The 115,343-nt window shown below is 46.0% G+C and carries 110 protein-coding genes, 3 pseudogenes and 1 riboswitch (1 of these 114 only partly in view); of the genes and pseudogenes, 84 read left to right on the forward strand and 29 right to left on the reverse strand.

Annotated features, from left to right (window positions below; all coding sequences use genetic code 11):
- Nucleotides 1-2: 2 nt before the first annotated feature.
- A complete protein-coding gene (purU, locus tag MHB82_RS06665; protein WP_341174202.1) occupies nucleotides 3-896 on the forward strand; it encodes a formyltetrahydrofolate deformylase in 894 nt (297 codons plus the stop codon).
- A gap of 71 nt (nucleotides 897-967) precedes the next feature.
- Here the strand turns inward: purU and MHB82_RS06670 are convergent, their stop codons facing one another.
- Nucleotides 968-1,453, reverse strand: coding sequence for a hypothetical protein (locus tag MHB82_RS06670; RefSeq protein WP_095360607.1), 486 nt, complete (start codon nucleotides 1,451-1,453; stop codon nucleotides 968-970).
- 422 nt (nucleotides 1,454-1,875) lie between these two features.
- On the opposite strand from MHB82_RS06670, the gene tkt reads away from it, so the two are divergent.
- The 5 genes from tkt (at nucleotide 1,876) to MHB82_RS06695 (ending at nucleotide 7,310) form a co-directional block, all read left to right on the forward strand.
- A complete protein-coding gene (tkt, locus tag MHB82_RS06675) occupies nucleotides 1,876-3,918 on the forward strand; it encodes a transketolase (protein WP_095360606.1) in 2,043 nt (680 codons plus the stop codon).
- Nucleotides 3,919-4,063: 145 nt separating this feature from the next.
- Nucleotides 4,064-4,381: a pyrimidine/purine nucleoside phosphorylase gene (gene ppnP, locus MHB82_RS06680; protein WP_095289203.1), complete on the forward strand. Its 318-nt coding sequence runs from the start codon at nucleotides 4,064-4,066 to the stop codon at nucleotides 4,379-4,381.
- A 184-nt stretch (nucleotides 4,382-4,565) separates the two neighbouring features.
- Complete coding sequence (locus tag MHB82_RS06685) at nucleotides 4,566-5,921, forward strand: glucose-6-phosphate isomerase (RefSeq protein WP_095289204.1); 1,356 nt, start codon at nucleotides 4,566-4,568, stop codon at nucleotides 5,919-5,921.
- Between the two features lie 169 nt (nucleotides 5,922-6,090).
- Nucleotides 6,091-6,723, forward strand: a complete 633-nt coding sequence (locus tag MHB82_RS06690; RefSeq protein ID WP_095289361.1) for a YigZ family protein — start codon at nucleotides 6,091-6,093, stop codon at nucleotides 6,721-6,723.
- Nucleotides 6,724-6,728: 5 nt separating this feature from the next.
- Entirely contained in the window at nucleotides 6,729-7,310 is a 582-nt protein-coding gene (locus tag MHB82_RS06695) for a TetR/AcrR family transcriptional regulator (protein ID WP_095289205.1), read from the forward strand.
- Between the two features lie 179 nt (nucleotides 7,311-7,489).
- Here the strand turns inward: MHB82_RS06695 and MHB82_RS06700 are convergent, their stop codons facing one another.
- The gene (locus MHB82_RS06700; RefSeq protein WP_341174203.1) at nucleotides 7,490-7,891 is read right to left on the reverse strand and encodes a secondary thiamine-phosphate synthase enzyme YjbQ; all 402 of its coding nucleotides are present in this window, start codon (nucleotides 7,889-7,891) and stop codon (nucleotides 7,490-7,492) included.
- Between the two features lie 303 nt (nucleotides 7,892-8,194).
- Between MHB82_RS06700 and cysT the strand changes: the two genes are divergently transcribed.
- From cysT to clpP, 8 genes are all read left to right on the forward strand, one after another.
- Entirely contained in the window at nucleotides 8,195-9,010 is an 816-nt protein-coding gene (gene cysT, locus MHB82_RS06705; RefSeq protein ID WP_095360603.1) for a sulfate ABC transporter permease subunit CysT, read from the forward strand.
- On the forward strand, nucleotides 9,007-9,804 hold the full coding sequence (locus tag MHB82_RS06710; protein WP_095289208.1) for a sulfate ABC transporter permease subunit: 798 nt from the start codon (nucleotides 9,007-9,009) through the stop codon (nucleotides 9,802-9,804). Before cysT ends, MHB82_RS06710 begins: the two co-directional genes overlap by 4 nt.
- A gap of 1 nt (nucleotide 9,805) precedes the next feature.
- Entirely contained in the window at nucleotides 9,806-10,870 is a 1,065-nt protein-coding gene (locus MHB82_RS06715) for a sulfate/molybdate ABC transporter ATP-binding protein (RefSeq protein WP_095360602.1), read from the forward strand.
- A gap of 26 nt (nucleotides 10,871-10,896) precedes the next feature.
- A complete protein-coding gene (locus MHB82_RS06720) occupies nucleotides 10,897-11,958 on the forward strand; it encodes a sulfate ABC transporter substrate-binding protein (protein WP_341174204.1) in 1,062 nt (353 codons plus the stop codon).
- 144 nt (nucleotides 11,959-12,102) lie between these two features.
- Nucleotides 12,103-12,549, forward strand: coding sequence for a hypothetical protein (locus MHB82_RS06725; protein WP_095360846.1), 447 nt, complete (start codon nucleotides 12,103-12,105; stop codon nucleotides 12,547-12,549).
- 189 nt (nucleotides 12,550-12,738) lie between these two features.
- Complete coding sequence (locus MHB82_RS06730; RefSeq protein ID WP_341174205.1) at nucleotides 12,739-13,521, forward strand: MBL fold metallo-hydrolase; 783 nt, start codon at nucleotides 12,739-12,741, stop codon at nucleotides 13,519-13,521.
- Nucleotides 13,522-13,678: 157 nt separating this feature from the next.
- Complete coding sequence (locus MHB82_RS06735) at nucleotides 13,679-14,545, forward strand: RNA polymerase sigma factor (RefSeq protein ID WP_341174206.1); 867 nt, start codon at nucleotides 13,679-13,681, stop codon at nucleotides 14,543-14,545.
- A 17-nt stretch (nucleotides 14,546-14,562) separates the two neighbouring features.
- On the forward strand, nucleotides 14,563-15,147 hold the full coding sequence (gene clpP, locus MHB82_RS06740) for an ATP-dependent Clp endopeptidase proteolytic subunit ClpP (RefSeq protein WP_095360598.1): 585 nt from the start codon (nucleotides 14,563-14,565) through the stop codon (nucleotides 15,145-15,147).
- Nucleotides 15,148-15,289: 142 nt separating this feature from the next.
- Here the strand turns inward: clpP and MHB82_RS06745 are convergent, their stop codons facing one another.
- Nucleotides 15,290-16,714 (reverse strand): aminotransferase-like domain-containing protein, encoded by a 1,425-nt coding sequence (locus tag MHB82_RS06745; protein ID WP_341174207.1) that lies wholly within the window; start codon nucleotides 16,712-16,714, stop codon nucleotides 15,290-15,292.
- Nucleotides 16,715-16,834: 120 nt separating this feature from the next.
- Here MHB82_RS06745 and MHB82_RS06750 point away from each other — a divergent pair, with 120 nt between their 5' ends.
- Genes MHB82_RS06750 through MHB82_RS06760 form a run of 3 tightly spaced genes read left to right on the forward strand, consistent with a single transcriptional unit; the run spans nucleotide 16,835 to nucleotide 18,585 of the window.
- Nucleotides 16,835-17,773, forward strand: a complete 939-nt coding sequence (locus MHB82_RS06750; protein WP_341174208.1) for a DMT family transporter — start codon at nucleotides 16,835-16,837, stop codon at nucleotides 17,771-17,773.
- A gap of 37 nt (nucleotides 17,774-17,810) precedes the next feature.
- Nucleotides 17,811-18,146, forward strand: a complete 336-nt coding sequence (locus MHB82_RS06755) for a hypothetical protein (protein WP_341174209.1) — start codon at nucleotides 17,811-17,813, stop codon at nucleotides 18,144-18,146.
- Nucleotides 18,147-18,174: 28 nt separating this feature from the next.
- Complete coding sequence (locus MHB82_RS06760; protein WP_341174210.1) at nucleotides 18,175-18,585, forward strand: hypothetical protein; 411 nt, start codon at nucleotides 18,175-18,177, stop codon at nucleotides 18,583-18,585.
- Nucleotides 18,586-18,689: 104 nt separating this feature from the next.
- On the opposite strand, the gene MHB82_RS06765 is transcribed toward MHB82_RS06760, so the two are convergent.
- Together MHB82_RS06765 and MHB82_RS06770 are read right to left on the reverse strand one after the other, a co-directional pair.
- On the reverse strand, nucleotides 18,690-19,493 hold the full coding sequence (locus tag MHB82_RS06765; RefSeq protein ID WP_095360596.1) for a Cof-type HAD-IIB family hydrolase: 804 nt from the start codon (nucleotides 19,491-19,493) through the stop codon (nucleotides 18,690-18,692).
- 242 nt (nucleotides 19,494-19,735) lie between these two features.
- Nucleotides 19,736-20,737, reverse strand: a complete 1,002-nt coding sequence (locus tag MHB82_RS06770; protein ID WP_110821339.1) for a lipoate--protein ligase — start codon at nucleotides 20,735-20,737, stop codon at nucleotides 19,736-19,738.
- A 211-nt stretch (nucleotides 20,738-20,948) separates the two neighbouring features.
- Here MHB82_RS06770 and cobD point away from each other — a divergent pair, with 211 nt between their 5' ends.
- The 11 genes from cobD (at nucleotide 20,949) to MHB82_RS06825 (ending at nucleotide 32,503) form a co-directional block, all read left to right on the forward strand.
- Nucleotides 20,949-22,076 (forward strand): threonine-phosphate decarboxylase CobD, encoded by a 1,128-nt coding sequence (gene cobD, locus MHB82_RS06775; RefSeq protein ID WP_341174211.1) that lies wholly within the window; start codon nucleotides 20,949-20,951, stop codon nucleotides 22,074-22,076.
- Nucleotides 22,076-22,873: an adenosylcobinamide amidohydrolase gene (locus MHB82_RS06780; protein WP_341174212.1), complete on the forward strand. Its 798-nt coding sequence runs from the start codon at nucleotides 22,076-22,078 to the stop codon at nucleotides 22,871-22,873. The genes cobD and MHB82_RS06780 overlap by 1 nt, the downstream gene beginning before the upstream one ends.
- Nucleotides 22,874-22,914: 41 nt before the next feature.
- Nucleotides 22,915-23,895 (forward strand): adenosylcobinamide-phosphate synthase CbiB, encoded by a 981-nt coding sequence (gene cbiB, locus MHB82_RS06785; RefSeq protein ID WP_341176598.1) that lies wholly within the window; start codon nucleotides 22,915-22,917, stop codon nucleotides 23,893-23,895.
- The gene (locus MHB82_RS06790; RefSeq protein ID WP_341174213.1) at nucleotides 23,886-24,533 is read left to right on the forward strand and encodes a histidine phosphatase family protein; all 648 of its coding nucleotides are present in this window, start codon (nucleotides 23,886-23,888) and stop codon (nucleotides 24,531-24,533) included. Before cbiB ends, MHB82_RS06790 begins: the two co-directional genes overlap by 10 nt.
- A 172-nt stretch (nucleotides 24,534-24,705) precedes the next feature.
- Nucleotides 24,706-24,834: riboswitch (cobalamin riboswitch) on the forward strand.
- 409 nt (nucleotides 24,835-25,243) lie between these two features.
- Nucleotides 25,244-26,245, forward strand: a complete 1,002-nt coding sequence (locus MHB82_RS06795; RefSeq protein WP_445671223.1) for an ABC transporter substrate-binding protein — start codon at nucleotides 25,244-25,246, stop codon at nucleotides 26,243-26,245.
- Nucleotides 26,242-27,288, forward strand: a complete 1,047-nt coding sequence (locus MHB82_RS06800; protein WP_095360590.1) for a FecCD family ABC transporter permease — start codon at nucleotides 26,242-26,244, stop codon at nucleotides 27,286-27,288. The genes MHB82_RS06795 and MHB82_RS06800 overlap by 4 nt, the downstream gene beginning before the upstream one ends.
- A gap of 20 nt (nucleotides 27,289-27,308) precedes the next feature.
- Nucleotides 27,309-28,130 carry an ABC transporter ATP-binding protein gene (locus MHB82_RS06805; protein ID WP_445671251.1) on the forward strand — a complete coding sequence of 274 codons (822 nt, stop codon included), beginning with the start codon at nucleotides 27,309-27,311 and terminating at the stop codon, nucleotides 28,128-28,130.
- Between the two features lie 48 nt (nucleotides 28,131-28,178).
- Nucleotides 28,179-29,306 (forward strand): nicotinate-nucleotide--dimethylbenzimidazole phosphoribosyltransferase, encoded by a 1,128-nt coding sequence (gene cobT, locus MHB82_RS06810; RefSeq protein WP_341174215.1) that lies wholly within the window; start codon nucleotides 28,179-28,181, stop codon nucleotides 29,304-29,306.
- Nucleotides 29,303-29,863 (forward strand): bifunctional adenosylcobinamide kinase/adenosylcobinamide-phosphate guanylyltransferase, encoded by a 561-nt coding sequence (gene cobU / locus MHB82_RS06815; protein ID WP_341174216.1) that lies wholly within the window; start codon nucleotides 29,303-29,305, stop codon nucleotides 29,861-29,863. The genes cobT and cobU overlap by 4 nt, the downstream gene beginning before the upstream one ends.
- A complete protein-coding gene (cobS, locus tag MHB82_RS06820) occupies nucleotides 29,860-30,846 on the forward strand; it encodes an adenosylcobinamide-GDP ribazoletransferase (protein ID WP_341174217.1) in 987 nt (328 codons plus the stop codon). The genes cobU and cobS overlap by 4 nt, the downstream gene beginning before the upstream one ends.
- A 94-nt stretch (nucleotides 30,847-30,940) precedes the next feature.
- The gene (locus MHB82_RS06825; protein WP_110821583.1) at nucleotides 30,941-32,503 is read left to right on the forward strand and encodes a cobyric acid synthase; all 1,563 of its coding nucleotides are present in this window, start codon (nucleotides 30,941-30,943) and stop codon (nucleotides 32,501-32,503) included.
- A gap of 176 nt (nucleotides 32,504-32,679) precedes the next feature.
- On the opposite strand, the gene MHB82_RS06830 is transcribed toward MHB82_RS06825, so the two are convergent.
- On the reverse strand, nucleotides 32,680-34,380 hold the full coding sequence (locus MHB82_RS06830; RefSeq protein ID WP_110821334.1) for a methyl-accepting chemotaxis protein: 1,701 nt from the start codon (nucleotides 34,378-34,380) through the stop codon (nucleotides 32,680-32,682).
- 335 nt (nucleotides 34,381-34,715) lie between these two features.
- On the opposite strand from MHB82_RS06830, the gene MHB82_RS06835 reads away from it, so the two are divergent.
- Both MHB82_RS06835 and MHB82_RS06840 read left to right on the forward strand, forming a co-directional pair.
- Nucleotides 34,716-36,113, forward strand: a complete 1,398-nt coding sequence (locus MHB82_RS06835) for an L-cystine transporter (RefSeq protein WP_341174218.1) — start codon at nucleotides 34,716-34,718, stop codon at nucleotides 36,111-36,113.
- A 224-nt stretch (nucleotides 36,114-36,337) separates the two neighbouring features.
- The gene (locus tag MHB82_RS06840) at nucleotides 36,338-37,021 is read left to right on the forward strand and encodes a queuosine precursor transporter (protein ID WP_110821333.1); all 684 of its coding nucleotides are present in this window, start codon (nucleotides 36,338-36,340) and stop codon (nucleotides 37,019-37,021) included.
- Nucleotides 37,022-37,151: 130 nt separating this feature from the next.
- On the opposite strand, the gene MHB82_RS06845 is transcribed toward MHB82_RS06840, so the two are convergent.
- Nucleotides 37,152-38,240, reverse strand: coding sequence for a M24 family metallopeptidase (locus MHB82_RS06845; RefSeq protein WP_341174219.1), 1,089 nt, complete (start codon nucleotides 38,238-38,240; stop codon nucleotides 37,152-37,154).
- Between the two features lie 327 nt (nucleotides 38,241-38,567).
- Between MHB82_RS06845 and MHB82_RS06850 the strand changes: the two genes are divergently transcribed.
- Entirely contained in the window at nucleotides 38,568-39,770 is a 1,203-nt protein-coding gene (locus MHB82_RS06850; protein ID WP_341174220.1) for a PQQ-dependent sugar dehydrogenase, read from the forward strand.
- 169 nt (nucleotides 39,771-39,939) lie between these two features.
- On the opposite strand, the gene MHB82_RS06855 is transcribed toward MHB82_RS06850, so the two are convergent.
- A complete protein-coding gene (locus MHB82_RS06855) occupies nucleotides 39,940-40,671 on the reverse strand; it encodes an MBL fold metallo-hydrolase (protein ID WP_341174221.1) in 732 nt (243 codons plus the stop codon).
- 51 nt (nucleotides 40,672-40,722) lie between these two features.
- Entirely contained in the window at nucleotides 40,723-41,220 is a 498-nt protein-coding gene (locus MHB82_RS06860) for a hypothetical protein (protein ID WP_110821329.1), read from the reverse strand.
- A 137-nt stretch (nucleotides 41,221-41,357) separates the two neighbouring features.
- Here MHB82_RS06860 and MHB82_RS06865 point away from each other — a divergent pair, with 137 nt between their 5' ends.
- On the forward strand, nucleotides 41,358-42,224 hold the full coding sequence (locus tag MHB82_RS06865) for an SDR family oxidoreductase (protein WP_095360581.1): 867 nt from the start codon (nucleotides 41,358-41,360) through the stop codon (nucleotides 42,222-42,224).
- A 109-nt stretch (nucleotides 42,225-42,333) separates the two neighbouring features.
- Here MHB82_RS06865 and thrS read toward each other — a convergent pair whose 3' ends face one another.
- Nucleotides 42,334-44,265, reverse strand: coding sequence for a threonine--tRNA ligase (thrS, locus tag MHB82_RS06870; protein ID WP_341174222.1), 1,932 nt, complete (start codon nucleotides 44,263-44,265; stop codon nucleotides 42,334-42,336).
- Between the two features lie 154 nt (nucleotides 44,266-44,419).
- Here thrS and MHB82_RS06875 point away from each other — a divergent pair, with 154 nt between their 5' ends.
- Nucleotides 44,420-44,638 carry a hypothetical protein gene (locus tag MHB82_RS06875; RefSeq protein WP_341174223.1) on the forward strand — a complete coding sequence of 73 codons (219 nt, stop codon included), beginning with the start codon at nucleotides 44,420-44,422 and terminating at the stop codon, nucleotides 44,636-44,638.
- An 89-nt stretch (nucleotides 44,639-44,727) separates the two neighbouring features.
- Here the strand turns inward: MHB82_RS06875 and MHB82_RS06880 are convergent, their stop codons facing one another.
- Nucleotides 44,728-46,494, reverse strand: a complete 1,767-nt coding sequence (locus MHB82_RS06880; RefSeq protein ID WP_341174224.1) for a sensor histidine kinase — start codon at nucleotides 46,492-46,494, stop codon at nucleotides 44,728-44,730.
- On the reverse strand, nucleotides 46,491-47,252 hold the full coding sequence (locus MHB82_RS06885; protein ID WP_341174225.1) for a response regulator transcription factor: 762 nt from the start codon (nucleotides 47,250-47,252) through the stop codon (nucleotides 46,491-46,493). Before MHB82_RS06885 ends, MHB82_RS06880 begins: the two co-directional genes overlap by 4 nt.
- A 251-nt stretch (nucleotides 47,253-47,503) precedes the next feature.
- Here MHB82_RS06885 and MHB82_RS06890 point away from each other — a divergent pair, with 251 nt between their 5' ends.
- Nucleotides 47,504-48,646, forward strand: coding sequence for a M23 family metallopeptidase (locus MHB82_RS06890; RefSeq protein WP_341174226.1), 1,143 nt, complete (start codon nucleotides 47,504-47,506; stop codon nucleotides 48,644-48,646).
- Nucleotides 48,647-48,880: 234 nt separating this feature from the next.
- The gene (locus MHB82_RS06895) at nucleotides 48,881-49,129 is read left to right on the forward strand and encodes a hypothetical protein (RefSeq protein WP_095360576.1); all 249 of its coding nucleotides are present in this window, start codon (nucleotides 48,881-48,883) and stop codon (nucleotides 49,127-49,129) included.
- 372 nt (nucleotides 49,130-49,501) lie between these two features.
- Here the strand turns inward: MHB82_RS06895 and MHB82_RS06900 are convergent, their stop codons facing one another.
- Nucleotides 49,502-49,753 carry a hypothetical protein gene (locus MHB82_RS06900; RefSeq protein WP_341174227.1) on the reverse strand — a complete coding sequence of 84 codons (252 nt, stop codon included), beginning with the start codon at nucleotides 49,751-49,753 and terminating at the stop codon, nucleotides 49,502-49,504.
- 317 nt (nucleotides 49,754-50,070) lie between these two features.
- Here MHB82_RS06900 and MHB82_RS06905 point away from each other — a divergent pair, with 317 nt between their 5' ends.
- Nucleotides 50,071-50,544 (forward strand): HIT family protein, encoded by a 474-nt coding sequence (locus MHB82_RS06905; protein WP_341174228.1) that lies wholly within the window; start codon nucleotides 50,071-50,073, stop codon nucleotides 50,542-50,544.
- 141 nt (nucleotides 50,545-50,685) lie between these two features.
- Here MHB82_RS06905 and MHB82_RS06910 read toward each other — a convergent pair whose 3' ends face one another.
- The gene (locus MHB82_RS06910; RefSeq protein ID WP_110821321.1) at nucleotides 50,686-51,564 is read right to left on the reverse strand and encodes a helix-turn-helix transcriptional regulator; all 879 of its coding nucleotides are present in this window, start codon (nucleotides 51,562-51,564) and stop codon (nucleotides 50,686-50,688) included.
- Nucleotides 51,565-51,684: 120 nt separating this feature from the next.
- Here MHB82_RS06910 and MHB82_RS06915 point away from each other — a divergent pair, with 120 nt between their 5' ends.
- From MHB82_RS06915 to MHB82_RS32085, 3 genes and pseudogenes are all read left to right on the forward strand, one after another.
- Nucleotides 51,685-53,061 carry an MATE family efflux transporter gene (locus MHB82_RS06915; RefSeq protein WP_341174229.1) on the forward strand — a complete coding sequence of 459 codons (1,377 nt, stop codon included), beginning with the start codon at nucleotides 51,685-51,687 and terminating at the stop codon, nucleotides 53,059-53,061.
- A gap of 89 nt (nucleotides 53,062-53,150) precedes the next feature.
- Nucleotides 53,151-53,312 (forward strand): annotated as a pseudogene (locus tag MHB82_RS32080) (maltose acetyltransferase domain-containing protein); the annotation flags it as partial.
- Between the two features lie 246 nt (nucleotides 53,313-53,558).
- Complete coding sequence (locus MHB82_RS32085; protein WP_426642547.1) at nucleotides 53,559-53,762, forward strand: hypothetical protein; 204 nt, start codon at nucleotides 53,559-53,561, stop codon at nucleotides 53,760-53,762.
- A 331-nt stretch (nucleotides 53,763-54,093) separates the two neighbouring features.
- Here MHB82_RS32085 and MHB82_RS06925 read toward each other — a convergent pair whose 3' ends face one another.
- Nucleotides 54,094-54,372, reverse strand: a complete 279-nt coding sequence (locus MHB82_RS06925) for a GNAT family N-acetyltransferase (RefSeq protein ID WP_095360571.1) — start codon at nucleotides 54,370-54,372, stop codon at nucleotides 54,094-54,096.
- Nucleotides 54,373-54,374: 2 nt separating this feature from the next.
- Nucleotides 54,375-54,617 carry a (4Fe-4S)-binding protein gene (locus MHB82_RS06930; protein WP_110821319.1) on the reverse strand — a complete coding sequence of 81 codons (243 nt, stop codon included), beginning with the start codon at nucleotides 54,615-54,617 and terminating at the stop codon, nucleotides 54,375-54,377.
- Nucleotides 54,618-54,934: 317 nt separating this feature from the next.
- Here MHB82_RS06930 and MHB82_RS06935 point away from each other — a divergent pair, with 317 nt between their 5' ends.
- From MHB82_RS06935 to MHB82_RS06950, 4 genes are all read left to right on the forward strand, one after another.
- Nucleotides 54,935-55,651: a class I SAM-dependent methyltransferase gene (locus tag MHB82_RS06935; protein WP_341174231.1), complete on the forward strand. Its 717-nt coding sequence runs from the start codon at nucleotides 54,935-54,937 to the stop codon at nucleotides 55,649-55,651.
- A gap of 184 nt (nucleotides 55,652-55,835) precedes the next feature.
- Nucleotides 55,836-56,654, forward strand: a complete 819-nt coding sequence (locus MHB82_RS06940) for a MerR family transcriptional regulator (RefSeq protein ID WP_341174232.1) — start codon at nucleotides 55,836-55,838, stop codon at nucleotides 56,652-56,654.
- Between the two features lie 22 nt (nucleotides 56,655-56,676).
- Nucleotides 56,677-57,855, forward strand: a complete 1,179-nt coding sequence (locus MHB82_RS06945) for an MFS transporter (RefSeq protein WP_341174233.1) — start codon at nucleotides 56,677-56,679, stop codon at nucleotides 57,853-57,855.
- Nucleotides 57,856-58,029: 174 nt separating this feature from the next.
- Entirely contained in the window at nucleotides 58,030-58,476 is a 447-nt protein-coding gene (locus MHB82_RS06950; RefSeq protein ID WP_341174234.1) for a DUF1569 domain-containing protein, read from the forward strand.
- Nucleotides 58,477-58,693: 217 nt separating this feature from the next.
- On the opposite strand, the gene MHB82_RS06955 is transcribed toward MHB82_RS06950, so the two are convergent.
- Nucleotides 58,694-59,761: a LacI family DNA-binding transcriptional regulator gene (locus MHB82_RS06955; protein WP_110821315.1), complete on the reverse strand. Its 1,068-nt coding sequence runs from the start codon at nucleotides 59,759-59,761 to the stop codon at nucleotides 58,694-58,696.
- 465 nt (nucleotides 59,762-60,226) lie between these two features.
- Here MHB82_RS06955 and MHB82_RS06960 point away from each other — a divergent pair, with 465 nt between their 5' ends.
- The 6 genes from MHB82_RS06960 (at nucleotide 60,227) to MHB82_RS06985 (ending at nucleotide 70,109) form a co-directional block, all read left to right on the forward strand.
- Nucleotides 60,227-61,162 carry an ABC transporter permease gene (locus MHB82_RS06960; protein ID WP_341176600.1) on the forward strand — a complete coding sequence of 312 codons (936 nt, stop codon included), beginning with the start codon at nucleotides 60,227-60,229 and terminating at the stop codon, nucleotides 61,160-61,162.
- A gap of 15 nt (nucleotides 61,163-61,177) precedes the next feature.
- The gene (locus MHB82_RS06965; RefSeq protein WP_341174235.1) at nucleotides 61,178-62,059 is read left to right on the forward strand and encodes a carbohydrate ABC transporter permease; all 882 of its coding nucleotides are present in this window, start codon (nucleotides 61,178-61,180) and stop codon (nucleotides 62,057-62,059) included.
- Between the two features lie 56 nt (nucleotides 62,060-62,115).
- On the forward strand, nucleotides 62,116-63,723 hold the full coding sequence (locus tag MHB82_RS06970) for an ABC transporter substrate-binding protein (protein WP_095360564.1): 1,608 nt from the start codon (nucleotides 62,116-62,118) through the stop codon (nucleotides 63,721-63,723).
- A gap of 33 nt (nucleotides 63,724-63,756) precedes the next feature.
- Nucleotides 63,757-65,232, forward strand: coding sequence for a glycoside hydrolase family 32 protein (locus MHB82_RS06975; protein ID WP_341174236.1), 1,476 nt, complete (start codon nucleotides 63,757-63,759; stop codon nucleotides 65,230-65,232).
- A gap of 19 nt (nucleotides 65,233-65,251) precedes the next feature.
- Entirely contained in the window at nucleotides 65,252-66,148 is an 897-nt protein-coding gene (locus tag MHB82_RS06980; RefSeq protein ID WP_341174237.1) for an ROK family protein, read from the forward strand.
- 292 nt (nucleotides 66,149-66,440) lie between these two features.
- Entirely contained in the window at nucleotides 66,441-70,109 is a 3,669-nt protein-coding gene (locus MHB82_RS06985; protein WP_341174238.1) for a GH32 C-terminal domain-containing protein, read from the forward strand.
- Between the two features lie 216 nt (nucleotides 70,110-70,325).
- Here MHB82_RS06985 and MHB82_RS06990 read toward each other — a convergent pair whose 3' ends face one another.
- Nucleotides 70,326-71,021, reverse strand: a complete 696-nt coding sequence (locus MHB82_RS06990) for a MerR family transcriptional regulator (RefSeq protein ID WP_095360561.1) — start codon at nucleotides 71,019-71,021, stop codon at nucleotides 70,326-70,328.
- A 154-nt stretch (nucleotides 71,022-71,175) separates the two neighbouring features.
- Here MHB82_RS06990 and MHB82_RS06995 point away from each other — a divergent pair, with 154 nt between their 5' ends.
- Entirely contained in the window at nucleotides 71,176-71,664 is a 489-nt protein-coding gene (locus tag MHB82_RS06995) for a DUF6022 family protein (protein ID WP_110821312.1), read from the forward strand.
- A gap of 61 nt (nucleotides 71,665-71,725) precedes the next feature.
- A complete protein-coding gene (locus MHB82_RS07000; RefSeq protein WP_341174239.1) occupies nucleotides 71,726-73,366 on the forward strand; it encodes a DEAD/DEAH box helicase in 1,641 nt (546 codons plus the stop codon).
- 652 nt (nucleotides 73,367-74,018) lie between these two features.
- Here the strand turns inward: MHB82_RS07000 and MHB82_RS07005 are convergent.
- Nucleotides 74,019-74,165, reverse strand: a pseudogene (locus tag MHB82_RS07005) (WGxxGxxG family protein); the annotation flags it as partial.
- A gap of 380 nt (nucleotides 74,166-74,545) precedes the next feature.
- Between MHB82_RS07005 and MHB82_RS07010 the strand changes: the two are divergent.
- From MHB82_RS07010 to MHB82_RS07050, 9 genes are all read left to right on the forward strand, one after another.
- A complete protein-coding gene (locus MHB82_RS07010) occupies nucleotides 74,546-76,168 on the forward strand; it encodes a spore germination protein (protein ID WP_445671252.1) in 1,623 nt (540 codons plus the stop codon).
- A gap of 11 nt (nucleotides 76,169-76,179) precedes the next feature.
- Nucleotides 76,180-77,406: a Ger(x)C family spore germination protein gene (locus MHB82_RS07015; RefSeq protein WP_341174241.1), complete on the forward strand. Its 1,227-nt coding sequence runs from the start codon at nucleotides 76,180-76,182 to the stop codon at nucleotides 77,404-77,406.
- A 29-nt stretch (nucleotides 77,407-77,435) separates the two neighbouring features.
- The gene (locus MHB82_RS07020) at nucleotides 77,436-77,618 is read left to right on the forward strand and encodes a hypothetical protein (RefSeq protein WP_341174242.1); all 183 of its coding nucleotides are present in this window, start codon (nucleotides 77,436-77,438) and stop codon (nucleotides 77,616-77,618) included.
- On the forward strand, nucleotides 77,593-78,534 hold the full coding sequence (locus MHB82_RS07025) for a GerAB/ArcD/ProY family transporter (protein ID WP_341174243.1): 942 nt from the start codon (nucleotides 77,593-77,595) through the stop codon (nucleotides 78,532-78,534). Before MHB82_RS07020 ends, MHB82_RS07025 begins: the two co-directional genes overlap by 26 nt.
- Before the next feature lie 301 nt (nucleotides 78,535-78,835).
- Nucleotides 78,836-79,534: a response regulator transcription factor gene (locus tag MHB82_RS07030; RefSeq protein ID WP_341174244.1), complete on the forward strand. Its 699-nt coding sequence runs from the start codon at nucleotides 78,836-78,838 to the stop codon at nucleotides 79,532-79,534.
- Between the two features lie 3 nt (nucleotides 79,535-79,537).
- Nucleotides 79,538-80,476 carry a sensor histidine kinase gene (locus tag MHB82_RS07035; protein WP_095360553.1) on the forward strand — a complete coding sequence of 313 codons (939 nt, stop codon included), beginning with the start codon at nucleotides 79,538-79,540 and terminating at the stop codon, nucleotides 80,474-80,476.
- A gap of 175 nt (nucleotides 80,477-80,651) precedes the next feature.
- On the forward strand, nucleotides 80,652-81,566 hold the full coding sequence (locus tag MHB82_RS07040; RefSeq protein WP_095360552.1) for an ABC transporter ATP-binding protein: 915 nt from the start codon (nucleotides 80,652-80,654) through the stop codon (nucleotides 81,564-81,566).
- Nucleotides 81,567-81,574: 8 nt separating this feature from the next.
- On the forward strand, nucleotides 81,575-82,273 hold the full coding sequence (locus MHB82_RS07045) for an ABC transporter permease (protein ID WP_341174245.1): 699 nt from the start codon (nucleotides 81,575-81,577) through the stop codon (nucleotides 82,271-82,273).
- Nucleotides 82,274-82,533: 260 nt separating this feature from the next.
- The gene (locus MHB82_RS07050; RefSeq protein ID WP_217989997.1) at nucleotides 82,534-82,704 is read left to right on the forward strand and encodes a hypothetical protein; all 171 of its coding nucleotides are present in this window, start codon (nucleotides 82,534-82,536) and stop codon (nucleotides 82,702-82,704) included.
- Nucleotides 82,705-83,280: 576 nt separating this feature from the next.
- Here the strand turns inward: MHB82_RS07050 and MHB82_RS07055 are convergent.
- Together MHB82_RS07055 and MHB82_RS07060 are read right to left on the reverse strand one after the other, a co-directional pair.
- Nucleotides 83,281-83,460, reverse strand: a complete 180-nt coding sequence (locus tag MHB82_RS07055) for an H-type small acid-soluble spore protein (protein ID WP_110821305.1) — start codon at nucleotides 83,458-83,460, stop codon at nucleotides 83,281-83,283.
- An 11-nt stretch (nucleotides 83,461-83,471) separates the two neighbouring features.
- A complete protein-coding gene (locus MHB82_RS07060; RefSeq protein WP_176476120.1) occupies nucleotides 83,472-83,642 on the reverse strand; it encodes a hypothetical protein in 171 nt (56 codons plus the stop codon).
- A 333-nt stretch (nucleotides 83,643-83,975) separates the two neighbouring features.
- Here MHB82_RS07060 and MHB82_RS07065 point away from each other — a divergent pair, with 333 nt between their 5' ends.
- From MHB82_RS07065 to MHB82_RS07075, 3 genes are all read left to right on the forward strand, one after another.
- Complete coding sequence (locus tag MHB82_RS07065) at nucleotides 83,976-84,665, forward strand: glycosyltransferase (RefSeq protein ID WP_095360549.1); 690 nt, start codon at nucleotides 83,976-83,978, stop codon at nucleotides 84,663-84,665.
- A 102-nt stretch (nucleotides 84,666-84,767) separates the two neighbouring features.
- On the forward strand, nucleotides 84,768-85,538 hold the full coding sequence (locus tag MHB82_RS07070; protein WP_341174246.1) for a hypothetical protein: 771 nt from the start codon (nucleotides 84,768-84,770) through the stop codon (nucleotides 85,536-85,538).
- 208 nt (nucleotides 85,539-85,746) lie between these two features.
- Nucleotides 85,747-85,866, forward strand: coding sequence for a GrpB family protein (locus MHB82_RS07075; RefSeq protein ID WP_255247997.1), 120 nt, complete (start codon nucleotides 85,747-85,749; stop codon nucleotides 85,864-85,866).
- Nucleotides 85,867-86,147: 281 nt separating this feature from the next.
- On the opposite strand, the gene MHB82_RS07080 is transcribed toward MHB82_RS07075, so the two are convergent.
- Both MHB82_RS07080 and MHB82_RS07085 read right to left on the reverse strand, forming a co-directional pair.
- On the reverse strand, nucleotides 86,148-86,588 hold the full coding sequence (locus MHB82_RS07080; RefSeq protein WP_341174247.1) for a leucine-rich repeat domain-containing protein: 441 nt from the start codon (nucleotides 86,586-86,588) through the stop codon (nucleotides 86,148-86,150).
- Nucleotides 86,589-86,620: 32 nt separating this feature from the next.
- Complete coding sequence (locus MHB82_RS07085) at nucleotides 86,621-86,941, reverse strand: hypothetical protein (RefSeq protein WP_341174248.1); 321 nt, start codon at nucleotides 86,939-86,941, stop codon at nucleotides 86,621-86,623.
- Between the two features lie 270 nt (nucleotides 86,942-87,211).
- Between MHB82_RS07085 and MHB82_RS07090 the strand changes: the two genes are divergently transcribed.
- The 10 genes from MHB82_RS07090 to MHB82_RS07135 all read left to right on the forward strand — a co-directional run bounded on the left by MHB82_RS07090 (nucleotide 87,212) and on the right by MHB82_RS07135 (nucleotide 98,907).
- Complete coding sequence (locus MHB82_RS07090; protein WP_341174249.1) at nucleotides 87,212-87,673, forward strand: GNAT family N-acetyltransferase; 462 nt, start codon at nucleotides 87,212-87,214, stop codon at nucleotides 87,671-87,673.
- Between the two features lie 294 nt (nucleotides 87,674-87,967).
- On the forward strand, nucleotides 87,968-88,747 hold the full coding sequence (locus MHB82_RS07095; RefSeq protein ID WP_341174250.1) for an alpha/beta hydrolase: 780 nt from the start codon (nucleotides 87,968-87,970) through the stop codon (nucleotides 88,745-88,747).
- 353 nt (nucleotides 88,748-89,100) lie between these two features.
- Nucleotides 89,101-90,516, forward strand: a complete 1,416-nt coding sequence (locus MHB82_RS07100) for an MFS transporter (RefSeq protein ID WP_341174251.1) — start codon at nucleotides 89,101-89,103, stop codon at nucleotides 90,514-90,516.
- A gap of 147 nt (nucleotides 90,517-90,663) precedes the next feature.
- The gene (locus MHB82_RS07105; protein ID WP_337033869.1) at nucleotides 90,664-91,332 is read left to right on the forward strand and encodes a transaldolase family protein; all 669 of its coding nucleotides are present in this window, start codon (nucleotides 90,664-90,666) and stop codon (nucleotides 91,330-91,332) included.
- Nucleotides 91,333-91,445: 113 nt separating this feature from the next.
- Nucleotides 91,446-92,117 carry a DUF4867 family protein gene (locus tag MHB82_RS07110; RefSeq protein ID WP_341174252.1) on the forward strand — a complete coding sequence of 224 codons (672 nt, stop codon included), beginning with the start codon at nucleotides 91,446-91,448 and terminating at the stop codon, nucleotides 92,115-92,117.
- A 36-nt stretch (nucleotides 92,118-92,153) separates the two neighbouring features.
- Nucleotides 92,154-94,190 (forward strand): alpha-glucosidase, encoded by a 2,037-nt coding sequence (locus tag MHB82_RS07115; protein WP_341174253.1) that lies wholly within the window; start codon nucleotides 92,154-92,156, stop codon nucleotides 94,188-94,190.
- 114 nt (nucleotides 94,191-94,304) lie between these two features.
- Nucleotides 94,305-95,654, forward strand: a complete 1,350-nt coding sequence (gene sftI, locus MHB82_RS07120; protein ID WP_341174254.1) for a sulfoquinovose isomerase — start codon at nucleotides 94,305-94,307, stop codon at nucleotides 95,652-95,654.
- Nucleotides 95,655-95,742: 88 nt separating this feature from the next.
- Nucleotides 95,743-96,471, forward strand: coding sequence for a GntR family transcriptional regulator (locus MHB82_RS07125; RefSeq protein WP_341174255.1), 729 nt, complete (start codon nucleotides 95,743-95,745; stop codon nucleotides 96,469-96,471).
- 20 nt (nucleotides 96,472-96,491) lie between these two features.
- On the forward strand, nucleotides 96,492-97,925 hold the full coding sequence (locus MHB82_RS07130; protein WP_341174256.1) for an aldehyde dehydrogenase family protein: 1,434 nt from the start codon (nucleotides 96,492-96,494) through the stop codon (nucleotides 97,923-97,925).
- Nucleotides 97,926-98,004: 79 nt separating this feature from the next.
- On the forward strand, nucleotides 98,005-98,907 hold the full coding sequence (locus MHB82_RS07135; RefSeq protein ID WP_341174257.1) for an AEC family transporter: 903 nt from the start codon (nucleotides 98,005-98,007) through the stop codon (nucleotides 98,905-98,907).
- Between the two features lie 333 nt (nucleotides 98,908-99,240).
- On the opposite strand, the gene MHB82_RS07140 is transcribed toward MHB82_RS07135, so the two are convergent.
- Nucleotides 99,241-99,792: a TetR/AcrR family transcriptional regulator gene (locus MHB82_RS07140; RefSeq protein ID WP_341174258.1), complete on the reverse strand. Its 552-nt coding sequence runs from the start codon at nucleotides 99,790-99,792 to the stop codon at nucleotides 99,241-99,243.
- A gap of 148 nt (nucleotides 99,793-99,940) precedes the next feature.
- Between MHB82_RS07140 and MHB82_RS07145 the strand changes: the two genes are divergently transcribed.
- The 3 genes from MHB82_RS07145 to MHB82_RS07155 all read left to right on the forward strand — a co-directional run bounded on the left by MHB82_RS07145 (nucleotide 99,941) and on the right by MHB82_RS07155 (nucleotide 102,204).
- Entirely contained in the window at nucleotides 99,941-100,858 is a 918-nt protein-coding gene (locus MHB82_RS07145) for a ketopantoate reductase family protein (RefSeq protein WP_341174259.1), read from the forward strand.
- Between the two features lie 106 nt (nucleotides 100,859-100,964).
- Nucleotides 100,965-101,633, forward strand: a complete 669-nt coding sequence (locus MHB82_RS07150) for a Type 1 glutamine amidotransferase-like domain-containing protein (protein ID WP_110821298.1) — start codon at nucleotides 100,965-100,967, stop codon at nucleotides 101,631-101,633.
- Nucleotides 101,634-101,841: 208 nt separating this feature from the next.
- Nucleotides 101,842-102,204, forward strand: a complete 363-nt coding sequence (locus MHB82_RS07155; protein ID WP_341174260.1) for a VOC family protein — start codon at nucleotides 101,842-101,844, stop codon at nucleotides 102,202-102,204.
- Between the two features lie 54 nt (nucleotides 102,205-102,258).
- On the opposite strand, the gene MHB82_RS07160 is transcribed toward MHB82_RS07155, so the two are convergent.
- Entirely contained in the window at nucleotides 102,259-102,702 is a 444-nt protein-coding gene (locus MHB82_RS07160; RefSeq protein ID WP_341176601.1) for an Rrf2 family transcriptional regulator, read from the reverse strand.
- 291 nt (nucleotides 102,703-102,993) lie between these two features.
- On the opposite strand from MHB82_RS07160, the gene pyrH reads away from it, so the two are divergent.
- From pyrH to MHB82_RS07175, 3 genes and pseudogenes are all read left to right on the forward strand, one after another.
- The gene (gene pyrH, locus MHB82_RS07165; protein ID WP_341174261.1) at nucleotides 102,994-103,731 is read left to right on the forward strand and encodes a UMP kinase; all 738 of its coding nucleotides are present in this window, start codon (nucleotides 102,994-102,996) and stop codon (nucleotides 103,729-103,731) included.
- A 169-nt stretch (nucleotides 103,732-103,900) separates the two neighbouring features.
- Complete coding sequence (locus MHB82_RS07170; protein WP_341174262.1) at nucleotides 103,901-104,866, forward strand: quinone oxidoreductase family protein; 966 nt, start codon at nucleotides 103,901-103,903, stop codon at nucleotides 104,864-104,866.
- A 176-nt stretch (nucleotides 104,867-105,042) separates the two neighbouring features.
- A pseudogene (locus tag MHB82_RS07175) lies at nucleotides 105,043-105,153 on the forward strand (TetR/AcrR family transcriptional regulator); the annotation flags it as partial.
- Between the two features lie 87 nt (nucleotides 105,154-105,240).
- On the opposite strand, the gene MHB82_RS07180 reads toward MHB82_RS07175, so the two are convergent.
- A complete protein-coding gene (locus tag MHB82_RS07180) occupies nucleotides 105,241-106,437 on the reverse strand; it encodes an MFS transporter (RefSeq protein ID WP_341174263.1) in 1,197 nt (398 codons plus the stop codon).
- 233 nt (nucleotides 106,438-106,670) lie between these two features.
- Between MHB82_RS07180 and MHB82_RS07185 the strand changes: the two genes are divergently transcribed.
- From MHB82_RS07185 to MHB82_RS07200, 4 genes are all read left to right on the forward strand, one after another.
- The gene (locus MHB82_RS07185; protein WP_341174264.1) at nucleotides 106,671-107,336 is read left to right on the forward strand and encodes a TetR/AcrR family transcriptional regulator; all 666 of its coding nucleotides are present in this window, start codon (nucleotides 106,671-106,673) and stop codon (nucleotides 107,334-107,336) included.
- A gap of 109 nt (nucleotides 107,337-107,445) precedes the next feature.
- Entirely contained in the window at nucleotides 107,446-108,600 is a 1,155-nt protein-coding gene (locus MHB82_RS07190) for a serine hydrolase domain-containing protein (protein WP_341174265.1), read from the forward strand.
- Between the two features lie 445 nt (nucleotides 108,601-109,045).
- Nucleotides 109,046-109,207 (forward strand): paeninodin family lasso peptide, encoded by a 162-nt coding sequence (locus MHB82_RS07195; RefSeq protein WP_110757594.1) that lies wholly within the window; start codon nucleotides 109,046-109,048, stop codon nucleotides 109,205-109,207.
- Between the two features lie 69 nt (nucleotides 109,208-109,276).
- Entirely contained in the window at nucleotides 109,277-110,494 is a 1,218-nt protein-coding gene (locus MHB82_RS07200) for a carboxypeptidase-like regulatory domain-containing protein (RefSeq protein WP_095360517.1), read from the forward strand.
- Between the two features lie 464 nt (nucleotides 110,495-110,958).
- Here the strand turns inward: MHB82_RS07200 and MHB82_RS07205 are convergent, their stop codons facing one another.
- Both MHB82_RS07205 and MHB82_RS07210 read right to left on the reverse strand, forming a co-directional pair.
- Complete coding sequence (locus MHB82_RS07205) at nucleotides 110,959-112,368, reverse strand: MDR family MFS transporter (protein ID WP_341174266.1); 1,410 nt, start codon at nucleotides 112,366-112,368, stop codon at nucleotides 110,959-110,961.
- Between the two features lie 159 nt (nucleotides 112,369-112,527).
- Nucleotides 112,528-112,995: a MarR family transcriptional regulator gene (locus tag MHB82_RS07210; RefSeq protein WP_341174267.1), complete on the reverse strand. Its 468-nt coding sequence runs from the start codon at nucleotides 112,993-112,995 to the stop codon at nucleotides 112,528-112,530.
- A 630-nt stretch (nucleotides 112,996-113,625) separates the two neighbouring features.
- Between MHB82_RS07210 and MHB82_RS07215 the strand changes: the two genes are divergently transcribed.
- Nucleotides 113,626-115,134: an alpha/beta hydrolase family protein gene (locus tag MHB82_RS07215; RefSeq protein WP_341174268.1), complete on the forward strand. Its 1,509-nt coding sequence runs from the start codon at nucleotides 113,626-113,628 to the stop codon at nucleotides 115,132-115,134.
- Nucleotides 115,135-115,196: 62 nt separating this feature from the next.
- Here the strand turns inward: MHB82_RS07215 and MHB82_RS07220 are convergent, their stop codons facing one another.
- Nucleotides 115,197-115,343, reverse strand: the end of a protein-coding gene (locus MHB82_RS07220; RefSeq protein WP_341174269.1) for a GNAT family N-acetyltransferase. It continues 399 nt past the right edge of the window; the window shows 147 of its 546 coding nt (coding positions 400-546); its start codon lies off the right edge, out of view; its stop codon occupies nucleotides 115,197-115,199.

Consider the following 115,343-nt stretch of genomic DNA (forward strand, 5'->3'; position numbering starts at 1 on the left):
CGATGGAGATTCATGCAAAACAAGCACGTCCTGATTCCAAAAACCGCGCCGATCGGGCGCGGATGCTTATTTCCTGTCCGGATGGTCCAGGAATTGTAGCTGCCGTATCGCATTTCCTGCACCAGCATGGTGCAAACATCGTTCAGTCTGACCAGTACACCATGGACCCGGCTGGCGGCATGTTTTTCATGCGCATTGAATTCGATCTTCCGGAACTGACAGCGAGTCTGGCCAAGCTGGAAGCTGATTTTGCGGTAGTGGCCGAACGCTTCAAGATGGATTGGTCCCTCTCTGCGGTTAGCCGCAAGAAGAAACTGGCTATTTTTGTATCCAAGGAAGATCATTGTCTGGTTGAATTGCTGTGGCAATGGCAGGCCGGAGACCTGGATGCTGATATCGCTCTTGTAGTAAGCAACCACTTGGATATGAAGGATTACGTGGAATCATTCGGCATTCCTTATCATCATATTCCGGTAACGGCTGATACGAAAAAGGAAGCGGAGCAGCGCCAGCTGGACGTCATCGGTAACGATATTGATGTCATTATACTTGCGCGTTATATGCAGATTATCTCTCCAATGTTCATCGAACATTACCGTAACCGGATTATTAATATCCACCATTCCTTCCTTCCGGCATTTGTGGGTGGTAAACCGTATGCTCAGGCGTACAATCGTGGTGTAAAAATTATCGGAGCAACGGCACATTATGTGACTGAAGAACTGGACGGCGGGCCGATTATCGAGCAGGACGTTCAGCGTGTAAGCCATGGAGATGATGTGACCGAATTGAAACGGATCGGACGTACCATTGAGCGTGTTGTACTTGCACGTGCGGTTAAGTGGCATGTTGAAGACCGGATTCTGGTTCACGAAAACAAAACCGTTGTATTTTAGCTTGATGCTTTAATACTGTGCAAGGTTGATTCGGGACCATATGAATCGGCCAAGATAAGAAAGGCGACTTCCTATTTGCGAGCTGAATGGGAATCGCCTTTTTGTCGTTTCCATATCCGTCCGCAGACACCAAGGAGGATACCAAATAGAAGGTGTCCAATGATCCAAAGCGATATGGCCTTGAAATCCAATAAGCCTGGAACTCGTACAGATAACAGAGAGAGCGGAATATATAGCAGGGAAGAGAACGCACCGAGCAAAACGCCTTTAACCAAAGGGTAATCGGAACGTTGAATCCACCAGAAGTAGAAGAGGCCGATGATAACAGAAACAAGAAGATGGAGCGTAAATTCAAACCATTCAGGCAAAATGGGCGGAAGCCAGGGCACAAAATCAACATTCAGCAGCAGGGTATACACCTTTTCACCCGTGTAAGCCTGAACCACTTTAAGAAAAAAACCAAGAAACAACCCGGTGATGATGCCTGTTAACGTCCCTGCAATCCAGGGTAATGAATGATTTGATGAATTTTGCTTCAAAGCTTGTGGTCGCGACATGCGGCAAGCCTCCTTTCTTTCTGAGAGTAACACAGCCGTAGAGATTTCGAATCAGAAACATGAACGATACCCTATGAAAAAAACTTCGAGCTGTAAAAAGTGTATGGTTTTCCGGTTAAAGGTTATACTTCATCCGATGGATTAGCGAGGCTTGCCAAGCCGGACATGGGCTTAGATGCTCTACCGAACACCTTTTATTCTGCGCTGGAATAAACCCATCTCACCCACAAACAACCGAATTTTCCGGAACTTCTAAAAGAAGGTTATGGAAAAGCTTCACGCCAAGTGATACAATACAAAAGTGAATAAGTCAAAATGAAACATTCAAGCGGATTCACTTATTGTTATATACGGTTTGCTTGTATGATGAGAGGGATTCGCTTGCGCACCCGACTTATCTAAAGACATGAGGAGGACAAACCATGACTGACAAGAACGAAGCGATTCAAAAGGACGAGAACAACACAATCGACAACCTGTCGATTACAACTGTACGTACTCTGGCAATTGATGCAATCGAAAAAGCAAAATCGGGACACCCGGGAATGCCTATGGGCTCCGCTCCAATGGGATACCAACTTTTTGCAAAAACGATGACACATAACCCGGACCACCCAACTTGGGTTAACCGGGACCGTTTTGTGCTGTCTGCAGGACATGGTTCCATGTTGCTGTACAGCTTGCTGCACCTGAGCGGCTACGATCTTCCTATGGAAGAATTGAAACAATTCCGCCAATGGGGAAGCAAAACTCCGGGTCACCCGGAATTTGGACATACTGCAGGTGTTGACGCAACGACTGGCCCACTGGGTCAAGGTATTGCAATGGCTGTTGGTATGGCTATGGCTGAAGCACAACTGGGCGCGACATACAACAAGGATAAATTCAACGTAATCGACCACTACACTTATGCAATCTGTGGTGACGGTGATCTCATGGAAGGCGTATCCCACGAAGCAGCTTCCCTTGCTGGACGCCTGCACCTGGGTAAACTGATCATGCTGTTCGACTCCAACGACATCACGCTTGATGGTGAGTTGAACCTGTCTTCTTCCGAAAGCATCGCAAAACGCTTCGAAGCTTATGGCTGGCAAGTGCTGCGCGTAGAAGATGGTAACGATCTGCCTGCAATCGAAAAAGCAATTCAGGAAGGACAAGCAGATACACTTCGTCCTACACTGATCGAAGTGAAAACTGTTATCGGTTATGGTAGCCCGAACAAACAAGGTAAAGGCGGCCACGGCGGTACTCACGGTTCCCCACTGGGTGCTGACGAAGCGAAACTGACCAAAGAATTTTACAAATGGGTTTACGAGGAAGATTTCCACGTACCAGCTGAAGTTCGCGATCACTTTGCTCAAGTCAAAGATCGTGGTATCTCCGCAAACAAAGCTTGGGACGAGAAATTCGCCGAGTACAAAAAAGCATTCCCTGAGCTGGCAGCTCAGTTCGAAACAGCAATCAACGGTGACCTTCCAGAAGGTTGGGACCGCGATCTGCCTAAATATGCTGCAACAGACAAAGCTCTTTCCACTCGTGTTGCTTCCGGTAATGCACTGAACGGTTTGGCGCACAACGTGCCTCATCTGACTGGTGGATCTGCTGACTTGGAAAGCTCCACAATGACACACCTGAACAACATTGCAAACTTTGCTCCAGAAGATTACTCTGGCCGCAACATCTACTTCGGTATCCGTGAATTCGGTATGGCTGGAGCAATGAACGGTATGGCACTGCACAGCGGTGTGAAAGTATTCGGTGGTACATTCTTCGTATTTACTGACTACCTGCGTCCGGCTGTTCGTCTGGCTTCCCTGATGGGTCTGCCTGTGACATACGTTCTGACTCACGACAGTATCGCTGTTGGTGAAGATGGTCCTACGCACGAGCCAATTGAGCAACTCGCGTCCCTGCGTATCATTCCTAACCTGACAGTTATTCGTCCGGCTGACGGTAACGAGACATCTGCTGCTTGGGCTTATGCGCTTGAGAACAAGAACAACCCGGTAGCACTCGTACTCACTCGTCAAAACTTGCCGATCCTGGAAGGAACAGTAGAAGGCTCCCGCGAGAACGTTAAACGCGGCGCTTATGTTGTTTCGGATGCAAAAGACGGCAAAGCAGTAGCACAAATCATCGCTACAGGTTCCGAAGTGCAATTGGCTGTCAAAGCTCAAGCTGCACTGGCTGAACAAGGTATCCAAGTTCGCGTAATCAGCATGCCGAGCTGGGATCTGTTCGAGAAACAGGACAAAGCTTACAAAGAATCCGTTCTGCTTCCGGATGTTAAAGCTCGTCTGGCTATTGAAATGGCTTATCCAATGGGCTGGGAGAAATATGTTGGCGATCAAGGCGACATTCTCGGAATCAGCACATTCGGTGCTTCCGCGCCTGGCGACCGTGTTATCGAAGAGTATGGCTTCACAGTCGATAACGTGGTTAGCCGCGTAAAAGCATTGCTGTAATAGCTTGAAAAACGCTGCTGCGAATCGAACAGCCTAATCTGTTCTGTTCGTGGCAGCAAAGTTATTTCCGGCAGAGTAAGGATGAGGATTCATCCTGATCTGTTTTGCCTTTTGTTTTCATTAACTTCAGGGGGAGCGGGTACGCATGTCACAGTTTGATCAAGTCAGTGTAGTAAAAGAGGCCAACATTTATTATGATGGCCAGGTAACCAGCAGAACGGTTATTTTGGGGGATGGCAGCAAAGTGACTCTGGGCATCATGCTCCCAGGCAGCTATGAGTTCGGTACAGATTCCCGTGAAATCATGGAGATTCTGTCCGGCGATCTGAGAGTATTGCTTCCCGGAGAAGAAGATTGGCAAGAGATTCAAGGTCAAGCTACGTTTCACGTGCCTGCCGAATCCAAATTCAAACTGGAGATACGCAGCGTTACCGACTACTGCTGCTCGTACCCGGCGGAATAATACAAGAAGGGTAGCCAAACCCCGCAATCAGCGGGTTTGGTTTACCCTTTTTGCTTCTTGAATTTGAAGTGACAAAGTTCAAGCTGCAAGCTTGTCAGCCCCGTGGATTTGAAGTATCCTTATGCTAAGTTGTTTGAATGGAAAACGGAAAAATAAGCTACCGATATCAGGAGGTTTTTAGATCATGGCAAAAAAAGTGAAGTTTGATTACAGCACTGCCTTGCAATTTGTAAACCAGCATGAAGTGGACTATTTCGCTGAACCGATTCGTCTGGCTCACGAGCAGCTCCACAACGGAACGGGAACCGGATCCGATTACCTGGGCTGGATTGACCTGCCAACCGCTTATGACAAGGAAGAATTCTCCCGCATTCAAAAAGCGGCTGCCAAAATCCAAAGCGATTCCGAAGTACTGATTGTAATCGGTATCGGTGGTTCATACCTGGGTGCACGCGCAGCGATTGAAATGCTGACACACTCTTTCTATAACAACCTGCCAAAAGATAAACGCAAAACGCCTGAAATCTATTTCGCAGGAAACAATATCAGTTCCACATATGTAACTCATTTGCTGGATCTGGTTGAAGGCAAAGACTTCTCCGTGAACGTTATCTCCAAATCCGGTACGACAACCGAGCCAGCCATTGCTTTCCGTATCTTCCGTGCTGCACTGGAGAAAAAATACGGTAAAGAAGAAGCACGCAAACGTATCTATGCTACAACAGACAAAGAGCGCGGCGCACTGAAAAAACTGGCGAACGAAGAAGGTTACGAGTCTTTCGTTATTCCGGATGATGTAGGTGGACGTTACTCGGTACTGACAGCAGTTGGCTTGCTGCCAATTGCTACAGCTGGCATTAACATCGAAGAAATGATGCAAGGTGCAGCTGACGCATCCAAAGAATACAGCAACCCGAATGTAGCTGAGAATGAAGCATATCAATATGCTGCTGTTCGTAACGCATTGTACCGCAAAGGTAAAGGAACAGAAATCCTCGTTAACTACGAGCCATCCCTGCACTTTGTATCCGAGTGGTGGAAACAGCTTTACGGAGAGAGCGAAGGTAAAGATTACAAAGGAATCTATCCTGCATCTGTTGATTTCTCCACGGACTTGCACTCCATGGGTCAATTCATCCAGGAAGGAAGCCGGAACATTTTCGAAACCGTCATTCAGGTAGCTGAAGTATCCGAGCATATCTCGATCGAAGCCGATCCGGATGACCTCGATGGTCTGAACTTCCTGGAAGGCAAAACAATGGATTTCGTCAACAAAAAAGCGTTCCAAGGCACGTTGCTTGCACATACAGATGGCCAAGTTCCAAACCTGATTGTGAATATTCCGGATATGTCTCCATATTCTTTCGGATATCTGGTATACTTCTTTGAAAAAGCATGCGGCATCAGCGGATATCTGCTGGGCGTCAACCCGTTTGACCAACCAGGAGTAGAAGCTTACAAGAAAAATATGTTCGCATTGCTGGGCAAACCAGGCTTTGAAGAAGAGAAAGCAGCGCTTGAAGCGAGACTTTCTGAATAATTCATGGTTTGACTCATATAGTTAAATAAAGCATGTGTAATGACACCCGGGTTTTCATTGTGAGGTAAAATGCAGTGATCCCCGGATGTTTAAACCAAGGCAGTTCATCCGCGTCCGCGCGGGGAACTGCTTTCTTGTAAAATGGATTAAATCGGAAAGTTGGATTGAAATGCTTGAACGTTACCGCACGGTTCGAGGACCGGGCAATCTGGAAATTGTCATCAAGAAGTCGCGTTTCATCGGTCATATTATGCCAGTTACAACGGAAGAAGAAGCAGTTGCTTTTATTGATGAAATCAAGAAGAAACACTGGAATGCCACTCATAACTGTTCCGCCTACATGATAGGAGAGAGAGATGAGATCCAGAAGCAATCCGATGACGGGGAACCAAGCGGAACTGCAGGGAAACCCATTCTTGAAGTCATCAAAAATCAGCAACTGAAAAATGTGGCCATTGTGGTTACACGGTATTTTGGGGGAATCATGCTTGGGGCTGGCGGTTTAATCCGTGCATATACGGATGGCGCTGTAGCCGCTATTGAAGCTGGAGAGGCCATAACCAAAGTGCTTCATCGTGAAGTGTTTGTGGAGCTGGATTATACGTGGCTGGGAAAAGTGGAAAATGAATTAAGAAGCCGGGAAGTCCGTACGGGTGAGACTGGATTCACCGATAAGGTTACGTTGACTTGTCTTCCGCCGGATAGTGAAACCGAGGCATTTATCGCCTGGATCACGGATTTGACGCAAGGGCAATCCCGGATCACGGAGGGACAGCGGCTTTATTTTATTGAAGGGGAATAAAATATATGGCTAGAAGAGCAGTCGAACAAGAGTTGTCGAGGGAGCGGATCCTGGAGGCGGCGAGACATCTTTTTATTACCAAAGGATACCGCGCCATTTCGATGCGAAGCATCGGCCAGCATCTGGGCTATAGTCATGGGTCGCTGTATTATCATTTTAAGGAAAAGGCAGAATTGTTCTATGCCATTGTGGTAGAAGATTTCAATCATCTGGGACATTTGCTGCTGCAAGCCATGGTCAGGCCAGTCGTGGGCGGTATGAGCAAGGTAGAGCATATCATGTTGGAATTCATTCGTTTTGGCCTGGAGAATCCGTATCAATACGAGATTATGTTCATGATTCGGGATGAGGAGCTGTTATCCTATTGTCGTACGGAGCAGGGAAGATGCTTTGAATTGTTTGCATCCATTGTCAGGCAGTACATGAACGAGGAAGGCTGTACGGATGAGGATATCCAATGTGTGCCGCGCACACTGTTTTTGTCCATGCACGGATTTATATCGTATTATATTCAGGATCGTGTAACGTTTGCTGAGATTGAATCGTCGGCATTATCTCATGTCAAAGTACTATGCCGCAATCTATAACACCAGCCTGGCGTCCTATAAAAGGCGCTTTTGTCGCACTCCTATACTTCAGGGCGGTGAATTGTCATAACATTAATTCTTTATAACGTTGTCTCGCGAAAGTTTATTGGCGCGAAAGACCAAGACAGGCGGATCGTAGCCCTAAATCAGGGTTGTCCGCCTGTTTGCGTTTGGCTGAATTAGCCTTCCATAATCTTGATAAAATATTCCCGCTCACGAGGGCCGTCGAATTCGCTGAAATAAATACCCTGCCATCTGCCGAGTAATAATCGGCCTTCATGAATAATCACCGTCTGAGATGGACCGGTTGTGATTGATTTCAGGTGGGAAGCGGTATTCCCCTCAGCATGTCGATATTGGGGATGTTCCCAAGGATACACCTCGTCCAGACGAAGCAGCACATCATGTTTAACATCCGGGTCGGCATTTTCATTAATGGCAATACCAGCTGTGGTATGGGGACAATAGACAAGTACAGTTCCGTTTTGTACACCGGTATTGCGGACAACCTGCTCTACTTCTCTTGTAATATCCTTGATTTCATCCCGTCTGGAGGTCGATATTTTTTTCGTATATAGCATCTGGCAGCACTCCTTATCCTCGTAAATTCTCTTCTAGATTGTACCTTAACCACTCCAATCCAAACAAACCACAATTCACGGGTAAAATGGGTAACCAATCATCTGCTATACGCCCAAATTATGTACAATAAAAACATTGACGGTTAGCACTGCAAACTGGTAAAGTATCAGATAAGCAAAAAAACCAAGTAGACTAATGGGAATAATGTTAAAGTGATATAATTTAACTTAGGAAAATGAATGTACCAAAGCAGGGAGACTGCCGACCGGATATGGAACCGGAGGCTGGGAGGGAATGCAGCAATGAATACCGTTCTTCGTCACAAGGGATGGACTTGGGGATTCCGCAGTACTGTATTGCTATATTTTATTGTACTCATCGTGCTTCCAATTATCGGTGTGTACGTCAATTCCTTCTCTGAAGGATGGAGCAATTTCGCCGAGAGCATCATGGATCCAATCGCGTGGAAAGCCGTATTGCTGACCGTTCGACTGGCTGTTATCGCCACACTGATTAATGTGGTACTTGGAACCATGATTGCCTGGGTGCTCACTCGTTATCGTTTCTTTGGGAGATCGTTTCTCAACAGTCTCGTAGATCTGCCTTTCGCACTTCCTACTGCAGTTGGCGGATTAATGATTATGCTGCTGCTTGGACCGGTCAGTGCTGTAGGCAAGCTGGCTGAAACCATGGGAATTGAAATCGTGTTTCATCAGCCTGCGATCGTCATTGCGATGACTTTTGTTACGTTTCCATTCGTGATTCGTGCGGTGCAGCCGCTGCTGGAGGAGATCGACCCTTCTGAGGAAGAGGCCTCCTATACCATGGGTGCATCAAAGGCGCGTACTTTCAGGCAGGTCATTCTGCCTTCTATGGCTCCAGGCATGATTAGCGGTGGTATGCTTGCTTTTTCCAGAGCACTTGCAGAGTTTGGAGCAGTTGTGCTGGTGGCGGGCAACATTCCGGGCAGGACGCTAACGGCTTCCGTATTTATCTACGGCGAGATTGAAAGTGACAATCCTACGGGTGCAGCTGCTGTATCCGTGCTGCTCCTCACGCTCTCTTTCCTGATCCTCTGGCTGATTAATCTGGTGCAGATGCGGGGGAGAAAACGATGAGACGACTATTAATTGGACTGACATTTGCGGTATTTATTGTGCTTCTGATTATTCCTTTGGGACGCATTTTGATCGGAGCATTTGAAGACGGTGCAGGAGGCTTTCTGGATGGGCTGATGCGCCCTGAGGCGCTGCATGCCTTGATGATGACCGGACTTGTGGTTCTGGTCGTCACGCTGTTAAATACATTGTTTGGCATTATGATGGCCATTTACCTCGTTCGTGCTGGATGGCTTAGTGATCGCATCAAAGGATTGCTGAACAGCATTGTGGACCTGCCTTATGCGGTGTCCCCCGTCATTGGAGGGTTAATGATTGTATTGCTGCTCGGGCCGAACAGCATTATGGGTGGCTTTTTTGAAGGAATCGGCTTCAATGTAGTCTACGCCTTCCCGGGTATGGTCATTGCAACGCTGTTTGTCACATTCCCGCTGATGGTCAGAGAGGTTATGCCGGTTCTGCAGGAGCTCGGTTCGCAGCAGGAAGAGGCGGCGTCAACGCTTGGCGCGTATGGGTGGAGAACGTTCTGGAGTGTCACCTGGCCTTCCATCCGCTGGGCTGTCGTATACGGGCTTGTACTTACCGTTGCACGATCGCTTGGAGAATTCGGTGCAGTGCTGGTGGTGTCGGGCAATATTATGAACAGAACGCAGACGGCAACAACGCTTGTTTATCAGGATGTTGAGAATTTTAATGTCTCTGCCGCAAATGGTGTGGCATTGGTACTGGTTACCTTCTCCGTTGGGCTGCTGCTCATGATGGAATGGGCCAAGAAGCGAAAGGAAGTGCATTGATATGCATGTGGAAGTCCGTGATCTGAACAAACATTTCGGTCAATTTCATGCGGTAAAAGATGTCTCGTTCGATATTGCCAAAGGCCATCTGATCGGTCTGCTGGGGCCCAGTGGAGGAGGCAAAACGTCTATTCTGCGCATGCTCGCCGGTCTGGAAAACCCGGGCTCCGGAGAGATTCGCTTTCACGGCAAGGTTGTGAATCATCTGCCTCCGCAGGAGCGGGGAATCGGGTTTGTTTTTCAGAACTATGCCTTGTTCAAGCACATGACTGTTTTTGATAATATCGCTTTTGGACTTAAGGTCAAAAAGACACCAAAAGCCCAGATTCGCGATCGGGTCATGGAACTTGTTGAGCTGACCGGGCTAAAAGGGTTTGAACAGCGCTACCCGCATCAACTGTCCGGTGGACAGCGTCAGCGTGTCGCATTTGCCAGAGCTTTGGCTCCTGAGCCGCAGCTGCTGCTGCTGGATGAGCCTTTTGCCGCCATCGATGCCAAGATTCGCCAAGAGCTGCGTTCATGGTTGAGAGAGCTGATTGAGCGTGTCGGAATTACCTCGATATTTGTAACACATGATCAGGATGAAGCGATCGAAGTTGCAGATGAGATCATGATTATCAGCCAAGGCCGTTTAGAGCAAAAAGGAACACCGTGGGATATCTACAAAAATCCGCAGACTCCATTTGTGGCAACCTTTATTGGTGAATCCACCGTTGTGGAGGATGCCTCGCAGCTTAAGGGCTTCGAACATGCTGTAGAAGGAGATCATACGCGTGCCTTAATCAGGCCTGAGTATATCGAGATTGGTCTAAAAAACGAATTCTCCATGCTGTCAGCTACCGAAAAGGGTACGGTGAAGCATCTTCACTTCCGTGGTAGTGAGTGGATGGTGGAAGTCGAGGTACAGGGCCACAAGCTGATCACATATCGTTCACTTGAGAAAACGACACTGGAGATTGGTCAACAGATCCGGGTGCTTGTACACCGGGCTTATCTGTTTAATGATACGGATAGCTGGGTTGTCGAGAATCGTTTGAAGGAAGATCCAATGCCGGTCATGATCTAAAATGCACTCGAAAGAGAGGCTGCCCCATGCAGACGATGAAGAAGAAAAGAACCCCCATATACGCCGCCCTTATGCTTCTGCTCGTCTGTATGACCGTAGGCTGCAGCAATCAGCAAGCGGAAGACGAACAGAACGGACCCTCTGCAGCTGAACAATCCAATACGCTTGTCATTGGTGCATACAGTGTAGCCAAGGATGCTATAGGAGAGCTGCTGCCCAAGTTTAAGGAGGAATGGAAAGCAAAAACCGGACAGACCGTCAATTTCCAGGAGTCCTATGAAGCCTCTGGTACACAAGCAAGAGCCATCGTCGGTGGATTCGAGGCCGATGTGGCATTGCTCGCCATGGAAAGTGACATCGATAAACTGGTCAAAGCCGACCTCGTGACTTCCGATTGGAAACAAACGCCGAATGATGGCATGATTACACGTTCGATTGTTGTTCTTGGAACAAGGGATGGCAATCCACTTGGAATTCGTGATTTTGAGGATTTGACCAAGCCGGGAGTCAAGGTGCTGTATCCCAATCCCAAAACGTCAGGCGGAGCCCAATGGGATATCAATGCAATCTACGGAGCTGGGCTGAAGATGTCGGAAGAAAAGGGCCAGAAGGACCCTGCCGCTGCCAAAGCGTTTCTGGAGAAGGTGCATGAAAATGTCGAGTCGCTGGATAAGAGCGGCCGATCGTCCATGGCAGCCTTTGAATATGGCGTCGGCGATGTCATCGTGACTTATGAGAATGAATTGCTTGCCCGTATTGCCCAGGGTGTTAAGTACGATATCGTTGTACCGAAGAATACAATCCTGATTGAAAATCCGGCGGTTGTGGTGGATAAATATGCGGATAAACATGGGAATAGGGAGTTGGCAGAGGCATTTGTGGACTACCTGAGAACCCCGGAGGCTCAGCGCATATTTGCCAAGCATGGTTTTCGTTCGGTAGATCCGAATGTATTTGCCGAGACTGAATCATCGTTTCCAACACCTGAAGGTCTGTTTGATATCCATTACCTTGGTGGCTGGGACGAAGTCCGCAGTACTTTGTACTCCAAACGGGGAGTTTGGTACCAGGTGCTGGCGGGATTATAGTTGGTTACGTCTAGTCACAGCATTGACATCAAGCCTTCATTTCGCGGAATATAGTAGAGATGAAGGTTTTTTGCTGTAAAAGGAAATCATAGAGTAGTGTAAGACCATCCTACTCCCGAAGGTCTTGCAGGAAGGTGAGAGATGATGAGTACAGAGATCAAATTATCCCAAAGCACGGCCATTCGCCTGGAACAGGCTCGTGGTAAAGGCATGCCTGAAGATCAAATACTGCAAGCCATCAAGGCCAAGGACGTGGCAGCTTTTGATGCCGTTTCCGAAGAGCACTACAGATACGATGATTTTATCTCATATGCAGATGAGCATGGTGAAAATCTGGAAGCGGCCGTTCAAGAGGGCTACCGAATTACTTTCAATACCCGGGGCGGGCTGGGTATCTGGATTGAGAAGGCTTTTGGTTTACAACCGGAGCGTGATTTCACGGTCGGTGAGGGCATAGTAACCGGCCTGAAGTTGAAGCCGGAGCAGGCAGAAGTGCTGGCGAAGCGCCTTGCATCGAACTGGGTCATTACGGATTCGAGAGATGTGCCCGAGGGTCAGGAATTGACCTTGAAATTGCGTGCCTTGGTCTAGGCGACAAGCGGGCCAAGTAGAAGTGACATACGCTGACTACATGTAGTCAGAGATCAGGCTTTCCCTAGTGCAGGATTTGAACTGCATAGGGAGAGCTTTTTTTTGCAAAAGCAGGGGGCGAGGATATACAATTTAGGAAAACAGAACTTCTTGGAAAGTACAGCATCGGATAGAGAGGGGATCACTGTAATGAATCAGCTAACATTTCTGGGAACCGGGGATGCCATGGGCGTACCGCGTGTATACTGTGATTGCGCAGTCTGCACGGAGGCCCGTCTGACCGGGATCAACCAGCGTAAACGTTCTTCTGTTCTGATCCATTCAGATGGTGCATCCGAACCGTTTATGATTGACTGCGGACCAGACTGGAGATCACAGATGGAGGATCAGGGATTGCGTATGGTTCATACATTATTGGTGACACATGCGCATTTTGACCATATTGGAGGTTTGCCGGAATGGGCGGATGCTTGCCGCTGGCTGGGGGTTAAAGGCAGCTTGTACGCACCGCGTGAAGTAATCACAACCATTCAGGGGCAATTCCCTTGGCTAAGCCGGCACATGAACTTTCTGGAAACGGATGATGATATCCAGCTTGGCGGATGGAACGTGCACTCCTGGAAGGTCTGCCATGGTAAAAACGGTTATTCCTATGCGTATCGGCTTGAGCGGGAAGGGTACAGCTGGGCTTATTGTTCGGATGCCATCGATCTGAAGGAAGCGGAGAAGAAGCCGCTGCACGGGCTGGATCTGCTGGTGCTCGGAACGAGCTTTGTCCATGAGCTTGCGGAATTCTCCACACGTTCCGTATACGACATGCGTGAGGCGCAGGAACTGCTGCGGGAACTGAAACCGGGGTTCACCTATTTTACCCATATGTCTCATGACGTGGATGTACAGCAAAACTACGATCTGGATCCAGGTATTACGCTGGCAGCTACAGGCATGAAGGTACAGCTGGACAGCGTTTAAGTTAGAACCTATTTGGAATATAAAAAAATAAATACAGAAGAGCGTATCCTTTACCGGACGTTCTTCGTTTACATAGTGTAAGACCATAAGAGCAAGACATCGAAAAGCATGACATGAAGCAAGATCAATCAGGAACCAACAAAGGGGGGCCCCAAACATGGCCTTTGTGAAGTCCGTGGATTGCAGAATCAACAGACCACATGATAACCGTAACTTATTCAAACCATATACCCAGACTGGTCATCAAGCTGAATGCAGCGTTGAACAGATGATGGAAAGTGTGCTACCGGATCTGATGAGCAGCCTCTATGCTTATTGTCTGTCTCTGACCGCTTCAACCTGGGAGGCCGAGGATCTGGTTCAGGATACCTGCGTGAAAATGCTGGCTTCTTCGGCTATGCAGTCCTGTAGTACAAAGCAAGAGATGAACTGGGAAGCCTATCTGATCCGGATTGCGCGCAACACATGGATTGACGTCATACGGAAGCGGGAGAAGCTCGCTTGTAAATTGGATAGCCTGAAACCGTTTATGCAAGAATGTGCGGAGGAGGAGCGATTCGAGGAGATCGAGTCTGCTGTTCAGATCCTTATCAATGAGCTGCCGCCGTGGCAGCGAGCGATATATGTATTACGTGACTTAATGGGTTACACGACGGCAGAGACTGCAGAGATGCTGGATACATCGGAAGGAGCGGTCAAAGCCGCGCTGAATCGCGCCAGATCTGCTCTGGAACGCGTCAGACGAAGCCGCCTGGAAACGGAAGGCGAAGCAGCGAGTAGCGCAGATGATTCAGTGAGCGCAGAGCAGCTGCGAAGCTACTTGATGGCTTTTCGCAGTGGAGATACGGCGCGTCTGATTGATCTGTGCCTCAATCGTACGGATGATCCGGTGGCCGTGGCAGGAACGATTCTGCAGCAGTCTTTGCCGTCTTCATCAACGCAGCCAATGATGTACGGGTATTCCAATTCCGGCATGACTTCAATGATGTATGGAGGAGGATATGCCGCGCGCATGGTTGCGTAAACCGGGAGGCGACAGGCATGAACCATGTACCTTATGTAGTTGAACAGACAGCCCGCGGTGAGCGGAGCTATGATATTTATTCACGTTTGCTGAAAGATCGAATTATTATGGTGTCCGGGGAGATTGAGGATCAGATGGCAAATGCCATTGTGGCTCAGCTTCTGTTTTTGACCGCGGAGGACCCCGAAAAGGATATCCAAATGTACATCAACAGTCCGGGCGGATCTGTTACAGCCGGATTCTCAATCTATGACACGATGCAATTTGTGAAGCCGGATATTTCAACGATCTGCACGGGCATGGCCGCGAGTTTTGGTACGATTCTGCTGGTTGGTGGAACCAAAGGGAAACGGCTCGCTCTGCCGAACAGTGAGATTATGATCCATCAACCGCATGGAGGTACGCGCGGGCAGGCATCGGATATGCTGATTCATGCCAACCGGATCATTCAGCACCGCCAGCGGCTCAACGAGCTGTTAGCGAACCATACAGGCCAACCGCTGGAGCGCATCGAGAGAGATTCGGATCGCGATTATTTCCTGACCGCAGCGGAAGCAGTGGAATATGGATTGGTGGACAAAGTAATATCCAGAACAGATTAAGCAAGCAGCCGTATAATTTACACCTTAAAACATCTAAAGAGCCTGGAAGGTCATTTGATCTTCCGGGCTCTTTGGTTCGTTCACTGTAATTTCACTGTAATTCCATTGTTGTTGTCAGTTAAACAGTGGAAGCATACGGGAGCTAATTCATCCTTTTAACTAGTTCCATGAGTCTGTTCATCCCTTCGCGAATCTGCTGTTCGTGTGTATAGGAGAAGGACAAACGCAGTTTGCGACTTGCGGAAGCTTCCGAAGGATCAAATACCGTTCCGGGGACAAACGCCACAGAATGTTCCATGCACTGGTGAAGCAGTCGTCCTGTATCGATGCCTTCCGGAAGCTCTGCCCAGATGTTGAGTCCGCCCTCAGGCCGGGTCCAATTCCAGTCTGTTTCTTGCAGACATTTTTCCATGACTTCCATCCGTAATTGTATGGCGGTGCGCAGCTTCGACAGGTGCTGATGCATGCGCGGAGATTGAAAGTACCGGAGAAACAGCTTCTGGTTTAGAAGGGGAGTTCCGTTATCAGCCAGTGCTTTAACCGCCTGCAGTCCTGGCATAAATCGGGGACGGCACATAGTGGCCGCAATACGCAGACCCGGCGCAACATACTTGCTGTAGCTGCGAATGTAGAGCGTGTGTCCTGTCGTATCGTACGTAAAGATTGGCGCCGGAGGTTTCTCCTTAAAATAAATATCGTACGTGCTGTCATCTTCAACGAGAAAGCATCCATATTGTTCGGCAAGTTCGGGAAGCTGTTTCCGCTGTTCGGTTGGAATATTAATACCGGTCGGATTCTGGAAGGTTGGCGTCATGTAAAATACACGGGGCTTCTCCGTCTTCATCAGATGCTCAATCTGTTCCAGATCATAACCCGCCGGGTGTATATCCGTGAAGATCAGGCGTGCACCCTGTTTGCGGAAAATTTCCATGGCAGGACCGTAGGTCGGCCTTTCCATAAGGACACGGTCACCTGGTCTGACCAGGCTTCGAGAGATCAGATCAATGGCCTGCTGCGCTCCCGTAGTAATGAGTACTTCTTCCGCTGAAATGTAAAATCGTTCTTTCAGTGTCAGATGGCTTGCCAGCGCACTACGCAGCTCCACATCACCCTGAATGGTTGAATACGTACCGAGCAGCCGGGGATACTGATCCAGCAAATCCCGCATGAGTTCTCCCCAGTAACGGTTAGGGAGCAGGGCGGGATCAATCAGTGACTTCGAAAATTGATATTCCGCTTCAAGGGACTGCACGCGCGCGAGTGAGTCCCAGTGCAGCCAGGCGGATACTGCAGGGTCATCTGCCTGGTCCGCTACAGGCGACGGGTCAGCAGGGCTGACATAATAACCGGACTTGTCCTTAACGTATACATTCCCGCGTTCCTTCAGCTCCTGATAGGCTTTGAACACCGTAAGCCGATGTACACCGAGCTGCTCGGACAGGCTTCGCACGGAAGGGAGCTTTTCATGTTCGGCCCACTCTCCCGCCTCTATACGCACCACGAGATAATGAACCACCTGTTCATATAGTTTAAGGCTGTTATCTGTCATCAACATGGCTTTGCCCACCCGACTCACGCTCCTTTTGGACTCTATTGTAACAGGAAAGGAGTAGATTCTGTTCTGTTTTCTTCATTCTGTTCTGTAGACAGTGCTATATGATGGAGAACAGATGAAGGAGGCGCTAGCATGGTTGCAGCAGCATTTACAGTAATGTGTCTTATTTTTGGAACAACGTTCCTGGCGATTAAAATTGGCGTCGAGGCAGGCATGCCGCCTTTTCTATCCGCCGGATTACGTTTTATTATTGCAGGTGCATTGATGTTTGCATGGATGTGGATGAAAGGGAAGGTAAGTCTGTCCCTGCTGTGGAGAAAAGAAATGCTCCTGACCGGAGCAGGGCTGACCTTTGGTACGTTTGCCACGTTATATTGGGCAGAGCAATATGTCAGCTCAGGCGTCGGGGCTATTTTGTCAGCTACCGGGCCGCTGATGATTATGGTAATGCAGACTGCTTTGCTGCGGCACAAAATTTCTGCCCGCATGATTGCAGGCTGCCTGATCGGTTTTGGAGGCGTTGTGCTTGTCGTTTTACCCGGTGTATCCATTGGTGGGAGTTCACTGTGGTTATGGGGGTGTATCGCCGTACTTGTGGGAGAAGTATGCTATTCGGCAGGCGCCCTGTACTCCAAGAAGGTGATCAACCAGTTCAAGGAAGCAAGTCCCGTAGCGATTAATGCCGTACAGATGATGTATGGAGGCCTGCTGTTATCCGGGCTCTCGGCAGTGACGGAATCGTGGAGCACGTCTGGACTTAATTGGGCTCCGGCGATTTTGTCCCTGATCTACTTGACGGTGATTGGTTCAATGGTAGGGCATAGCCTGTTCTACTGGATCATGTCACGTACCAACCCGCTGTTCCCGGCAACCTGGCTGTACATTTCTCCTCCGATTGCGGTCGGTCTTGGAGCGGTTGTCTATGGTGAACATGTAAGCTGGATCACCTGGATCGGTGTTGTGCTGGTTGTATCCGGCTTGCTGGCGATGAATGAGAAAGTGATGAGCTGGCTGAAGAGAGGTAAACGAGCTAATTCATTGGTGCAAACTTCCAAACCTGTGGTAAAATAGGTATTTCCTTTTTTACATAGGAATGAGGTGAGGAATCATGTTGAACAGACTCAGACTCGGTGCAATATTTCTGTCCGCGGGGATTGTCCTTTATGGCATTATTCATATTGCTGCTGTTATACACATTCCGTTAGTAACTGTCTGGTCCACCAGATGGGGACGTTATTTGGAAGCTGTGTCGGAGACAGGTGGCCTCATTGGATTGGTTGTGGCGATCTTATTGTTTACTGTTGGCATGGTGCTTCTGTTGACTGCTCTGATTCCTGGTATGAACATGGGAAAGACGATACAAGAGATCCGGGAACGGAACCGTGAGTTTGATGAGCAGTACGGAAGCAGCATACGAAGTTCATATGACGGCCAAGATCGATAAAAACAGGTGAAAGGGGAGAGTGAGTAGCATGATCAAATTTTACGCAACGATCTGTTCGGCACTTACTCTCTCGCTCCTGGCTTCCTGGGTGGATCGCTATCCGAATGATGTTGAAACGCCAGCAGTAATGATGCCTTTCAGCAATCAGCTCCTGACCGTTTTTTTGATTTTGTGGGCATTCTATCTGTTTGCAGGTTTGCCGCTCACAGCAGTGTTGGACCGTTGTCTCAAGCGGAAAAGCGGGATATCGAAAACAGTCGTTTATTTTCTTGCTGGCTGTGTTGTAGGAGTTTTGGCCATGCTTCTGCAGGTTAAAGGTCCCCATAGCGAATCGATTATGATTGCACTGCTGTTTGGTGTCGGAGCTCTGGTATTTCTAATGTTCAATTCACTATTGGGTTACTTTCGCAAAATATGGTTGAATTCCCGATATCAATAGTAATGATTCCGAAGATACAACCAAAACAAAAACAGCCTCTGGTTCAGCGAGTTTATTCGCTGCCCAGGGCTGTTTTGTTTTACCGTATGCTTAGCGTTATCGTATTACTCCGCGTTCAGCACAAATTTCTCAATGACCTGCTTCACGCCGTCTTCGTTGTTGCTTGCCGTAATGTAATCTGCCAGCTCTTTGAGAGCAGGGATCGCATTGCCCATAGCCACGCCAAGGCCGGCAACTTCCAGCATTTCATGGTCATTCCAGGAATCACCGATCGCGATGCACTCGCTCAATTGGTGACCAAAGTGATCGGCCAGGAATGTAAGGGCATGGCCTTTGGTACCTTCGCGATGCATGATTTCGAGGAAGTATGGTTTGGACTTGGTGATATGGACTTCTGATCCAAGCAATTCACGCAGGTCAACGGCCACTTTATCCAGGTAGTCTGGTTCATCGATGATAAGCAATTTTGGTGTTTGTTGTTCAATAACTTTGATGAAGTCCGGCTCGATATGGTACTGGGTACCATTCAGCTTGGCGTAATCACGCAGTTTGTCGTTTTCTTCGCGAGCATACAGCTTGTCATCAATGTACGTTTGAAGATGGAGATTGTTCTCCAGGCAGTAGTCGTACAATTTGCGGGAAGCGTCTTGCGGTACATAGCGCTCATAGAGTACTTTCTCGTCCAGCAGGTTTTTGACCAAAGCACCCTGATAGGTAATGATTGGCACGTTTAATCCCGTTTGGCGAGCAAGTGCTTGTGCAGAAGCATAGGCACGTCCTGTTGCCAGGGTAACGACTACACCATGAGCAACCGCTTGCTCCAATGCCGTTTGTGTTGCAGGGGTTACTTCCTTGTTGTCGTTGATGAGGGTATCATCAATGTCGATTGCCATCAGTTTGTAAGCCATTTGAGTTTCTCTCCTTTTATCTGTATCTATAATCACGAACGAATGGATCCTTAATTACACCAGATCACTCCAAACGCAGAATCATCTTTCGATCACTGTTATCCCTAGATTTGTTTGAGTCCCTTATATAAAGGGGAAAATCCAGGGATAAAGGCGAACGCTTTGCTTCTCCAGATTGATTCTGCTTTTTCCGTTAAAGTGTAATAAAGGAATTCGTTCTAAAGCTATACTTACATCTAAATCTATTCTTCCAGGAAAACGAGGCCGATAAAGTCCTCCAGCTCCAGGTTACCGAAGTAGTGTTTCACATCAAGGCCCTCAAGTGCCGTGCGCACCTCGGATTCCTCATAACGCTTGCCACGCAGCATATCTTCGATATCCGCCACATCGCCTACACCGAAGAAGTCACCGAAGATTTTGATATCCTCGATTCGTCCATCCTTGATGTTCATGCGCAGATCGATAATGCCGACAGGGAATTTGCGGGTATGCTTCACATTGCTCTCCGGAGACAACCCATAGTTCCAGTCCCAGTTGCTGTAACGCTCAGCGGAGATTTCCTTGATCTTGTCCCAATCCTTCTCCGTGAGTTCATATTGGGGAACATCCTGCGGCTCCATGCGGAAGATGTGACGCAACAGCTCGTCCCGAAATTGTTCAATGGTCAGGTTGCTGTCAATCAGATCCCGAATGTTGGCAACCCGGCTGCGTACGGATTTGGTGCTCTTGGATTTGAATTTCTCAGGATTAACATTCAGGGATGCCTGAACATGATCCAGATTAAGGTCAAACATGAGCGTTCCGTGACTGAACATGCGTCCGCGGGTGGAGAACTGGGCATTACCCGAGATTTTCTTTTCCCCGACTTGCAGATCGTTGCGTCCAGTCAGCTCGGCATTCACACCAAGTTCCTGCAGAGCTTCCACGACAGGTTGGGTGAACTTGCGGAAGTTGTGGAAGGATTGTCCGTCATCCTTGGTAATAAAACTGAAATTGAGGTTGCCCAAATCATGGTAGACTGCTCCGCCTCCGGAGAGACGACGTACAACCTGCACACCGTTATCTTGAACATATTCGATGTTAATCTCTTCGATAGTATTCTGGTGTTTTCCAATAATTATGGAAGGGCGGTTAATGTAAAACAGCAGATAGCTGTCATCCATCGGCAGATGCTTCAAAATGTATTCCTCAATCGCGAGGTTTACAGAAGGATCTGTAATGCCCTGGTTATCAACAAACAGCATGGTCATTCCTCCATTAATGTATGTGAGGGACGATGATCCCTTATGTAGTGTTGCGCCTGCGAATCAAAATTCCTCTTCTATTGTAATCGAATTGTCGATTGGACACAAAGGAATTGAAGCAGGGAATGGATGGTGTAGGTAAATCAGGATTGACCCGTGACAGTTACGCCATCCATAATAAAAATGACATGCAGAAAGGATGACGGACAAAATGAGCGGTATCATTGAAGTTTTTGGACATGGTGGTGACGTGGAGACTGCTGCGTCAAGATTTGGGGGAAGTCCTGAGGATTTCCTTGATTTTAGTGCAAACATTAACCCTCTGGGTCCGCCCAAGGACGTTCTGAAAGCGCTGGAGCAAGGGATGCGGGCGATACTTCGTTATCCTGATCCTGCACATCGGACATTCAAATCATTGCTTGGCGAACGCCTTGGCCTGTCAGAGGAGTATATATCTATAGGGAATGGAGCTGCGGAAAGCATGGCTTTGATCCTGCTCGGACTCTCTCCACGGAAGGTGGGCACAGTGGAACCGGGGTTCTCGGAGTATCGTTCATTGTCCAAGCAATTTGGGGCAGAAATGCATCATGTTCTGGGGCAGGAAGAGCTCGAATGGCGAGCAGCTCCCGAAGATATCGAGAAGCTGATGGAACAGGTGGACTTGCTGTTTCTTGGACAGCCGAACAACCCCAATGGAGTACAGTATCCGGTTGAAGTATTGCAGCGGCTGGCCCGTCATGCCGAGAAGACAGATACGGTCCTGGTGATTGATGAGGCATTTATGGATTTCATTCCTGAAACGCAGCGACAATCCCTGGCTTCCCGATTACAGGATTACCCACAGGTGATCATCATTCGCTCGATGACCAAGTTCTATGCCATTCCGGGTCTTCGGCTTGGCTATGCGATTGGACGCCCGGATCTGATTCGTGCCATGACGAAGAAACAGGTAACCTGGAGTGTCAACGGCTTGGCACTGATCGCGGGAGAAGCCTGTCTAAGCAGCGGGGAAGCTTTTGAACGGGAGACGTTGGAACAGGTGGCGCTTGAACGAGAGAAACTGGCATCCGGCCTGGAGGCCTGTGGATGCGAAGTGACACGCGGGGAAGCGAACTTCTTGCTGGCACGTGTGCCGAAGCCATGGACAGCAGGAACCATACAGGCGGCTCTGGGGGAGCGAGGGATTCTGATCCGAAGCTGCGCCATGTACCCTGGACTCGGGGAAAGACATATCCGACTGGCGGTGAAGGACGCGAAGTCGAATCTTCGTCTGGTGAACGAAATGAGAAGTGTGAGCGGACAACCGACTCCGGTGCCAACGGGCGGGGGGGTGGAGTAATGGCATTGCCATTCTTGAAGCACTTTACCCATGCAAATGTAGAGCAAAATGAATATACTTCTTCTGCATGGCCCGGGTTAACCATCAGCGCACATGAACGCCATATTCGAGCAGCGATCCCTAACCCGGTAAGCGCCATTTCGAGTGCCGTGTTCGGCGGGGGTATGATCGAGCTGGATCGCATATTCAATATTTATGTAGACAGGCATTATCGTTGTGACGACCCGCCGCGTGATATTGCAGACCTCCTGAGAGGGTGGGAGGAGCGCACAACAGGCTGTGCCGGATTGCTGACAGCGGTTAAGCTTGCTCACACATCGGTTCAGGAATATGTGGGCGAGGAAGCAGGGATTTTGTGCTGTACGACAGCAGGTGTATCCAATGCTGCCCGGGCAGGCTCCGCAAGAACCGTATTTGATGCTGCAGGGAACATAACTAGCCAGGAGGGAATAGCCGCTGAATCACCCTACACTCCCGGTACAATTAATATCATGTTATGGATCAACGGCCGCATGACGCCCGGAGCTATGGTCAATGCCATTCAGACAGCGGTGGAAGCCAAAACGGCAGCACTCTCGGATTGCGGTGTAATGGATGCGGAAAATGGACTGACTGCAACGGGAACGACGACGGATGCCATTGTGCTTGCCACGAGTCAGGTGGAGGGGAAACCACTGATCTCTTACGCAGGAACAGCCACAGTGATTGGGGCAGGGATTGGGCGTGTCGTCTATGATGCCGTTACCGAAAGTTTGCAAGCTGGACAGGCGTGGAAAGAGAGGAATAGCAAGCGATGATATCTCTGAGTCAATGGGCAGACTGGCCCATATGGGCAGGAATGACAGGGGCATGGATTATTTTAGCAGCATACATACTGGATCGCCTCATCGGAGATCCACGTTGGATTCCCCACCCGGTGATCGGCATGGGGAAAGGAATTTCTGCACTGGAGCGGACGATAAGAAAACGAGTGAGCAGCGATCATGGGCTTAAGCGGGCAGGAATGCTATTTCCGATCGTCATTGCGGGTGGTTCATTGGTGCTTACTTGGGGAGTGTTATATATCCTGGGACTTGTTCACCCAGTGATTTCCGTTATCGTTGAAGTGGTACTAATTTCCACCACCATTGCTTCCAAAGGACTGAAGGATGCAGGCATGGAAGTGTATCGTCATCTGAGAGAAAGGGATTGGCCTGCGGCTAGACGTTCACTAAGCATGATCGTGGGGCGGGATACAGCGCATCTGGATGAACCGGAAGTGGTAAGGGGAACCGTGGAGACTGTAGCGGAAAACATCGTAGATGCCATCGTTTCACCGCTGTTCTATGCCCTGATTGGCGGTGCCCCGCTAGCGATGGCCTATCGGGCCGTCAATACGCTGGATTCCATGGTTGGTTATAAAAATGAAAAGTATTTGCATCTTGGCTGGGCCTCTGCTCGTCTGGATGATTGGGCGAACTGGATTCCGGCGCGGCTTACTGCCTTGCTGCTCATTACGGGTGCATGGTTCATGAGATTGAACGCAAAAGGCGCTGCACGCATGGTTCGCCGGGATGCCAGATTGCACCCTAGCCCAAACAGCGGATTCCCGGAGTCGGCCGTTGCGGGAGCGCTGGGCATCAGGCTTGGCGGGTATAACGTCTATCACGGAGTGGCTTCTTTTCGAGCCTATATGGGCGATCAGACACGGCTGATGGAATCAGAGGATATCGTGCGGACCACGCGTTTGATGTTCTGGTCGGCGGGAGCTTTTGTGCTGTTATGCTGGCTGGTAACGTTCGGCATCTGGACAGCAGGAGGTGCGCTGTTATGGAAGTAGATTCCGGGAAGCGTGTAACAGGAACGCGGGAGATCGTGTTTATCCGTCATGGGACAACTTCTTGGAATGTGGAAAAGAGATACCTCGGACATACCGATATTGGTCTCCTGCAGGATGCAGTGCGGGAACTGGCGCCGCTTCGCGAGTCCATTCGCGGGATCACATGGGATGCACTATTTTGCAGTGATTTGCTGCGCTGCCGGCAGACAGTGGAACGAATTGCCCCGGTACAAGCAGGACAAGTACAGTATGATTCGCGTTTGCGTGAGATTGATTTTGGGCAATGGGAAGGCATGACTTACAATGTGCTCAAGGACAATCCGCTCTACCGGGATTGGATTGATGCACCGCAGGATGTGACGCCACCGGGCGGTGAGCCTTGGCAGGCATTTGCTGCGAGGATCGACTCCTTCGTGGAGGAGTGCCTTGTGTCCGTTTCGCCAGAGGAACATTCCGAAGAAAATCATGTTCCTGTGATTGCCGTAGTTACCCATGGCGGTGTCATTCGGTACGCCTTGTCACGCCTCATAACGGAACTGGGATTCTGGGATACGCAGGTCATTCCGGGGCAAGCAATTAAGGTTCGGCTTGAAAAAAGCGGAAATAGCTGGGTTTCAAGCAGGGTGTCTTTTCCGTGAATCGGGTTGTAAGGATGTGCAATATAACCTATAATCACAACAGAAGTGTGACTTCAGCATGAATATATATCTCGTTATGCGCTTAAGCGCTGATGGATGGTACATGCTCACTTGAATGGTTACAATATCAGCGACCACGGGTCCCTTGTGCGAGCAAGAAGAGCTCATCGAGTTAATGCAAACGATGAACGGCACAATGGGTGAAATAGGGAAGCCGGTGTGAATCCGGCACGGTCCCGCCACTGTAAATCAGGACGAGCAGTCCTGTAAGTCAGGTTACCTGCCCTGGACGTACAAACCGGTGTTCCTTCGAGGAAAGGACAGCGTTTCGGGCAATTCTATGTGCATCAACGGCGGGTACGCTGTAGATGTGCAGATCGCCATATGCGAGACGTCATCCCTGATCCTGACGTAAGGATCGGGGATTTTTTTGTTCATATAGGATGAACCTGTAAGCTTTACACTAGACCACTACGATTGCAGTACCGTCTTCCGATCGCTGTTATCCCCAGATTTCTTTGATCCCCTTATTAAAAGGGGAAATCCGGTGATAAAGGCGAACACTTCGTTTCTCCAGATCGGTTCTGCACTCTCCGTTAACGTGTAAATGTTGCAGTTCAAACCTTATATAGGAACACCAAAGTATGGGGAGTAAGAGTTTGAGCATGTTGCAAGAAATAGTACAAATAGAGAAGGGGAGAATGAACAGAATGAACATCAAGAATTGGAAAGGCATGGCGTCCCTGCTGACAGCAGCGATGCTCACACTGGCTTTGGCCGGCTGTGGAAATGCAACAACGAGCGAGGGAACAGGTACGTCTACGCAGCAGCCTGCACAGGAGCAATCCCAAGGCCAGGAGCAGACGGATCTCAAAACACAATATCCACTTACGGTAACGGATGCGACAGGTGAATCCTTCACGTTTGAGAAAGCGCCAGCCAAAATCGTATCCGTATCTCCGGCAGAAACCGAGTCGTTGTTCGCGCTTGGACTAGACGAGCAGATCGTAGGCGTATCCGACTATGACGATTATCCGGAAGCTGCAACGACCAAACCGAAAATGGGCGGTGTGTCGAAGCCCAATGAAGAATCAATTATCGCAGCGGAAGCAGACATCGTATTTACAGGGATCTCCATGAGCGAAGAAGCTGTGACGAAGCTGCGCGAACTGGGAATCACCATTTTCAAAACAGATCCGAAATCGATAGACGATGTCATGAACAACATCGAAACGTTCGGCAAAATCACGGATCATCAGGAGCAGGCACAGGAGCTCATCACGAAGATGAAACAAGATGTAGCGGACATAACCGAAGCGGTTAAGGCTGTGAAGTCGGAAGATCAGAAAAAGGTATATGTTGAATTCTCCCCAGGCTGGACTGTGGGTAAAGGCGAATTCATGGATGAACTGATTACGGTAGCCGGTGGAATCAACGTTGCTTCCGACCTCGTGGGCTGGAATGAAATTAACGAAGAGAACATTATTGCTTCCAATCCGGATGTCATTCTGTACGCCAATGATGTTATTGATGAGAACTCCAAAACATTGGATCAGATCATCAAAGAGCGCAGCGGCTGGGATCAAATCACGGCGGTGAAAGACGATGCAGTTATTGGCCTGGATGCCAACCTGCTGAGCCGTCCGGGCCCACGTGTAACGGAAGGTTTGAAAGCTGTAGCCAAAGCGATCTATCCTGACCTGTTCCAATGAGTAAAAAGCTGGCAGTGTACGGAACAGCCGGAATTCTGCTGCTTGTGCTGACTGTGCTGATCTGTACGGGCATCGGTTCAGTGGCTCTGCCTGTCCGTGACATTGCAGGCATTCTGCTTCATCACATGCCATGGATCGGAGATTGGATCACGCCTGACTGGAGTACGGCAGCCGAGCAGATTATATGGAAGGTCAGGTTCCCGCGGGTACTGCTTGCTGTACTCGTGGGTGCATCGCTGGCCATCGCCGGAGCAGGCTTTCAGGGGGTCCTTCGTAACCCGCTGGCAGATCCGTTTACGCTTGGCGTATCGTCTGGTGCATCGGTGGGCGCTGCTTTTCTGATTTTCTTCGGATTGCAGTATGCACTGATCGGAATCTGGACCTTGCCGCTCGTTGCGTTTCTGACGGGCGTGCTCACATTATGGTTTGTACTCGCCCTGGCTCGTGAAGGGCGCAAAATACCGACGCACAGCCTGATTCTGGCGGGTGTGGTGATGCAAAGCTTTCTGGGAGCGGTGGTCTCCTTCCTGTCGACCATGTCGAAACAGACGATTAACGAAATTATATACTGGACGATGGGAAGTCTGGCTCTGCGTGGGTGGTCGTATACGGCCATCCTTTTCCCGTATTTTATACTGGGTCTGATTTTCCTTTGGAGCCGTGCCCGTTCCTTGAATGTTCTTGCACTGGGTGAACGGCAGGCTGCACATATCGGTGTCCAGGTGGATGGTCTGAAGCTATCTGTCCTTGCCGTAGGAACGCTGCTTACTGCCGGGGCCGTCTCAGTTTCGGGTGTCATTGGATTCGTCGGTCTTGTCATTCCGCATATTCTTCGTCTAATCGTTGGGCCTGACTATCGTTTGCTGGTTCCCTTGTCCGCGATTGGCGGAGCCATCTTCATGGTATGGGCCGATACGATTGCACGCTCCCTGCTGGCACCGACCGAAATTCCGCTTGGTGTGGTGACGGCCTTTGTGGGAGCCCCTTTCTTCGCGTATCTGCTGCATCGGAATAAAAAGCTGCGAAAAGGGGTGATGCCATGAGTACAAGCATGAGTAAAAGCATGAGTGCAAACATAGGTACAAGCGTTACCTCAAACGATCCACTGATTGAAGTTACTGGAGCAGGCAAAATGTATGGTGAGCACCAGGCACTGCATAACGTGGACTGGCGTGTCACAGAAGGCGAATGGTGGGGTGTCGTTGGTCCAAACGGAAGCGGGAAATCAACGCTGCTCCAGCTCATTGCCGGAACCGAACAGCCTGGTGCAGGCAGCATTCGGATTGCAGGGCGGGAGATTACCTCATACACTCGCAAAGACCTGTCCCGCATGATCGCGGTATTGCAACAAGATGGCCTGCCTGCCATCTCCTATCCCGTCAGAGATGTGGTGGAGATGGGACGTTATCCTTATCAGAATTGGCTAGGCAGGGAATCCACGGATGGAGCGGCCGTGGTGGACCGGGTACTGGAAGAACTGGGCTTAACCGAAATGGCCGACAGGCCGCTCGATGCACTCAGCGGCGGGCAGAGGCAGCGGGTGGCGCTCGCCAAAGTCATGGCCCAGGAGCCCCAATTATTATTGCTGGATGAGCCAACCACATTTCTTGATATCCGATATCAATTGCAATTCATGGAGCTATTATCTTCCTGGCGGCAAAAAAACAACATTACCATTGTGGCTGTGCTGCACGATCTGAACCTTGCTGCGCAATTCTGCGATCAGATTCTCGCTCTGCGCGAGGGCATGTGCGTAAGCAGTGGAACACCCCATTCGCTGATGACGGAAGAGAACATTCGGGATATCTTCCGGGTGAACCCGGCCATGGTCAATCATCCCGATACTGGATTGCCGCAATTGTTGCTGCGGCGAGAACACGAGTGAATGAACAGCGGGGAGACCCTATATTTTGATGAAGGAAGTGCTGGCGGTATGAATAATGAACAGACGTTGGAACAGTTAATCGATCGGATCGTGGGTCCTAATGAAGAAGTGGCGGCGGAAGCCTCGGCACATGTGGATTCATTAACGAAACCGCCGGGAAGTCTCGGCAAACTGGAACAGCTGGTTATTCGACTTGCGGGGATAACCGGCGAGGCTCGCCCTTGTCTGGATCGCAGGGCCGTCATCGTAATGGCTGCCGATCACGGCGTCGTTGCCGAAGGCATCAGTGCGTTCCCGGCAGAGGTAACGCCGCAGATGGTTCATAATTTTCTGGCAGGAGGAGCGGCCGTCAACGTTCTGGCGCGCCATGCAGGGGCAGATGTCATCTGTGTGGACATTGGCGTGAATGCCGATCTGGAACACCCGGACCTGGTCTCCCGCAAAGTACGCAAAGGTACAGCCAACATGGCGCAGGGCCCAGCCATGAGCCGTGATGAAGCGATCCAGGCGATTCTTGCCGGAGCCGAGGTCGTGGCGACTGAAGTCGCCAAGGGAACCCGGTTATTTGTCACCGGTGAAATGGGTATCGGAAATACTACGGCGAGTGCTGCAGTCATGTGTGCTTTAACCGGAACGGCACCCGCATCTGCGGTTGGTCGGGGAACAGGGATGGATGACGCAGGTTTGCAGCGCAAAGCTGCTGTAGTCAGCCGGGCACTTAGTGTAAATGCACCGGATGCAGACGATGCCCTGGATGTGCTTGGCAAAGTGGGCGGATTGGAAATTGCCGGACTGACAGGTGTCATCCTTGCAGCGGCAGCTCATGGCTGCCCTGTGGTGGTGGATGGGTTTATCTCCACTGCAGCGGCACTGATTGCGAGACAGCTTGCTCCGGTCAGTGTGGAATATATGATTGCTTCCCATACCTCGCATGAAAGTGGACATGCTGCGCTTCTGCGCGAACTTGGCCTCAAACCGATGCTGGATCTGGACATGCGGCTGGGTGAGGGGACAGGTGGTGTGCTCAGTCTTCATCTAATCGATGCGGCTTGCCGTATTCTGAATGAGATGGCCACATTTGCAAGCGCTGGTGTCTCGGGAAGCTCGAATGAGAATGAGACCGCGGATGAGTCATCAACAGCTGCTTCGGCGGTTCGGGGAGAGGTATCTCCATGAGTGTACTTGTAACGGGCGGGGCAAGGAGCGGCAAAAGCTCCTTTGCCGAGCGTCTCTGCATGCAGCGTTCCTCCGAGGCCTGGTATGTCGCAACCGCACAGGCGTATGATGACGAGATGCGTGAACGGATACGTCTGCATCAGAATCAGCGGGATAAAGTGGGCTACCTGTGGCATACCGTGGAGGAACCCTTGGCACTGCCAGAACTCATTACAAGAATGGGGGAATCGCATACAGGATCGTCAGCTCCGACCATTTTGGTGGATTGCCTGACGCTCTGGTTGACGAACGTCCTGCTTACCCATGAGCAAGAACCTGAACAGGTTGTTCTGGATCATATGAATGCGCTGGTAACTGCCATTGAGTCCTATCCCGGACTGCTAGTCTTGGTTACGAATGAAGTGGGCGATGGTATCGTACCAGAGTATCCGCTTGGCAGAAGGTACCGAGATCTGGCGGGCATATTGAATCAGCGAGTCGCTGCCATCTGCCGCGAAGTATTTCTGGTAACGGTAGGGATTGCGATGGAGCTGAAGAGCAAGGAGTATCGCTTATGAGCCATGACGGTAACAACAGCCCGCATAATCGTGAGGAAATGACCAGTGAAGACCACCTGAATCAGATAAACGAGGGGCCTGCTCAGGGTGCGGAGTATGTAAACAGACTGGATCAAAAACATGCGGCTGCGGCCGCTTTTCAATTTTTGTCCCGTTTCCCGGTGAAAATGCAGATTGACTTCGTTCCGCCACTGCTGCGGGAAAGTGTAGTCTATTATCCGCTGGTCGGTGCGGCCATTGGTTTAAGTGTCTGGATTGGTGGCGCGCTTACAGGTGCACTGCTGCCATCGTTCCCGGCGGCCGTATTGACCCTGACCCTATGGGTATGGCTTACGGGGGGACTCCATCTCGATGGCTGGATGGACACAGCGGATGGCCTGCTCAGCTATCGTACCCGTGAGCGAATGCTGGAGATTATGAAAGACAGCCGCGTTGGAGCCATGGGCGTGATTGCCTGCGTGCTGCTGCTCATGATGAAAGCAGCCTTAATTGCTGATTTTATCGCACGTGGTAACTGGCTGTATGGAGCACTGCTGATTCTGCCCATGATCTGGAGCCGCTGGTTCATGGTATATGCCATTTCGGCTTGGCCGAATGCCAGGGGGGACGATGGACTTGCTGTCCTGTTCAAGGGCCTTGGTGAACGAAAAGAAGTCCAGCGGGCACGAAGCGCTGCGGTTGGACTGACCATCCTGGCGGCTGTCATCACACTTGCCGCGGTGTGGATCTTTCAGCCTGGCAGCAGTATGGTAGAAATGCTGGCGATGGATAGGGGCCTTGGGACATTACCTTGGTGGCTGTATCCTATTGCAGCTGCCATTTTGGTACCGCTGGCGGCGTATCTTATCGGCAAGTTCGTTGCCGGACGCATCAGCGAGAGGTTAGGCGGACTTACTGGAGATACATATGGTGCGATGAATGAGCTGCTGGAAGCCGCTCTGCTGACGGTGTTAAGTCTGCTGCAGGGATTATTTTTGATATAGGGAACGAACGGAAATGAGTAATGTGGAGCATAACGCTGAGAGCTGAGGTGATTGGAACGTGGGGGATACGCCTGTAGGACAAGCGGCGGTATTGATGCTGCAAGGTACGGCATCGGATGTGGGGAAGAGTGTTATTACTACGGCATTATGCCGGATATTCAAGCAGGATGGCTTCAGACCGGCCCCGTTTAAATCACAAAATATGGCGCTCAACTCCTATGTAACCGAAGATGGCAAGGAGATTGGCCGAGCGCAGGGAGCACAGGCAGAAGCATGCGGCATTGAAGCAACAACGGATATGAACCCGATATTGATCAAGCCCGTGCGGGATATGCACTCGCAGATCGTTGTGCACGGTGTACCTTTTGCCCAGATGAGTGCTTCGGACTATCGTCAGCATTTCCTGCCGGAAGCGAAGCAGACAGTTATGGAAGCGCTGAATCGGCTGCGGGAAACCTATGATATTGTATTGATGGAAGGTGCAGGCAGTCCGGCCGAGATTAACTTGAAGGATCGGGACATTGTCAATATGAATCTGGCAGGCTGGGCGGATTCGCCAGTCATTCTTATCTCGGACATTGATCGCGGAGGCGTGTTTGCTTCCATTGTAGGTACACTTGAGCTGTTGGAGCCGCATGAGGTCCAGCGTGTAAAAGGATTTATCATTAACAAATTCCGGGGAGATCTGTCCTTGCTGCAGCCTGGACTCGACTGGCTCGAAGAGCGGACGGGCATTCCGGTATTGGGCGTACTGCCTTACATAAGAGATATTCAGATTGAAGCCGAGGATTCCGTGGTGCTGGACTCCATGCGTCATGGCAAATCAGGAAAAAGGGAGCTGGATCTTGCGGTTATTCGTTATCCGCGGATTTCCAACTTTACGGACTTTGACTCGCTGTCCCGTGAACCGGATGTCAATGTACGGTATGTGACTGCCCCGGAAGAGCTGGGCCAGCCGGATGCGATTTTGCTTCCCGGTACGAAGGATACGATTGGTGATCTGGCATTCCTGAGAGAGTCGGGTCTCGAGCAAGCGATCGCGAGTCAGACCGAACGTGATCATGTACAGCTTGTGGGCATATGCGGTGGTTATCAGATGCTGGGCCAGCATTTGAAAGATCCGTTTGCAGTGGAAGCGAACCAGATTCAGGAGGCGCGGGGTCTGGGATGGCTGCCGCTGTCAACCACTTTTCTGGAACATAAACAGACGGTGAGAGCTTCGGGGCGTGTGCAGCAGCGGCATCCGCTTCGTCTATATGGGGATCAAGATTCAGTTGATTCCATGCCTGTGAATGGGTACGAGATTCATATGGGCGTGACCGAATGCCATGATGCGAAGCAAGTGACTGCGCTGTTTGAGATTGCACATCCAGGTGGTCAGCCTTTTCAGGAAGGCTGGGGAAGCCCGGATGGCAAAGTATGGGGAACGTACTTGCATGGTTTGTTTGAAAGTGACCAGTTCCGCCGCTCCTGGCTTAACGGCCTTCGGCAAGGGAAAGGACTCGCTCCGCTTCAGGAAACCTATAGTGCTCATGAACGCAAGGAGATGGAATTCGACCGGGTGGCCGAGTCTCTGCGCTCAGCCCTGGACATGAAACGTGTATATGAAATTATGGGAATCCAGTACCGAGATCCCGCTTCAACTGTTAATGATTGAATAGCAAGCTGGTGTATGATCAGCAATTTATAACCTATTAATAAAAAACACCCCCATGTGTATTCACAGTACCCGGAAACGGGCTGCTGGTACACATGGGGGTATTTGCATGTCTGTGGTTTAATTGTGGTTCAGCTAAGGGAATGATGGTTTAATGTTATACCTGGATTGTTATTTTAGTTAATTTTGAATTTCTTCATCGCAGACTGCAGTTCCATGGCCTGTTCATGCAGATGACGAACCGTACCCGAGTGGGAATCCATCTCACTGAGCTGATGCTCGGCGGTTGAAGCAATCTGCTGCATGCTCTCGCGTGATCTGGATGTAATCTGTGCTGTCTCTTCAACGGATGCACTAACTTCCTCTGCGCCTGCGGAGACTTCCTCTGTGGAAGCAGAGACGGTCTGGATGGTCAGGTTGACGTTCTGGATCAGTTCGTTCAGCTGCTGGAAGGCCGTTCCCGCTTGTTGAACGACATGGGTACCAGACCCGATTTCCTGAGTTACCCGGTTCATGGCACTCACCGAACGTTCCGCATCCTCGCGAATGGTTCCGAGATAATCGGCGATTTCCTCCGTGGCTGTTTTGGACTGTTCCGCCAGCTTGCGGACTTCACCTGCTACGACAGCGAATCCCCGGCCATGCTCTCCGGCACGTGCTGCTTCAATGGAAGCATTAAGGGATAACATGTTGATCTGTTTCGTAATTTCAAAAATGGATGTAACAATCGTGCCGATCGCTACGGAACGTTCATTCATCGTCTCCACGTAACGCAGTGACTCGTTTGCCGTCTGGCCGACACGTTCCATTTGCTGCACAGCATCCTGTGCGAGACGGTTACCGTTGACGGCTTCATTTGCAGCTTCACCAATCTGCTCCGATACTTCAGCAGCAGAAGAAGCGATATGCATAATACCCTGCGTAATTTCTTCCATGGCTCTCGCATTCTCGGCAGCGCTTGAAGCAATGGTCACACTGCCTTTCTCCGCGTCTTCCGCAGAGCGGCTGGAGTTTTTGACCATACCGGACATGGACTCAACCCGTCTTAACAGATCATCGGAGCCTTGAACCACTTCATTGGAGGTAGACAGTGCACGGCTGATCATTTCCTTCAAATTGTGGGTCATCGTTTGGAAGCTTGCGGCGAGCTGAGCAATTTCGTCTTTGCCCTTGATTTGAAGCTCGGCGGTCAGATCACCTTGGGAAATCTGTTTGCTGTGTTGTACAAGCTGGATGATCGGTTTGGTTACTCTTTTGATCATGCTGGCAGAGATCAGCCAACCGAGCACGAAGACGAGTGCTGTAATACCCAGGCATAACCAGAAGATCTGAACGTTTTTATCCTGAATGAACTGGGCATCCATACTTACTGCCATGATCATGTTGCTGCCTGCGATCGGAATAAAGGCTGCTTTATGTACGCCGAAGGAATCGGAATAAACATCACTGATGACCATTTCTTTGCTCTCAGTCGCCGTATTCATCGCGGATTGCACGCTGATTTCATCCCCGGCTTTCATTTCTGAGGCTGCGTTAGCAATAACGACTGTCGCTTTGCCTTCCTGGATGGATACAACGTAGGTTGCATCTAAGTTATGTTCTTTTGCTTTTTGAGCTAGATAGGATTCGACCGTCAGAGCGGCACCTTCAGAACCCGCACCGCCACTCTGCACCTGCAAAATCTTGGAGGAGGAGACGTTCTTATATATATCCTGGATGGACGTGTTCAGGACCTTGTCGAACTGTGGAAGCACATAGCTCTGCATAATATTCATGGATACAGCATAGAAACTGATACTAAACAACAGGGAAGCGACCAGTAGAACGAGGAACAGTGTGCCTCTAATTTTGCCGGCAACCGTACGATTACGAAACATAGGATCATCCTTTCACGTCATGTTCATTAACATTTGTCGCTTTTCCGTATCGTAAGACTATATACCAACGAAAAAAGGCCTAATTTTCACGTTGAGAAAACTTGGGAATAAGCGGATATACCTATATTACAAAATTAACCGGAGGTTGAATAGAAGAATTTTCATTAAACGGTGATTTTTTTTCAGAAATTCATGAATGTATTACATGCATATTACATAATATCAATTAATACCTACCAGAATAGTTTGATATATGATATATTGTTCAATGTCGCATAAAGCGAATAGAAAAAAACCGTTCAATCGGTATGCACATTCTGAGGAGGATTTACAAGATGGATACTTTTCTAGTCATTCTGAACGTAGTGATTATGCTCGTTCTTCTAGGCGTCCTGTATTGGATGCAAAAGAAACATATTTCCTTTACCAAGCGTGTATTCGCGGGTCTGGGAATCGGGGTTGTGTATGGCGTCATTCTTCAACTGATATACTCGTCTAATTCTGACATTGTTACCAAGTCTGTAGACTGGTTTAACCTTGTCGGTTCAGGATATGTTCGATTGTTGCAGATGGTCGTGATTCCACTGATCATGGTTTCCATTATCTCGGCCATCATGAATTTGAAAGGCAAGCAAAACCTCGGCAAAATGAGCTTTTCCATCATTGCGATTTTGCTTATAACGACTGCCATTGCGGCAAGTGTAAGTATCGTAACAAGTCTGAGCTTCAACCTGACTTCCATTGAGATCGAAGGCGGGGACAGAGAGCTCGCACAGGTGCAGAAGGTCGAGGAGCGTCTCGTTGATGTACAGGATCAGACAATTCCGCAGCAGGTGCTGGAATTCATTCCTTCGAATCCATTTGCAGACATGACCGGCGAACGCCGAACGTCCACCCTAGCTGTCGTTATCTTCTCGGCATTTATTGGTGTGGCTGTACTTGGACTGGATCGCAAAAAGCCACAGCAGGCGGAAACGTTCCGCGGCATGGTCAATGCGGTATATGCTGTAGTCATGCGGATTGTAACCTTGGTGCTCAGGCTGACGCCATACGGTATTCTGGCGCTCATCACGAAAGTAACAGCGACAACGAATCCGGAAGAGATCCTGAAGCTGATCAAGTTCGTTATTGCTTCCTACGTTGCCTTACTCGTGATGTTTATCATCCACCTGATTATTATCGCACTGTTTGGTTTCAATCCGATTACGTATGTGAAGAAGGTTCTGCCAACGCTGGTATTTGCCTTCACTTCCCGTTCAAGTGCGGCTTCAATTCCGCTTAACGTGGAGACACAGACGAAGAAGCTTGGCGTATCGGACGGGATTGCGAACCTGTCGGCAAGCTTCGGGGCGACCATTGGTCAAAACGGCTGTGCCGGGATCTATCCGGCCATGCTGGCGGTCATGGTTGCTCCTACGGTCGGGATCGATCCGATGAGCTGGGACTTCATCATTACCCTGATCCTGGTGGTCATGATCAGTTCCTTCGGCGTAGCCGGTGTAGGCGGCGGGGCAACCTTCGCTTCCCTGATCGTATTGTCCACGATGAATCTGCCGGTTGCACTGGTAGGCCTGCTGATCTCGGTTGAGCCGCTGATCGACATGGGTCGTACGGCACTGAACGTGAACGATTCGATGACCGCAGGTCTCGTATCCAGTAAAATTCTGAAAGAGAATGACCAGGATACATTCAATGACCAAAGCCGTGATCTGGATTCCGCTGTTCAAGTATAATCCGGACTCCATAACTTGGATGGCTTATGCGCAGCAATAAGCCAAGATTAGCCGTTCTACGGGTTACCCGTAGGGCGGCTTTTTTACATAATTGCAGATTGTCGTTATTTAGTGCTGTTCAATGGATCGGAAATGTGATAGAGTATTCATGTTTTGGCCCCAGGCCAGACCGCGGTTCGTAACCATCCCGCGTAATCAAAACTAGGAAGGCAGTGTATGTATTTATGTTTAATTTGGGTTGGGGAGCGCTTTTTGTTCTCGTAACGTATGGTTTTTTCCTATTGTGTTACCGACTGTTCGGTAAAAAGGGTCTGTATGCCTGGATTGGTGTGGCTACGGTTATAGCCAACATTCAGGTGACCAAAACGATAGATATTATGGGGATTGTACTGACGCTTGGCAATACGATGTATGTCAGCATGTACCTGACCAGTGACCTTCTCAACGAGAAGTATGGATCGGGTGAAGCACGGAAAGCCGTATGGTTCGGATTCTTCACGCTAATCATGACGACAGTACTGATGCAGATGGTCATATTCTTCGAACCGGCACCGACGGACTTTGCCCAAGATTCGATGAAAACCTTGTTCGGACTGCTGCCACGTCTGGCACTCGGAAGTCTGACAGCGTATTTCATCAGCCAGTTCCTGGATGTGCGACTGTTCAGTATGCTGCGCAAGGTGGCACCTGGACGCAATCAGTTGTGGATTCGTACGAACGGCAGCTCGATCGTCAGTTCCTTTGTGGATACGCTGGTATTCTGCACGATTGCATTTGCGTTTATCTATCCATGGGATGTCTGGCTCGAAATCTTCCTGACAACGTACATTATCAAATTCGTGTTAACTGCGGTAGGTACGCCGTTTCTATATGCAGCACGTAATTTTAAAATCAAGGATGAAGTCTAATCCGATCTCGTCTACATCCGTATTCATTCGAGTATGGTTGTTAGCAACGTAACAAGTCTTAAAACGAGAATAACCCGCAAGCCATAAGGATATGGTTTCGCGGGTTATTTTTAATTGCATATCTTAAAGGTTAGTCTGTCAGGATCTGCAGTTCTTTTGGATAGGAAGTCAGCACTTCAACTCCGGTATCTGTGACAAGAACATCGTCCTCAATTCGTACTCCGCCTGCAGGGGTATAGATGCCTGGTTCAATCGTGAATACGGTGCCTTCCTGCAGAAGATCCATATTCTGTCCATGTAGGGAAGGATACTCGTGCACATCAATTCCGAGACCATGCCCCACACGGTGCATGAAGCGTTCGCCGTATCCGGCATCTTCCGTCACCTGACGTGCTGCACGGTCGATATCGGCACAGGCCACGCCTGGCTTAACTGCGCGAATGGCAGCTTCATTTGCGGCAAGCACGGTATTGTAGATGGTTTTCAGTTCAGGAGAAATGTCACCAAAAGCAAAGGTACGCGTAATATCAGATGCATACCCTGCAGCGTATACGCCCATATCGAACATCAGCAAGTCGCCATGCTGCAGTTTGCGTTCACCCGGTGTACCATGCGGCAGACCTGTCTTGGGTCCGGTAAGCACCATGGTATCGAAGGAAGGACCATCGGCACCCAGTTTTTTCATCTGATATTCCATTTCAGCTACCAGTTCAATCTCGGTTACGCCTGTGCGTACATGAGACAGTCCCTGGCGCAGGGTTTCTTCAATAAGATGAATGGCATGGCGGATGCGGGCTACTTCGTCCGGTGTCTTCTTGACGCGCAGTGTGCGGAGCAGAGGACCGACATCCTCGAAGTTGACTGCACCAAGGGCAGCGGTCAGCTGCTCGTAACGCGCAACGGTGACGTATTCCTTTTCAAGGCCCATCCGGCTGAGACGTCCCTGATAACGTTCGAACAATGCATAGGGATTATCGGTATCCGTATGAGTTGCGATATTGGTTACGGAGGAGGCCGCTGCTGCAGCATCAGCATCCAGGGCAGGCACAATCAGTAAAGGTTCCTCGCCACGGGCGAGAACAAGACCGAGAAAACGTTCATGCGGGTTGCTTGCAAAACCAGTTAAATAGTAGATATGTTTCGGATCTGTAATCAGCATGGCGTCCAATCCTTGCGCAGACAGATCAGCTTCCAGACGGGATAAAGGGCTTTGATTCATATGTGTATAGCTCCACCTTTCAGTTCATTCTATCCTTCTATTATAGAAGAATATTGAAAAATGCCAAAGGGAAGTGACTGAAGGGCTTTATTTATTATGGTCAATTTCCCGTTTAGGCGAACAGAGAGAGGGGTAAATACAGGGCGAAACGCCGTTGAGAATGGTTGACCGATAACGGTACAAATAACGACCTAGAACCCAGTACAAATACAGATATCGGTAGAATTCCGATAGAGGACAGATACTGAGAATAAATATCCTTGAACATATCGCAGCAGCATTTGGCAGATTCGAAATACACTCTATTTAATAGAAGGAGATGAGATGATGAATAACCGAGTAAGTGTTCCACTATACGCTTCGCTGTTAAGTATGGCACTGCTGACGGCCTGTGCTTCAGGCGATCCTTCCACAGAATCGCAGCAGGTGTCTCAAGGTCAAGGCACAGGTCAGGGAGAGACAGCAAATGGAGGCAATGACAAGGCGAGTACCGGGGAAGAAGGACAGGAGAATGCGGTTATCCCGTATCAGGCTTCGGTTCTGGCCACTGGACTGAACGCACCATGGGAACTAATAAGCGTGCCAGACGGACGGATGTTTGTTACGGAGCGTCCTGGAACCATACGGGTCATTAAGGATGGAGAATTACAAACCGAACCACTCATTGCGTTTGAGGCTCCGTTCAATGAAGAGGGAGAAGGGGGCTTGCTCGGTCTGGCTGCAGATCCGGACTTTGAGAATAACGGTTATCTGTACGCCTACCATTCCTATCTTGAAGGAGACGAGATCGCAAATCGGGTATTGCGTTTGAAGGTAAATGGGGATCAAGCCGTGATCGACAAGGAGCTGCTGGGTAAGATCCCTGGCGGAACGAATCATAATGGAGGCCGTATTAAGATTGGTCCGGACAACATGCTCTACATTACAACTGGTGAACGTTATGAACCGGAACTGGCACAGGACAAGGATAGCTTGGGTGGAAAAATATTGCGGATTGGTCTCGATGGATCGATCCCTGAAGATAACCCGTGGCCGAATTCCCCTGTATACAGCATGGGACACCGGAATGCCCAGGGTCTTGCATGGAATCCGGATGATAAGTACCTCTATGCTACTGAGCACGGTCAGCGTAACTACGATGAGATTAACCGGATTGAAGCAGGGGAGAACTATGGCTGGCCTGAAGTTGAAGGCGACGAGGATGACAATGGTACCTACCTGGCTCCGCTTGCTCACAGTGGTGACGAGACATGGGCACCATCGGGTATGGCTTTTATAGAGGAAGGACCGTGGGCGGGTTCACTGCTTGCGGCTAACCTGAGAGGCGAACAATTGCTGCATATTACCCTGTCCGAGGATGGAACACAAGTGGAGAAGGTGGAGCCCATTTTTGAAGATGAGTGGGGACGCATTCGTAACGTGACTGCCGGAGAAGACGGGAAGTTATATATTCTGACGAACAATCGGGACGGACGAGGAACTCCGAGGGATGGGGACGACCACATCATTGTGCTTACACCGGAGAGTTAAGCGCCTGCATCGGGATTCCATTACAAAAAGTGGAGCTCAGCATGCTTCTAATAGAACCCGGATCCTGTTCGTTAAAATAGAAAAAGGGGCGTCCCGTCAAGTTCATGACTTTGGGACAGCCCCTTGATTGTTATATATATGGAAGCACATAGCAGTTGGATACTGCCAATTAATCTGCGCTTTCTGCAAGTTTGGCGATATACTCGCTTGGTTCATTTGTGTATTCGCCGCCATGGTAACAGAGCACTTTGTTCAGTTTAAGGCCGGTCAGTCTTTTCAAACTTCTCAGCGCTTCAGGCATGTCCGGTGTTGCAGGTGGTGCAGGTCCCACTAGCTCATCATCCACGACACGCAGTTCGTCGGCAGCCAGCAGGAATTCCGATTCACGGAAGTACAGGCAGATATGCCCCGGGGTATGTCCAGGTGTATGGATGACCTGAATTCCTCCTTGAAGCGGCAGCATGTCCCCATCTTCCAATATTCTGCTGATCTCGATCTCAGGCAGCTGGGAGAGAAGCTGATCGGCCTGGGCAAGCACGGGTGCGGGAAGCATGGCTCTACGTTCAGGCGTGAACTTGATCAATGGCTTTTCACCTTTAATATAGGGAATCTCATCTGCATGTGCCCAGACCTCAAGTCCGGGTATTGCATCCAGCAGGGCGCCCAGATTACCAATATGGTCAATGTCCTGATGGGTCAAAATGATGCGTTTAACATCTGCCAGCTGTACACCTTCCTTATTCAGTGCGGCTTCCAGACCGGCGAATTGGCCAATCATGCCTGTGTCCACGAGAGTGATGCCGTCCTCATCGCGCAGCATGGCCGGGTAGATTGGGCTGTCTCCCGAAGGTGTAGGGATATTGAGATGCAACACAGTTAAATCTGTTGTCTGATGATTCATAGGTTTCCGGATCGAGTCCGGTCCACCTCCTTTTGATGATATGGCTTGCGCTTATTCTGGACGAAGATATTTTAAGTGTTTTCTGTACTTCTGGATCGTATCCAGCATCGCTTCAAAGGTTTCCTCAGCCCGCATGCCTTCCTTGACGATGGAGTCAAAGGAGAAGTTCTCATGAATGAGCTTGTTCCTCGCCTGGAAGACCTGACTAAGAGCATGTTCCATGTTTTCTTTCCCAGGTTTCAGGGCGATCTGTTGTTTATTTAATTCGGCCTGTATGATCTCCATATTGGACCTTGCACGGTAAGCAGGAGTTTTCATCAGCTCGGTCGAATTAAACTTTTTTTGATAGATGCTTTGATACAGCTGTTTTAACATGTGTTCAAGAATGGAGCAGCATTCAATGACAAGGGATGCATATCTTCGATGTTTACGCTGATCCCATTGCGGTGAATCGAGTTCCTGTCCCATATGATGATACTCTTGTTCCAGTGCCGCGATTTCAAGCTTTGCTTCTTTTTTGATTTTTTTAAAATCGTCTTTGGTCAGCATACCTGTCCTCCCATGGAAACCAAGATGTGATAACTTCATTATCTCATATTGTTACTCGGAGTGCCTCTTTTCCGTGGAAGGCAGGATTCTGTCCATTCATCCAATCATTGAACCCGGGTTCAGAAGGGAAGTATCCGATGTCCATGAAAACAGCCATTGTAACCGGAGCAAATTCCGGCATGGGGCTCGCAACCACCATTCAACTTGCAAGGCAAGGCTATAGGGTGATTATGGCCTGCCGCAGCGAGAAGCGCGGACAGCAGGCTCTGCAAGAGGCCCTGCGCGAGTCAGGCTCTACTGCGATTGAGCTAATCCTGTGTGATCTGGGTTCCACCCAGAGCATCCGCCATTTTGCCCGCTCCTTCCGTGAACGCTACAGTACGCTTGACGTTTTGGTGAATAATGCCGGCGTAGTCATGCTGAAAAGACAGGAGACCTCGGATGGTTTTGAGCAGAGCATCGGAATTAACCATCTGGGACATTTTCTGCTCACATTGCTCTTGATCCAGCCTTTGCAGGCTGCGGAGCAGGGACGAGTCGTGAATGTTTCATCCGGTGCGTACAAAGCAGGCAAGATTCACTTCGACGACCCGCATCTGCAGAAGGGCTATAACCCGATTAAAAGCTATGCTCAGTCCAAGCTGGCCAACGTACTGTTCACCCGTGCGCTGTCCCGCAAAGTGGCGAATAGCCGAGTCACGGTGAATTGTCTGCATCCGGGTGCAGTAGGTACAAGCATCGGCGTGGATCGTAATACCGGTTTTGGTACACGCATCATGGCCTTTATCGGTAAGCTCCCTTTTTTCCTGTCTCCCGAGGAGGGGGCCCAAACGGCGATTTATTTGGCCACCAGCCCGGAAGTAGCAGAAATTACAGGACGTTACTTTTATCAAAAGAAAGAGCAGAAGCTCAAAGCACATGCTGTCGATGATGCTGTGACTGAACGTTTCTGGACATGGAGCGAACAGCAGGTTGGGCTAAAGCCTGATGAAAAATTGGGATGAGCCCAAGCTGAGGTGCAGGATCGGTTCTTCATCTCAGTAAATGATCAAAGGTGATCATAGTACACTCGTCTGCTTATATCATCTGCGTTAACTCGCTATGATAGACATTTTAGGCTTTTGCTTGCACAGCTTGGTGTATTTCCTGGATGAATGATTCAATGCTCTGAACGCCTTGATCTCCCTGGCCGTATGCGCGGACAGAGGCAGACAGGGCGTTTTTCTCATTTTCCCCGAGTACGAGCGAGTAAGGCACTTTTTCCATCTGAGCTTCACGAATTTTGTACCCCAGCTTCTCGCTGCGCAGATCTGTTTCAACCCGAATGCCTGCTGCTCGCAATTGACTCTGTACCTGCATGGCATAATCCGCATAGTGATCGGATACCGGGAGCAGCTTCACCTGAACCGGAGCGAGCCAGAGTGGAAACGCACCCGCATAATGCTCAGTCAGAATGCCTATGAAGCGATCAATGGAGCCGTAGATGGCGCGATGGATCACGACTGGACGGTGTTTCAGGCTGTCCTCGCCAACATAAGTGAGGTCGAATTTCTCCGGCATTTGGAAATCAAGCTGAATTGTTCCGCACTGCCAGCTGCGTTTCAGTGCATCGAGAATATGGAAGTCAATCTTCGGCCCATAAAAGGCTCCGTCTCCTTCATTGATGCGGTATTTCACGCCGCGACGATCCAGTACATTTTGCAGGGCGCGTTCCGCCTGATCCCATAGCTCTTCCGACCCCATGGAGTCTTCAGGACGAGTGGATAGCTCAATTGTGTATTCGAAACCAAAAATATCGTACATACGTCCGATCAGGGATATCGCCTGGTTAATCTCTTCCTCAATCTGTTCCGGCATGACATAGAGATGGGCATCATCCTGACAAAATGTCCGTACCCGCATCATGCCGTTCAGCGCACCCGAGAATTCATGACGGTGAACCTGGCCAAATTCCATCATGCGAATGGGAAGCTCGCGATAGGAATGAAGTGCATTTTTGAAAATCAGCATATGCCCCGGGCAGTTCATCGGCTTCAGAGCAAATGTAGCGTCATCCACTTCTGAGAAATACATATTGTCCTTATAATGCTCCCAATGACCGGATTGCTCCCACAGACGATTGTTCATCATCAGCGGAGTTCGAACTTCCTGATACCCTTCCTGCAGCTGCAGCTCGCGTGAAAATTGCTCCAGCTCTGTACGGATCGTCATGCCTTTCGGGAGATAGAAGGGCATCCCTGGCGCTTCCTCGGAGAACATGAACAGACCCAGCTCTTTGCCGAGCCTGCGATGATCCCGCTTCTTGGCTTCCTCCAGCATGTGCAGGTGATCGTCCAGCTGGGCTTTGCTTGGAAAGGCAGTGCCGTAGATTCGCTGAAGCATTTTGTTGTTCGAATCGCCCCGCCAGTAGGCCCCTGCCACATTGAGCAGCTTGAAGGCTTTGATCCGGCCAGTGGACGGAAGATGTGGGCCACGGCACAGATCAAAAAACTCCCCTTGATCATAGATCGAAAGCTCCGCATCCAGCGGCAAATCATGGATCAGCTCAAGCTTATAAGGATCCTGAATTTCTTCGAACAAGCGAAGGGCTTCCTCACGGCTAACTATCCGGCGGCTGATCTTCTCATTTTCCTGCACAATCTTGTTCATTTCCCGCTCAATGGCAGCCAGATCACTGATGGACAAAGCATGCTCCAGATCCACATCGTAATAAAAGCCATCTTCAATGACGGGGCCAATCCCCAGCTTGACTTGTTCCGCACCGTAGATACGCTTAAGGGCCTGGGCGAGCACATGCGCAGTACTATGACGATAACGATACAGTCCTTCCTCGCTGTCCAGTGTAACAATGACGAGTTCGCAGTCCTGTTCAAGCTTCATGTCCAGATCAACGTTTACACCGTCCATAATGCCTCCGATGGCCTGTTTACCCAAGCTAGTACTGATGGACGAAGCGACTTCTCCGACACTTATGCCTGCCTCGTACGAACGAACTGCTCCACCTTGAAGGCGAATCTCAATAGGGTTACCTTGTTGATTACTCATGCAAACCACTCTCCAATGTTTGAAATGGAAGCGCAAAAAACACCCGTCCCGGAAAAGGGACGAGTGCGCTCAGCTCGTGGTTCCACCCTAATTTGGTTATGAATATCCCCTGCATCGGCCAGCCGCCGCAAAACAGAAAACATCATAACCCTCATTGGGATCCGTTATCGGGGATCAGGCGGTGAACTCTACTGACAACCAGACGGTATTTCCATGGGAAGTCCGCCAAGCTGAGGTTCGAGGTCACGGCTGCAGAGGGGTAATTCCGCTCCGTTCGCTGAAGAAGGTTTCACCAATCCCTTCTCTCTCTGGGCAGCACGCAAACGAAATCATGTCTCTGGTCATCGCCAATATGCAAAGTTATTTAAATTGAAATGAACTTGAGATCCATATCAATATATTGGAACAGGTGTTATTGAGTGTCGATTATATAGACTGAAAATCAAAAGGTCAAGCGGAGTTTTATTTAGCTTTATCCGAATGACGATCAAATATTAATCGTATGGTGGTTCCCTGGTCCAGATGGGATTGAACGTCGATTCGGCCTTTCATGGCCTCAATCAGCCCTTTGGTTACCGCCATGCCGAGGCCTGATCCAACATCGGATGTCGCCGTATCCGTGCCGCGATAGTATCGTTCGAACAGCCTCCATACCGTCTCCTGATCCATTCCGCGGCCATCATCGGCAAATTGAATGATGAAATTGCCGTCCTGCTCACCTGGCTCAACACGAACGGTCAGCTTCGTCTCTGGTGGATTGTGCAGCAGGGCGTTGGCGGTGAGATTATCGACAATTCGTTCGAAGGACGGGATATGGACATAACCATGCACCGCGACTGTGGCAGGTTCGAATGTAATACGGCCTTCTCCATAAGCCGGGTTACGCTCGGCACGATGTACAAGATCTTGAAGTAGCGCATTTACGTCTGTTTGCTCGACAGGAGGTTGGTATCCACCGCTGCGCAGACGGTATGTCATGGACAGGTCGTTCACCAGCCGGTCCATGTACATGGATTTATCCAGCATGATACCCGCAAATTCTCGTATTTCCTCGGATGTCCAGTTGTATTTCTCAGCTTCCAGCATGTGTGCATATCCCTGGATGGATGACAGAGGTGTCTTCAGATCATGAGTTATTCCAGCAATCCACTCCTCGCGCAGAGAGTCGGTCTGTCTGCGGAGTTCTTCATCACGTTTAAGTGTGCTCGACAACGACTGGATAGAGTGCAGCACTTCCGCATATACCCGATATTTTTGACGCCATTTTCCGTTACGCTTCTGGCTGCGTGGCTTGCCCCAGGTGCCAGCCGGTTCTTCGTAGTGTCCATGTTCAAGCCGCTGCAGCCATTGAAGCATATGCAACATGGGATAACCGAAGCGATTGGCATACCAGAATGCAAGCAGCACAAGCAGAATGATGATGGATACCAAAAGGGCTGCCAGGGCAGGACCAAAAATAAAACCGAAGGGATTCTCGTTCATGCCTGCTTGACTGCTGGGAAGAGGAACACTCAGCATCCAGGTCGATTGATCCTGTTCATCATAAAGGGTTACCGTGTTTATTCCATACCTGGTGGGGTATCGTGTGCGCAGAATCAGGTCCTGAATGCTGTAGCTGTCCGGCGTGCCCATTGCAGGTTTGTTGAAAGAAGTAAGGACATGTCCCTGCTCATCCAAAATCTCAAGATAGGCATCCGCCGAGCGAAGGATATCCTGCTGCTCGGTGGGCAGTACCAGCTTGCCGTCGGCATAACTTCCGCTGGTGTAGACTTGATCCAAAAGTGTTACCACCTGATTGCTCTCCCCGTACAGTAGGGTGAAGTTGATCCCCTTTCTTTCCCTTATGAGTAAATAGAGCTGGTAGGGAAAGGGCTTTTTTCCTTCCCAATAGGATAGAAGTTCTCCGGGTTTATAGTGATTCGGGACATCGGAAGGGGTATGAAAGGCATCCACCACACGGCCTTGCTCATCGAGAACCTGCAGCCAGCCGTTGTTCTCCTCCACACGCTTTAGCAGCGCGGGATCATATTGAACGGTACCGTCCGGCAAAATCTCTGCGGTACTGATCAGTTGTTCGAGTCCGACAGAGGCAAAATCTTCAACAAGGCTGGCTTCATTCAACTGTTGGATGACCCAGTATGCGATGCTTCCACCGAGAACCAGGATCAGAATTACAGCACCCGCAAGCAGGCCAATGAACCGTGTCATCAATCTGCGACGGATGCTCATCTTCGGGGCTCCTCCTCGGGCAGAACGAGCTTATATCCCAATCCACGGACATTCACCAGCAGTTCAGGCCTGGAGGGATCGGCTTCAATACGCTCGCGAATTCGGTGAATATGAACCATGACCGTATTGTCGTCACGGATGGCTTCCGATTCCCATACCCGCTCGTACAATTCGGATTTGGTGAAGATGCGATTGGGATGTTTGCAGAAAAAGAGCAGCAGCTGATACACCAGAGCGGGACAGCCTACCAGCTGACCATCAACTCTGAGTTCACCGGCGTGCTCGTTCAACTGAAAGCGTCCGTAATCATAGATCCCTTCCTGCAGGGAAGATGGTGACGTATTTACGTCATGATTCGGAAGTTGTCTACCTGATTCTGTCTGTCTGGGTAAATACCGCTTCAGCAGTGATTTCATTCGTGCGACCACTTCAAGTGGATTAAACGGTTTAACAACATAATCGTCTCCCCCAATTGCGAAGCCGGTCAACTTGTCATAATCAGTTGTTTTGGCAGTTAAAAAGAGAATCGGTGCATCGGTCAATTGGCGCAGAAAAGGACAAATTTCCAGCCCGCTTCTGCCTGGCAGCATGACGTCCAGCACGATGCAGTGATAGGTTTTCTTTTCACAAGCGGCAATCGCTTCTTCACCTGTGGTGACCGTGTCAATATCTACGAATTGCTCCTTGAGCAAAACCGTTTTTAACATATGTAAAATCGCCTGTTCATCATCAACAAGCAGGATTGAAACGTTATCCATGACGTAAGAGATCCTCCTGATTTTTATGAATACATTAGTTGTCGGCTATGATCTTCTGCGTTGGTTTATCTAATCTATCATACCATTCAGAAGGGCGGTGCAGTGTGCCGGTAACCTTAACAGAATCTTAATTATGAAGCAGCAGCATGCCTCAAAGTTATGATAGACGTAAGAGGAGGTTAGACGGAGGATAAGATTGGTTTAGTACACTGGATTGGGAAGAAATCGTTCTACAGAAGGGGTGCAGGGAAGTGAATAGAATTCATAAGGGAAGCAGGAAGCGAGCCAAAATGTTCATTGAAAAGGAACGGATGAAAGCAGGTTATGCTGTGCAAAAAGACTTTTGGAGAAATCATAGGAGCTGGAAGCTGGTTGCCGCAGCACTTGGTGCGTGTGTGCTCTTGTCTGCCTGCGGCACTACAGAATCATCTGACCAGAGGGAACGGCCGTCAGCAGAACAGACTTCCAGTGCGTCGCCAGCCGCAGAAAACACCAATAAAGATGAGACGAACTCAGCAGAGGAGGATGTGATGATTACACCTGAACATTTCATAGATACATTGATGAATGGTTCGAAGGAGGACATTTATAATCAAATGAGCCCGGAACTCAAGGAAACGATATCGCTGGAAGAGTTTAAGACGTCTGTGGACAGCTTCACAGAGGGAGTCACTTCCTGGGAACAGGTTACGAAAGTCAAAATGAACAACCTGATGGAGCATTCCTGGAAGGATCAGACGGGGACCAGAGGAATACAGGCCTATTTTGCCGAAGATCATCAGATTGACGGGCTGTTAATCCAGCCACTTGAAACGTATGAGGAGACGGACAAGGCATTTACCAAGACCGAATTTCAGTTTCCTATGAAGGGGGAATGGTTCGTGTTCTGGGGAGGAAATGATGTGATGTCCAATTATCATTATGCGCATGAAACGCAGCGTTACGCACTGGACATTATTCGCACAAAGGAAGATTCAAGTTATCAAGGGGAGGCCGCTGTGAATGAAAACTATTATGCTTTTGGTGAGCCGCTCTATGCAGCTGCAGATGGGACGGTTGTTGAAGTCAAAAATGACATTCCGGATAACACGCCAGGCGAGATGAATGCTGAAGAGCCGGCAGGGAATGTTGTCGTCATCGATCATGGAAATGGGGAATACAGCATCACCGCACATCTCAAGGAGGGGAGTGCAGCCGTAAAGACAGGGGATAAAGTCAAGCAGGGAGATCTCATCGGGCAGCTTGGTAATTCCGGTAACTCCAGTGAAGCGCATCTGCATTTTCAAGTCTCAGACGGACCAGATCTGTTCACTTCCCGTTCAGTTCAGATCCGTTGGGCAGATCAGAGCCAGGTACTGACACGCGGGAAAACGTTCCAGGGCCTACCTGAATAGCTGGGTCTATTTCTTCGTAGGAGAAGTGGATGGGGGTCCATCTCTGATTAAAAAAATAGAGCTTATGGAATCGTGATCTTAGCTTGAAACATATAATTCATGCAGGCAGCCGGCTAATGCGCCGGCTGTCTTTATGTTAATCAAACGTACAGGTTAGTGCGACTTCCAACTTTTAGATTACATATAATGTAAAGAGGGTTCTAGACATAAATAGATGAAGCGGAGGGATTAGGGTTGAATAGGTATGTGTTACATATCGCTGCAAGTGTAGTTTGCATACTAGCACCTGTTGTTGGTTTCTTATATGAATGGTGGGATAGCTACCAACCCAAAGTAGGACCAGTAGGAGATGGAAAACCGAATTATTATCTTACAATACCTCAATGGATATCTATGGTGTCTTCTTTCACTCTTGGAATGATTAATTTGCCTCTTGCCATAATTTTATACAAACAAAAGATTAATGAAGATATAAAAAAATAGTGCCCATTATGTTAACGGGTAACGAATGTTCAATCAGCACAACGGTAGTTGACTTAAGCTCAGCTGCCGTCGCATATTGAACTAACAAGCAGGGATATAATGGAATGGAAACGAATACATCATTCAACATCGAAAGTTGGATGATTAGTGTGGTTTCAACAACCGAGGATTTAAGTATCGGGTAAAGTTAGCTTAATACGACATTGAAAGCAACTGACACGGTGTGATTAGCTGCTTTTGTTCAACTAACAGGCAGAGTAGCTTAGCAAGACTATACTTTTGTTTTTGGATATTTGACTTTTTTGGAAACAAAGAAGGGGGTCTCTTGGCTAAATATTAGAAAGAGCCTCAAGAACATGGCTCAGTTATCTCCTATCTTTTAATTAGTTCTTTGGGAACTCCCACAGTGACGACTTCAAGCGTCTCATAGTTAATGAGGAGAAACACCTCGGTATCCGTATCTCCTTTCAAATATCCATAAAGCCCAATGTCCGGACCAAGATCGGGCGGATTAAATTTGTGACGTGTAAATTCAACGTTGAGGTCGTATTTTTCTTTAAAATACATTTCTCCTGCATTCATAGCCTTGTTAATGGCTTGAGCTTCTTCTCGAGAATCAGACATGAAGCTACAACCTCCCATGATAAGGACAAAACAAACAATAATAAATATGCTCACAGACTTACTTTTTAGTATAGTTTCCACTCCTTATATTTATCATGATATGGGTATATTACTATATTTTGATTTTAGGAGTAAATATAGTACGTTTTTTGGAAACCTACATTTCTATGAGACGTACATGAAGTATTCTAAGCTTGTATGAAGACATTACGGAGGGATATGTCCTCCCGGAATTGGATCATGGAAAGTGGTCGAGCCTGAAGTTGCCAGTGTCTATTAGTTGATTGGAAAAATAGAAGAGGGGATGCGATATAGAGATGACAGCATTATTTTCACACAAGCCCGAAGGATACGAATGTCCTTTTTGCTGTATTTGGGGTATCAAGAGACCTGACCAGGGAACAAAACAAAGGGATATCATCTATCAGAATGAAAAGGTAACGGCATTTATAGCGGGCAAATGGTGGCCCAACAATAAAGGACATGTTCTTGTGGTGCCCAATCAACATTTCGAGAACATCTATGAGCTGCCTGCAGATTACGCTGCTGAGATTCACCGCGCGGCTCAGCTTACAGCACTTGCGATGAAAAGTACGTATGGATGTGAAGGGATCTCTACAAGGCAGCACAATGAACCAGCTGGCAATCAAGACGTGTGGCATTATCATCTCCATGTTTACCCTAGATATAGGAATGATCAGCTTTATCTGTCGAAGGGTTCACAGTCCGATCCTGAAGAGCGCTCGTTCTATGCTGACAAGTTACGTTCTTGGATAAAGGAAAACATCTAAGGTCATGAGTCTTCAAGCGGTTATACAGCACCATGTTCTTCTTAAACGGAGGATACGGTGCTGTTTCTGTATCTTCGATCCGGTCTTTACATTCGTAGCATTTTGAGTGTCTTTTTATTTACCTGATTCATGTTGGGGTGGTTATTCGTTAGCTTGTTTTCGATAATGTTGCGGAACTACCCCCATCTGTTTGCGGAAAATCGATGAAAAATAACTAGCACTTTGAAAACCGCAGGCAAGTGCAATTTCACTTATAGATCGTTGTGTCTCTTTTAACATTTCGCAACTTTTTTGAAGGCGATATTGAGTGACATAATTGTTGGGTGTCTGACCTACATACTTGTTAAACAATGTACAACACCGACTTCTGCAAACGGCTCCTGCAGAGGCGATCTCCTCAAGCGTTATTTTTTGATCATAGTTTTGATGAATGAAACGTGTCATTTCTTGAACATGCATCAATACTCCAGGTTGCCCAGTGCTTGGTTGTAAATGATCCCCTATCGTTGCACACAAAAATAAAGCTTGCGATGCCAGACGAAGGGGATTGAGAGGAGTGTGTGTTTTATGCATTTCCTGATAGATTTCTTGAATGGACCGTAATATGCTTCGTTGCCAATCCACCTGATCTGTAAGGACTAGAAAATCAGCCATCGTCAAACCAAACTTTTCTCCCCAGTAGGATTGAATATATGAAGTCTTCTCGCCAAGGATAGAGGGATGAATGACGACGACAAGAAATAAACAATCGTTTTGGTCTGCAAGAGAATAACCGTAATGCAAACGCTGGCTATTCACAAAAAGTCCATCACCTTGATGCAATCGAGTAATAGTTCCATTAACAGAGAAATCCATCGATCCTTGCAATACATAGATAAACTCGATGTCCACATGCCAGTGCGCTACTGCTGCATAATTGTTAAATTGATGTAGGCTTCCCTTCCGGACATAGAGCGGTAAATCAGGAAGGTTATAATCCAAACGTTCGGATAAATCAGAAAACACCTCTAAATTTGTCATCAAAGAGACCGTCCTTTGAAAATATACGATTTTTATAAAATTATAGCCAATATTGATGGATACAACAACGATATTATCCTATCCTTATATTGTGAAATCAGCCGAGAGGACAGGATATAGGTGAGAAACCGCATTCAACATCTGGGATCTGGCAATCGTGATTTTAATCGGGAGTTAATGACGCTCGTCATTCCCATTGCGTTACAAAATTTAATATCAGCAACCGTAATATCTGTTGATGTACTTATGCTGGGGATGATTAGTCAATCTGCAATGTCAGCTGTATCACTCGCAGGGCAAATTACTTTTGCATTATCCTTGTTTTATATGGGGATGTCAGCGGGAGCTAGTATCCTCACTGCGCAATACTGGGGGAAGAAAGATACTTCGACCATACAGCGCATTTTGAGCATCGCCTGTATGTTTTCCTTTGGTGTCTCCATTTTGTTTTTCTTATCTTCCTTCTTTCTGCCAGATACACTTATGCGTTTATTCACTAATGATGCCGAACTGATTCAATACGGCTCAAGGTTTTTACAAATGAATTCCTTTTCTTATCTTGTGATGGGAATATCACAGATGTATCTCAGTGTGATTCGAAGTATGGAGAATGCAAAACTTAGTGCGTGGATTAGTTCCTTAGGTTTGATTTTAAACATTTTGCTCAATACCATTTGCATTTTTGTATTATTCCCATCCAGACCCGAAGTGGCCATATCTGCGGTAGCGCTTGCCACTGTATTAGCGAGGGTTGTTGAACTAACCTGCTGCATACTTCACTCTATCATCAAAGGACCCATTCGTTTTCGATTACCCGTACGGGATAGCATTCAACGAAATCTATTAAAGGATTTCTTGAAGTATACGCTGCCTGTGCAGGGGAATTATATGGTCTGGGGAGGGGCACTTACCGCTACTGCTGCAATAATAGGCCATGTGAACTCCGATCTGGTAGCCGCAAATTCAATAGCGTCTGTAGTTAAAAATCTGGCAGTGGTTCTCTGTGGAGGCATCGCTACTGGGGGCTCTGTACTTGTTGGGAAGTATTTGGGACAAGGTGAATTGGAGAAAGCAAAATATGCTGGCAACAAAATGTGTTTTTATGCTTTATGGTTTGGAGTGATTGCCGGCTGCATGATTCTGCTCATTAAACCGTTGGTATATTCCGTTGCGAATTTGAATGCAACTGCTCAGAGTTACCTAGATGGCATGCTGTACATTAGTGCGTATTATTGTATAGCCAAATCAATAAACTCTACAACGATAGCGGGTATATTCACGGCTGGTGGTGATTCCAAATTTGGATTTTGGTGTGACACCGTTGTCATGTGGTTCATCATTCTGCCGCTTAGTTACCTAAGTGCATTTGTGTGGCATGTACCGCCGATTCTACTGTATACCTTCATCAGCTTAGACGAGATCATTAAACTACCCATTGCTTTAATGCGATACCGACAGTATAAGTGGCTGAATAATCTAACCAGAAACTTTGCCTAAACCTGATCAAAACGGAGAGGTTCGCAAGGTTACTTTAATAACTCTAACGCAAGTATAAAGGAGAATATAGTATGAATATTCAAGAACGAATGGCCAGCAAGCAATTATTCACCGATGATGATACTAATTATCCGAAAGAGGCTGAGGAGTTGGCAAAAGCACGCCAGCGTGGTAAGGCGATATGCTATGAAATTAATCAATTGCATCCGGATGATGTTGTAAAGCGCAAAATGTTATTGAAACAACTATTTGGAAGTATCGGAGAACATGTATGGTTGGAGCCTCCCATTCGCATGTCGTACGGTTCCAATACGACTGTAGGAAATAATGTGTATATTAACTTCAATCTAACGGTGGTTGATGACTACAAAGTTACGATTGGTAATGATGTCATGTTTGGTCCGAATGTTACGATTGCTGTAACGAATCATCCTGTACACCCAGAAAAGCGCAAAGAAGGCGGGATGTTTGCATTACCCGTGGTCATTGAGGATGGGGTGTGGGTCGGGAGCGGAGCGATTATTGTACCAGGAGTCACGATTGGTAAAGGGAGTGTCATCGGTGCTGGGAGTGTAGTAACCAAGGATATTCCTGCGAATGTAATTGCTGTTGGGAATCCATGCAAAGTTCTTCGTAAGATTACGGATCATGATAAAGAGTTCTACTATAAAGATATGCGTTTTGATCAAGTTGAATGGTAAAAGAGTGGACAATCGTTTAGATTACGGCTTATCTAAAAGCCATATAGAACCAGAGGATTTTCGAACATCCATCTATTAGAGAGGAGTTTTCCGTTGGTTATCATTTATTTTATTATTACAATAGTCTCTCTGTATTTTGTCATATCAGCCATTGTGCATTCGCGTTCCACCCACGTGGTAGCAAATAGAATGAAAAAACAATTTGAACATTACTTTCATGAAGATGCCCACCAAAATGACAGGAGCAGTTAATGCAAAAGAGCCAGAGGGGACGAAGAGATCTCGTACTCTCAGGCTCTTTTCTCATAATATGGTCATCATTCAATGGTTATTAATTGAGAACATCCGCATATTCAGGGATGCGGTCGAAACGTCCCTTAGCAAACGGGCACAAAGGTAAAATCTTAATACCGTTTTCCCGTGCGTATTCCACCATAGCTTTGAGCAGCTTGTCGCCAAGCCCTTGTCCCCGGTAAGCATTTTCAACCAACGTGTGATCAATAATGTACAGCTCTGGACTTGAGATTACATATGTCATTACCGCAGCAATGTCACCATTATCTTGAATAAGAAATCTTTTATTAGCAGGTTCATGTTCTACATGATGCATGTTCATCCCTCTTTCCTTGTTAGATATTCATCGTCCAGACGTTTATACGTCAATGCTCCACTTGGACATGTGTCAATATGCCGGGCAATGGCCTCTGAAGTGTCGCCATCGGGATTAACCCAAGGACGTTTGCTCAAATCAAACACAGCAGGGAGGCCCTTTACGCAAATACCGGAATGAATGCATACCTCAGAATCAAACATTACTTCGATATCTTTACCATAGTACAACTTCTGTTTACTCATCGTTCATTCACATCTTTCACTTTTGAGTTTGTTTATAGACAAGATTCATACTTCGAAAGCGAACATTCTGAACCGACATGGCATTGGCAACCGTGGCCAGCAATTTTTGGCTTGGCTCTCGATGTCCGAATTATAATGAGGAAATAGGGATTAGTCAACGTGAAGAATCTCCTAATGTTTCCGTGCATTCCTTGTGATTGGTTGCTATTATTCATCTAACGGGCAGATAAAATGAACCATTTCAGGAATATCCGTTTATACTTATGTAAAATCCAGATTCATCGCAAAAACGATATAGAAAGTGGGAAACAATATTTATGATTCCATTAGTATATGACCAGATTAACCTTTGGGGAAAAGATGATGAATTTTTCCTTGCATTGCTTAAGAGATTGAAGGTGGAGTCTATAGCTGACTTAGGCTGTGGAACAGGAAGGTGGACTACACATCTTGCTCAAAATGGATATACAATCACAGCCATCGATCCCCATGAAGAAGCGATTAAACTGGCGAGAAGTAAGGATGATTCAGGCCATGTGAACTGGATTGTAGGAGACAGCTCCAATTTACAAACCAATACGTATGACGCGGTTATTATGACTGCTAATGTTGCACAGGTATTTCTTACAGATGATAGTTGGAAACAAGTGATCTCAGACGTATTCCGATCTCTGAAAGCTGGGGGTCATTTTATTTTTGATACAAGAAATCCTCTGGTAAAAGTGTGGGAAGAGTGGGAGAAGGATATGAGTCCTGGTGTAGCCGAAGACAGGCTAAGTGGAGATACCCTTGAAATCTATACAGAATATGAGGGGTTTGAGCAAGATGTTTATACGTTCTATGAAACTGTGAAAAATACAAAAACAAATGAAGTCCTTGTCCATGAAAAAATGCAGATACGATTTCGAAAGCAAGGAGAATTGGATGAGTCACTGAAACAAGCCGGTTTTTCGAAAATTGAAACATATGGGGATTGGGAATTTAAATACGCAAATGCTGAAAGTCGATCTTTTATTTTTCATTGTGTAAAATAGAGTTATTGAAAAGCACAATTATAGTGATCGCTAAAAAGGATAGCACCTTTTACATGACAAAGCAGCTGATCAACATGATCGGCTGCTTTTGTTCGACTAAAATAAAAAATGCATTCACTTCCTTGACTTTCCCCTGCACAGGAAACTGTATACTCACCTTAAGTTATCGATTGGAGATGATATGTTGTTTAAAATCAGTGCATTTTCCAGGTTAAGCAAGGTCTCTCTTAAAACCCTGCGTTACTACGACCAGATTGGCATACTCAAGCCAAGAAAAGTAGATCACCATACGGGATATCGTTACTATTCCGCAGATCAGCTTCTGGAGCTCAACCGGATTTTGATGTATAAGGAGTTGGGTTTTACATTACCTCAGATTACACAGCTGATCAAGGAAGATATCACATTGGAGAACATTCAAGGCATGTTTAGGCTGAAAAGAAGCGAAATCCAGCAAATCATTGATACGGAACAAGCGAAACTTGTCAGGATTGAAGAGCGCATGCAGCTCATCGAAAGGGAGGGGCAATTCGAAACGGGTCAAGACATCCGAATCAAAGCAGAAGCTGCTCAAACCTTCCTTTATCAAAAAGCATACGGAAGAGAAGATGACATACCAGAATTATTTCGTCAATTCGATCTGTTAGTAACAACCGAATTGCGGCAGCAGATTCAAGGCCCTCAGGTTGTGTTGTGGAAAGACGTCGACGGAAAAGAAGATGAGTTTGAGTTTGAAGTGGGATATTTTTTAACCTGTGAGCTTCAATCCTCTCCAGAGCCATTTCAGCTGCGAATAATTCCTCCTGAACCGATGATGGCCACAATGGCTTTTCATTCCGATTCCAAATTTGATGGTGCGGCCTGTGTGCATTTAGCGAAATGGATCGAAAATAATAACTATCAGATCAAGGAAAGCGAACCGGGCAGGGAACTGTATTTACCGTTATCTCCGGAACGAGATGCAAAATTGATTGAGATACAAATTCCAATACGAAATAGTTAATGAGAAGGTGGAGTGGTGTGAAATGAAAAATAAAGGCATCATCTATGTCCTGGCACTGGCTGTTTTTTTGATCGGGACCATTGAATATATCATTACGGGTGTTATTGAAATGATGGCCATGGACCTAAGGGTATCTACTTCCGAAGCTGGGTTACTAGTCACGGTGTTTGCTCTCGCTGCGGCCATTGTTTCCCCGATATTGATCACACTTACGATTAATGCAGATCGCAAAACATTACTAATGACAACCCTCGGTGTATTTATTGTCAGCAACGGACTCATGTTTGCAGATGTTGCTTATGAGGCATTGTTATGGATACGTGTAATCCAGGGAGCTAGTGGAGGGATGGCTACTGTTGTCGCTATGGCCGTAGCAACTCGACTGGTTGAGAAGGAAAAAAGGGGCAATGCCATCGGGATCATTTTGATGGGGCTTAGCAGCGCGTTAGTGCTCGGTGTCCCTATAGGCACATTTTTTAGTGAGATGTTCGGCTGGAGAGTCTTGTTTATTCTAATTGGTGTATTAAGTATTCTTCCATTACTAGTCATCTATAAAATGGTTCCAGCCATAAAAGAAGAAGAAAAGGTTACCCTTGGTATGCAGCTCTCTATTCTCAAAAACCCGACTATTCTGATGTCTTTGATAGTGACATTGTTGTATGTCGGCGGTTACGCCACACTATTTACTTATATTACGCCATTCTTGCAAGAGACATCCTCTCTTACCATGACCGAGATTAGTGCTGTTCTATTTTTTGCAGGTATTTGCAGCTTTGTAGGATCAAGAGTAGGTGGACATTTGGCAGATGCCAAGGGCACCAAATTCACCATTCTTCTCGGGCTTTTGTTACAGGGGGTCACGCTCCTTATGTTCGCCCTAGCGGGTGTCCATCTCCTGGCATTCATCTTGATTTTGATGATTTTTATGCTATCAACATGGAGTATCTCCCCAGCCCAGCAGCTATACTTAGTTACTCTAGCGCCTCGAAATCCAGACATTGCTCTTAGCGTAAATACGTCATTCATTCAATTTGGTTTTGCACTGGGATCTGCTGTAGGCGGTCTCGTCATTCGCAGTACGTCTGTCCTGTATCTGAACTGGTTGGGATTTGCCGCTGTCGGCATAGCTTTACTTCTGGCTATCTTACTGTTTAATAGAGCGAACAGTAGTAAGGCGGAGACGCCTATGGTGACTAAATAAGAGAAGAACTGGACTTCCGCGATAGCTCAATAACAATAGGAAGCAGCCGATCATTGTGATTGGCTGTTTTAATCATTAAAGGGTGGGCTGGTTTAATCCACATTCCACTTGAATAATATGGTAATATTTTATTGTGGATTCTTTTCTTGTAAAGGTTAGGAGGCTTATGTCTTAGTGAAAACAATTTTTGATCTATCGGCTGCAAAAGAAATCTTGGGACGCATTGATCAATTAAACCAAGATGTTCAACCTGGGTGGGGGCGTATGAATGCTGCTCAAATGCTTGCTCATTGCTCTTCATTTCAAGACATAGCAACGGGAAAAGCCCGTTCCTCAAGAAGCTTGCTAGGCATACTGGTCGGAAAGTTTGCAAAACCCATTTTTTATAATGACAAGCCACTTCCCCGCAATATGTCTACGATTCCAAGCATGATGATTGTGGATACAAGAGAGTTTGAAGTAGAAAAAGAAAAGCTAAAACAAAACATCATGACGTTGCAACGTGAAGGTTTCAAAAATGGTGCAGTTCCTCATCCTTTTTTTGGAAGATTTACTTCCGAGGAATGGGGCAAAGGAATCTACAAGCACTTGGACCACCATCTGAAGCAATTTGGCGTTTGAGAAGTGAGGAAAAGGGCTGAGCGCTGGTAGTTTGACGAGCCAACTAGGGATAAGATATTGGAATAGGATGAACTGAGGCAGCTATAAGAGGTTAGTTAGAAAATAAAAAGAAGTGGACACCCATCAGATGGGTGTCCACTTCTTTTTGGTTCCAACTTACTCGCTCAGAGAACGCCATCAGATGCATTTTAACTCGACTATGGTACATTTCTCCATCTTATTTTCTGACAAGAGTCGGCTCGGCTGGCATGATGCCAGGTGTTGACTCCCTGATAATGGGCGCAGTCACAATATGCGAGACCTGATAAGGCTGTTCGGGGTTGTCCATTCGGGATAACAGCATTTCGGCTGCCTTAATCCCCATCTCGTTACTATAAATATGAACCGTCGTTAACGGAGGTTCAATAATTCTTGATTCAGGTGCGTTATCGAATCCACATACCACAATATCCTGTGGAACCGTTACCTCTCTTAATTTAAAAGCTCTGATTAGATCCACCGCAATGAAGTCATTGGCACACACATATGCGGAAGGGAACGACTCCAGTGCAGCTACTCGCTCCCTTATCCAACCAGGTTTGGAGAAGTACAGCTTATCATTGTCTGTAATGCAGTGGGATAGATCGACCTGCAATCCCGATTCCAACATCGCCCGGTGATATCCAGTCCATCGTTCGTTGAAGCTTTTACAGTGATTATAATCTCCTGCGAATCCGATACTTTTGTAGCCGCTATCAATTAATTTTTTGGTTAACTGATACGTGCTATGTTCATTCTCCATAAGCAGCAGATCCGCATGGAAATCCGGATAACAGATGTTGGCTGCACAATCGATAAAGACCGTCGGAATTCCCAGCTCTGTGATGAGGCGGGTATATTCCAGGTTGAATAACTCGATGCAGATGATGCCGTCCACTTTGGAAATATCAAAATTGTTAGGTAGGGTAAGGGCTTCTTCATCAACTTCACGAACGATATGAATGGACAGATTATAGCCCTCAGCACTAATTCTTTTCTCCAAACCGCTAATTAGCAGCGATCCAAAATGAGACGTATTAGGCAGGTTCTCTGTTAACAGGGCGATATTGCCCGGCGTTTTGCTCAGAACATGCTCACTTTCCATATAAGCAAACTGTTTATATCTTAATTCAATGGCTTTCTTAATCACCCGACTCCGTGTTTCTTCCGGGATGTTTCCGCTATCATTCAGTGCTTTGGAAGCCGTATTTCGGGAGATGCCCAAAGCATCTGCGATATCCTGTATCGTTACTTTCTCTTTTGCCATGTCGTGCCTCACCTCTATTGGTCAATTGATCGTCCCAAGTGTTTTCTAAGTCAAATGTATAATATATCGAAGCAAATAGCAATTGTAAATTTACAAATGCACAATTTATAATTGTTTTTGTCAATTTCGTATTTCGCATTCTTTATTTATTCGTCATTTAAGTTTACATCGTATACAACCAATGCAGAAACCTTTGTTACAGGATGAAATACGTTATATAACGGGCTTTTTTTGGATATTCATTCCGTTGAATCTACAATTAGAACAGAGTTATGCATAAAAAAGTGAAGCAAATGCACAATTATTTTTCACATTTTGTATTGACTACATGATACATATCCTGATAAATTGTAAAATATCAAATAAGCAATTGTAAATATTGAAAGCCCTTACTATGAGCAATTGTAAACTTTAATGATGAACGGGGGTCGTATGTTGGATAACACAGTAAACACCAATAAGAGGATGGGGAAGAGCCTCAAAGAGAGGAGTTCCATTTTTCATCCATTACAGCAGCTCAAAAAGAATTATTTCCTGTATGTATTGCTTGCGCCAGCTCTAATCCTGACACTGATCTTCAAATACATTCCGATGTATGGAGCCATCATCGCATTCAAGGACTTCAGTCCGATCAAGGGGATTATGGGCAGTGAGTGGGTGGGCTTGAAACATTTCGAGAAGTTTTTGGCTTCACCCAATTTTGATGTGATTTTTATGAATACGCTTAAGCTCAGCTTTTTCGGATTGATATTCAGCTTCCCGGTGCCTATTTTGCTGGCTCTCATGCTGAATCAGGTGCGCCAAGCTGCAGTGAAGAAGAACATTCAATTGTTTCTGTATGCGCCGAATTTTATATCCGTTGTCGTTGTTGTGGGCATGCTGTTCATCTTCTTATCGCCGACGGGTCCCATCAATCAATTGACCACATGGATTACAGGTCAGCCGATCATGTTTATGTCCGAACCCGAATATTTCCGCTGGATCTACATCTTGTCCGATATCTGGACGGGGGCAGGCTGGGCTTCAATCATTTACGTTGCGGCTTTGGCCAATGTCGATCCAGAGCTTCACAATGCGGCTAATCTGGATGGAGCCAATCTTCTTCAACGTATTCGTCACATTGACCTTCCGACCATCCGCCCGATTATGGCTATTGTGTTTATCCTTGCAGCTGGCGGAATTATGTCAATCGGATTCGAAAAGGCATATCTGATGCAGACATCCATGAACCTGCCGTCATCCGAAATTATTGCCACCTATGTGTATAAGGTCGGATTACAGTCCGGTGATTACGCCTATTCTGCGGCCGTAGGGTTGTTTAACTCCATCATTAACGTCATCCTGCTCGTCACCGTGAATCTGATTGTGAAGAAATTAAACGAAGGCGAAGGCCTTTACTAGAAAGGAGTACCACTCATGACTATCAAACCGACGGGGCTGGATCGTCTGATTCTCGCACTGAACGCCATCTTTCTCACCTGTGCTGTACTGGTTGTGGTCGTTCCTCTCATTTATATTGTTATCGCTTCCTTTATGGATCCAACCGTACTGCTTAATCAGGGCCTGTCCTTCAACGTATCCGACTGGAGTCTGGATGGTTATCAGATGATTCTGTCCAATCCAGCCATGATTCGAGGCTTCGCGAATGCGGTGCTGTACTCGGTTTCGTTTGCCTTCTTGACTGTGGCGGTTTCCATCTGTGCAGGTTATGCCTTGTCTGAGGAAAGGCTGGCGGGAAGAGGATTTTTCATGGTTATGTTTATCATTACGATGTTCTTCGGTGGCGGCCTCATTCCGACCTATCTGCTGGTGCGTAATCTCGGCATGCTGGATACCATATGGGCGATCATCATTCCGGGAGCGGTTAACGTATGGAACATCATTCTCTCCAGAACTTTTTTCAAAGGCGTACCCAGGGAGCTGAAAGAAGCTGCGAACGTGGACGGTGCTTCCGATATGAAGATTTTCTTTCAGATTGTCATTCCGCTATCCAAACCGATCATTTTTGTCCTTGCGCTGTACGCGTTCGTTGGGCAGTGGAATTCCTATTTTGATGCCATGATTTATTTGGATAATCCCAATCTTCATCCCTTACAGCTCGTTCTGCGTTCCATTCTGATCCAGAATCAGGCTGCCCCGGGCATGATCAGTGATCAGCTTGCCATGGCGGAGCTCAAACGGCTATCCGAGATGATTAAGTATTCTGCGATTGTCATTTCGAGTCTGCCGCTGATTATCATGTATCCGTTCTTTCAGAAGTATTTCGAAAAGGGTGTCATGGTAGGTTCACTCAAATAGTGAACAGCCTGAGATATCTTAAGTCAGATCCAACAATATAAAGTGGAGGTCACGTCATGAAAAAAGTGAAAAAGTCCAAAAGAGGCATTACATCGGTATCCCTTTCCATGTTGTCTGCTGTACTTCTGCTCACGGCCTGTGGTGGAGGAGGGGGCGGCGCAGCCAGTGAAGCCCAGTCTCCCGACGGGAAAGTTACACTGAACTTTATCACGCAGAGCTCGCCGCTGGCTCCGGCCGATCCGAACGAGAAACTGATTAACAAGCGACTTGAGGAAAAGACCAATGTGCATATCAACTGGAAGAACTATACGAGTGATGTGTTTGCCGAAAAGAGAAATCTGGCGGTAGCCAGCGGGGAGTTGCCCGATGCCATCTTTGACGCAGGTTACGGAGATTATGATCTTCTGAAACTGGCCAAGGACGGGGCCATCATCCCGCTCGAAGACTTGATCGAACAATACATGCCCAATTTACAAAAGGTGCTGGAGGAAGCTCCCGAATACAAGAGCATGATCACGGCACCGGATGGACATATTTACTCTTTCCCATGGATCGAGGAGCTGGGAAGCGGCAAGCAGCGGATACAAGCGGTGGATAATCTGCCTTGGATCAATGTGGAATGGCTGAATAAACTCGGACTGAAGATGCCGACGACGACCGAGGAATTGAAGGAAGTGCTGATCGCCTTCAAAACGCAAGATCCCAATGGAAATGGAAAAGCGGATGAAATTCCGTTGTCGTTCATCAACAAGCCGGGCGGAGAAGATCTGACATTTCTCTTTGCCGCATTCGGACTTGGGGAGAACTGGGACCATACCGTGGTAACGAACGAGGGGAAGGTCGTCTTTACGGCAGCGGATGAAGGGTACAAGGAAGCTGTGAAATATATCCATGAGCTTGTCCAGGAAGGTCTTGTGGATGTGGAAGCCTATCAGCAGGATTGGAATACGTATCTGGCCAAAGGCAAGGACCATAAATACGGCATGTATTTCACATGGGATAAGGCCAACATTACGGGAATGAATGACACGTATGATGTTTTGCCTCCGCTTGCCGGTCCGGATGGAGAGAGAAATGTTACGAGAACCAATGGGATCGGACTCGATAGAGGACGTATGGTTATCACGAGCAGCAATAAAAATCTGGAATCCACAGCGAAGTGGGTAGACCAGCTGTACGATCCGCTCCAATCGATCCAAAACAACTGGGGAACGTACGGGGATGAAACGCAGCAAAATATTTTTGAATTCGATGAAGCCAAAGGCATGTTGAAGCATTTACCGCTGGAAGGGGCTGCGCCTGTTGAACTTAGACAAAAAACAAGCATAGCCGGACCACTGGCGATTCTAGACAGTTACTACGACAAATACACGACCAAACCGGAAGATGCTGCATGGCGCATGGAGCTTCTGGATCGGGTCATGGTTCCGCATATGAAAGCGGAAAACGTCTATCCAAGTGTATTTTTCTCCATTGATGAGCTCGACCGACTGTCTACCATTGAAACCGACCTGTTCGCCTATGTACTGCGCATGCGCACGGAATGGTATCAAAACGGGAAAATCGAGCAGGAATGGGATGCCTATTTGAAAGAGCTGGATCGTCTTGGACTGCAGGAATGGCTTCAGATCAAACAAGCGGGATATGACCGCAATACGAAATAAAAATAACAGTGTATTTCAAAGGAGAGAACCTACATGTCTACCATTTCAACAACCGATTACCGAGGTGCTTATCATTTCTCGCCGAACGAGAAGTGGATGAATGATCCCAATGGGATGGTGTATTTCAAAGGCGAGTATCACCTGTTCTATCAACATCACCCGTTTGGTACCACGTGGGGACCGATGCATTGGGGGCATGCCGTGACCAAGGATCTGTTCACCTGGGAAGAGCTTCCTGTGGCTATGGCGCCGGATGAACACGGCATGATCTTTTCAGGTAGTGCTGTGGTGGATTGGAATAATACTTCCGGCTTCTTTGATGAGGAACCAGGACTGGTGGCGATATTCACGCATCACCTGGAAGTGCCGAACGATCACCCGATTCAGCGGCAGAGCATTGCGTACAGCAAGGACAATGGCCGCACATGGAACAAATATGAGGGCAATCCGGTACTGGAGCATGAGTCTTATGTCGATTTCCGTGATCCCAAGGTGTTCTGGCACGACCAGAGCAAGGAATGGGTGATGATCATTGCCTGTGGTCAGACAGTATGCTTGTACCGCTCTCCCAATCTGAAAGATTGGACACTCGGCAGTGAATTCGGCACAGGCATCGGTTCACATGACGGCGTGTGGGAATGTCCTGATCTCTTCCCGCTGGCGGTGGATGGGGACCATGGGCATGAAAAGTGGGTCATGCTTGTCAGCATTGGTGCAGATCCTGCGTTCAAGGAAGGCTCGCGAACGCAGTACTTTATCGGAGATTTTGATGGGTCGACGTTTGTTCCGGATGAAGCTTCCCGCACGGTTCGCTGGATTGACCATGGGCGGGACAACTACGCAGGAGTCAGTTGGTCAGACATTCCGGCTGAAGATGGCAGACGCCTGTTTATGGGCTGGATGAGCAACTGGATGTATGCCAACCAAACGCCAACCGAAGGTTATCGCGGCGCGATGACGATTGCTCGGGAGCTTACTTTGGCAACGATAGAAGGTAAAGTCACATTAGTTCAGCGTCCAGCCCGTGAGATGGAGCAAGCCCGGAAACCGATATTGACCTTGCACAACGTTTCTGTCCAAGAGGCGAGGAAACATCTTAGCAAGCTGCAGCTGGTGAGCTATGAAGTCGATGCGCAATGGGAAACGGAGCAATCCGTTCAATTTACCTTGAGAAGCAGCGCCAGTCATCAAACGCTCGTTGGTGTAGACGCGAATCAGCGTGAGGTGTACGTCGATCGCAGTCGATCAGGCATCGTTGATTTCCATGAGCATTTCCTGGGCCGTCACACAGCAAGTGTTCAGGGCGGGGGTCAACATTTGCGTATCTATGTGGATTCTTCTTCGGTTGAGGTATTTGCGAGTGACGGTCAGGCCGTTATTACCGACCTGATCTATCCGGATGCAGAGGCTGCGCGAATTACGGTTGATGCCGATCAGGAAGATATGGTCTTCTCTGCTCTTCACATCTACGAATTGTCTCCTGTTAAGGTGGAAGCCCATGAGAAATAAAGAGAAGGAGGGCAGGTAGATGCGTATAGGTGCGATCGAAGCGGGCGGAACGAAGTTTGTATGCGGAATAGGCAACGAACAAGGTCATATGGAAGAATGGTGCAGTTTTCCGACGGAACATCCCGAGATTACACTCGCCAAGGTGAGCGACTATTTCAGAGATAAAGGGGTGGTGGCTATCGGCATTGGTTCCTTTGGTCCGATCGATCTGAAGCCGGATAGCCTTACTTACGGTTACATTACCACAACTCCGAAGTCCGAATGGGAAAACTGCAATGTGGTGGGAATCTTGAAGCGTGAATTCCCTGTTCCCTTCGGGTGGGATACGGATGTGAATGCTGCTGCTCTGGGGGAAGTCACATGGGGAGCTGCGCAGGGCTTGGATAACTGTGTGTATTATACGATTGGCACAGGTGTTGGCGTTGGAATTATTGCTGGAGGAAAAAGAATACACGGATTGCTGCATCCAGAGGGTGGACACATCCGAACGAGGCGGCATCCGCAGGATCACTTTGCCGGCTTATGCAAGTATCATGGGGATTGCCTGGAGGGTCTGGCTGCAGGTCCAGCTATCGAAGCCCGCTGGCAGACACCCGGCAGCGAGCTGCCGACCGACCATCTGGTATGGGAGATCGAATCCTTTTATATTGCCGAATCCGTTACGACGTCCATCCTGCTGCATTCACCGCAGAAGATCATTTTGGGCGGTGGTGTCATGCAGCAAATGCATCTGTTTCCCATGATTCGGGAACAGGTTGTACACAATCTCCATGGTTATGTGAATGTGCCTGAATTGCTGCAGCACATCGACCAATATATTGTTCCACCAGGATTGGGACAACACGCGGGTTTATACGGTGCGCTTGCCTTAGGCATCGAAGCACTTAATCAAGTCAAGACTGATTCAGCGGTATAATTGTAATCCACATGTTCGAGGAAGGACGGAGCAAATCGCTTAAAAGACTGATTCAGTTGTTTAAGGGAATGCACGTCCTTTCTTTGTTTTTCTATATCACACAGAGAAATGAGGGATATTCTTGAGATTCATGTTAAGGTCCATTAGCTGCGTCCTGTTATCCTGTGTCCTTGGTTCCACTTCTGGGGAAGCTTATTCAACAACTACTCATCTGGATAAGATTACGATGCAGCAGAGTACGGCATCATCCAAGAGTCCAGAATCTCAAACTCAACATACGGAGGCGGTTCCGATGAAAATGGACGTGTCCAGGGCAGCAACGAATTTGTCCGGTTGGACATTGCATGGTAAAGGTAATTTTGAAGATACAAATGAAGGACTTCATTTGATTTCCGAAGAGAAGGAGAATGTGACTGTCCTATCGGACACGCGGGCCGAAGATTTTATTTATGAAGCGGATCTGTTAATACAGGATATGAAGGCAGATGCCAGTCTTGTTTTCCGTTCCAATGATACGGGGTGGTCTTCCTATATGCTGCAAGTGGTTCCTCAGGCTGGTCTGATTCGTTTAAAGGATGCCAGTGGCAAGCCAGGTACGTTGTTGGAGGAGTACTCGGCAACCGTGGAGTCTGGCGGAATTTATCATTTGAAAGTAAAAGCAGTTGGCGAGAGGCTGCAGGTGTATTGGGATGGCGGGTACGACCCGGTGATTGATGTGAAAGACAGTGCGTATGTATCAGGGATGCTGGGGCTCCATGTGTGGGATGGATCAGGCTTGTTCCAAAATGTGAAGATCAGTACCATGGGTGGAAATTTGGGTAACCCCGTTTACAGTGAAGGCAACTGGCAGCCGGATATCCAGGGATATCGGGGCAAAGGAAATGCGCAAGAGGAAACGCGGATCATATACGAGAAAACAGCGGGGGATTTTGTATTTGAGGGGGATATATCGTTGGCCGATACGAGCTTCGCAGCTCTACTATTCAGGTCGAATACAGACGGGACAAAGGGATACAAAGCGGCACTTCGTAAAGAAGGAGAAGAGGTTCGGGTACAGCTGAAAATGGCAAATGGAACGATTCTTGCGAATTCGGATCGTACATACCCGAGTCAACCGGAAGCAAAGCATCATATCGAAGTGGTGACCTCAGGTCGCCTGATTCAGGTGTATGTGGATGGATATGCAGCACCGGCTGTGGAGGTTATGGATTCAAGTTATGCCGAGGGGTATGCCGGACTTGAAGTAAAACAGGGCGTGGCCTATTTTCAAGATACGTATATCACGGAAAATTCGATGTATTATACGGAAAAATATCGTCCCCAATATCATTACTCTCCGATTCGAGGGTCCGCAAGTGATCCGAACGGATTGGTTTATTACGAAGGGGAGTATCACTTATTTCATCAGGACGGAGGGACATGGGCCCATGCAGTCAGTACGGATCTTGTAAAATGGAAGCGTTTACCTATTGCGCTGCCATGGAATGATCTGGGTCATGTATGGTCGGGTTCAGCGATTTCGGATCTGAACAACGCATCCGGCCTGTTCTCGGATTCCGGTGGCAAAGGTCTGATTGCATACTATACGTCGTACCATCCGGGTAAGCCTGGTGGCAATCAGCGTATCGGTCTCGCATACAGTACGGATCAAGGCCGGAACTGGCAATACGCTGAAGACCATCCGATTGTAATCGAGAACCCAGGCCAAAATGGCGAAGACCCGGGGAGTTGGGACTTTAGGGATCCGAAGGTCGTTCGGGATGAAGAGCACAACCGCTGGATCATGGTGGTTTCTGGTGGGGACCATATCCGGTTTTTTACCTCAACGAATCTGCTTGATTGGACATTAACCGATAACTTCGGATATGGGGAATACATTCGCGGAGGGGTATGGGAGTGTCCCGACCTGATTCAGCTGCCAGTAGAGGGGACGGATGAGCGCAAGTGGGTGCTTATGATCAGTACCGGAGCTAATACGAAGACGCAAGGATCGGATGCGGAATACTTTGTTGGCGAGCTGACGGCGGAGGGGAAATTCCTGAACGACCATCCTGCCGGGAAAGTGCTGAAGACGGATTTCGGCAAGGAATTCTATGCGTCGATGTCATTTGCGAATATGCCGGATCAGCGGAAAGTGATGCTTGCGTGGATGACGAACTGGGATTATCCATTTGATTTCCCGACGAACCCTTGGAAAGGGCAATTGACTATTCCGAGAGAAGTTTCTCTCCGAGCAACAGATGAGGGTGTACGACTGGTACAAAAGCCTGTTATCGAACTTGAGACACTCCGGCAAAACCTGTACAGTGCGGAGCAGTTAATGGTCGGGCCGCAATCGCAGAATGTGCTCAAGGGTCTGGCTGCGGGTGCATACGAGATTGAAGCAGAAGTGGAAATTCCGGCAAACAGTCCCGTTACTGAGTTTGGTTTTCACCTGCGTCAAAGGGAAGGACAACAAACGACCGTGGGCTATAAGACGGAGAAAGAGACGATGTTCGTGGATCGCACCGCTTCGGGAGACGTAGGTTTCTCAGGCTTATTGACCAAAGTACACGAAGCTGCGCTACAACCTGAAAACGGGAGGATTAAGCTGCGAATATTTGTCGATGAATCTTCCGTTGAAGTGTTTGGCAATGAGGGCAGAAAGGTTTTTTCGGATGTGATTTTTCCGGATCCGGCTGGAAGGTCGATGGCGTTCTACAGCCTGGGCGGAAATGTAAAAGTGGTCTCCATGAATGTATATGCCTTGGATAATATCTGGAGAAAAGGCATGTCCTCCGCTCCAAAGATTATTGCAGATACGCAGAGAAGAGTAGCGAATGTGGGTCATACTGAAACCCTCTACGCTTCGACTGAGGGCGGACCAGGAAAAGGGGCCCAACCGTTAAAATGGACCGTGAGTAATCCTAAAGTGGTGAAAATCGTTGATTCTGGCAAAACGCATGCTGCGATTCGTGCTGTAGGCAAGGGGGAAGCTTGGGTGACGGCTTCCATGGCTAACGGCAAAGCTTCTGCCAAAATACCGATAACGGTAACGGATGGCATATTCCACACGAATTTATCCGGTTGGCAGAAGGATCGACCATCTGCCCAGTGGTATGTTACGGACGAAGGCATACAGGGCACTGACCGCAGTGATTCCCAATATATTGCCCGAGAGACTGCTGGAGACTTCCGATATGAGGCTGACTTGCAACTGGATGCTGAGGGAGGAGCAGGTTCCATTCTGTTTCGGGCAAGCGAGGATGGACGAAGTGGTTATTATCTGAATGTTGATCCCAACCTGAAGGCGATTCGCCTGTTTTATAAAGTGGACGGAAAGTTCGAGAATCGGCAGGTACTAGCCCGCATTCCAAAATTCATTCGGGGTAATCAGACTTACCATATCCAGATTCAGGCGAAGGGAACTCGTATTCAGGTGGATCTGGACGGTGAACGGATCATGGATGTTCAAGATGGTACGTTTGCCGAGGGACACTTCGGTGTGCATACGTTTGGAGGCAGTGCGTCTTTCCAGCATGTGAATGCATTTGACATGAAAAAAGCAGCTCTGGAGACCGTGATCATTCGGAGTGCAGAACTTCCTGTTGCCCTACAAGCGACGCAATCCCAAGCAGGCGAGGTTGTGAAAGCTGGCACCGAGAAGGATGGTGAAGAATCAAGTTATACTTGGATACTTGTGCCTACCGGTGATGATTCCGGTTCTTACTCCATCCGTACCGTCAGCGGGGTGTCATTGGATTGGGATGTCGGTCAGAATCGGATTCAGCTCTATCCATATCTCGGGTATCCCAATCAACGCTGGAACATTTCCAAAAACGATGATGGGACGGTAAGCATTACAAGTGTTCACAACGGCAGTGCGCTCCGTGTATCGGAAGATGGAACCAAGCTGATGATGGAAGACTTCCTTGCTGAGGATAAGTATCAAAAATGGACTTTGGAAAACAAAGTGCAATAACCGTGGTGTTCTGGAGAAATTAAAAGTAACAGACTCATCCGACTCCATCCGGTGTTGATCTGCGCCATGAACATCTGAATAATGAGACATGTGGAAGAGGACTGCACGTGAAGTGTAGTCCTCTAACTGTAAATTCTGGCATTTGTAGTGTAGCTACAATGGTATTGGAGCTCAGTGAGCTGACTCGCATCGTCCGCGAACGATCGCCCATTTTTCTTAAATATCTAGTGATCGGATCAATTGATGCAAGTAGTAAAGACCTATCATCTGATGTTTAATTGTATTGTTCAGGTGATTTCGGATCCTCTCTGCAACCTTAATTCCCTGCTCGAGGTTTTGGATTTCTAAACGTGCAATTGATTGTTTTAATTTTACGGTCTCCTCGGAATAAACAGAACTTTGCAATATCTGGATCATTTTAATCTTAAGCAGGTGCGATTCATTATACAGACGGTATTCGTTATCAGTGTCACGTTCAGTAGTGAACAGGCCGCTTTTCTCCCAGTAACGTATCGCTGATTTAGGGACCCCTGTCCGTCTAGAGACCTCGTGGATGCGGAAACGCTGATTGAAGTCGTAAGCTTGGCTTCCGTCAGCATATGAATTCAACTCCTCTACCAGTTGATCTAAACTCGCTTTTTCCTCATACAGTTTGACCTCCCTTTCCCTAACGACCCACAATGCTTCTTCCAACTCATTTCTTTGGAGAGCATGCAGCACCACGGTTGTTACTTCCATTCCGAAAGCAGGCGCCATGGCTTGAATACAGGCCAGATAGATCTCATGCCGTTCCGTATACATGCGATATCCATTGGCAGAACGCTCAGCAGGAGGGATTAGCTCCTTCGCTTCGTAGTTTCTCAAAGTGTTAGCGCTTATCATAAATTTATTCGCCAGTTTTTTTGGTCCCATTCTTGTGAATCCCGCCTTTCAGGAAGAAGACATTAAACCTATTGTAACGTTTATTTGTATTTTTGTTGATTTTATTTGTCCATTTCGAAGAAAACATTCCAATTGGCTTGTATGTTGTATGATGAAGTCAAACTCAAATCAAGGAGGAATAAGAATGACACTTCATCCAGTATTCCGTTGCGACATGACAATCGAAGAGATTGCCCAGGTGGGCAATCAGTATATTGAATCGGCATGGAAGCCTTTGTACGACTCGTTACACGATCAACTCATGGTCGCTTTTCGTGAGATCGAGGATGCTGCCTATGGCCTGTATTTAGACCAGCTGATGCCTGTGATTTTTGATAGCCTTGAGGAGGCCGGCTTTGAAGTAATGGAACCCCTTGAGGACCATGATTTTGTTATCGGAAAATGTCTACTATTTAGAAATTCGCTTGAAAAGTGGGGATCAGAGGAAAAGAGGTCCAGGTTATTTTGGAATGTTGTACGTAGTAAAGAAAGTCAACAACCTATGGGGACCTTATTAACGGAAATTCCTCATTCTCATCTGAAGTTTGAGATTCCTACAGCACCTGTACTCTTTTCGTTGAGGGAATTTGAGAGGGAACAGATCGTGCAAGGAATCCGACTCATCAAGGGATAGATAGAGGGGATCAGGAAAGAAACCAATATCGGCATATAATGATCGTTTGGAAGGTGGGTAAATGGGAACGATGTACGGAAAAATCGAACTGGTGAGCGGTAGGTGGAAATTAAGTGGAGTCCATCCACATGTCTCCCTTCGCTTGAAGCAGCTATTTCCACGCGTAGCAATGAAACAAATGGGCACTTTTTGGTTTTCAAACAGATCGAATAACTGTGTGGATCTTGCCTGGTTTATTCAGCGATATCCGATGGAGATACGTTCGGAAGACAGAGCTAAACTTTTGCGTGGCCACGATAAGTTCTTTGAGACAAAAGCGTATCTGGAACAGATACTCACTCCTGATTATGATCCCATTCTGCGCCCGGGACTGAAACCTGGACAGAAGATTCGCCATTATCAATCGCAGGCAATCGATCTGTGTTTAGAACGCCGTTCTCTACTCCTCGGTGATGATCTGGGTCTTGGAAAAACGTACACAGCGGCTGGCATGTTGCTGGAACCGGACACCCATCCTGCTGCTGTTGTCGTTCAGGCCCATCTTCAAAACCAATGGAAAGAGAAGATTGAATCCTTCACCGAACTTATTGTTCATAAAATCGAAAGAACACGACCGTATTTGCTCCCCGATGCAGATGTGTATTTGTTCAAATATAGCCAGCTTGCCGGTTGGAAGAACTTCTTTGCAGATGGCCACTTCCAATGTGTCATTTATGACGAAATTCAAGAACTTCGAACCGGTCTCACAAGTAATAAAGGCGAGGCCGCGAAAATGTTGTCCGATGGCGCAGAATTTCGGTTGGGTCTTTCGGCAACACCGATTTACAACTACGGTACCGAGATCTGGAATGTATTACAATTTCTCGACCCCGACCTATTGGGAACCTATTCAGAGTTTATTCGGGAATGGTGCCATAGTGATCGGAAAGTACATGACCCGGTTGTGCTAGGCAGTTTCCTACGTGAGCAGAATGTCATGCTCCGGCGGACGAAAAGCGAGGTTGGCCAACAATTGCCCCCGATCAACCAGATCGTTAAAGTGGTAGAGCCCGATCTACTTAAGTTAAAAACGATAAGAGCTCAAGCAAAACAACTTGCCTTAAGAGCTTCCCAAGGGACATATCTGGAACGTGGTTCAGCAGCACGTGAACTGGAGCTTTTGATGAGACAGACAACGGGTGTGGCTAAAGCAGCGGGTATTGCCCAATATGCCAAGCGTTTGTTAGAGGCAGGTGTCCCCCTGCTTCTTGTCGGATGGCATCGGGATGTTTATGAAATATGGCTTAAGGAATTGACAAACCATTGTCCAGCTATGTATACAGGCAGTGAGTCGGATATACAGAAGGCTGAATCCGTCAGGCGGTTTGTTCAAGGGGAAACGAATGTATTCATATTATCGTTGCGTAGTGGTGCAGGGTTGGACGGTTTGCAGTACCGCTGTTCAACTATATTGTTCGGAGAGTTGGATTGGTCGCCTAAGGTACACGAGCAAATCATTGGTCGATTAAACAGGGAAGGACAAAAGGAGAAAATCACAGTAGTCTACTTAAATTCAGAGGAAGGTTCTGATCCCGTCATGCTAAACGTATTAGGCGTCAAGCAATCACAATCGGACAAGATAATCGACCCTCACGACTTATCGATTACAAAGCCGATTCAGAATTTTAACAAGACTCAATTGCTTATCAATCAGGTCCTATAAAGGAATTGTGAACTTTCGTAAGGGGCAGGTTAGTGCAGCAGTTAAACGTTATTTTGTTCAACTAATGGGCAGGATAGAATAATAAATTATCTTCATTTAGTAAAAACTACCCTTAAGAATCAGGGGACGAGGGTATCAAAAGTGAAAAAATTAATCGGATCGTTGCTAACAGTCATCATTATATTGGTGACAATTCAGTCCGTTTGTGCAAAGCCAAACGCTGAACCAATGAAACGGCTTGTACTTACTTTGTTAGCTCCAAAAATACAGGAACAAATTAACCACTACTACAAAAATAAATTAACTGTATCGCCTACGTTTACCCTTCCCATGATTTAGCGGAACGATAGTTCCACAAAAGAGAAGATCTATTCAAAATCCCACATGGAGTAGGATTTTGTTTATATTGATATGTATATCTTGTGATCAAAAGATACTTTATGTTTTTGATTCATTACGGTGATCCGTATCATAGGTAGAAGTACAGAACATTTAACTAACGGGAAACATTAGTACAATAAGAAAATGGTAGTCAGGACAATGCTAGTGCATGTCTAAGAACTATTTCCATTTTTATAGTAGTGGCGAGTCTAAAACGAATTCACCTTATCTATTAAAAAGGAGCTGACTATGTCAGCCCCTTCGGTCTGAATTATCGTTTATCTGTTGTCCGGGTTACATGAACATCCCGATCGCGTCTCTTTAAGCCCGCCAAGCCAGCTAATCCGAGTAGACCTAGCAGACCCCTATTACCATGATCTCCATCTTCGTCATCGTTGTCTGTGGTTTGTGTCTGAGTCGTACTCGCCGCGTTACCGGTACTTACACTCTAGTTTTTCTTATGTTGCTGACTATTAACTAACCAAGGTTAAGCAAAATGAACCGATTTTCTATTTTTTAGATTTTAGTAAAAAATTTCAATAATCTCTATGCCATTATTTATCGTTGTAAGGGTAGGTATGTAACTTGTAAATAAAATAATAAACAATCAGTGATATGCTCCCCGATCGGCTGACAGGTGAAATAACATAGCTGTTTTCGTGAGGGGAGCATTTTTATCTACATAACAGAACGTAGTAGAAGCACATAACAAAAACTGAATTTTGCTCAAGGTATGCCAAGGTGTATAAATACAAACATATGGAAGCATATTACCAATTGAGCGCTACTCAGAGGGGAATGTGTTTTGTGATTCAAAAGGTTATAAATTGGCTGTTTAAGCAGGAATCAAGAACCAATAAGAATGTTCACGCTTCTGAACAAGGCAATAGCAAAAATACGCCTGACTCATCTAGGCTATTGAGTTGTTCGCTCGAAAATAACCTGACCATATTGAAACAGAGAATGGGACATAGTACGGATTTCATTGTCCGTAGTTGGAATACCGAACAGGGAGATACAGCTCTAGCTGCAAGTTATATTGATGGCTTGATTGATCAGCAGCTTTTAACGAAGCTTTTGGAAGATCTCACGGAAGACGTTCGAAGTGGATCCATCCAGAGTGCCGGAACTTGGTTGGTGGATTACGCTCCTATTGGTAGTATAACCTGCCTTGAGAACGAAGAAGAATTAATTAATGCAATTCTTAATGGTCAGGTTGCACTTATCGTCGAAGGTAACTCAAAGGCCTTCGCCGCCTCCATTAGCGGCGGGGCTAAGAGGGCTGTCGAAGAGCCAACTTCACAGACGGTAGTTAGGGGGCCTAAAGAGGGATTCACTGAGGATATTTCCACCAACATAGCACTCCTCAGGAGAAGGATCAAATCAACTGATCTTAGCATTGACTCTAGGAGTATAGGAGAATATACCCAGACAAAGGTATCGGTGGCCTATATTAAGGGAATTGCTGATCCGAATGTAGTGAGGGAAATTTCCAAACGCTTGGATTCTATTAAAACCGATAGTATTTTGGAAAGTGGATACATTGAGGAGTATATTCAGGATGGTGTTTGGTCTAGATTTCCCACCATTTTTAATACGGAGCGGCCGGATGCCGTTGCAGGCAGCTTACTTGAAGGACTAATCGCAATATTCGTTGATGGAACCCCATTCGTCTTGGTTGCGCCCGTAACTTTTTTTCGGTTTATTGCATCTAGTGAAGACTACTACCAGCGTTATGACTTGGCAACATTTCTTCGATTTATCCGTACGGCATCATTTTTCCTTGCATTGCTGCTGCCGTCGTTTTTTATTGCTACAACGACATTTCACCAGGAAATGTTACCAACCACACTTCTGATTACCTTAGCTGCACAGAGGGAAAATACACCATTGCCAGCACTACTCGAGGCAATAATCATGGAACTAACCTTCGAGGTTATCCGCGAAGCGGGAATTAGGATGCCCCGAGCAATCGGGCCGGCCATCTCCATCGTTGGGGCATTGGTTCTGGGACAAGCTGCGGTTCAGGCGGGATTAGTTTCTGCTGCTATGGTAATCGTGGTTTCCTTTACAGCCATCTGTAACTTTGTGCTTCCTTCTATTAATATGGCTGGTGCTATTCGTTTGCTTCGCTTTGCACTCATGCTGCTGGCGGGTACTTTTGGTTTATATGGCGTACTGGCTGGATTGATTCCCATACTCGTTCGGTTAGTATCTCTGGACTCGTTCGGCGTACCTTATATGATGCCGCTTGCACCCTTTAATAAAAGTAATATGAAAGATTTGTTAGTGCGTGTACCTTGGTGGAAGATGAAGAAGCGACCAGTAATGATTGGTGATTCCAATCTTATGAGGCAATCAACGGGACAGGAATCATTTGCTGAACAGGCAGGCGAACATGACCGAGATCCTATGGCGTAAGGAGGTATCATATGGTTCGTTCAATCAGGTATATCATGATCGTCGTCTTGTTATTTGGTCTGACAGGTTGCTGGAACCGAGCCGAACTTAACGAGTTATGGGTAACCGCGGCTACGGGAGTTGACACGTCGGATGACGGTCAATGGATCGTATCTTATCAGATTATTGTTCCTTCAGCTATTGCCAGTGGCACCGGAGGAGGATCAGGTGGGTCTTCCCAACCGGCATCCTATGTATTCTCTGTCAAGGCAAAAACGTTTAACCAGGCTTGGTCGTACAGCACGATGGAGTCGTCAAGACGAATTTACATAGCACATAACCGTGTTATATATATTGGAAAAAAAGCTGCAGAGAAGGGATTAGAACATCTAGTCGATTTCTATCTACGCAATACGGAAGCTAGAGAATTGGTAACTATGGTTACAACCGACGGTCTTGCTTCAGATATATTAAAAAAAATAATGCCTCCTGAGAAGCTTCAAGGGGCTGCTATGCATGATTTGATTGACAATGAGAGTGATATTCTATCCGTTTACCCTAAGGTCAGGGTCTATGACTTTGTATTAAGCATGAACTCCGATTCTAGGTCCATTGGCATACCGGTTGCTAGCTTGGTGGGGGAAAAGAACCAAGAGAATGAAAAGGAAGCAGAGGGTTTGGATGTGCTCAAAAAAACTTCAACTCCGCTAAAGCTTAGGTTAACTAAATTAGCCGTTTTTCAAAACGGAAAGCTTAAGGGTTTTCTTAATGAGGAACAGGGGCTGGGGGTATCCTACCTTTCTCAAAAGATTAAAAATACCGAAATTTCTTTTCCATGTAGCGAACAGTCCGGCAGGGAATTGTATTCTTCTTTAAGAGTTAATTCAGCGGATGTAAAGCTTCGGCCCGGAAAGAGCGGTTATCATTACACTATGCAAGTAAAAGTCAAAGTTAATGGAACTTTAATTGATACCACATGCACGAAAGATATTTCCCTAACGCAGACCATAAGAGATATGGAAGGTGAGATATCCAAAGAAGTAACCAGAGTGATAAAGGAAGGGTGGAGTAGACTTCAGGAACTTGGTGTGGATGCAGCTGGATTTGCTGATCAGATTCATCGTAAATTCCCTAGGGACTGGAGGACAGTGAAGAAAGATTGGGACCAGGAGTTTAAAAAGATGGAACTGGATATTCAAGTTGATGCACGGATTCGGCGTCCGGGACTCCAACAAAGACATATTGGTAGTAAAACCTAATCCATATTTAATGAAAGGGTTTATAATGAATGAGCAAAACTGTTACCCGGGTATCCGGGTTGGTGATCGCCTTTTCCCTGTTTCAAGTCGGCAGTACAACTTTATTTCTATTGGGTGCTACAGCCAAGCAGGACGCCTGGCTCGCTATGATGATCACGGTCGCTCGGTGGCTTCGTATTGCTTATGATGTACCTGTTCATTCACAAACTTGACCCACAGCGGGATTTATACGAACTCCTCCGGTATTATTGGGGGAAGTGGATTGGCAGCCTGGGTGGTCTGCTGTTCATCGGTTACTTTACTTATGAAGCCTCCAGAAGTATCAGAGATATAGGCGAACTTGGTACATTGACATTGCTGAATCAAACTCCTACGGCAGTTGTTACATTAATAGCGTTAGGTGTCTGCGCTGATGTCGTGCGCTTTGGGCCTAGGGTCTGGTTTCTTTTATGCCATATATTTCTGCTTTTGATGATCCTTGGCTACGGTGCTATCTTGGTATTGGTTCCTTTTACGGGGCTGATTCACCTGGATTTTTTATTCCCTGTATTAGAGAACGGCATAGCTCCCGTTGTGGAAGCGGCCATTCCTGAAATTATATCATTCCCGTTCGGTCAGACAGTACTATTCCTCGTGCTGTTTAAGCTTATTAAAGATAAAAGTAAGCTAAAGCGGTCTATAATGATTGCCTACGGGATCACTGCTGTCTTCCTGATCATAATGAATGAGTTATCGGTGCTTGTTCTTGGCCCAGAGTTCGCAGCTTCAAGCACATATCCATTGTTTGAAGTTACTCAACTTATTGAGGTTCCGAAAATTATTGAGCGAGCAGATGTCTTGTTTACAATGATTCTATTTATTGGAATCGGGGTTAAAACAGCTGGTTTTATGTTTGGAGCCGTCATTGGGTTACAAACGATAACCCCTTTTAGATATAAGCCCGCGTTACTCTTGCTAAGCCTAATTATTTATGGTTTAACGTTTCTCTCACCAAGGTTAACCGAATTCTTATGGCTCGGCCTTCATCTAGCTTTAGTTAAAATCTGGCCTGTTTTTCAAATTGCTCTTCCTGCGCTCCTTTTCTTAACGATATTGATCCGAAAGAAGATAAGAAAGAAGCATAGTTAGCAGGAGGTGGTAAGTTAAACAAAGACACGCAAACATCTGGATGCAGAAATTGGCCAGTATTATGGTACAATGGCAAATTCGATTACATACATGGCATTAAAAATCCGCGGAATCCGCGGATTTATTTGTTTCCTGATCAAGCCATTTACCCGTATGACGAGGGAGGTTTTTTCTGTAATTTCATAATCCACATTGATCACTAGAATATTCCAATTTGTGCTAAAATCGAAAGCAGGCTATTGGTTTTGGGATGTAATTGAACCGTGAAATGAATCAGAGCATGCTCAGGAGGTCTTAGGATATGGAAAAACGCATTCTGCTCGTTGAGGACGACTACGATATCAATCAGTTGATTGAAAGCCAGCTAAAACAGGATCACTATAGCGTTGCATCGACACGCGACGGTGAGGAAGCACTCGCACTTTTTCAAAAAGAGAAATTCGATCTGATCTTGCTCGATTTGATGCTCCCCAAGGTCAACGGCATGGAGTTGCTCAAACATTTCCGAGAGACCAGCAAAGTTCCTGTCTTGATTATTTCTGCGAAAGGCAGCGACCTAGACAAGGCCATGGGCCTTGGGTTTGGCGCTGATGATTATATAAGCAAGCCTTTCTCCATGATCGAATTGACAGCCAGGGTTCAGGCGGCCATTCGGAGGGCAACGTTATACGCGGAAACGGAAAGCAAATCTGCTGAGCCTCCCGTTATTACGTTTAAGGATCTCATTCTGGAATTGCATTCGTTCTCCGTAAAAGTAAAAGGAAAACGCATACCGCTCACCGCCAAGGAATTCCATATCCTGAAACTGTTTCTAACCAATCAAAGGAGGGTGTTCACCAAGGAGCAAATCTATCAACTTATTTGGGAAGAAGATTATTACGGGAATGAGAACGTAATTAATGTACATATCCGGAGACTCCGGGAGAAAATCGAAGAGGACCCGTCAGCCCCACAATACATTCGGACGATTTGGGGAATCGGATATAGAATGGGGGATTAATACATGGTCCTTCTTCTATCCGTCATTATTGCCGTGTTGGTTGTAATTATCGGAGGGCTATTTCATAGAGAAAAGAAGCGAAATCTAAGCATCCTGGAGATTACGAATAAAATATCCGATATTTTGGACCAGGAAACGGCCGAGAAAGTGTTAGTGCCCACAAGCGACCGTGCCATTAGGCAGTTGCTCACTCAGATTAACCGTCTGCTGGATAACAAACAGAAGGTATTTGCGGATTATGCCAGAACGAAGGACAGCCAAAAGAAAATGATCTCGAACATGTCTCATGATTTAAAGACGCCGCTAACGGTCATTCTCGGCTACACGGAGAAACTGAATCATAAGAATGTGTTAACCGCTCAAGAAGAAGAGCAAGTTATTCAACGGTTGAATAATAAAGTAAACAGTCTGATCACTTTGCTTAACCAATTTTTCGATCTTGTCAAAATCGAGTCGGAGGATTATGATATTCCGCTTAGCAAAATATCATTGAGCGAAGTTTGCCGGAACAGCGTTCTTGAGTTTTACGACCTGCTGGTCTCCAGAGATCTTCGGGTTGAGATAGACATTCCGGAGCTGCCCTTTTATTTTCATGGTAACAAGGATGCGCTGCATCGAATATTGAGCAATCTAATTTCAAATTCCATTCGGTATGGAAGCGACGGGGGTGTGTTCGGATTGACGGTTCGTGAAGAAGGGGACTGCGTTGCCGTAGACGTGTGGGACCGGGGCAAAGGAATTGCAGAAATTCATCAGGAACGCGTATTCGAAAGACTTTATACCCTGGACGATGCACGAAATCCACAATTTCAGGGAAGCGGGCTGGGACTCAGTATTTCCAAGCGTCTAACCGAAGAAATGAACGGATGGATCAGTTTGAGCAGCTCGGAGCCGTACAAAAAGACCATTTTCACTTGCAAATTCAAGCAATTAACCTACTAGCGATTCATCCAAGAGATGTTGTTCTTTTCTTCAACGTCTCTTTTTTATTTCACCCGCACTCTCGATTCATTCTTAAGAAACATGTAAGGAACGGGAAAGGAATAAGTCCATTCTCTGGTCTAAGCTAGAGATAAATAACAATGAAATCAAATTGTGAACACAGGTGGTGGTCCTCATGAATTTCATTATTCAAACTACGGATCTGAGCAAAACCGTAAAAGGGAAGTCCATTGTATCGCGCGTCAATCTAAATGTAAGAAAGGGCGAGATTTATGGTCTGTTGGGTCCTAACGGCGCAGGTAAAACAACGATCATGAAGATGCTGACGGGACTCATTCTTCCGACATCCGGTGCGATTATGCTGTTTGGCAAGAAATTTTCTGAAACCTCGAAGGAGGGCCTCAAGAGGGTCGGGAGCATTATTGAATATCCAATATTTTTCGAGCACATGACGGCCATGGAGAATCTCCAAATTCATTGCGAATACTTGGGTTATTACGATAAGAGAGCTATACGTCAAGCTCTGGATCTGGTCCAATTGGAAGGGATCGAAGATAAAAAGGTGAAGGATTTCTCGCTTGGCATGAAGCAGCGTCTTGGCATTGCCAGAGCCGCCATCACCAAGCCGGAATTAATCGTGCTGGATGAACCCACGAACGGACTGGACCCGATAGGCATTAAAAACATGAGGGATTTGATCCGAACGCTGAACCAGGAATATGGGATTACGTTTATCCTGTCCAGCCATATTCTGGGGGAAATTGAGCAGGTCGCCGATAGAATCGGCGTCATTCAAAGCGGGCAGTTGGTCGACGAAGTCACATTATCCGACATTCGAAGACAGCGTACCGGCTATATTGAACTTTTGACCTCTAATGTGCAGAAATGCGCCTTTATACTTGAGGATGAGCTTCGAATATCCAATATCAAAATTGTACAAGATCAACGAATTCGAGTTTATGATCCGGACGTATCGACCAGTCAAATTACAAAGCTGCTGATTGCGCATGAGATTGAAATTGAAGAAATCCAAAAAGTTAACAGTACACTGGAAGACTATTTCTATCATCAAATTCAGGGAAAGGAATGATACCGGATATGCTGAAATTAATCGAGCTGGAATGGAAGAAGCTTGAACGTAAGAAAGTGATCGGTGAAGCGATAACGTACTGGCTTATACTCATGTTCTTGCCGATATTTTTTCTCAAGGTTGTTTTTGCTGATATGCCAATCGTTCGTTTTGGAGAGAGTTATGCTGCGGCGCTGGACTTGATGATAGCTATTCAGATGGGGTTTATTTTGTTCGGAGCTTCCCTGATCAATCACGTATTTATTGAAGAATATAAGAATAAGACGATAGCTCTTTCATTTGGATACCCATTCAGCCGAAAAAGGCTTGTTATGGCCAAGGTGCTGTTTATTGTGTTGGCGGTTTTTATCGGTACTCTGGTATCCTTTGGAGTTAGCGGTATTACGACCTTTGCGCTCAACCAGGTTATGGATGTTATTCCAGGGACGCCAACGGCAGCTGACCTGACGAATTATGTGATCCGAATGATTATACACTCCTTCGCCGCCGCGCTTGCCTCTTTAATTCCGTTATTTTTGTTTGGAATTTGGAAGAGGGCAGTCATCCCGACAGTCATTTGTGCCGTCTTCCTGATGCAGTTTCCTAATTTTCTCGGCCTGCTGCGAATCACTTTGAGTCCGGACTTTCTATATATCATTTTCAGTATATTGGGTGTGTTAAGCGTCATTTTATCCGTAAAGTTCGTAAATAAACTGGGGGATATGTAACGAAAGAATGTCTAGTGACAGGGGAGTGAATATTCATTTGTAACACACGGGTTCATTGAAATAACCCGTATCTAAGCGTGAAATATAATATGCCCAAGACTAGACCAAGTACAACGAACACATTGTTCTTCCACGCGTTATTACTTTCCAGTTGAAATTCCATTGTTCCAAACGAAGTATTTTAAAGCCAAGGAAGTCCGTTGAGAAAGCCCAAAGGATAGCTGCTGAGAACAAGAAGGCTGCTCGCCGCTTTGACCGTCTTGCTTCAGGGTCCTTTTCTAATAGGTAGGAGGCGAAATAAGGCAGCAGCCCAGAATAAAGTAGAAGCCGTCCCACCAGCGAAAGCGGCTGATTACAAAGCTGTACAGAAGTCCGTTCAGCAGATGGTGGGCCGAGCAGACAAGCTGCGGGTATGGTTAGAGCAATACTAATGAGAACTGCGTTTTTTCTCTTGCGGATAACACCGAACCATATCCCGCTTATGCAAAAAACATAAGCAAACAAGTAAAACGGTTATGGCCGCAATGCTGGCTGTATAAAGAAGGCTGCTTAAGAGTGGGGTCAGCAAATTCTTGCAAAGCAGATAAGGAACGATCGTTAAATGGATGGAAAAGGAAAAAAATCCATGCCACCGCATAGCAAAGAAAGACCTAACCAGAAGTTTTTGCGAAAATGCTGTGACATCATCATGATGCCTAGCAGCCATAGGGAAGCGAATCATTTTCCCTAAACATCAAGTCGATAGGGAGATCGTTTAAGGGATGACAGATTTTTATCCTCCACAGTAGTAGGTTCCTACAAAGTTAAACGTGAAGAAGAAGTATGTTCTTCTTATAATAGACTATGAATAGCACAATATAAAAATCGATGCCTTCACATTCATTTTATTTATGAAATAAATTTATCTGATGTTTTGTAAACCGGAGCTTAAACGCTCCGGTTTTATTGTACACCAATAAGTTTTAAGGGGGTGTTGAAAGGTGATAGCGTTACTAATCCGTCGCATTCTAAGGATACTCAGTCAGACTGGACAAAGGAACGGTCATTTCCTGCTCCGAGTTTCCGATCGGATAGATTCGAGCCGTTTCATCCTCATTCACATGCTGGATTACGATAGGGGCATCCTGGTAAGTTACATTTTTCATAATGGCCGATTCCGAAATTTCAATCGCTCTTTGTTTGTTCATGAGAATTCTCCTTATTCTGAAAGCTTTTTCGATTGATCAAGATGACGGTGCGTGGCTTTTTTAATTTCTTGGTCGAGTTTCGATTGTCCTTGAATTTCTGCAGCCGCCTCCATCTGATGATTCAGCTGCTGTTCGATTTGTCCGATTCCATGCGCCTCTTGTTGCTGTTTGCTCTTAGCCAAAACGATCCCTCCATGGTTGTAATAAGATCTTTATAATCTCTGTATCACTACATTGCACCAAACGGTAGGAGCTTATGCAAAAGTTTTTCATGTACTGTGATTTAAATACCACGGTGTTACATTGGATATGAGAATCTTCCTAACATGTACAGAAAGAGAGAGCCGATTGGAAAGTAGGTGCAGGGGTATTTACGCCATACTTCATCAAGATCGGTTCAAGTGTCCGTTACGTCTTGTTTAGTTTTTCATAACTTATAGAGTGGCAGAATTGGATGAAGACAGTAAGTTCATTTAGACAGGAAGGGTTGCAAGATTTTAAGAGGAGGCGGAAATATGACTAGAAAAGTCGTGATTGAGATTAACTTCAACAACTACGGTTTTGACCCGCAGCGTCTGACGAGGGAATGGTTGGAGCGGAGAATGGACATTTTTCGCAGATATACGCTGAACTGTCTCAAGGCACAGACGAATCAGGATTTCCTGACCGTAGTAAAGCTCTCGAAGGAATCAGGAGAGTTGATGCAGGAAATTTTGGCAGAGCAGGAACCATTACCGGCCAATATCCGTTTCGGTACGCATATCGAGAGTGTTCGCGCCATACTCTCCTTTGCTGAAGGATATGAAGATATCTATATTGCCAGACTGGATTCGGATGACCTGTACCACAGAACGTTTGTCCAGCAGCTTTATAGCGTGCAGCCAAAGCCAGAGACGATGGCACTAATCAACCAGAACGGGTATCTGTGGGACAGCGTCAATAATGAGATGGCACCGACGTTCCATCGTTCACCGCAGTTCTATGTGTATCTGTATAAAACGGAGCAATACGCCTCAGGATACCGCGTCAAGTTACCGGGCAGAGGCACCCATGGGAATGTCATCGATCTGCCACATGAGTTGCTGGCTCCACGCAATTATATCAATGTCGTTCATTCTAGTAATACCTCGGTAAAAAAGGTTCCACTTAAAGATCGGCTGAATGGAAGCGAGATTGAACAGGTTTTACGGGAATTCATGATCTGACCAAATGTGTGTTTGATTGAATTCAAAGTGAGCGGAAATATCCGCTCTCCACATCCTAGACCATTCTAGATCATTCCTGAACATCAAAGGAGGGCTAAGCGCGTGTCTAAGGAAAAAAAACTCATTGTAGAAATGCTCTTTAATAACTGGGGAGCGACAGCGGATCGACTGACCATGCGATGGATAGAATACAGAATAGATATATTTATGAAATATGCACTCAAAAGCCTACTCCTTCAATCTTCTCAGGATTTTACCTGCTATGTGCTGTATGATCCGAAGTCAGAGAAGCTTATAAATGAGATACTAAAAAAGTATCCTTCCCTGCCTTCCAATATCTGTTTCGTAACACCTAAAGATTACCAGTCTCATATCAACCGAGATATTGAAAAGTTCAAGTATTTGTACCGCGTGTATCTGTCCAGTGACGATATGTATCACCAAGATTTTATCAAAAAGCTGCACGCCTATAAAGCTCACAAAGATACGGTTGCCTTAATACCGCAATACGGTTACATCTACGACTCGGTACAAAAGCGGCTGGGAAAATTTTTTTTCTGGCTTCCCAGCTACGGTGTAACTATTATCAAAGTGGAAGAGTATCTGAGAGGACAAGCGGCCCGTTATTCCTGGCGCGATGCATTTAAGGTTCCCAGGGAATTCATTCATATCAACGAACCAATTTGGATTAATCATATTCATGGACAGAACACAGGTACAACTTTTGCCAATGCACTGACCTGGAAAATAGCAAATGTTCATGATGCTTGTACGTTGGAGCCTTGGAATAACAATAAACAACCTAAAGCTGCTTTCGGCCCTGAGATCACAGAGCCAAATGAGATCGAACAGATCCTGAACCGCTTTTTCTAACTCTGCGCTCCATATTTTCCTTGACTGTTCGGTTGTTGTAGCTTTTGCCAAGAGCTTGGCTCCATTGCTGAAAAGGAGAAGAACATTATGTCACTGTCTATTTATGATCCCTGTTACATTAAGCTAATGGGGACAAAGTCATACTATAATTACATTAATCATATATTATAAAAAGGGAATCTAACTTATTTGAATAGGGTTGTTGATTGTGGGTAATAGGCTTTTGACTGAGCATATCCAGCATGTAGGCAGCACCGCACTTCCAGGCACTTTAACAAAGGGTGACCTTGATATACAAGTGCAAATTCCAAAGACCCACAGAGTTTAAAAGTTTGTCATTGAGCTAACAGGAAACGTTAGCTCAAGAAAGAAGAGAAGTCATCAAAGTGATTATCCGTGTTTTCAACTAGCGGACCGACAATAGGAGTGATAGCATCCTACCTTGATTGAAGAGGCAGTGAAGAGATGCAATAACGAGTGGAAATACGCTCGTGTGATTTAAGTTTATTTTTGCTATGCACAAAGAAGGTCGTTAATATATAACGGCCTTCTTTGTGCTGTATCAAGAGAAGGTTATCTAACTTTCACTAATGAATTTCTCAAACGAATTTATTTTGATTCATCTGCTTCATTGATCTCCAGGCTTACAATGACTCCGTTCTTCTCTAAATTTTTTACGACCTGCTCCGCATGCTCATTCAGCGGGTTATTGCCCAGATATACCTCGGTTAAATGAGGCATGGTTTCAAGCACAGCAATATCCTGAATGAGGTTATTTTGTAGATATAGATATTGTAAAGTTGGATGGTTCTTTAATGGTGTCAAATCCTGAATCCGATTATGGTCCATAATGATCCATTCAAGATTCGTCTTCTGAAGTGGGCTTAAGTCCGATACCTGATTCCCGCTGGCAAGCAAACTTGTAAGATTGCGTAAGTTTTTCAAAGGTTCTAGACTTCTTATTTGGTTATCGCTAATCAATAAACTTTCCAAATTGCGTAATCCTGAAAGAGGAGATAGATCTGTAATTTGATTTCCGTCTAAAGCCAATAGGTTTATTTTTGTCAGCTTGGAGAGTGGTTTTATATTTTAATTTTATGGCCAGGTAGGACTAATTCCACTACGTTAACTGCATATTCAAGTCCTTGCAGACTTGAAATCTTACGCCCTGCATCCATTGCATATAGGGATTTTAATTTTTTTAAATGGCTTGCTTTCAGTTCTTTTTTACCCGATAGCTTCAAATCTGTTCGAATGACTTGTGCCAAAACGGGATCCTTAACGAGTGGAGCTGCCAAAATGGTTGTTGTTGGTATTACTAAAAACATCAAACACAATACGATTAAACTTTTTACAAATGGATTAGGCAAAGTAAACTCCTTAAAATTAGTATCTGGATTCATTCCCTGATTTCAGTAATCTCAACTATGTATGATTCATGGCGCTCCCCTTATATGGTTTTAATAATAAAAATATACCATGATCTGGAACATATTACCTTGTTATATTAACATAATAATAGCTAGAATCCATTGTACAAAAATAAGTGAGTTTGCAGATATCTATTGGAGGATGTTTCAATTTGAGCGGCTGCCGGTTGAACTAACGGGCAGGTTAGTTGAAGGTGTGATAAAATAAATTTGAATATATTTACAATAATAGGGGGCTGTATGATGCTAGTTCGTTTGGCCACGTTGAAGGATATACCTCAGCTTGTACAAATGCGTTGGGATTTTTCAGAAGAGGAGCATGCTAATAATGTTGTTACATTTGAGGAATTTAACCAGATTTGTAGTGAGTTTTTGCTAAAATCAATTCGAAGCGGAGACTGGTATATTTGGGTTGCAGAAATTAGTGGAAGTATTGTCTCACATATGTATCTGCAGTTAATACATAAGGTACCGCGTCCAGGAAAATCTCCAGATCCTTATTACGGTTACGTTACTAATGTTTATACTCATCCGGATTTCAGAAACTTAGGTATCGGGTCAAAAATCCATAAAGCTATGGAAAATTGGTCAAAAGAGAATGAGGTCGAGTTTCTCATACTTTGGCCAAGTAGCGAGAGCGTAGACTTCTATTCAAGAAATGGTTTTTCTCAATGTGAAGAAGCGCTAGAAAAGCACTGGGACTGAGCAGCAGGTATTTGATCTTAAACGTTTATGCTAATGGGAATGGTACGTTGTGGTATCCTTAAACTTAATTGGCACCCCTATACCTTAGGGTAATCAATTGTCCGTAGAGCCACAAGACAGAAAAACTCGAATTATGAAATGAAAATTTGTCGGATTTGTTGTATATAAATATGAAAGCGCTTCCCTTAAAATGAAATCAAGCATACGACTGAGAGGCAACGCTAACAACCGGCATTGACCGAACGGAAAAGGAATGTGGTTGTTTAAATAATTTGAATGTGAGGAGAATGTACAATGGCCATGATTCGATGCAATTATTTCTCGGAAACGTTAGGACTCAGCACGTCAATGACCGTTATTGTCCCTCAGGCTACCAAGGGGCAAATCGGGATGAAAGGCGTCGCTACCCGGGAACGGCATCCCGTCCTCTGGCTGCTGCATGGCGGCTCTGATGACGATACGATTTGGATGAGACGTACATCGATTGAACGCTATGTTTCCGAGCTGGGCCTTGCTGTCGTGATGCCTCAAGTCCATTTAAGCTTCTACACGGATATGGTGTACGGAGGTAAGTACGGCACCTTCCTGATGGAAGAGCTGCCCCAGATTGCCCGGTCCTTGTTTCCGCTATCAGACGCTCGCGAGGAAAATTACGTTGCTGGTTTATCGATGGGAGGTTACGGCGCATTCAAATGGGCGCTAAGCAAACCTGATATGTTTGCCGCTGCAGCTGGACTTTCGACGGGTAATTTCCCGTTTTGGAGCTCGGGGCCGGACGGCGAGTTTCCTCCGTTTCTGCGTCTTGCTTTCGGAGACGGACCACATGCAGGAACGGATAACGATCTTTATCATCTGATTCAATCCAATGATCCCACAGCTGGACCAAAACCTGCGTTTTACCAAGCTTGCGGTACGAATGATTTCCTGTACGATCTAAATATTGATCTGAAGGAAGCGTTTGAGCGTTCTTCACTGGATTACACTTACGCTGAAGAGCCAGGTGTACACGATTGGGCCTTCTGGGATAAAACGATTCAAGACGTGTTGAAATGGCTTCCTTTAGATCGTGTATGACATGTACTGTGACCTATCCAAAGTAGAAATGATGATCATTGAACTAACGGGAAACGTTAACTCTATACAATTAAGAAAGCAGCAGATCAATGTGATCGGCTGCTTTTTGTTCACCTACCGGGCAGGATCCTATATACTCCAGTCATCTCAATAACAGCTGAGAAATAAAAATTAGTTGCAAATAAAGGTAACTACTTTTCCTTTAAAGATAACTATGTTATAATCCAAACAAACCTAAAACCAATTCATTTTTTGAAAGGGGATGGAACGCTAGAACGATCAATTATGAAAGCGATTTTTTTTAATGGTAATTGGTAGCGCATTCATTGTATGAACAGAAAGGGAGAATTTCCATGAAAACAGATCTTGCTACTTCAGGTCAGACGGTAACAAGTGCGCCGATCGAGACAAAGCCGAAGAAATTAACGCTCAAGGAAAAGATCGCATACGGTATGGGGGATGTCGGTAACAACTTCATGTTCGATTTAGGGCAGATTTACCTTCTTAAATTCTACACGGATGCCCTTGGTCTACCGTCTGCAACAGCTGGACTTATCTTCTTGATTACCAAGATCTGGGACGCTTTCGCGGATATCACGGTCGGAACATGGGTGGATAATCGGAAAAAAATCGGACCAAGAGGTAAATTCAGACCATTTATTCTGTACACGGCGATTCCGCTTGCTCTAGTCACTGTCGTAAGCTTCATGAATCCGGATTTCACCTTAACAGGGAAAATGATCTGGGCTTACGCGACCTATATGTTATTCGGTACGGTATATAGTATTTCTAACATACCATACGGTTCCATGGTACCCGCAATGACCAAAGATCCGGTAGAGAGAGCGCAGCTGGCGTCCTTCCGCCAAGCAGGTTCAAATTTGGGTCTCTTAATTACTACGGTTGGTTTTATGCCGATTGTCCTGATGTTCGATAGCCAGTCCACGGGGTACTTGGTTGGAGTTGTTATTTTTTCCATTATCGGAGTGCTGTTCCAACTGTACTGTTATGCCAACGTGAAAGAACGATTTGTTTATGAGAAGCCTAACCAAGAGAAGAAGATTAATTTGATTGATAGCTACAAAGGATTATTTAAAAACGCACCACTTTTAATTCTTTGCCTGGTGAATTTATTTACGTTTTCTGCTTTTAACGTGAAGCTCGCTGTTCAAATCTATTATGCACAGTACGTTCTTCAAGATGTTTCTATTATTCCGTATATGGGCTTTTTCAGTATCGGATGTGTATTTATCGGTGTTGCCCTTGTACCAAGTCTCGTTAAAAAAATCGGTAAAAAAAATACTTATATTCTAGGCTGTGCAATATGGGCAGTTGGGGACGGACTCGCCTTTTTCTTTGCGAATAATGCGACAATATTTATTATTATGGCTTGCTTTGCTTTCTTTGGAAGTTCCTTCGTGAACAGCCTTAACTGGGCGCTCGTATCCGATGCTGTTGAGTACGGAGAGTGGAAGACAGGTACACGTTCAGAGGGTGTTGTCTATTCGTTCTTTACATTTTGCCGTAAACTCTCGCAAGCGCTTGCAGGATTTATTCCCGGGGTAGTCCTTGGAATCGTAGGTTATGTGCCTAACGTGGTACAGAGCAGTGAAGCCATTGCGGGTATTCGTGGACTGATGTTTATCTACCCAGGTGTGCTGGCTCTTGCTACGATTATCGTTATGGCCTGGTTCTATAAACTGTCTGAAGATAAGTATAAACAGATTGTGTTGGATCTGAATGAACGGAGAAAAGAGGCGTCGGTCTAAAGGTCAGATTGAATGTTAATGACGAAAACATTTATTTTAAACACACCCCTTGAAAAATGAGTGGCATTTACTTATGATGATATAAAGGTTACTATCTATTAATAAAGATAACTATGTATATGACATTAATTTTAGGAGGAATTGGATATGAAATATTTTTTGGACAGTGCTATTCTGGATGAGATCCGTTATGCATATGAGAATTGGGCTATTGATGGGGTGACAACCAACCCTCGCCACGTTATGAATAGCGGCAAACCTTTAACTACATTGCTGGATGAATTCGCTTCGGAATTCAGAGGCGTTAAACACTTTCCGATTTCGGTGGAAATCAATCCTCACCTCGATGATGCAAAAATCATGGTAGAGGAAGGCAGAAAACTTGCCAAGATGTCCGACAATTTTGTTGTTAAAATTCCTTGCATTGAATCCGGTCTCATTGCAGCAAAAGAACTTGAAAAAGAGGGGATTAAAACGAATGTAACTCTAGTATTCTCTCCCTCGCAAGCGCTTCAACCTGCAAGAGTCGGCGCAAGTTTCGTATCACCATTTGTTGGATGGAAAGAAAATAGCGGTGATGACACTACGCAATACATTCAAGATATCGCAGACATCTACAAGACGTATAAGTTTGATACCGAAATCATTGTGGCAGCTCTTCGTAACGGTAAACAAATTGTCGATGCCGCCAAAGCCGGTGCAGATATTGTAACTTGTGGCTTCGACGTATTCAGAGAAAGCTTCCATCATGCATTCACAACCTATGGATTGGATAAATTCCGTAATGCTTGGGATCAAACCAAGACTGAAGAATAAGTGCTCTAAAAAAGGTATAGATGTTCCATTCTGAGTGCCTCCAAGTCCAAGTCATGCATCTGCAGTGCTGGAGGCAGCTTTTACCACCATTGTAAAGGGGGGAGAGAGTGATCTTGACTGTATATGAACGGCTTCGGCAAAAGAACAAACATCTTTCTTTTTATCATGTTCAGGATACAGCTTTTCTGGAATACGGGAATATCATTGAAGGTTATTCGTTTGATGAATTACTGCCATACATGAACAGCCTGCAGATTCCTCAAGATCAGAATGAGTACGTGGCGTCAGTTCCCGAGATGGAACAATCAAAGGTCAAAACACAGCTTGAGTCATCATTCTACGGAGAAATATCTATCCAAATCGGATATTGTAATGGTGCCAATTCGACGCTGAATGGGCTGGAATATCACAAAAGCAGCGAGATCAATGTTGCTGTAACCGATATGGTTCTTTTACTCGGGAAGGTTCAAGATATCAAAAACAACACGTATGATTCAGCTCAAGCTGTTGCATTCTATGTCCCTCAAGGTACGGCTATTGAATTATATGGTACTACGCTGCATTTTGGTCCATGTAAGGTCGAAGAGGAAGGGTTCAAAACCGTTGTCATTTTACCGGCGGGCACAAATGAGCCCTTAAATCATACGTGCGAAAAGCATAGAGATGAAGATCAACTCCTGTTTATGAAAAATAAATGGCTGCTTGTCCATCCTGAGCGGGAAGTGCTCGTTCGCCGAGGGGCTCATGTGGGCATTGAAGGCGAGAACATTCGTATATATACCTAGATTCGTAAACGGTTTCAAATGGAAGGAGAGAATTTGATGTCAAGTATCAGCATGTCAAAAGGGTTGGAAGTTTCCGCGCCCAATCAAGGCTTTGAAGTTCATTTTAACGGAGTCCTGCTCCTGCAGCATACGATCGAGCAGCCTGCATTTTATATAGGGTACGGAGAAGAAAGCATTGATATGTATCGGGGAAATTTTAACATCAAGGACTATGTCTCCGAGCGTGTGGCTCTGCGTTATACCCAAGTTCAGGAAGAGAATGGGGAATATCGCATCGATTTTCGTGGACATGAACAGGGCGAGCGCGTTCTTTCCCTTCAGGTCAAGGTCGAGAGTGAACGTTTGAAGCTTGAGTATACGAAGCATGACACCAAAACCAATCGTTTCTGGGTTCGTATAGCTGCTGATCCGACGGAGAAAGTGTATGGTTGCGGTGAACAATTATCTCACTTCAATATGAGAGGCAAAAATTTCCCGCTGTGGACGTCTGAGCCTGGAGTAGGTCGGAACAAAAATAGTTATATCACCTGGCAAGCGGATGTTAAAGACAAGGCAGGCGGGGACTATTACAATACGAATTTCCCGCAGCCTACGTACGTTTCCACCCAAAAGTACTACTGTCACACGGAAACAACAGCTTACGCCGATTTTGACTTCCGTAATGATTCTTTTCATGAGCTTCAGGTATGGGAAGTGCCGCAGTACATGCTGTTTGAAACTGCCGAGACTTATCTTGGTTTGGTCGAGAAGATCACAGCGCTATTTGGCAGACAACCTGAACTGCCAGACTGGGTATATAACGGAGTTATTCTTGGAATCCAAGGCGGTACCCATGTTGTAGAAGAGAAACTGGCTAAAGCCGAAGAAAAAGGGATTAAAGTGGCAGGTGTATGGTGCCAGGACTGGCAAGGCAAGCGAATTACATCTTTCGGTAAACGATTAATGTGGAATTGGGCATGGAATCCACAGGAATATCCAGAGCTCGATACGAAAATTCTGGAGTGGAAAAGCAAGGGAATCCGTTTCCTCGGATACATCAATCCTTATGTTGCTGTTGAGGGTGAATTATACAAAGAAGCGGACCAAAAAGGGTATCTCGCACGGAATCAAGAAGGCGGAACGTACCTCGTCGATTTTGGAGAGTTTTATTGTGGGGTTGTAGACTTCACAAACGAACAGGCAACCGAATGGTACAAGCAAGTGATCAAAGACAATATGATTGATTTTGGACTTGACGGGTGGATGGCTGACTTCGGAGAGTATTTGCCGACAGATGTTGTACTCAGCGACGGTAGTGATCCGAAACTCATGCATAATGCCTGGCCAACGATGTGGGCGAAAACCAATTATGATGCTGTCTCTGAAGCAGGCAAACTCGGTGAAATTGTGTATTTCATGCGTGCAGGCTACACCGGCGTTCAGAAATATTCCACCATGCTGTGGGGCGGAGATCAGAGTGTGGATTGGTCGCTTGACGATGGTCTTGCTTCGGTCATTCCGGCAGCATTGTCCTCAGGCATGATAGGATGTGGACTGCATCACAGTGATATTGGGGGATACACCAGTCTGCATGGCAATAAACGTTCCAAGGAATTACTGATGAGATGGGCCGATATGGGCGCTTTTACACCGATGATGCGTACGCATGAAGCCAATCGCCCCGATGATTGTTTCCAATATGACGGAGATGAAGAAACGCTGGAGCACTTTGCAAGAATGTCGAATATTTTTGTAACACTTGCTCCGTATACGAAGTCTCTTGTCAAAGAAAATGCTGAACGCGGGATACCCGTACAACGCCCGTTATTCATGCATTATGAGAACGATCCGAAGACGTATGATATCCAATATCAATATTTGTTCGGTAAGGATATGCTAGTCGCTCCTGTTCATCAAGAAGCTCAGACCAAATGGGAACTTTATCTGCCAGAAGATGAGTGGATTCATCTATGGACTGGGAAAGAATACAGAGGCGGGACGGTAACTGTTGCTGCTCCTATAGGTCAACCTCCTGTTTTCTATCGCAAGGATTCCATGTGGAAAGATCTTTTTAGAACAGTAGGACAATTGTAATCTAGCTTTTTTTCACTTCGAAAAGTAATTACCTCGTGCAAAGGTAACGATGTATGATATTATGATAGTTACCAATGCTCGAGGTGGTTCTATTAGGGAGGCATAGGTAATTCCATGACACAGACCACTATTTTGTATGTACCTATTGGACGATTAACATTCGATATGGAAATAGCGGAAACCTACTATAGAGAAAGTTTGGATTGGCTGACGAAGGTATATGGAGATGGGGTTATTGCCCCGAAGCAGATCCTGACCTCGCCAGAATATTTGAAGGACTTTTTAGAAACGGTGAAAGATCAGGAGATCGATACCATCCTTTATCAGAGCGTTACTTTTGCCGATGGAGAATTCATGGTCCAAATCTTGGATTATTTCCGTGAGCCCGTGATTGTATGGTCGGTCCGTGAACCGAGTGTAGGAGGGCGCTTGCGCTTAAACTCACTCACGGGAGGAAATAGCACAAGTAACGTGCTGCGTAATCATAACCATCCGTTTGCATTTGTGCTTGGAAATCCGGATGAGCAGGCTCTTCAGACCCGTTTGATCAAAGAAATAAACGTCATGAAGGTCATAAAAGCCTTGAGTAAAATGAAAATAGGTGTTGTTGGTGACTATCCCCCAGGTTTCTTTTTCTCGGATGCGAGTGAACCTGAACTTAAAAAGGCTCTTGGCGTTTCTTTGCAGAAGTTCGATCTGCAACGGGCATTCGATGAATGTGTACATCTTCCCGAAGAAGAATGGACTCCTGAAATTGATCGAGCAGAACAGCAAGTGATTGGACTCAACCGCAAGGATGAGACGGTCAAGAAGTTTGCTCAGTTCTCCACGTATATCAAAAAGCAAATTGAACATGAGGAAATCAGTGCCCTTGCGATGCGCTGTTGGCCCGATTTCTTTAATGAACTAGGAGCAGCACCATGCTCTACACTCTCTCAATTTACGGAGGATGGGTTGGTAACCTCATGTGAGTCGGATATTCACGGTTCCATATCCATGTTTATTTTAAGAGAACTCTCTGGAGGCAAAGCACCGTATTTGGGTGATCTTGTTCATGTGAATGAAGATTCCAATTCGGTTGTGTTCTGGCACTGTGGGGCTGGTGCCTATTCTCTCGCTAACCCGGCTACAGGGGCTACAGCTGGTGTACATCCGAATCGAAAAATAGGTTTTGCCATGGATTTTGGATTAAAAGCAGGAGAAGTGACTATCTTTAGAGTAAGTCATACTCCAGAAGGATATCGCCTTTTAGTTCTTAGAGGAGAGGCACTAGATGTGGAGCAGCCCTTTTCAGGTACTTCAGTTGAAGTCGCTCTACAAACAGATGTAACGGAAACTCTCTACGAGATGATGCATGCAGGTTATGAACCTCACTTCGCTCTCGTATATGGAGATGTTGCAGATGAACTGGTTGAATTAGGTCGTATGCTGCGTATGGAGACCAAACTATACGCTGCAACGTGAACTAGAGAGAAAAGGGCCTCTTATTTGCTAACTGGTGTTGGATCCGAGAATTGAAAGATCCCAAGAAAGCAAAAGGAGTTTGATATTGTTGAAGAACGTTCCTAATAAGCAGGCTGCTCTGTACTTACAAGTAAAAGAAGTTCTTATCCAAAGAATTCAGGATAAGATCTGGACCCCAGGTAACCTGATACCGACAGAGCAGGAGTTAATGCAAGAGTTTGATGTGAGCCGTACAACACTTCGCCAGGCCATCAATCTGCTTGTTCAAGATGGTTTGCTGGAGAAAACGCAAGGCAGAGGAACCGTTGTCAAGGCACAGCCTCTTTTCGGAGGAAGTTTAGGCAGATTAAAAGGTCTCGCTGAAGAAGCGACCGAACGAGGATTGACATCCAATTCCAGATTGTTACGAGTCGGTTTTATGAGTCATCTATACTATGAAACTTCGATGCTTGAGCTGGAGGAAGGGGAAGAGATTCTCGTTATTGAACGGATTCGTTTTACGGATGAGACTCCGATCGCCCTTGAGCGTTCGTGCTGGCCAGCTTCGATAGGAAAGATCTTGGAGAAGGTTGATTTAAATGATGCCAAATTTTATGAGATTCTTGAAAATAACGGAGTTAATCTAAAACGAGCTAAGGATAAGGTATCCGCCATTAATGCGACCTTATATGAAGCCGACTTACTGGGTATTCGTGGTGGCGAAGCTTTGCTGGAAATGCAAAGACTGAGTTTTGGTTACGACGATAAGCCACTTGAATTTACAACGACGAAATTCCGCAGCGACAAATATCATTATGATATTGAGCTTACACGATAATGCTCGGAGGAGTGATCTGAATGGTGAACGAAGTAGAAGTGAAAACATACGGACTATACATTAACAGTGAGTGGGTAACCACTGCAGAAACGATGACGGTGCAAAATAAATACACCCAAGAACCTGCTGCTAAAGTTGCTGTAGCGACACAAGCACATGTTGAGCAGGCAGTGAAATTGGCAAAAGAAGCATTGAAAGAGCCCTTTGCTCCTTATGAGCGCTATAAAGTATTGATGAAAGCAGCTGAATTGCTGCTCGCAAGAAAAGAGCAATTTGCTGACGTTTTGGCCGCAGAAGTTGGCAAACCCATTCGAGAATCCCGCGGTGAAGTTGAGCGTGCAGCACAAACGCTGCAGGTATCTGCTGAAGAAGCGAAGCGAATTCAGGGGGAAGGTGTTCCGGTAGAAGCCGCCCCTGGTTCTGAGAATCGAATGGCTTTTACCGTCAAAGTCCCTGTTGGTGTGATCGCAGCCATTACTCCATTTAATGTACCGATGAATCTCGTATGCCATAAGATTGGCCCTGCGCTTGCAGCGGGTAACAGCGTAGTATTAAAACCGGCAGAAGTAACCCCGATATGTGCCCTGATGCTGGCAGAATTATTGCAAGAAGCGGGTCTTCCCGATGGACGTTTGCATGTACTGACAGGCGATGGAGCACAAATAGGCGATTGGTTGCTGCAAAATGAAGATGTCAACATGTTTACTTTTACAGGAAGCCCTCGTGTCGGAGAATTAATACGATCCAAGGCAGGACTCCGCAAAGTGGCACTTGAACTAGGGAATAACTCCGCCACTGTCGTTCATCAAGATGCTGATCTGGACAAAGCCGCAGCACTGATCTCACAGAAAAGTTTTAATAATGCAGGTCAGGTGTGTATTTCAGTACAGCGGATCTACGTGCATGAACATATCTATGAATCTTTTCTTGCCAAATTGATTGAGAATACGAAGAACATCGTGGTAGGGAACCCGGTGGATGAGAAGACGGATGTTGGCCCCATGATTCGCCTCAGTGAAGCGGAACGGGTAGAAGCTTGGGTAAAGGAAGCCGTAGAACAAGGAGCACATATTGAGATTGGTGGCAAACGTGAAGGTGCTGTTTATTATCCTACCATTTTGAGCAACGTTGTCGATGATATGAAAGTGTGCAGACAGGAAGTCTTTGGACCCGTTGTTGCTGTTGCTGCTTACTCTAGTGAAGATGAAGTCATTGCACGTGTGAATGATTCCGATTATGGTCTGCAGGCAGGTTTGTTCACTAATGACCTGAACTTCGCCATGAAGGCAGCACGTGAAATTGAAGTAGGCGGTCTTATGGTGAATGATGCTTCTGCATACCGTGTAGATCATATGCCATATGGCGGAGTCAAGAAAAGTGGTACGGGTAAAGAAGGCCCTAAATATGCAATCGAGGAAATGACAGAGGAACGGATCATCGTCTTTAATCTGTAAATGATAGATACCCAGCCTAGAGGCAACTTTTGTTTCTAGGTTTTTTTATATGCAATTAACTTAAATGTAGGTGAATGAAATGCAATTTCTATCGATACTCCTCCCTATATTCGGAATCTTTGCGATCGGTTATGTAGGACAGAAGAAAATAGGATTTGAAACGAAAAATATATCAAAAATGGCGTTATATCTAATGTCTCCGGTACTGGTATTCCGCACGTTCTATACGACAGATTTTAATATGGATTACTTGTATCTTACGATTTATACGTTTGCCTTGTGCTTTTTCTTAATCCTGGTTGTGTATCTGCTCGCATATGTTCAAAAGTATTCGATGAAAGAAACATGTGGCCTTATTCTGAGTTCTTCCTTCATGAACAACGGTAATTATGGAACTCCTGTTGTGCTGTTGTTATTCGGAGCGGCCGGGCTGGATGCAGCTATCGTTTTAATGGTCATTCAGCAGATTGTGATGTGTACAGTGGGTGTATATTATGCTGCCAAAGGAAGTCCGGAGGGAGATGGGATCGGCTCTGCAATACGAGCAGTTAAGCGGATGCCCATTGTATACGGAGGAATTATGGGGGCCTTGTTTCAATTGTTACACATTCCGCTGAGCAGTGCTGTGTTAGAGGCGGTTAGTTTGGTTGCGGATGCTGCCATTCCTACCATCATGATTGTGCTAGGCATGCAGCTTGCGAATATATCTCTCAAGAATATGAAGGAAGCAAGACTGGGTTATACTTTGCTGGTTAAGCTTATGATCTCCCCGTTTATTGCATATCTCTTCACCTTAGTACTTCCAGTGGATCCAATGGTCAAACAGATCATGATTATTATGGCGGCCATGCCGACTGCAGCGAATACGACAATGTACGCCCTCCAATATGGCACGGAACCTGAATTTGTCTCGGGTGCCACGTTGATTAGTACACTTGCAAGCCTTGTTACTCTTCCTATTATTTTTACACTTGTTTTGTGATATTTCAGAAGAAGGGGAAGAGACAGGGGATTGGCCTCGCCAAAATTAACAATTCAATATAGCCAACGAAAAGTCGTTTTCACAGCGACTTTTTGTTGGTAGAACAAGATATTTAACGGTTGTGGATAAGTAAAGGCGGGTCTAATTAAATTTATCAGGCAGCCAATCAATCTGAATGGCTGCCTATACCCCAGTAAGTATCTGTAATTCATTAATATGATCAGGAAAGAAAGCGAGATAAACGAGCATGGACATTCTGTGCAGACAAGGATGAAATGACAGATGATGGGGGATATGACCCGATGAAGTGTTACCTAATCTAGATGATTTGACCTATTCATTAGAATAGGACGTAACCCCCTTTGAATAGAGGTTGTCCACTAACTTGAAAAACTCTTCTGAAGATAAATCCTTTTGTCGCTGGAGCCAAAGACGAAATAAGGAAAGGGAGGTTGACAGGTAAAACTCAATCAAGTATGGCGTTAAGGAAGGATTTTGCGGAACATTTAATTCCAACTGATTGAGAGTGATTTCTTTTTTTAAGCGTTTTAAAAATCGGGGACTTCCATAATCACCTAAAAGGGCATTGAGAACCAATAGATGTTCTTTTTTGTCCAGACAAAGGAGCGCATCTTGAACTGTATGCATCGATAGCTTTTTTTTCGCCAATTCTTCTTTTATGTCGTTCAATAAGTCATTTTCAAGAGCATCTAACAATTCGTAAATATCAGTAAAGTATTGATAAAAGGTGCTGCGGTTATATCCTGATTTATTCGCGATTTCCTGAACTGAAATTTTCTCGATTGGTTTTTGGCTATATAACTCACAAAAAACGTCAACAAAGGTTTGTCTTGTTTTCTCTGTGATTTGGGGCTGCTTTTTCATGTTTTCCTCCTACTAGCGTCTAAGAATATCATCCGACAAATCATAAAAAACTGATGGTTGATCAATGAATATTGAAAATTTATAATCACATCATACAACATGTTGTCGGATGATTAAATAAGAATTGGTAAACGGTAGGAGTGGTTTAATGTCAAATAAACAAGATCGAATTTTAATTTTTGGTGCAGGTGTTATAGGGAGCATGTACGCAATGAAGCTTATAGAAGCTGGGTTTGACGTAACCCTATTTGCACGTGCTAATAGATATGATTCATTAAGAGAAAATGGCCTGCGATATAAGGAAAAAGGTACAGTTCGATCGATAAAAGTGAATGTCATTGATACACTCGAAAACGACGATGTATACGATTTTATTTTCGTAACCGTTCGTTATGATCGGTCCGAATCAGCGTTGTTAACGCTAAAAGATAATCAAAGCAAAAATATAGTTACGATGATTAGTAATTCAATGGGATTTTCTTCATGGCTGGATATCGTAGGAGATAGGCTTTTACCCGCTTTTCCGGGCTTCGGTGGACAGATTAAAGATGGAGTATTGCATGCTCGATTTCTACCCAAGAATATAGCGGCAGCTGCATTCGGAGAAATTAATGGTCTAGTGACAGAACGCATAGAAAAGCTCGCAATCATATTTAAAACAGCAAAGCTTCCCTACGATATTAAAAAGGATATGCAAGCGTATCTAATCACACACGCGGTATCAGACATTGCCATGTTGAGCGTTTTGCAATCCGAGAATAAGATAATGGACCAAGAAACAGTCAAAACCAGAAATGCGGCTCGCCAAATAACAGTCATTTTAAAAGCGCATCTAGAGGCAATACAAAAAGCTGGGGTTTCCATTGATCCACCAATGCTAAAAATGGTGCTTAAATTTCCAAACTTATTACTGGATCTTTTCTTTATGACATGGCTGCGAACTAAAATGGTTAGAGATATGATGTTGCCGGATTATGCGAATCATGCTAACAATGAGATGGTGCAGCTGCGTAATGATTTAATAAAATTTTTAAGTCAAAATCGTATCAAATCGGAAATGGGTTAACGACAAATCAGAGTACAACTTGTTACGCTTACGGAAAGGACAGGATAGCCATTTTATCGAACTATAGATGGGGAACTATGAAGGTCAAGTGACTAGGAGTGAGGGTATGAAATTATTACTGACATCTGCAGGCGTTAATAATCAAAGCATACATGACGCGTTAGTTGGCATGTTGGACAAGCCGATTGCTGACTCCAATGCCCTGTGCATTCCCACGGCGATGTACGGACATCCCTGGGTTGGCCCTGGCGTGAAAACCTGGGAGTTTATCAGCGGGAAATCCGAGAACCCCATGGTCGACCTCGGCTGGAAGTCAGTAGGCGTGCTGGAGCTCACCGCACTGCCAAGTATCTGTAGAGACCACTGGGAGCCCCTGGTCCGGGAGACAGATGTCTTGCTGGTGTCGGGTGGCGATGCTCTCTTCCTATACCATTGGATGCGGCAATCCGGACTCGCAGAACTCTTGCCTTCACTGAAGGCCGTTTATGTGGGAATGAGCGCCGGCAGTATGGTGATGGCACCTAAGATCGGGGAATACTTTGTGGGGTGGACTTCACCTACCGGTGGCGATGAAACGCTGGGACTGGTTGATTTTGCAATTTTCCCGCATCTTGATCACGTCATGCTGCCAGATAACACTATGGCTGCAGCTGAGAGCTGGGCCGCTGAGATTCAAGGGCCGGCATATGCAATCGATGATCAGACCGCCATCAAGGTGATCGATGGGGCAGTGGAAGTGGTTTCCGAAGGGAATTGGAGGCATTTTACGCTCTAAGATTCCTCACTGCTGAGGTAACGGGATACAATAATTCAATATTACCAAGAAAGCAGCCGATCTACGTGATCGGCTGCTTTTGTTCTGTTAACGGGCATTCTAGGAGGTCGATCCTTTTTGAAAGCTTGACAGTGTCAAAATGTTTATATATAACTAAAATAGTTATAACCAATATGGTTATATATAAAAATGAAAACTGGAGGTTAACATGAAAATCATAAATCATTTTATACCCGTTTTTACCGAACAACTAGAATTAACTGTTATATATTATGAATCTCTTGCTAACCGATCTATGGATCGCACGTGGAATATTCCCGAGGCTGGCTTATCTTTAGCCACAGTATATCCTTACGTCATTGTATCTGGAAGTGCAGAGGCCTTGGAGCCTGCTAGATCACTCCGTGCAGTGGTGTATGTTGATTCCATGAACGAATTGAAGGCAGAATTAAAAAAACAAAATACCCTTATCGTAAGAGATCAGCATGGTCCCATTGGCCCAAGCGTTTTTGTTCAGCATCCTGATGGTAGTTTTATTGAATATGTTGAGCCTGCGCAAGCTTCTGTATGACCGGGTGCAAAATCATTAAATGTAAAATAAAGCTACTCCATCAGAGGAGTAGCTTTATTTTGCATTTGCCTTTATCCGTAGTTGCTCTACAATCTGAGCTAGGGTAACAGAAGCTAGTTCATGCTCCATAGCCTTCTGTGCATTGGAGAATTGGGGTAATAGAATGGATTCAATGTTCATTCCTACAGAACAATTGGGGTCCGTATCCTTGTGAATTTTGAAAAGCTGATTTCCATCCACAGATTCGACGGCTTGGGAGATATTCAGTAGGGTTAATCTTTCAGGAGAGATCAGAAGAGAGGCACCCGCAACTCCTGGTTTTGTATCAATATAACCTGCTTTTTTGAGCTGGGCCATAATCCTTCGAATGACTACAGGGTTACTATTGATGCTGCGGGCAATTCGATCGCCTGTACTATATAGGGGGTCCAGCGAGATCATGGAAAGAATATGGACTGCCATCGAAAAACGACTACTTATTTGTTTCAACCTACTCACCTTCTTTGCTAAATAGTATAGTTTCATTTAAAGAACAGGTCAATCGACGGCATCATCAGCAGGTAAACAGGTGGGTCAAAGATCAACTCCAAACACATTACCATTTTCATCATTGCAATTTACATTCACGTAATGTAAAATCACTTGATGGAAAAAACATGAAGGGGTGGGAGTATGAGGTGGACACGGCAGACTTACATTCAGTCGACTTGCGTAATTTCATATTTCCATTCCATTAGAACACTAAAGCATTTATTGCTTTAGTGTTTTTATTTTATGGGGGTGTAATCATTGTCAAGGTACAAAAGGATACTGGTTAAGCTAAGTGGTGGAGCAGTAGCAGGAAACTCTGAATTTGGTTTTGAGCCAGAAAGGTTAGACCATATTGCGGATGAAATTATGTCAGTGGTAAACTTAGGCGTTGAAGTCTCGTTAGTTATAGGTGGGGGTAACATTTTCAGAGGGAATATGGCGGAAAGCTGGGGGATAGAACGGGCTGAAGCTGATAACATTGGTACGCTTGCGACTGTAGTAAATAGTTTAATGCTTCGTGGAGTTCTTAAAGCCAAGACCCAAAGGGAAGTACGAGTAATGACGGCAATACCTACTACTTCAGTTGCAGAACCATACATCCGTCTAAGAGCAATCCACCATCTAGAAAAAGGCTATATTGTAATTTTTGCAGGGGGAAACGGTCAACCTTTCGTTACAACAGACTATCCTTCAGTACAAAGAGCCATCGAGGTTAATTGTGACGCTTTATTAGTTGCAAAGCAAGGTGTTGATGGTGTTCTTAATGCAGACCCTAAATTGGAGAAGGATGCAAGGAAATTTCGCTCGTTTCATTACAACGATGTTTTAAAACACAACTTAAAAGTAATGGACCAATCCGCTTTCATTTTAGCAAGAGACTACAATCTTCCAATGCATGTGTTTAATTTCGATAAACCAGGTTCGATGAAAGAAATTTGCGAAGGTAAGAATAACGGTACGATAATTAGTGGCGAATCAGTTTTAGAGGTGGAATAACCGAACTTCTGTCCGAGGGAGCACTTTTGTGCTCCCTAGATTTCGTAATAAACTTGCTGTTATAGACAGCGGGTGAACCGTATCATAAGCAGGGGCAAGTTTTTGAGTAAATAAAAGAAGCTCGTTTCATTCAGAGCTCTTGAAAAATATATAAGAGGAGGCCATTCATTTGAAAGCACTTGTATTTAATAAATTCGGAGGACCCGAAGTACTAGAATATCTTGAAATTTCGGATCCAGTTATCGGGCCTGACGAAATATTAGTAAGGATGAAAGCCATCGGATTGAATTTTGCAGATATTTATAGAAGGAAAGGGAACTATCATCTTACTGGGAACTCCCCGTTTATTTTAGGTTATGAAGGGGCAGGAGTCGTTGAAAAAACGGGAGCTAATGTCCAAGGAATCAGCGTTGGCGACCCTATTGCATTTGCAGATGTCCCCCATGCTAACGCAGAAAAAGTGGCTGTTCCTATAGAAAAGGCAATTCCTCTTCCAGAGACCATTTCATTTGAAAAGGCAGCTTCTGTTTTATTGCAAGGGTTGACTGCCCACTATCTAACAAAAGATAGTTATGCGGTTAAGGATAATGATGTAATTCTAGTTCATGCCGCAGCAGGGGGCGTTGGACAGTTGCTTGTTCAAATGGCAAAGCTCTTCGGTGGGAGGGTCATTGGTTTAACCTCCTCGATGGAGAAGGCGTCGGCAGTTAAGAACTCTGGAGGGAATCAGGTTTTTTTGTACTCGGATGATTGGAAGAGAAAAGTCATGGAGGAGACAAACGGAAAAGGTGTGGATGTGGTCTATGACTCAGTAGGCTCCACGCTCGAGGATAGTTTTGCAGCCACTCGTATTGGGGGGACGGTTGTATTTTATGGAATAGCAGGGGGAGACCCTGCTCCAGTTGACCCAAGGATGTTGATGGATACGTCAAAAACTTTGACTGGTGGCGATCTTTGGAATTTCCTTACTTCCCGCGAGGAACGGGCAACCCGTTCAGCCGAGTTGTTCCGCTGGATCGAAGAGGGGAAAATCACGGTATCCGAGCCTACGGTATTTGCACTCCGAGATGGAAGAAAAGCGCATCAATTTCTGGAAAGCCGCAAAAGCACGGGGAAAATCTTATTAAGACCATAAAAATTGTATGAATCTAACCAAGACTCAAGTAGGGCAGATTATCCCTTTGTATCTGGCCAAAGAAAAATGCCCCTCCACCTTGTCGGTGAAGGGGGCTGCGACTGCAAGACACTGCTGCAGCATCTCCTCTAATTCCAGTTCAATCTGTTAGAGAATTTTGGAAATTGAATGATAGGTGGATTATCCGTTCGATGCCATATCCTCCGCCCGTCATGGTTGAACAATTTTGGAATTTGCTAAACCGACGTGTCGAAGGATACGAATATCATTCCGTGGGAAGCCGCTAATTTGGCGGCTTTTTTGTATGAATGAAGGCCTGCAAATGAATGAAGAATTTTCTTAGTCAAGCAGCTCCATTTAAAAATCGCGTTAGATTAATAATGAGTAGATCTTTTCCCTTTCTTGGAGCGGAATGCATTCACGGTAAGCGGCAGAGAAGCCAGAAGCATGACTGCCCCAAAAATATAAGGAAGGTTAATATTTGAATCAAATAAAGAACCTGCAATAAGCGGGCCAAATATGGTACCAAGACTGGAATATGTGGTATTCAGACCAGATGCATACCCTTGTCGATCTCCTGCGTTTTTGGATATTAGCGTGCTGACGGAAGGCCGCAAAAAAGAATTAAATGCAAAGAATAACGCAGAAGCGAATAAAAGAAAAGCAAGGTTAACTTTAATCAACATTAACATTAAAGCAATAGGCGCAATAATCAAAGATAGTCTAATTAACTTGATCTCACCCATCCTTTTCACAAACCAATCAAGCAACCAAACTTGAATAACTATACCGATTATTGCCCCTAGGGTAATAATGATAGAGATTGTAGCAGCATCAAATCCGTATTTTTTCTCTACGAAAAGGGCAAATACCGTCTCATAACTCATGAGACCGAAGGTCATAACGAGAAGCAGAAGTAAGTACTTGAAATAGGGAACTTTAAAGGAACTCAAAACTTTTTTTCCAAAGTGATTTCCATCCGGATTGCGTAAAGAGCGCGTTCTTTTTTCAGGTGCAAGTGTCTCGGGCAATAGGAGTGTTAGCAGCGTAGCGACCAATCCAAGACCAGCTGCACAGAAATAAGGCATACGTATGCCCATTTCGGCAATGAGACCACCAAGACCGGGTCCAAGTACCATTCCCAAATTCATGGCTGCTCCAAAATACCCCATACCCTTAGCTCGTGTTTCGTGGGTTGTAATATCGGCCACATAGGCCAAGTTCGATGGGATCATTAAACCTAAGCTGATTCCACCAATAAAGCGAGCAACATAAAGCAGAGGCAATGAAGTCGAAAGCGCAAATATGACATCAGAAACGACAGAAAGGAACATGCCGGCCATGATTAACTTTTTGCGTCCAAATCGATCAGATAATTGTCCTCCCAGAGGTGAAAATAAGAATTGAGCTGCACCAAATGCAGCGACTAGAAAACCAGCGACAGTTCCGCCTGCATGGAATAGCTTCAAATAATCAGGCAATATTGGAATAAGCATTCCTTGACCCAATAAAGCTATAAATAGATTTAACATGAGAATGAAGAGTGGGAAGCGAACCGACTTTGGTAACATAAAATGAGCTCCTTTGTTTACATTGTGTCAACCTTTACGCGATGTAAACAATTCTAATACGCAGGTGTGGGATTTGTAAATCGCATTATATAAAAATATCTCAACCTCCACTTACAGAGTGCCTCACGCCTGAACACCCAAATCAAATGATTTTGATTTTATGGTGTTGACATTATAAGGATGATCGAATATATTTTTTACATACCAACTGAATGTATGAAAGGAGAAAGCGAGTGGCAAGGAATAAATATCCCGAAGAAACAATCAATCAGATTCTAACCGTTGCTCTTAACCTGTTCATACAAAAAGGATACGAGCAAACCTCCATTCAGGATATCATTAATGAGCTGGGTGGACTGACAAAAGGGGCAATTTATCATCACTACAAGTCAAAGGAAGAAATCTTCCAGGCTGTCACCGACCATATGTTCAAAGGGGCTGACGAGATGCTGTCCGGTATCAGGGACGACAAGGAGCTGAACGGCCTGGAGAAGCTCCGGAAGATTTCCCGTGTTTCTCTAGACAATCCAGCGCAGAACGAAATGGCATCGGCGGCGCCAAGCCTCCTGAACAATCCAAAGCTGCTGGCGGCACAATTCGAGAACATATTCATAAAAGGCGTACCCCTCTATATCCAGCCTATCATCGAACAGGGTATGCGAGACGGTTCGATCCGAACCGACTATCCAAGGGAGCTAAGCGAAGCGTTGATGATTCTCACCAACTTTTGGCTAAACCCGGCGGTCATTCAAGCTACGCCCGAGATGATGTTGCGAAAGGTAAGGCTTTTCGATGAAATATTGAAAGGTCTGGGGCTTAACCTGTTCGATGAGCAAATGATTCAGCGTTACGAGGAATTGTACCGTTTGTCAGCTCGAGAAGTCAGCAACGAAAACTAAACTGCCGTTAAGGCAGCTTATTTTTAGACTATACATACCACCGGTCGGTATGTATAGATGAACAATGCTCAAATGAGCGCTAGAAAACTTATTATAAGGAGATGTGAATATGATGAATCAGTTCAATTCGCCAGAAAATATGAAGGAAAAAAGAGTCGCTACGGGGCAGGATCGTCCGGAGCTACAGAAGGCCATTCAGGAGATAGTCGATTCCGGTTTCCTAGGGGTGCAGCTGCGCGTGCACGATGAGCAGGGCGAGTGGGTTGGTAGTGCGGGGGTTAGCAAGCTGGGCGACGCCGCGAAGCCACCTACAAATGGGCACTTCCGGATCGGCAGCAATACCAAGACCTTCACCGCGACCGTGGTGCTGCAATTGGTTGCCGAGGGTAGGATCGGGCTGGAGGACCCGGTGGTAGACTACCTGCCCGAGTTCGGGCTTGACCGGAGGATCACGGTGCGGATGCTGCTGCAGCATACAAGCGGGGTGTTCAACTTCACCGGCGAGTACTACGAAGACGGGAAGGTCGTGCCGGGCATCCCTTGGCAGGGGCAGGAGTGGGTAGATAATCGGTTCAAGACCTACCGGCCGGAGGAGCTGGTACGGCTGGCATTGACCAAGTCGGTGCGATTCGAGCCAGGAACGGGCTGGAGCTATTCCAACACCAACTACGTGCTTGCCAGGCTGCTGATCGAGAAAGTCACCGGCAGTTCGCTCGTCGAGGAAATGCAGCGACTGATTCTGAGGCCGCTCGGGCTGTCGGGTACCGTCGTACCTGGCACCCAGTCGATGATCCCTGAACCGCACGCGCACGCCTACTACCGATACGAGGACGATGGCGAGCAGAAGACAGTCGACATCACCAACCAGAACCCTTCCTGGATTTCCACTGGAGGTGACATGATTTCGACCACCAAGGATCTCCACACGTTCATTTCGGCGCTGATGGGTGGCAAGCTCCTTCCGGCCCCCCTGCTGGCCGAGATGTGCAAGCCGTACCCCAAAATCGGCTATGGCTTGGGGGTGTTTGTACAGGACGCCGGTTCGAACGGTGGTACCATCATCACCCACAACGGCGGTATATCGGGCTACGCGGCACTGATGTACAGCACGCCTGACGGCAGCAAGACCCTGACCGCCTCCATCAACTATGTGGACGATGCCGCCATGTCACTGGCAGTGCCGTTCCAGAAGGCGACGCAGAGGCTCGTCGAGGAGGTGTTCGGCGGGGGGCAGACCAGTCGCCAGGGTGATCAAGTTTTGTAAAAATCGCTAATCCAGTGAATGATTCGAATCGGCGGTACGCAAATATATAATTTTATTAAAGGTGATATGCTAAACGGAAGATCGTTCAATGATGAATATAAAGCCAGCCGTTTACTTTGACCGGCTGGCTGTATTCAATTAACGGGCAGGGTAGTTTAGCGTTAGTATTGTTTCTATTATCTAGATAAGGAGAGAATGATTTGAAGGTTTTTAAGTTAATTAAACATCTTGGATGTAGAGACACTTTACAAAAGAGTTTATAACGATTTACGATTCTCCCGTTATTTTATTGGTCAACCCGTTGTTTCAGAGCAGTTAAGCTTATGATGGAGAAAGATATTGATCAAGCTATGCGCGAAAGTGATAGATTACATAAAATATTTCGATACAAAATGTATCGTTTGTATTAGAATGAAGAAGAAAATTCCATAAAGAGGTGTGGACTATGAAAGAAATTTTATGTGTAGAGGTAAAGAAAGAGAAGCAGGTGTGGACAACCCCGCAGATGGAAGTTCTGGATATCAGTGAGACAATGAACGGAGGTGAAGGAATTTGGCAATACGTCTGGGGCGGAGAATTTTGGAAAATCGAAATGCTTGTCAGTTAACACGGACAGAACGCTTTTTATCTATTCAGAAGATAACCAAATATATTTTGATGGGGTGAACGATTGGTGATGAGTAATCCTTGGAAATGGATGATTCGTTTGAGTGTTTTTTTATTCGTTTCCGGAATGCTAGGTGTGCTGCTTACTGGAACGACATATGCTGCATCCAAAGATGCTTCTGCGGAGGGGCAAGTTAATCGTCTTGCTCAAACTACGAAAATTTATGGAAAAGTTACCGATATAGATAGTTTTCCGGTGAAAGATGTAAATGTAAGTATTAAGATGTACACCTTCGAAGGTAGCGAAATAACAACCAAAACAGTTAAAACAAATTCCAAGGGAGAGTACAGTTTTGAAACAAAGATAAGTGAAAGCATATACATCATGATGAGACCAGTTGCCAAGGGGTACTTGGAAACCGGGAATAATATTGCTAATTTTTATTGGATGCCGGGAGAAACATCGGAAGTGAATTTTATCCTCTATGAGCCTTCGACTATTGTAGGCAAAGTTAATGATCAATCAGGAAAACCTGTTGTAGGTGCTGTCATTAAAGCAACAACAGTCAGCCAATCTGTAAAGACAGATAAGGAGGGCAACTATGCAATTACAGGGATAAATAACTATGCTTTCAATGAAATTACGATACAGGTTGATGCAAAAGGGTATGTGCTTTACACAACAGATGCATATCCAGGTATTGGGAGGACAATGAAACTGAACATCGTACTGCAAGATGCAGTTGACGTGAGTGGCATGGTGCAAAATGAACAGGGGAGGCCAGTGGCAGGGGCCACCGTATCTATTTCTAATCTACGCACAAAAACAGACAATCAAGGAAAGTACTCCATGAATCGACTGTCTCCCGGATCAAGCACAATCTCTGTTGAAGCGGATGGTTATCTCAAGCAAACAATAAAGGTTACTCTAATTAAAGGACATGAAAATACATTTGGTTTTATTCTCAAGAGTAATCTGGACAAGACCCCACCTGTAACCAAATATTCTCTAGTCCCTTTGACAGAGATGTCCAACGGGAAACAATACATTAATGGATTTAATTTTAGGTTGAGAGCAGAGGACGAAGTTAATGGATCGGGCTTGAAAATAATACAGTACAGAATCAACGGTGGGCCATGGATTACGTTTACCGAACCGATAAAGATTTATGCTCCTGATGTCAAAACCGTGGAGTATTTCAGTACCGATGTCGCTGGCAATCAGGAAAAGATAAACAGGATGGATTTTGTGAATGGAAAATTTGAAGGAGCAGGAGCTTACAGATGATTGATGAAGGAAGGCACTCAATAAATTCCTTTCTGGTAATTGGCTTCTTATACAACTCCCCGCATCAATCGTACCATGTAGCATTCCTAGATTAACAGCTTTGTAATTTAGCTCAATTGTATTACCCCTCGTTTCTAATCACCGACTAGACATAACCTAATCAATCTTCGCACTAATTCATTAAACTAAAAGGAAACATTAGTTCAATTCAATCAAGAAGCAGCTGATCCATGAGATTGGCTGCTTTTGTTCAACTAACGGTTAGTTTAGTTCAATGAATCCGTAAATCTGCCCCCAAATAGACATTCATTTAGTCTTAGTCTCATGAGAGCAATCCGAAGCATCTTTATCCGGTTCACGTGTTTCTGCCTGAACGCTCACCAATGTCGCGAATACGACATGCTTCAGCTTGAAGATAGATCTCAAAAGAACCTGCGCTAAAATGTTTAAGCGCGGGTTCTTTGTTAGGCATTCTTTTTATTTGTAAGGAAGAGACTTGGAATAAAAATTACCCCTAGAGCAATAGCGGATAATAAAAACCCGGAATGATAACCCTTTAAATGATTTGCTATGGTTGGCTGCAATCCTTGTAGGGTAGCTGCGAAAACGGTTGCGATAACAGCTGAACCAAAGCTTGAGCCCAAGTTCTCTATAATATTAATCCCAACACCTGCTTCAGGGAGTTGTTTAGTGTCAAGTCCTGTATAGGCATCACTTGTCAAAGGAAGGCTGATTCCTCCAACACTGGCACCACGGATAAACAATATAATGGAGATCCAAAACATACTTGTTTTATCGGTGATAAAGATAAGCGGAACAGACCCAATAAGTGAAAGGACTAAGCTGACCATAACCACATATTTTGCACCGATCTTGTCAATCATTTTTCCTATCAGAGGTCTGGTCACAAGCATCCCAGCCCCTTGAGGAATTAACGCAAGCGCTGCTTCGGTCGCTGTGAAATGACGGAAGTTCTGAAAGTATAAAGGGAGAATTAACATAGGTCCCATGATAGCGGCATTTGTCAGGAATAACCCGATGCTGGAGGCTGTGAAGCTCTTATGTGCAAATAAATTCAATGGGAGCACGGTTTGATTTTTTCTTACTAGATTATATACGAAGTAGATGAAGGCTAAGACAAGACCAAGGCCAACCCAAATAACAGTTTCGCTATTGTTAAATGAAGCATGATCCGCGGCTTTTGTAATTCCATAAATCAATGCCGCACTCATTAGTGACAAATTGATAATCCCAAATAGATCGAGTCTACTATCTTTGTTGAACGGTTCAAAATGGGGTACCTTTTTCATCATCAGCGGCGCAGCAATCAAAACGATGAACACGTTTATAAAGAAAATCCAGCGCCAGGATGCCCCTTGAACAATGAACCCCCCAATAACAGGTCCTAAGATGGGACCAAAGATCATTGGGGTACTGACGATTGCCATTACTCTGCCCAAATTTTCTTGCCCCGCTGTTTTGACTAAAAGCGTGAACATTAGCGTGGTAATTACTCCGGCGCTAAAACCTTGAAGCAGACGGAAAAGGATGAAGCTGGAGATGTCCCAGCTAACTCCTACTAAAACAGAAATTACACCAAAAGCGATGACGGCCCCAACGAAAATTTTCTTGCCGTTGAATTTGTTCATAAGCCAGCCGGATACGGGAACCGCTATCGCAAGAGCTAAAACATAACCAGTTATAGCCCATTGAATGATATCCAATGTTGTGCTAAAGTCCTTCGTCAGTTTGTCAATGGCGATATTCACCATCGTGGAGTCAAGCATGGGAGCAATAGCTCCAAGTGCAATGGCCCAGGCGGCCATAAGGACTTCTTTGGGCAAGCCTATTTTCTTTATTTTATTTTCTGACATTGTAATTCTCCTCTTCAGAAGTTTTTGTTTCCTGGTCAACAAAATGTTATTTCATTTTAGTTTCCTTGTCAACAAAATGTTATCCATAAAAAAGCAGCCAGCTCTCAATAGAGCTCGGCTGCCTGTAGTTTCACTTTCCATAATTCAAAACTCTCCAGCTTAATTAATTTCTATACCCAGTTTTTTTATTTCTGCATCCAGATGCTGACTATACTTTTTCATGAAGCTACGCATACTTTCAAACTGTTCCTCGGTTACCTGTTCAAAGATGTCTTTATCCCGCTCCTGAAACTCTTGATGCAGATCCTCATGGATATTATAAATTTCCTTCCCTTGCTCAGTGAGCCTAAAATAAATTTCCTTTTTATTTTCAGACTTCTGGTAGCATTCAATGAGACCTTTCTCCATAAGCTTCTTCGTTAGTTTACTTATGGCACCTTTGGTCATATATAGGGATTCCGCAAGTTTTGTAACATTCGGATCTACATTTTTTTCAATGTATTCAATACAATGAACTTCTGAAGGCTTATGGCCCTTAAGTCTGTCTTCCATCTTACTTTTATTAAGCCACACCATTTTGTTAAATAAGTCCCTAAATTCCATCACAACTAGTTCCTGTTTGTTCATGGCCGACTGTTCCTCCTGCCCTATGATACACGATATAATAATTATATTGATTTTTTGTTTCCGCTTCAACAATAGTTCGGATGAGTGAACATCTACTGACAAAATGACAAACAAATATTGCATACACAAGGTGAGATCTGGATACCAGTAAAGAAAAAGGAACGATAGAACTAACGAAGAGCTTTATTTCTATCGTAGAAACAAGTTTGAAGATGCCGGCAGATCGGCAGCTTTATTACGCTAACGAGAAACGTTTGTTCAATCAACATCATAAGTAGTTGAGCAAACCACAAGCTTGAAAGGTTGAATACATATTTATTTTACTTTTACGTGGCCTTCTGACAGTCTCTGGTGTCTAATTCAATGTAAATCAAGAGGAAGTTCTTACCATGTCAGGAGCTCATGACACAAATCCTGTTCATCCGGATAAACAGGAAAGGCTCATACAAAAGTGTATGTTGCCCGGGTGTTGAACCGGGCATTTTAAATTGACTGGAATCGTTAGCTGGGAAATGTGTGTTGAAGATTCTTACAAGCGTGTAAGGCAATTGTCATTTAAATCAATGGTAGTCACATAGCTTCTCCTTTAGACTAATCCACATATAGAATTATTTTCTAGGGGGAGTTGGCGTGAGGCTTTTAGAAATGCTGCTTTTCTTTTTAAGTGTTTGCTTGTTGGTGCTCCTGTTCGTCAATAATCCACGTATTCGAAAATCATCCTTGCTCGTAACAAGCGGAGCAAGCTTCATTTTTTTAGTGGTACATTGGCTTGTCGAAGGATACAGAATTCAGCTTTTATTTCTATACGGATTCATAATCCTGATGTTTATCACTTCGCTTATTGGCATTTTCATCAAGCCGAAAGTCGTTCGGAATGTCTCTCGAATGCGAAGGGTACTCGGTAGGCTTTTTATCGGGATAGGGCTAATGGCAACAGGGTGCCTCCTCTACGTGTTTCCCGTCTTCAACCTTCCCATGCCAACCGGTGAGTTGAAAGTTGGTACGCAAGCTTTCCATTTTATTGATTCAAGCCGCGAGGAGACGTTTGGGAAAACCACGAAAGGTAAAAGGGAATTGATGGTTCAGGTATGGTATCCGGCTCAGGCTGGCACTGGCCATTACGCTTCCTTTATTCCTGATACGGAGATTTTACGTTATATGGCTGGGAATTATGGCCTTCCCGGGTTTACGTTTCAGCACCTTCAGTATGTATCCAATCATGCTAATTTGGAGGCCAAAGTCTCTTCGAAACAGAAAGCATACCCATTGATCATTGCAAGTCCCGGTTTTGGCTCTTCGAGGTTCCTCCACACGACGCAAGCTGAACATCTCGCGAGTCACGGATATATCGTTGCAGTGATTGACCACACCTACAATACATTTGCAACCGAGTTTCCAGACGGTCGAATTACAACCGACACAACCAACGACTTATTTTCGCCGGATCAGGATTATAGGGAGAGTAGACGCATTCGCGACAAGTTGGGGGAAGTGTTAACTAAAGATGTAATCTTTACGCTGGACCAGTTCGAGCTTATCCAATCGGGACAGATTCCTAGTAATCTAAAGGGAAGGTTGGATCTGGGTCATATCGGAGTGTTCGGTCATTCCATCGGCGGAGCGACGGCTTATGACGCTTCATACGATCCGCGAATCGCGGTCGGAATAGATCTTGATGGAGGGCTTTATCGTTTGAGTGACAGAGAGGGTCTGCAAAAGCCTTTTTTGTTTATCAACTCGGAAAGCTATTTCGAAAAATTAAAAATGGTGATGGAAAACCGAGTCTACACGGATGAAGAACTTAAACGTATGGGTTCAACAAGAGAGTGGGAGGATCAAGTAACGGAAGACAAAAAGTTAGAGCTTGACCGGATGCGACTAGCGGCCGATGAAGGGGGGCAAATCCTTTATATCGAAAATACGGAACACTTGAATTTTACCGATGTACAGTTCATTTCTCCGATTTTCAACCTGCTAGGCATTACAGGAAAGATTGCGCCCCAAAGAGCTAACTTCGCTATCAATGCCTACATGCTGGATTTCTTCGATTTATATCTAAAACATCAAAATGGAACCTTAATGAAAGGACCGAATAGCAGCTTTCCAGAAGTGAATTTCGTGAAAATAGGCGAGTTGTAAGCTATAAAAAACAGCCCTTCCTATGTTGGAATAACTGTATCCTTTATTTCGCTAATTCCCTGTTACTTGAACAACTTATACCAGTATAAAGTGGTTTCAATATTAGGAGTATACGACTGCTTCAGTGAGTCAGCTCCACCTAGTATGAATCCTTGTTTCACATAAAACCGGCATGCATCTAGATTATCATCTTGAGCTTCCAAGGACAT

Origin of the sequence: Paenibacillus sp. FSL K6-2862 (assembly GCF_038005125.1) — a bacterium.
GTDB classification, from domain to species: Bacteria; Bacillota; Bacilli; order Paenibacillales; family Paenibacillaceae; genus Paenibacillus; species Paenibacillus illinoisensis_A.

Coding starts and splice junctions, on each gene's coding strand:
- MHB82_RS07045 (WP_341174245.1), top strand. CDS start 81,575: ATGCTGAAATTAATCGAGCTGGAATGGAAGAAGCTTGAACGTAAGAAA.
- MHB82_RS06880 (WP_341174224.1), bottom strand. CDS start 46,494: ATGAGCATCCGTCGCAGATTGATGACACGGTTCATTGGCCTGCTTGCG.
- MHB82_RS06980 (WP_341174237.1), top strand. CDS start 65,252: ATGCGTATAGGTGCGATCGAAGCGGGCGGAACGAAGTTTGTATGCGGA.
- MHB82_RS06995 (WP_110821312.1), top strand. CDS start 71,176: ATGACACTTCATCCAGTATTCCGTTGCGACATGACAATCGAAGAGATT.
- MHB82_RS06690 (WP_095289361.1), top strand. CDS start 6,091: ATGCTTGAACGTTACCGCACGGTTCGAGGACCGGGCAATCTGGAAATT.
- MHB82_RS06710 (WP_095289208.1), top strand. CDS start 9,007: ATGAGACGACTATTAATTGGACTGACATTTGCGGTATTTATTGTGCTT.
- MHB82_RS06755 (WP_341174209.1), top strand. CDS start 17,811: ATGTTGAACAGACTCAGACTCGGTGCAATATTTCTGTCCGCGGGGATT.
- MHB82_RS07140 (WP_341174258.1), bottom strand. CDS start 99,792: ATGAAAAAGCAGCCCCAAATCACAGAGAAAACAAGACAAACCTTTGTT.
- MHB82_RS06855 (WP_341174221.1), bottom strand. CDS start 40,671: ATGAATCATCAGACAACAGATTTAACTGTGTTGCATCTCAATATCCCT.
- MHB82_RS07085 (WP_341174248.1), bottom strand. CDS start 86,941: ATGAATCCAGATACTAATTTTAAGGAGTTTACTTTGCCTAATCCATTT.
- tkt (WP_095360606.1), top strand. CDS start 1,876: ATGACTGACAAGAACGAAGCGATTCAAAAGGACGAGAACAACACAATC.
- MHB82_RS06725 (WP_095360846.1), top strand. CDS start 12,103: ATGAGTACAGAGATCAAATTATCCCAAAGCACGGCCATTCGCCTGGAA.
- MHB82_RS07105 (WP_337033869.1), top strand. CDS start 90,664: ATGAAATATTTTTTGGACAGTGCTATTCTGGATGAGATCCGTTATGCA.
- MHB82_RS07200 (WP_095360517.1), top strand. CDS start 109,277: ATGAGTAATCCTTGGAAATGGATGATTCGTTTGAGTGTTTTTTTATTC.
- MHB82_RS06685 (WP_095289204.1), top strand. CDS start 4,566: ATGGCAAAAAAAGTGAAGTTTGATTACAGCACTGCCTTGCAATTTGTA.
- MHB82_RS07190 (WP_341174265.1), top strand. CDS start 107,446: ATGATGAATCAGTTCAATTCGCCAGAAAATATGAAGGAAAAAAGAGTC.
- MHB82_RS06670 (WP_095360607.1), bottom strand. CDS start 1,453: ATGTCGCGACCACAAGCTTTGAAGCAAAATTCATCAAATCATTCATTA.
- MHB82_RS06965 (WP_341174235.1), top strand. CDS start 61,178: ATGACTATCAAACCGACGGGGCTGGATCGTCTGATTCTCGCACTGAAC.
- MHB82_RS07040 (WP_095360552.1), top strand. CDS start 80,652: ATGAATTTCATTATTCAAACTACGGATCTGAGCAAAACCGTAAAAGGG.
- MHB82_RS06805 (WP_445671251.1), top strand. CDS start 27,309: ATGAGTGCAAACATAGGTACAAGCGTTACCTCAAACGATCCACTGATT.
- MHB82_RS06840 (WP_110821333.1), top strand. CDS start 36,338: ATGTTTAATTTGGGTTGGGGAGCGCTTTTTGTTCTCGTAACGTATGGT.
- MHB82_RS06700 (WP_341174203.1), bottom strand. CDS start 7,891: ATGCTATATACGAAAAAAATATCGACCTCCAGACGGGATGAAATCAAG.
- MHB82_RS06945 (WP_341174233.1), top strand. CDS start 56,677: ATGAAAAATAAAGGCATCATCTATGTCCTGGCACTGGCTGTTTTTTTG.
- MHB82_RS06765 (WP_095360596.1), bottom strand. CDS start 19,493: ATGGCTTACAAACTGATGGCAATCGACATTGATGATACCCTCATCAAC.
- MHB82_RS06860 (WP_110821329.1), bottom strand. CDS start 41,220: ATGCTGACCAAAGACGATTTTAAAAAAATCAAAAAAGAAGCAAAGCTT.
- cobS (WP_341174217.1), top strand. CDS start 29,860: ATGAGCCATGACGGTAACAACAGCCCGCATAATCGTGAGGAAATGACC.
- MHB82_RS06900 (WP_341174227.1), bottom strand. CDS start 49,753: ATGTCTGATTCTCGAGAAGAAGCTCAAGCCATTAACAAGGCTATGAAT.
- MHB82_RS06845 (WP_341174219.1), bottom strand. CDS start 38,240: ATGAATCAAAGCCCTTTATCCCGTCTGGAAGCTGATCTGTCTGCGCAA.
- MHB82_RS06770 (WP_110821339.1), bottom strand. CDS start 20,737: ATGCTGTTTGTTGATAACCAGGGCATTACAGATCCTTCTGTAAACCTC.
- sftI (WP_341174254.1), top strand. CDS start 94,305: ATGACACAGACCACTATTTTGTATGTACCTATTGGACGATTAACATTC.
- MHB82_RS06835 (WP_341174218.1), top strand. CDS start 34,716: ATGGATACTTTTCTAGTCATTCTGAACGTAGTGATTATGCTCGTTCTT.
- MHB82_RS07100 (WP_341174251.1), top strand. CDS start 89,101: ATGAAAACAGATCTTGCTACTTCAGGTCAGACGGTAACAAGTGCGCCG.
- MHB82_RS07155 (WP_341174260.1), top strand. CDS start 101,842: ATGAAAATCATAAATCATTTTATACCCGTTTTTACCGAACAACTAGAA.
- MHB82_RS07210 (WP_341174267.1), bottom strand. CDS start 112,995: ATGAACAAACAGGAACTAGTTGTGATGGAATTTAGGGACTTATTTAAC.
- MHB82_RS06885 (WP_341174225.1), bottom strand. CDS start 47,252: ATGGATAACGTTTCAATCCTGCTTGTTGATGATGAACAGGCGATTTTA.
- MHB82_RS07030 (WP_341174244.1), top strand. CDS start 78,836: ATGGAAAAACGCATTCTGCTCGTTGAGGACGACTACGATATCAATCAG.
- MHB82_RS06985 (WP_341174238.1), top strand. CDS start 66,441: ATGAAAATGGACGTGTCCAGGGCAGCAACGAATTTGTCCGGTTGGACA.
- cysT (WP_095360603.1), top strand. CDS start 8,195: ATGAATACCGTTCTTCGTCACAAGGGATGGACTTGGGGATTCCGCAGT.
- MHB82_RS07010 (WP_445671252.1), top strand. CDS start 74,546: ATGTGTTTTGTGATTCAAAAGGTTATAAATTGGCTGTTTAAGCAGGAA.
- MHB82_RS06790 (WP_341174213.1), top strand. CDS start 23,886: ATGGAAGTAGATTCCGGGAAGCGTGTAACAGGAACGCGGGAGATCGTG.
- MHB82_RS06800 (WP_095360590.1), top strand. CDS start 26,242: ATGAGTAAAAAGCTGGCAGTGTACGGAACAGCCGGAATTCTGCTGCTT.
- MHB82_RS06975 (WP_341174236.1), top strand. CDS start 63,757: ATGTCTACCATTTCAACAACCGATTACCGAGGTGCTTATCATTTCTCG.
- MHB82_RS07015 (WP_341174241.1), top strand. CDS start 76,180: ATGGTTCGTTCAATCAGGTATATCATGATCGTCGTCTTGTTATTTGGT.
- MHB82_RS06715 (WP_095360602.1), top strand. CDS start 9,806: ATGCATGTGGAAGTCCGTGATCTGAACAAACATTTCGGTCAATTTCAT.
- clpP (WP_095360598.1), top strand. CDS start 14,563: ATGAACCATGTACCTTATGTAGTTGAACAGACAGCCCGCGGTGAGCGG.
- cbiB (WP_341176598.1), top strand. CDS start 22,915: ATGACAGGGGCATGGATTATTTTAGCAGCATACATACTGGATCGCCTC.
- MHB82_RS07195 (WP_110757594.1), top strand. CDS start 109,046: ATGAAAGAAATTTTATGTGTAGAGGTAAAGAAAGAGAAGCAGGTGTGG.
- MHB82_RS06760 (WP_341174210.1), top strand. CDS start 18,175: ATGATCAAATTTTACGCAACGATCTGTTCGGCACTTACTCTCTCGCTC.
- MHB82_RS06960 (WP_341176600.1), top strand. CDS start 60,227: ATGGGGAAGAGCCTCAAAGAGAGGAGTTCCATTTTTCATCCATTACAG.
- MHB82_RS06780 (WP_341174212.1), top strand. CDS start 22,076: ATGGCATTGCCATTCTTGAAGCACTTTACCCATGCAAATGTAGAGCAA.
- MHB82_RS07145 (WP_341174259.1), top strand. CDS start 99,941: ATGTCAAATAAACAAGATCGAATTTTAATTTTTGGTGCAGGTGTTATA.
- MHB82_RS07135 (WP_341174257.1), top strand. CDS start 98,005: ATGCAATTTCTATCGATACTCCTCCCTATATTCGGAATCTTTGCGATC.
- MHB82_RS07035 (WP_095360553.1), top strand. CDS start 79,538: ATGGTCCTTCTTCTATCCGTCATTATTGCCGTGTTGGTTGTAATTATC.
- MHB82_RS06955 (WP_110821315.1), bottom strand. CDS start 59,761: ATGGCAAAAGAGAAAGTAACGATACAGGATATCGCAGATGCTTTGGGC.
- purU (WP_341174202.1), top strand. CDS start 3: ATGGAGATTCATGCAAAACAAGCACGTCCTGATTCCAAAAACCGCGCC.
- MHB82_RS07090 (WP_341174249.1), top strand. CDS start 87,212: ATGCTAGTTCGTTTGGCCACGTTGAAGGATATACCTCAGCTTGTACAA.
- MHB82_RS06910 (WP_110821321.1), bottom strand. CDS start 51,564: ATGACAAATTTAGAGGTGTTTTCTGATTTATCCGAACGTTTGGATTAT.
- cobD (WP_341174211.1), top strand. CDS start 20,949: ATGAGCGGTATCATTGAAGTTTTTGGACATGGTGGTGACGTGGAGACT.
- MHB82_RS06905 (WP_341174228.1), top strand. CDS start 50,071: ATGACAGCATTATTTTCACACAAGCCCGAAGGATACGAATGTCCTTTT.
- MHB82_RS07115 (WP_341174253.1), top strand. CDS start 92,154: ATGTCAAGTATCAGCATGTCAAAAGGGTTGGAAGTTTCCGCGCCCAAT.
- MHB82_RS06925 (WP_095360571.1), bottom strand. CDS start 54,372: ATGCATCATGTAGAACATGAACCTGCTAATAAAAGATTTCTTATTCAA.
- MHB82_RS07150 (WP_110821298.1), top strand. CDS start 100,965: ATGAAATTATTACTGACATCTGCAGGCGTTAATAATCAAAGCATACAT.
- MHB82_RS06720 (WP_341174204.1), top strand. CDS start 10,897: ATGCAGACGATGAAGAAGAAAAGAACCCCCATATACGCCGCCCTTATG.
- MHB82_RS07130 (WP_341174256.1), top strand. CDS start 96,492: ATGGTGAACGAAGTAGAAGTGAAAACATACGGACTATACATTAACAGT.
- MHB82_RS06830 (WP_110821334.1), bottom strand. CDS start 34,380: ATGTTTCGTAATCGTACGGTTGCCGGCAAAATTAGAGGCACACTGTTC.
- MHB82_RS06695 (WP_095289205.1), top strand. CDS start 6,729: ATGGCTAGAAGAGCAGTCGAACAAGAGTTGTCGAGGGAGCGGATCCTG.
- MHB82_RS07020 (WP_341174242.1), top strand. CDS start 77,436: ATGAGCAAAACTGTTACCCGGGTATCCGGGTTGGTGATCGCCTTTTCC.
- MHB82_RS07065 (WP_095360549.1), top strand. CDS start 83,976: ATGACTAGAAAAGTCGTGATTGAGATTAACTTCAACAACTACGGTTTT.
- MHB82_RS06865 (WP_095360581.1), top strand. CDS start 41,358: ATGTCCATGAAAACAGCCATTGTAACCGGAGCAAATTCCGGCATGGGG.
- MHB82_RS06970 (WP_095360564.1), top strand. CDS start 62,116: ATGAAAAAAGTGAAAAAGTCCAAAAGAGGCATTACATCGGTATCCCTT.
- MHB82_RS06795 (WP_445671223.1), top strand. CDS start 25,244: ATGAACATCAAGAATTGGAAAGGCATGGCGTCCCTGCTGACAGCAGCG.
- MHB82_RS07055 (WP_110821305.1), bottom strand. CDS start 83,460: ATGAACAAACAAAGAGCGATTGAAATTTCGGAATCGGCCATTATGAAA.
- MHB82_RS06735 (WP_341174206.1), top strand. CDS start 13,679: ATGGCCTTTGTGAAGTCCGTGGATTGCAGAATCAACAGACCACATGAT.
- MHB82_RS07025 (WP_341174243.1), top strand. CDS start 77,593: ATGTACCTGTTCATTCACAAACTTGACCCACAGCGGGATTTATACGAA.
- cobT (WP_341174215.1), top strand. CDS start 28,179: ATGAATAATGAACAGACGTTGGAACAGTTAATCGATCGGATCGTGGGT.
- MHB82_RS07180 (WP_341174263.1), bottom strand. CDS start 106,437: ATGTTACCAAAGTCGGTTCGCTTCCCACTCTTCATTCTCATGTTAAAT.
- MHB82_RS06825 (WP_110821583.1), top strand. CDS start 30,941: ATGCTGCAAGGTACGGCATCGGATGTGGGGAAGAGTGTTATTACTACG.
- MHB82_RS07095 (WP_341174250.1), top strand. CDS start 87,968: ATGGCCATGATTCGATGCAATTATTTCTCGGAAACGTTAGGACTCAGC.
- MHB82_RS06990 (WP_095360561.1), bottom strand. CDS start 71,021: ATGGGACCAAAAAAACTGGCGAATAAATTTATGATAAGCGCTAACACT.
- ppnP (WP_095289203.1), top strand. CDS start 4,064: ATGTCACAGTTTGATCAAGTCAGTGTAGTAAAAGAGGCCAACATTTAT.
- MHB82_RS06750 (WP_341174208.1), top strand. CDS start 16,835: ATGGTTGCAGCAGCATTTACAGTAATGTGTCTTATTTTTGGAACAACG.
- MHB82_RS06850 (WP_341174220.1), top strand. CDS start 38,568: ATGAATAACCGAGTAAGTGTTCCACTATACGCTTCGCTGTTAAGTATG.
- MHB82_RS07000 (WP_341174239.1), top strand. CDS start 71,726: ATGGGAACGATGTACGGAAAAATCGAACTGGTGAGCGGTAGGTGGAAA.
- thrS (WP_341174222.1), bottom strand. CDS start 44,265: ATGAGTAATCAACAAGGTAACCCTATTGAGATTCGCCTTCAAGGTGGA.
- MHB82_RS06930 (WP_110821319.1), bottom strand. CDS start 54,617: ATGAGTAAACAGAAGTTGTACTATGGTAAAGATATCGAAGTAATGTTT.
- MHB82_RS06935 (WP_341174231.1), top strand. CDS start 54,935: ATGATTCCATTAGTATATGACCAGATTAACCTTTGGGGAAAAGATGAT.
- MHB82_RS07205 (WP_341174266.1), bottom strand. CDS start 112,368: ATGTCAGAAAATAAAATAAAGAAAATAGGCTTGCCCAAAGAAGTCCTT.
- MHB82_RS06730 (WP_341174205.1), top strand. CDS start 12,739: ATGAATCAGCTAACATTTCTGGGAACCGGGGATGCCATGGGCGTACCG.
- cobU (WP_341174216.1), top strand. CDS start 29,303: ATGAGTGTACTTGTAACGGGCGGGGCAAGGAGCGGCAAAAGCTCCTTT.